Genomic DNA, 104,150 nt, shown 5'->3' on the forward strand with positions numbered 1-104,150 from the left:
CGAATGCGGATGTAGCGCAGTTGGTAGCGCATCACCTTGCCAAGGTGAGGGTCGCGAGTTCGAGTCTCGTCATCCGCTCCAGCACAGTAGTGTGTGAGGCGGTATCGCCACGGTGGAATGGCCGAGTGGTGAGGCAACGGTCTGCAAAACCGTGCACACGGGTTCGATTCCCGTTTCCACCTCAACGTGTGACGTGCAAATTGTGCGTCTAAGCGCGATTAGCTCAGCGGGAGAGCGCTTCCCTGACACGGAAGAGGTCACTGGTTCAATCCCAGTATCGCGCACAGGGACTTTTGTCCCGAATGCGGATGTAGCGCAGTTGGTAGCGCATCACCTTGCCAAGGTGAGGGTCGCGAGTTCGAGTCTCGTCATCCGCTCGCTTAGAAAGCGCCTGCCCCCTTGGGGTGGGCGTTTTGTGCGTTGGGGGGTGATGGCTCTCTCGTGTTGGCTGCAGTCATGGAGACCTTCAGGGGCTAAATCGAACTTTCCTGTTTTCTGTCCGTGTTTTTGGGTCTCGGGTGGGGATGTCCGGGCGGGGTGATGTAATGAAAGTTTTACCTTCCTGACAGGTAGAAAAAATATTCGAAATGGGGGTTGACGTGCCCAGCGTGCGCTGTACAATAGAACAGGTAAGCGAACACGCGAAGGGGGGTAAACATGACTGACAAGCACGATGAGATCAACAAGCTGCTGGCGACGGCCTCGAAGGCTCTATCGGGGCTTCATCGGCTCATGCAAGACCCCTCCGATGTCTATTTTGGCCGTGTGCGCCAAGGCTTTGAGGATTTTGAGGCCATGCAGTCCTTTAAGGGGATTGTGGACGCCGCCTTTGCGTTCATCGCCGAGAGGGATGATGCCGGACGGCACGTCAACTCTTCTAGGGCGGTTGACTATTTGGAAAGGCGTCTCGGCATTCCCTATCAGGAGGCGCAGGCCAGGCTAGATGCGGGACGCAAGCTTTTTGGCGCGGTCGATGACGTTATTGGCGGTACCGCGCCTCAGTCTGAGCCTCAGTCTGAATCGGAGCCTGATGTGAGTGGCAACGGCGCGGAGGAAGACGTCCTGAGTGAGGAGGAGCGTGCTCATGCCGAGCGTGAAAAGGCTGAGCGTGAAAGGCGCGAGCGGGAAGAAGAGGAGCGTCGTGAGCGTGAGCGGGAGGCGGAGCGAAAGCGTCGCGAGGAGCTCTTGCGCAAGCCGCTGCGGCCGTACCTTCTCAAGCTGATTGAGGATGAACTGCGTAACCTCAATGAGGGCGCCACTCCTGGCCCTGCCGAGCTGCGTGAGCAGGCGACGTACAAGGCGCACGTGCTCAGCGCGCTTGAGCTGAAACAGTGGCTGCGTGATGCGGTGCGTCAGGCGAATAAGTCCACGCGCGGCATGATGGGCAATGCTTTCAGGAAGCGCTTCCTCAAGGTGTCCAAGCCGGACCAAGATGGCGGCGTGTGGGTGAGCGCCTACCTAGAGCCTCCGGCTGCGGCCATGTTTAAGGCTGCCTTTGCACCTGGCAAGCTCGCTGCTCTGGATGAGAAAACTGCGGAGGATGAGACCCGGACATTTGGCCAGCGAATGGCAGACCACATGTCGGTGGTGCTCAGTGATTTCCTGCAGAAGCAGCAGGACAAGACTACGGGCGCGGGACGTGGAGTCGGCTCCATCCTGGTAGCTGCCACCCTTGAGGAACTAGAAAACGTGAATGCGCATTCGCGCTTTGCCACGAATATGGGGGTTGAGCTGTCTCCGCTGGATGTTCTCCGGCTCGGCCTGGCGGACAATGACCTGTTCTGCCTCGTGGACCGCGACGGTCATCCTTTGGACATGGCTTATACCAGGCGCAAGGCCACCGTGTGGCAGAAGTTTGCGTTGGCGGCGAGCGAGCTGGTGTGTTCGCATGAAGGCTGTGACAAACCGTGGATTGAGTGCGAGGTTCACCATATTCACGCATGGGCGCAGGGAGGTCCGACGAATCTGGCCAACCTGACGTTGCTGTGCCGCGGACACCACAGTGATAACAATGACCTCAAAGATGGCTACCGCAATATGGGGCATGCTGAGCGAGACCCAGAAACGGGCCGGGTGGGGTTTGTTGCACCAGGGCAGCAGATGCGTTTCAACGATTCGCCGGCGGCACGCAAGGCGCCGGGGCGGAAAGCTGCCGAGAAGGCAGCGGAGAGAGAAGCCCAAAGGGCGGCCGAGCGAAGGGAAAGTGACTCCCCGGGTGGCCCGCCGCCAACAGAATCACGGAGACCAGAACCGCCACCACCGTCGGCGGTGGCGTGAGGGGGATCGTTATGAGCGGGAGCAGTGTGAGGCGGCGCGGGGAGCGCGCAGCGAGAGTGGCAGGGCATAGGCAGGGAGTGACCCCGGGGCGCACGTGCTCCCCGGGCGAAACGTGGGCAACAACACAATTTCAACTTTTGTATAGGCTGTATGGAACTTTCGTTGCATGCGGGCCGACTAGTCTGTGTCCCGCTCGGAGCGGGACGCGTTGCTATCGCGGCCGCTTTGTGGGTGGCCGCGAGATTGGTAGTAGGCGCGATGGCGGCTATAGCATGTGGACAGACCACACGCTGACGAGCAAGGAGAGAACACGATGGCGTTTCGTCGGATAGCACAGGCAGGCGGCGTGGCCGCAGCAACTTTCATGATTGCACTGGGAGCCCCGATTGCCTCGGCTCATGACTCCGTCATTGGCGGCAACGTGGTGAGCGAGACCCCACTGGAGGAGTTCCCGCGTGAAATCACCCTGGAGTTCTCCGCCGTGCCGCGCGAGGGCTTCAACACCTTTGCGGTCACCGATACCGAGACCAACGAGGTTCTCTTTGACGCAGATCCCGTCGTCGACGGTCGCGACCTCAGCATCGATGTGCCCGAAGACGTCCACCCCGGCCCTGGCCGCTACCAGGTGGGATTCCAGATCACCTCCTCGGACGGGCACGCTACCCGCGGCTCGGTCCCGTTTAGCGTTGCCGGCGGCGCCGAGAGCAGCTCAACAGATGCCTCCGCCACGGATACCGCTGAAGCCCAGGAGGCAGATCCGCTGCCTGGCGCCGCGAAGTGGATTATCGGCGCGGGCGCAATTCTCGTTGTCGGAGCAGTCTTGGTCGCCTTCTGGGCCAAGGCGCACCGGCCGGGAAGCGAGAACTAAGTCCTAGTCCAATCCCACCAACGATTATTTAAGAAACCTTTCGAGAAAGGCATTGTCCATGTTTAAGTCCCGTACCGCCGTCCTGGCAGCGTGCGCTATCGCGAGCCTGTCCCTGGCCGCATGCTCTAACAGCGAGCAGGATTCCACCGCTTCTTCCGAGTCCGCTGCCTCAACGAGCGCCGCGGCGTCCAGCGAAGCCAAGGCTGACAGCTCCGATGACGCAACCATCGAGTTCGAGGATGCCTACATCCGCGCGATGGATAAGGATGCGGAGATGACCGCCATCTTCGGCACCCTGAAGAACGAGAGCGATGAGGATATCACCGTCACCGGTTTCACCTCTTCGGTCAAGGCGAAGCAGTACCAGACTCACGAGGTCGTCGACGGCGTCATGCAGGAAAAGAAGGACGGCTTCACTATCCCTGCCGGCGGAGAGCTGGAGCTGGCACCGGGCGGCTTCCACTTCATGCTCATGGGCGTGGACGAGCCGATCATGGCCGGCGAGACCGCCACGGTGACGCTTGAGCTTGCCGACGGCTCCACGGTCGAGCTCGGTGAGATCCCGGTGCGCTCCGTGGGCGCCGGCGACGAGAACTACGGCGACATGGAGGGCATGGACCATGACCAGATGGAGCACGGCGACATGGAGGGCATGGAGCACGGAGAAAAGGACAACTAGGAGCCGGCTCCGCACGAGCGGGCTTGAGCACTGAGCTCGAGGAGCGAGCTCGTGAGGTTTTCTTGAGGTTACTGAGGCAACTGAGGTTATAAGGAAGGGAACATGAGCGGGTTCACGGAGCCTGTCAGTCGTCGGGGGCTATTCGCGGGTGGCGCGGTCGCCGCCGGCGCAGTTGCGTTGGCCAGTTGCGCCTCCGCAGACACCACCAAGTCTGCTGCCACATCACCAGGCAACAGCCCAGGTGAGGCCGGCGGTGGCAATGCTGGAAGCGGCGAGGCTGGCGGTATCGGGCAGGACATCGTCGCCTTCGACGGGCCCCACCAGGCCGGAGTTCAGACCCCGGCCCAGGCTCATGTGAACCTTGTGGGCTTCAACCTCAAGCCCGGTGTGGCCGCTCGCGGCGCCCGCGCCCTCATGCGCCTGTGGACCGAGGACGCCCGCCGCTTGTGCACCGGGGAAAACCCGCTGGGCAGCCTGGAGCCGGAGATGGCGCACCTGCCAGCGAACCTCACCGTGACCTGCGGCTGGGGGGAATCTTTCTTTGGGAAGGTGGGCGCTGCCAAGCCGGAGTGGCTCGGGGATGTCCGCGCGTACAAGCGCGACGAGCTGCAGCCCGAGTGGGGGCAAACCGATTTGGTCCTGCAGATTTGCAGCGATGACCCGCTCACCGCGGCCTTCGTCATGCGGCACATGGTGCGCGCGGCCATCGACTACGCCGAGGTGGCGTGGCTGCAGGATGGCTTTGGCAATGCCAACGGCACCATCGAGAAGGGCTCGACCCCGCGCAACCTCTTCGGGCAGAAGGACGGCACTGTTAACCCGCACACGGACGAGGAATTCGCCGATCAGGTGTGGATCGATTCGGGGGCGTTCGCCGGCGGCACCGCCATGGTGGTGCGCCGCATCCACATGAACCTGGATGCCTGGGAGATGCTCGACCGCAAGGCGCGCGAGGTTGCCACCGGGCGCAAGCTTGACAGCGGCGCACCGATGCACGGCACCGACGAGTTCGATGCGGTGGACCTCGACGCGCGCGACGAGTTCGGGCTGCGCGCCATCGATCCGGCCTCGCACGTCGCGCGCTCGCACCCGCCGAAGGACCACCCGGAGCAGAAGCTGCTGCGCCGCCCCTTCTCCTATAACCTGCCGCCCACCGGCAAGGAGCCGGGCGGCCCGGACCAGCTCAGCAACGCCGGGCTCATCTTCATTTGCTTCCAGAAGGATCCCACCCAGCAATTCGAGCCGATCCAGGCGCGCCTGGACGAGCAGGACAGGCTCAACGAATGGATCACGCACATCGGCTCGGCGATGTACTTTGTCCCCGCTGGCACCGAGGGCGGCGGGTACTGGGGCGAATCGCTCATCGGTGGCAACACAGAGTAAACTATGCCGCTGTAACTTTCTCGATGAGCACTGGTCGGCCAGGTATGTCGATCGGTGCGTGAGCGCATAAGGAGCGCAACTAATCATGGCGGAAATGATTCCAGCGGTACCGGTGAACTACGACCCCATCACGGTGCCCGCCGGTACTGCGGTGGGTGCGGCGATGCGCGAGTACGAGCTGCCCAACAAGGGCCCCGAAGCAGTCGTCGTGGTCCGTGACTCCGAGGGCAACCTCTTCGACCTCTCCCACGTCCCGGCAGCCGACACCGAGTTCACCCCGGTGGCCGCCAGCGAGGAAGACGGCCGCGCCGTGATCCGCCACTCCTGCGCTCACGTCATGGCCCAGGCCGTGCAGGCCGAGTTCCCCGGCACCAAGCTAGGCATCGGCCCCGCCATTGAGAACGGCTTCTACTTCGATTTCCAGACCGCCGAGCCCTTCACCCCGGAGGACCTCAAGGCCATTGAGAAGCGCATGAAGAAGATCATCAAGACGGGACAGCGCTTTGAGCGCCGCGTCTACGCCTCGACCGAGGAGGCCGAGGCCGCGCTTGCCGGAGAACCCTTCAAGCTCGAGCTCGTGCGCGACAAGGGCAACGTGGACCCGAACTCCGACGAGGCGGCCGAGGTGGGCGCCGGCGATCTCACGCACTACGACAACGTCAACCCGCGCACCGGGGAGGTCGAGTGGTTCGATCTCTGCCGCGGCCCGCACCTGCCCACCACCAAGTACATCCCGGCCTTTGCCCTGACTCGCTCCTCCGCGGCCTACTGGCGCGGTGACCAGTCCAAGGCCGGCCTGCAGCGCATCTACGGCACCGCCTTCGAGTCTAAGGAAGCGCTCCAGCAGTACCAGACCATGATCGAGGAGGCGGAAAAGCGTGACCACCGCCGCCTGGGCGCTGAGCTTGACTTCTTCTCCTTCCCGGAGGAGATCGGCTCCGGCTTCCCGGTCTTCCACCCCAACGGCGCTATCGTGCGCATGGAGATGGAGGAGCACTCCCGCCGTCGCCACATCGCTGACGGCTACTCCTTTGTCACCACCCCGCACCTGACCAAGGGCGATCTCTTCAAGAAGTCCGGCCACCTGGACTTCTACGCAGACGGCATGTTCCCGCCCATGCAGCTCGACGGCGAGTACGACGCAGACGGCAACTGCACCAAGCAGCCTCAGGACTACTACGCCAAGCCGATGAACTGCCCGATGCACAACCTCATCTTCGCCTCCCGCGGGCGCTCCTACCGCGAGCTGCCGCTGCGCCTCTTCGAGTTCGGCACCGTCTACCGCTACGAGAAGTCCGGCGTGGTGCACGGCCTGACCCGCGCCCGCGGCTTTACCCAGGATGACTCCCACATTTACTGCACCCCGGAGCAGCTGGAGGAGGAGCTGACCAAGGTCCTGGAGTTCATCATCTCCCTGCTCAAGGATTACGGCCTGGATGACTTCTACCTGGAGCTATCCACCAAGGACCCGAACAAGTACGTCGGCTCCGACGAGATCTGGGAGCGCTCCACCGCCATCCTGCAGTCCGTGGCGGAGAAGTCCGGCCTCGAGCTGGTGCCGGATCCGGCCGGTGCCGCCTTCTACGGCCCGAAGATTTCCGTGCAGGCGCGCGACGCCATCGGCCGTACCTGGCAGATGTCCACCGTGCAGCTGGACTTCAACCTGCCGGAGCGCTTCGAGCTGGAGTACACCGCCTCTGACGGCACCAAGCAGCGGCCGATCATGATCCACCGCGCGCTGTTTGGCTCCATCGAGCGCTTCTTCGGCGTGCTGCTCGAGCACTACGCCGGCGCCTTCCCGGCCTGGCTTGCCCCGCACCAGGTGGTGGGCATCCCCGTGGCGGAGGCGTTCTCGCCGCACCTGGAGGGCGTCACCAAGCAGCTGCGTGAGCGGGGCTTGCGTGCTGACGTCGATACCTCCGACGATCGCATGCAGAAGAAGATCCGCAACCACACCACCGCCAAGGTGCCGTTTATGCTGCTGGCTGGCGAGCGCGACGTTGAGGCGAACGCGGTCTCCTTCCGCTTCCTGGATGGCTCGCAGGTCAACGGCGTCCCGGTGGACACCGCCATCAACGTCATTGAGGCGTGGGTGCGCGAGCGCAATAACGAGGAGCCCTCGAAGGAGAACATCGCCCCGCGCGTCGAGGCTTAAGTTCCCAGGCTTAGCGCAGCAGGGAAAAGGGCAGGGAAGTACGAGGCAAGACCAGACCAAGGGAGAGGAAGCAGTGGCAGAGTACGTCGACACGGGAATCGGAACGCCGGACCGCCTGGAGCGGCTGTGGGCTCCGTACCGCATGAGCTACATCAAGCGCGAGGGCGGCGCCGGCGACGTCTCTGCCTCCACCTCCAATCCCTTCGTGGAGATCCCGAAGATGAGCGACGAGGAAGGGCTCATCGTCGCCCGCGGCGAGCTGGTCTATTGCGTGCTCAACCTCTATCCCTACAACGCCGGTCACATGATGGTGATCCCCTACCGCGAGGAATCCGAGCTGGAGAATCTGAGCGAGGCCGAGTCCCAGGAGCTCTTCCGCTTTGGCCAGGCGGCCATCCGCGTGCTCAAGAAGGTCTCCCAGCCCAACGCCGTCAATGTTGGGTTTAACCTGGGACGCGCCTCGGGCGGTTCTGTGAGTCAGCACCTCCACATGCACGTTGTGCCGCGTTGGGCGGGAGACGCTAACTTCATGACTATTGTTGACGGGGTGAAAGTTCTGCCACAGCTGCTCAAGGACACCCGTTCGCTGCTGGCCGCCGGGTGGGCCGAGCTGGCAGAAGAAGGCCTCATCCCAGGAGAAGCGCATGCTTAGTGTTCACGGCCGCAAGCCTGCAGCCGTCGTCGTGGTGCCGGTGGCCAAGACCTTTTTGAAGTTGGGTCTCACGCCGAACATGGTGACCATCATCGGCACGATCATCACCATTGCCATCGCCGTGGTGCTCATCCCGCTCAATCACCTCTTTGCCGCCGCCGTGCTCTCCGGGGTGTTTGCGGCCTTCGACATGCTCGACGGCACTATGGCGCGCCTGACCACGGGCGGCTCCAAGTTCGGCGCCACCCTCGACGCCTCCTGTGACCGCATCACCGACGGCGCTCTCTTCGCGGCGATTGCCTACTGGATGGTCTACGTGGACCACACCCACCCCGTGCACTTCGTGGCGTGCATGATCGTGTTGGTGTCCTCGCAGGTCATCTCCTACGTCAAGGCGCGCGGCGAGGCCAGCGGCTTCACCATGGTCGGTGGCCTCATCGAGCGCCCAGAGCGCCTCATCTTGGGGCTGGCGGGCATCGGCCTGGAGGGCCTGGGGGTTCCCTACGCGGTGGAGGTCAGCCTGTGGCTGCTTGCGGCGGGCTCGCTGTTTACCATTTACCAGCGGATGCGCCAGGCAGCGCGCCAGGACACCAAGGCGCGGTTCAGCAAGGAATTGCAGTAGACTTTCGCGAGACTTCCGCGTCAAGAGCAAAGGACCTCCCCGTGCCCCGCATCGACCGTGAACACTTGGCCGCCGCTGGCTACCTGGCCGGCTGGCGGCTCGTCCGCTTTCTGCCGCTGGGGCTGGCCGGGTGGCTCTTCGAGCGTGGCGCGGATTTGGCCAGCAAGAACGGCCTCGGCCCGGAGCAGCTTCGCAAGAACCTGGCGCGCGTGGTGGGGCCGGCCAACGTCACGCGCGCGCTGGTGCGCGAGTCCATGCGCTCCTACATGCGCTATTGGCTCGAGGCCTTCCGCCTGCCCGCCATCCAGGATGATCCGCGACTCTACGAGCGGCTCAAGGCCGGGGTCGAGGGCCTGGAGCACCTCGACGCCTCTGTGGCCTCGGGCCGTGGGGTGATCCTGGCGCTGCCGCACACCGGCAACTGGGATATGGCGGGCTGCTTCCTGGTCAAGCACTGCGGCCCGTTCACCACCGTGGCAGAGAGGCTCAAGCCCGAGGTGCTTTTCGACGCCTTCGTGGACTACCGCGAGTCCCTCGGCTTCGAGGTCATCCCGCTCACCGGCGGGCAGCACTCGCCCTTTGGCAGGCTCAAGGAGGTGGTCTCCGGCGGGGGCATCGTCTGTTTGCTGGGGGAGCGCGACCTCACCCGCTCGGGCATCATCGTGGACTTCATGGGGGAGGAGGCCAACGTCGCCGCGGGCCCGGCGCAGCTGGCCATCGAGACAGGGGCCGCCCTGCACGTGGTGCACTCCTGGTTTGAGGGCCAAGGCTGGGGCCACAGCGTGAGCCCCGAGGTGGAGGTGACCACCCTGCAGGAGACTTCGCAGCGCCTGGCCGATGGCTTCGCCGCCAACATCAAGGCCCACCCGGCGGATTGGCACATGCTGCAGCCGCAGTGGAACGTGGACATCGCGGAGCGCGCAGCCCGTCGCCGCGCCGAGCGGGGGGAGGCCTAGCCATGCGCATTGGCATCGTGTGCCCCTATTCTTTTGACGAGCCCGGCGGGGTGCAAGCTCACATCCTGGACTTGGCCACCGCGTTCATCGAGCAGGGCCACCACGTGGAGGTGCTCGGGCCGGCCTCGGAATCTACGGAGCTGCCCAGCTTCGTGTGCAAGGGGGGCAGGGCCATCCCGATTACCTATAACGGCTCGGTGGCGCGCCTGGCCATCGGCCCGCAGGTGGCACGCATGGTCACGCGTTTCATCCGTCGGGGCAACTTCGACGTGCTGCACATCCACGAGCCGAACTCGCCCAGCTACTCCATGGTGGCGCTGAAGAAGGCCACCGGGCCCATCGTGGCCACCTATCACGCCTCGGCCTCCAGCTCACTGGTGCTCACACTGGCCAAGCCGGTGCTGCGGCCGATGCTGGAGAAGGTGCGCGGCGGCATCGCCGTCTCCGAGATGGCGCGGCGCTGGCAGGTGGAGCAGCTGGGCGGAGACCCTGTCCTTATCCCCAACGGCGTGGATACCTCCGTCTACGCGCAGGCTCGCCGCCGCTGGGAGAACGAGGGGCACGACGAGCAGACGACTCCGGAGATCGTGTTCCTGGGCCGCCTCGACGAGCCCCGCAAGGGGCTGGATATCTTGCTCGAGGCCTTGACTTACCTGCGTAGCCCCGTGCGCGTGACCGTCATGGGCGGCGGGCGGCCCCGGGAGGTCGAGGGCGTGGAGTTCGTGGGCCGCGTCAGCGACGCCGAGAAGGCCGCCATCTTGGGCCGGGCCGATATTTACGTCGCGCCGAACACCGGCGGGGAGAGCTTCGGCATCGTGCTGGTGGAGGCCATGGCCGCTGGCTGCAGCGTGGTGGCCTCTGATCTGGAGGCCTTCGCCGCGGTGTGCGACGTGGATTCGCCCACCCCGGCCGGCGTCCTCTTCCGCAACCGCGATGCCCGGGACCTGGCGCGGGTGCTGCAGGATCTGCTCGATCATCCGGAGAAGCGTGCCGCCCTAGTGGAGGCCGGGGAGGAACGCGCGCGCAGCTACGATTGGGACCACGTCGCCGCCGCGGTCATGCGGGTCTATGAGACGGTGCAGGACGGCACGAAGGTGGGTGTGAAGTAGATGGCCATCGAATGGGTAGTGCTCATCATCGTCGTCCTGGTGGCTTTGGCCTGGGCCTATTTCACCGCGCAGCGGCTTAGTACTTTGCACATCCGCACCGACGCCGCACTGGCGCAGCTGGAGGCCACGCTCAACCGGCGCGCTGCCGTGGTGGGCGCACTGGCACCGCAGCTGCAGGAGGTGGCCGCTGCTGCCGAGGCCACCGACCTGGTGCAGGGCAACTTTGAGCAGCGCGCGGAGCGCGAGCGCGAGCTCAGCGCGGCTATTAACGAGGCTTTCCCCGCTGGTGACTTTCCGGAGCGCCCCGCCATGCTTGCCGACGCCGAAGGGCGCATCCACCTTGCCCACCGCTTCTACAACGAGGCGGTGAGCGATACCCGCGCGCTGCGCCTGCGGCCATTGGTGCGGGCCTTCCGCCTGGGCGGCACGGCGAAGCTGCCGGAGTTCTTCGAGCTTAGCCAGCTCGATTCTTAACCGGCGCCGGGGCCGAGTGCCCGTGCGGGCGAGCCTCGCGGATGAACCACGCCAGGCTGACCACCGCGAGCAGCAGCACCAGCGCGTTGCGGGCGAGCAGGGCCACGGCGGGCAGCATGGTGCCTGCCTCGGTGTGCACGAGGTCGTGATAGCCGGTGGGGTAGACGTAGGAGCCCAACGCGGCCGCGGCGACGGTTCCCACCGCGATGAGCATCTCGTGCCAGCTCGCTGCGCCTGAGCCGGTGGCCAACAACACCGCAATGAGCGGGCCTGCCCACACCAGGTACTGCGGGGAGAAGACCTTATTGGACACAATGAGCAGGAGGATCACGGCCAGGAAGAACACCGCCGTGCTGCGTGGAGCCCAGCCGCCGCGCAGGAAACGGTAGAGTGCCACGCCCACCGCAAAGCAGAGGGTGAGCACCATCGCCACGGTGCTCAGCTGCAGCATGGCCTCCACGCCGGGGCCGCTGATTTCAAAGCTCTTCGACGGCGCATAGGTGATCTGCCAGGTCTGCGGGAAGCGGTGGGCCTGGAAGACCAGCCAGCTGGCGGCCACGGATTCGATTTGCAGCCCGCGCACCCCCTGGTAGCTCAGCGGGGAAAGCAGCCTGTCCACCCCCGCCAGAGCGGCCACGCCCGCGCAGACGGCGAGCAGGGTGCCGGCGAAGCTGGCCAGGCGCGCCCACGTGCCGCGCTGGGAGAAGTGGCCCACCAGCCCGGCGGCCAGCACGCCCGGCCAGAGCTTCATCGTGGTGGCTAGTGCCAGCAGCCCCGCGGTCACGCGCGGCTGGCAGGTGAGTACGGCGGCTGCGGCTGCGACGCACAGTGCGGGGAAGAGGTCGAGGCGCCACCACAGCACGTGGCCGGTGGCGGTGCCGAAGGCCACCCAGAACCAGGCGGCCGCACTCCTGCGCGCCACAGCGCCGGGGGTGACGCGCAGGTGAAGGAGGAGGGCGAGGAAGGTGGCGTCGACAAGCAGCATCATGGCGCTGAAGGCAACGATGAAGTGGGGGATATCGTTGCCGGTCAGCCACCCCACCAACAGCGTGGGCCACGTGCCCGGCTGAGGATACTCGGTCATCGCCTGCGGGTCATCGCCGTAGATCCCGTGCAGGTAATAGGCCAGATCGCCGGCCGGGGTGGTATCGCTGATAAGTCGAGAGATGAGGAAAGCGCGGGCGGCCAGCCATGCCGCCCAGACGAGCCCGGGTGCCTCGAGGAGAGCGCGGCGCCGGGCCCGGAGGGATTTAGCGGGCATCGTTGATGGCAGACTCAACATCGACGGGCGGGCCCAGGATGAGCAGGACGGCGAAGACGATGGCGATGATGACCAAGGCCACGCAGAGGCTGCGCACGGGGTGACGAATCACCTGTGCCAGGAGCTTATCGGGGAGGCTGGCCGGCTGGGCGTCGTCCTGAAAGTGCCAGGGCTCAGACAGCAGGCCGTGCTTGTCTGCCCACAGTGCGAAGGGGAGTGCGGCGAAGGGAATGGCGGAGACAATCAGGCCCAGGATGCCCACGCCGGGGGACCAGCGATTGTTGATCCACACCAGGGCGGTCATGACCAGAAAGCACAGGAAGCCGAATCCGTGGATGCCGCCGGCGATGGGGGTGACGGCGGCGGTGGTGCCGGAATACTTGAGGATCATCGACAAAAGCAGGAAGGCCCACGTGAAGGTTTCGATGTAGGCGGCCACGCGGTGCATCGTGTGCGGGGTCAACGTTGTCATAGCGCTTATAGTACGCATGGTCCACTTTCTGACCGAACGCAGAGTAGGGTTGGTCAGGTTAACTCCCTGAAACCATCGATTCTGCAGTGAGGAGAGCTACCCATGGCCACCATCGAAGAAATTACCGCCCTCGACGTGCTGGATGAGGATTGCTTCCTCGCGCCCGTTGTTCCCTCGAAGATTTCGCGCACCTTCGGTGGCCAGGTGGTGACCCAAACGCTCGACGCCATCCAGCGCACCGTCGAGGGCAAGCGCGTGCACTCCCTGCACGGCTACTTCGTGGGCCCCGGTAACGCCGCCGAGCCCGCGCGCATCGAGGTGGAGCGCCTGCGCGACGGCCGCTCTTTTTCCTCCCGCCAGGCCCGCATGTACCAGGACGGCAAGCTTATCTTCGTGCTCACCGCGAGCCTGCACAAGGACGGTGACGAAGGCCCCAGTCACCAGGACCCGATGCCTAAGGTTATGAGCCCGGACGAGGCCGCAGCGGCTGGCGGCGGCGCGCCCTACTCCACCCGCATCATTTTGCGTGAGTGGGAGGACTGGGACATCCGCCTGGTGCCGGAGCCGGGCCGCGATGAGGAAGCAGCGGAGACCACCGGCGCGGGCTTTCGCCACGTGTGGTTCCGCAATACCAGCGCGAGCCTGCAGGGCAGCGAGGATCAGCGCCTGCACCAGGCAGCCCTGACCTACATGTCTGATATGACCCTGCTGCGCGCGGCCCTGTTGCCGCATCAGGGCGAGCAGGTGCAGCTGGCCAGCCTCGATCACTCCATCTGGTTCCTGCGCCCGGTACGCGCGGATGAGTGGATGCTCTACGTGCAAAATTCCCCGGTGGCTGAGGGCGGCACGGGTGTGTCGCAGGGCAAAATTCACTCCCAAAAGGGCGAGCTGCTGGCCCTGGTCACCCAGGAGGGACTGATGCGTTACCTGCGCAAGGAGCTTGGCGACGCCACCGCGCACGGCAACTGGCAGAACCTCTAAGCGTCAGCGGCTGAAAACCCCGGGGCTTAAGCAAGAGGGGCGCGCCGGGGGCGTAAAATCTGCCCCCGTATACTGAGCAAGACACTGAGCAAGAGATTTTCGCACTCTTAAAAGGGAAAGGGAACGTATGTCTGGCCACTCCAAATGGGCAACTACGAAGCACAAGAAGGCTGCCAACGATGCCAAGCGCGGCAAGGAATTTGCCAAGCTGATCAAGAACATCGAGGTTGCGGCCCGCACCGGCGGCGGCGACCCGGCGGCGAACCCGACCCTGGATGACATGATCAAGAAGGCCAAGAAGGCCTCGGTGCCCAACGACAACATCGAGCGCGCCCGCAAGCGCGGCTCCGGCGAGGAGTCCGGCGGCGCCGACTGGGAGACCATCATGTACGAGGGCTACGGCCCCAACGGCGTGGCCATGCTCATTGAGTGCCTGACCGATAACCGCAACCGCGCCGCCACCGACGTGCGCACCGCGATGACCAAGAACGGCGGCAACCTGGGTGAGTCCGGCTCCGTGGCCTACATGTTCACCCGTACCGGCATCGTGCTGGTGCTCAAGGGCGAGCTGAGCGAGGATGACGTGCTCATGGCCGTGCTCGAGGCGGGCGCTGAGGAGGTCAATGATCTGGGCGAGAAGTTCGAGATCGTCTGCGCCCCAGCGGATGTCCCGGCTGTTAAGGAGGCGCTTGCTGAGGCCGAGATTGAGGTCGACGATAACGAGAACGACTTCCGCGCCTCCGTCGAGGTTCCGCTGAGCGCTGACGACGCCCGCAAGATCTTCCGCCTCATCGACGCGCTGGAGGATTCCGACGACGTGCAGAACGTCTACACCAACATGTCGCTGTCTGACGAGGTCCTCGCCGAGCTCGAGCAGGACTAGAGCTGGCAGGTCAATGCGGCCTTCTCCCACAGCTGGGGGCGGGCCGCGTTTTCGTGCCCGCTGAAGTTTAGAACATGTGTGTGTATGATGGCACGGGAGTAGGCGTGGCGCATGCTATCGCTGCAAAAAGCGGAGGACGCTGTGGAGCGGAGGACGCTGTGAAGAACGGAGGAAGGCCCGATGAACCTTGAAGGCTTGCGCGTCATGGGTATTGACCCCGGCCTGACGCGCTGCGGCCTGTCCGTGGTGCAGGCCGGGCGTGGCCGCTCCGTGATCCCCATCGCGGTTGGCGTGGTGCGCACCCCCAGTGACAAGGAGCTGGGTGAGCGCCTGCAGCGCCTGTCCGTCGCGGTGCGCGACTGGATGGATGAGTACCAGCCGCAGGTGGTGGCCATCGAGCGCGTCTTCGAACGCGGCGAGGTCTCCACGGTGATGCAAACGGCCCACGCCGTGGGCGTGCTCGTACTCGCCGCCGCGGAGCGCGACATACCCGTGCACATGTACACCCCCTCGGAGGTTAAGAAGGCGGTCTCCGGCAATGGGCGGGCGGATAAGAAGCAGATGACGGCCATGATCACTCGAATCTTGGGCCTGAGTGAGCCGCCCAAGCCTGCCGATGCCGCCGATGCCCTTGCGCTGGCCGTGTGCCACTGCTGGCGCGCCCCGGCCTTGGCCTGGATTAGCGGTAGCGATGGCTCCCACGGGGTGGGCGCGGGCGCGCGCACCAGCGGAGTCAAAGGCCGCTCGCTGCGCACGGACTCACTTTCGCCGGCGGCCAAGGCGGCGGCAAAGAAGGCGGCTGCAAACCGGCGGCTACAATGACCCCCACTCAGAGTTCATCCGGAGCTGACACAGACTCCACTTGTTTGATTGAGAACCAAAGGACTACACAGTGATTGCATCGTTGCGCGGAACGGTACTGAGCATTGGCCTTGACCACGTGGTCATCGAGTGTGCGGGCGTGGGCTACAAGGTGCTCGCCACGCCGGCGACCATCGGGCGCATGCAGCGCGGCGAGGAAGCCACGGTGCTCACCACCATGGTGGTCAAGGAGGACTCGATGACCCTCTACGGGTTTGCAGGCTCCGAGGACCGCGATATGTTCCACCTCCTGCAGACTGTCTCGGGGCTGGGGCCCAAGCTTGCCGTGGCCGCGCTGTCTGTGCTGGACGCCACCGAGATTGCCCAGGCCATCTCCGCGGCCGATACCAAGCGGCTGCAGAGCATCCCGGGCGTGGGCAAGCGCATGGCGGAGCGCCTAGCGCTGGAGCTCAAGGACAAGGTGGCCGCGTTTGCCGCGCCGGAGGGCCAGTCCCCGGCTACGGCCACGCCAGTGGCGGCGGGCCCCGTGGTGGAGCAGGTGGTGGAGGCCCTCGTGGGCCTCGGCTTCACCGAAAAAGTGGCCCGCCCCGTGGTGGAGGCCACCGCGGCGGAGCAGCCCGGCGCCGAGACCGCTGTGGTGCTGCGTGCGGCGCTGGCACAATTGGGAGCAAAGCGCTAGGGCACGAAGGGGGCTAGACACGCATGTCAGACATTGAGAAAACCGAGTTTTCCCTCCCTGAGGGGATGCAGCTGAATCAGCCCGGCAACCCACTGCAGCGCAACGCCGACGTCGACGCAGCCGAGCAGGCAGGCGAGCACGATATTGAGCGCTCGCTGCGCCCGAAGTCGCTGGAGGAGTTCATCGGCCAGCCCAAGGTCCGCGAGCAGCTTTCCCTGGTGCTCAACGGCGCGAAGAACCGCGGCGTGACCCCGGACCACGTCTTGCTCTCTGGCCCGCCCGGCCTGGGCAAGACCACTATGGCCATGATCATCGCGCAGGAACTGGGCAGTTCCCTGCGCATGACCTCGGGCCCGGCGCTGGAACGCGCGGGCGATCTCGCGGCGATGCTCTCCAACCTCATGGAGGGCGACGTCCTCTTCATCGACGAGATCCACCGCATCGCGCGCCCGGCCGAGGAGATGCTTTACATGGCGATGGAGGACTTCCGCATCGACGTCATCGTGGGCAAGGGCCCAGGCGCGACCTCCATTCCCCTGGAGATCCCGCCCTTTACGCTGGTGGGCGCTACCACCCGAGCCGGCATGCTCACCGGGCCGCTGCGGGATCGCTTCGGCTTTACCGCGCAGATGGAGTACTACGGCACCGAGGATCTCACCAAGGTGATTACTCGCGCGGCAACGATCCTCAACGTCTCGATCGATCAGGATGCCGCGGTGGAAATCGGCTCCCGCTCGCGCGGCACCCCGCGCATTGCTAACCGCCTGCTGCGCCGCGTACGTGACTACGCCGAGGTCAACGGTGACGGACACATCGATCTCGCGGCCGCGCAGGGAGCGCTGCAGGTCTTCGACGTGGACGAGCGCGGCTTGGATCGCCTCGACCGCGCGGTCCTCGAAGCCCTCATCAAGGGCCACGGCGGTGGTCCGGTGGGCGTCAACACGCTGGCTGTGGCCGTGGGGGAGGAGCCCTCCACGGTGGAGGAGGTCTGCGAGCCCTACCTGGTGCGCGCCGGCATGATCGCCCGCACCGGCCGCGGCCGAGTGGCCACCGCCGCCGCCTGGCAGCACCTCGGATTGGAGGCGCCGGACTCCGCGCTGGGCTCGACCCTGTTCTGACTTTCACCCTTCTCTAGACCGCGGGAAGGCGAAGGAAGGGGCGGATGCGAGAATGTCAGGTCCATCTGGCACACTGGTGAAATATGGATTTAATTTTTATTCTCATCCTCATTGTCCTGTTCATTCTCCCCATGGTGCTCACCACGCGTAAGCAGCGTCAGCGCCAGAAGGCCATGCAGGAACTGCAGGCTGGCCTCACCCCGGGCCAGAAGGTCATCACCGCCGGCGGCATGCACGGCGTGGTGGCTGCCACCCGCGGCAATGAGGTGGATCTGCGCGTAGCCGACGGCTCACTCATCACCTTTGACACCATGGCCATCGTGCGCACCCCGCAGGACGTCGAGGCTGCGCAGCCGCAGCCGGGCGCCCAGCAGGTGGGTCAGGAGGGCGTCGCCAAGCAGCCGAGCGCCGATGAGGCCGACCCGTTTGAGAGCAACAGCGATGCCTACGGCAGCGACTTTGACACCAACGCCGATGGGGGAGAGCCCGGCGAAAACCGCCACTAAACCCCCACTGCATCCTCTCTGCACTCCCGCGTGGCCCGTGCCTAGTTCACAGCGGGCTGGACATCACCTTAAATTAAGGGAAAAACTGCAGGCCCGTTAAGGAAGTGCATGCCCCATGACGTACGATGAAAAATTGTGCTCGCGTCATGGGGCATGTTTTCTTCGCTGCGCTCGTATCCCGCGGCTGATGCACCACCTCATGGCGCCTCAACCCGCCCTGGTCTAGCAACACAGGAGATTCCACTTGTCCGCATCAAAACGTGGCGCTGTGAGCAACAGTCAGCGTCAGTGGCCTAAGCGTGCCATTGCGCTCTTCGGCCTCATCGTCATCCTTCTTTACGTGCTCATCTTCTTTACTGGAAGCAAATCGGCAACCCCGAAGCTGGGCATCGACCTGCAAGGCGGCACCCGCGTCACGCTCGTGCCCCAAGGTGAGGAACCCACCCAGGAGCAGCTGCAGCAGGCTCGCACTATTCTGGAACAGCGCGTCAACGGCATGGGTGTCTCCGGCGCGGAAGTGGTCATCAACGGCTCCACGCTGGTGATTACCGTTCCGGGCGAGGACGCCTCCCAGGCGCAGGCGGTGGGCCAGACCTCCCAGTTGCTCTTCCGCCCCGTGGCAGACCAGCCCATGCCGGACATGGCCAAGCTGCCCGGCACCCTCGAGGATATGGCCAACCGCTGGGTGGAGTACGGGATCATCACGCCGGAAAACGCCAACGCCTCTCTCAAGCAGGTGCACGACGCCGTGGCCCAGGCCCAGCAGCAGGCGGGCGCGCCGGCCGATGAGAAGTCTCAGGCCCCCACCGTGACCGCCAAGCCCAAGCCGGAGCCAGCCAACTCCCTGGAGAAGACCGAGCGCCGCGAGCAGGTCACCGATATCCTGCTCAAGGACCGCCAGTCCGAGGATCCCACGGTGCTCTCGGCGGCCTCCGCTCTGTGGACCTGTGACGTGGACTCCGACCCGCTGGCCGGCGTGGACGATCCCGCCAAGAGCTTTGTCACCTGTGACTACAGCAGCAAGCAGAACTACATCCTCGGCCCCTCGCCGCTGCTGGAGGGCATTACCGATCCCAAGGGCACCCGCCTGACCGGTAACGAGATTGACACCAACGCCCCCATCAACGGCGGCCTCAACCCGCAGACCGGCCAGATGGAAATCACCTTCGCCTTCCGTAACGGCGACGGCCCCAACGGCTCCCAGACCTGGGCCAAGCTGACCCAGGAGAACCTGCAGAAGCAAGTCGCCATCACGCTCGACTCCGGCGTGATCTCCGCTCCGGTCATCCAGGGTGCTACCCCGGTCGGCTCCGCCACCTCAATCACCGGTGACTTCACCCAGGAGGAGGCCCAGAGCCTGGCTAACAACCTGCGCTACGGCGCGCTGCCGTTGTCCTTCACCGGCGCCAACGGCGAGCCGGGCGGCACCGTGGAGACCGTGCCGCCCTCGCTGGGTAAGGCCGCGATGAAGGCCGCGCTCATTGCGGGCATCGTGGGCTTCATCCTGGTGGCTGCGTACTCGCTGTACTACTTCCGCGCGCTGGCCTGGGTCTCGCTGTTCACCCTGGTGACCGCGGGCGTGCTCACCTACGGCGCTTTGGTGCTCCTGGGCCGCTGGATTGGCTACTCCTTGGATCTTTCCGGCATGGCCGGTCTGGTCATCGGCGTGGGCGCTACCGCCGACTCCTTCGTGGTCTACTACGAGCGCATCAAGGACGAGTTGCTGGAGGGCAGAACCTTCCGCTCGGCGGCCCAGAAGGCCTGGGAGCGCTCGCGCGCGACCATCGTCACCGGTAACGCCGTTACGCTCATTGGCTCGGTCATCGTCTACTTCCTGTCCATCGGTGAGGTCAAGGGCTTCGCCTTCACCATGGGTCTGACCACTGTCTTCGATCTCGTCGTCTCCTTCCTCATCATGGCCCCGCTCATGCAGCTGGTCAGCCGCCGCCCGGCCTACGCCAAGCCGTCCATGAACGGCCTGGGCGGCATCTACAACCTGGTGGAGGAGCGCCGCGAGCGCGGCTACTACGCTGCGGCCAGCAGCGCACAGGATCGCAAGGCGGAGACCCCCGTTCCGGCCACGTCTGCATCGGATGAGGAGAACTAACCATGGCTGCTTCGACTACTGAGAGCACGACCACCACGCGTAAGATTTCGCGCATTGACCGCCTCTACGAGGACGAAGGCGGCTACGACTTCATTGGCAAGACCAAGCTGTGGTACCGCATCACCGCGGGCCTGCTGCTGGTGGCCGTCCTGGCCATCGCCGTGCGCGGCTTCAACCTTTCCCTGGACTTCGAGGGCGGCACCAAGCTGGCCATGCCGGCTGGCGAGCTGGTCACCGAGGAGGTCGGGGAGACCTTCCAGGAGGCCACGGACGTCGAGCCGGAGATGGTGCAGATCGTAGGCGCCGGCGATTCCCGCACCCTGGAGATCACCTCCGAGCGCCTGAGCCAGGAGCAGGTCGACGCCGCCCGCGAGGCCATCTTCGAGACCTACGACGTCAAGGATGACACCGGCAAGGCCTCCCCGGATGCCATCGGTTCCTCTACCATCTCCGAGTCCTGGGGCTCGAGCATTACCCAGCGCATGATCCTGGCCATGGTGGTCTTCCTGGTGGCGGCCTCCGTGTACGTGGCCATCCGCCTGCAGCGCGACATGGCCGTGGCCGCGATTGGGGCGCTGATTATTGACGGCGTCCTCATCGCCGGCATCTACGCGCTCTTCGGCCTCGAGGTGTCCCCGGCGGTGATCATCGGTCTGCTCACCGTGCTGACCTTCTCCATCTATGACTCGGTCATCGTCTTTGACAAGGTCAACGAGAACACCGAGGGCATCGAGGGCCAGCGCAAGCACACCTACGGGGAGATGGCGAACCTGGCCATCAACCAGACGGTGATGCGCTCGATTTCCACCTCCATCATCTCCGCGCTGCCGATCATCGCGCTGTTCATCGTGGCCATCTGGCTCATGGGCATCGGTACGCTGCGCGATCTGGCGCTCATCCAGTTCATTGGCGTTATCGAGGGCATCTTCTCCTCGCTCTTCCTGGCCACCCCGCTGCTGGTGAGTATTGCCAACAGCCGCAAGTCCATCAAGCACCACAACGCCTCCGTGGCGGCCTACCGCCGCGCCCAAAACGGCGAGGAGGCAAGCAGCGATTCCACGACCGAGGACGAGGAGGGCACCGCCGGCGAGCGCGTGGTGGTCTCCCCGGCCCGCAAGGAATCAGAGGGCGAGGAGCCCACGCGTTCCTCCTCCACCGGCGCATCCTGGCGCCCGGGACGCTAAAGGCACAGTTGTAGGGACGGAGAGGATATTGCTTCAGCCACGCAGTGTGGGTGCTCGGCACCCGATTCGCACGCTGCTTGCCCTGCTGCTGGTAGCCGCCGTTGCCGTGCTCAGCGCGTGCGGCGGGGAAGGCGAATCCGGCGCGGGCAAAAACAGCAAGCGCAACGCCGAGGCCTTTGGCTACATGGTCAACACCCGCCTGGCCACCACCAACGCGGGCACCTCCTTCGGCGCGGCCACGGGCGCAGCGCAGCTGTCCACCCGCCTGTACCCGGCCGTGTACCTGCCCGGCCCGGCAGGCCAGATCATCCCCAACTCCGACCTCGTGCTTACCGAGGTGCTGCCCGCCAACCCCGAGCATCCCGGCCTGCGCGTGGGCTACACGCTGAGCGAGAAAGCGCGTTTTTCCGACGGCGTCCCGGTGACCTGCGATGACTTCCTCCTGGCGTTTACCGCTGGGGTGATGAGCGCGGACTTTGGCTCCCACCTGCCGTTGACCCAGGAGATCACCAGCTTCGACTGCGCCCCTAATAGCAAGACCTTCACCGTGAGTTTTTCCGAGGACGGCGGCCAGCGCTGGCGTTACCTCTTTGGCCCCGGCACCGTTATGCCCGCCCACGCCTTGGCCCGCAAGGCGGGCATGAGCATGGAGGAGCTGAACGACGCCCTCTCCATGCAGGACAGCGCCCTGCTGGAGGAGGTCGCTCGCGAGTGGCGCTACGGTTTTTCTACCGCGGCGGGCGAGTTCGACCCAGAGCTGCAGGTCTCCTACGGGCCCTTTGTCATCGACCACATCGGTGATGCCGGGGAGGTCGTGCTCAAGGCAAACCCCGAGTACGACGGCGACCAACCCGAGTTGGACACCATCGTGGTCTGGCCCAACACCGCAGATGCAGCGGAGCTCAACCGCCGTGGCGGGCTTCGCGTGGTGGACGCTGCGAGCACCTCGCCGCAGTGGTTTAACCGCAACGCCGCAGATAATCCCTTCGAGGTCGATGACTACGTGGGCGCGCTTACGGAGACCCTGACGCTCTCGGAGTCCGGTATCTTCGCGCAGCAGTGGGCGCGCGAGGCCTTCAGCCACTGCGTGGACCAGGCGAAGCTCGCGGAGATCTCCTCCCGAGCGTCCGGCATCACGGTGCCGCCGCTCTACCTGCGCACCCTGCGGCAGGGGGATCCGCTGGGGGAGAGGTTGGCGTCGATAAGCCAGGCCCATGAGAAGGCTGATCCGCAGGCTGCTGCGGATCTCGCCGGCAGCACCATCCGGATCGGCTACCTTGGCCCGGATCAGCGCTACGCGGCCATGGTGGCCGAGATCGCGCGGACCTGCGAGCCAGTGGGAATTACCGTGGTGGACGAGTCCGCGGAGTACATGTCCCAGCACTACCTGGAAATGGATCCTGTCACCGCAATGCCCACCGTTGATGCCTTCCTCGGCCCGGTGGATCCGCTTAGCGAGTACCCCGCGCCCGAGCCCAGTATCTCCCAGCTGGGTGCCATCCGCGCCCGGGAGGAAGCGCTGTGGGAGGAGATTCCTTCCATTCCCGTCGCCGCCCAGCCACGCGCGTTCATCGTTGATAGGGACGTGCAGGGCGTCGTCCCCTACACTGGACCTGCTGGAATCGGGTGGAATATGGACCGCTGGAGCGTTGGAGTCAGCTAGCTGGCCCGAGTACGAGACACCCGACTACACATGAAGAAGAAGGATTATTCGTGAGTGAGATTTACAACGCCGCCGCCGAAGCTCTGAAGAACAACGTGCGTCTGGTCCCCGACTTCCCCGAGGAGGGCATCCTCTTTGAGGATCTCACGCCGGTGCTGGCAGACGCCGGCTCCTTCCACGCCGTCGTCGACGGCCTCGCCCACGCCTGCGAGGAGATGGGCGCGGAGGTAATCGGCGGGCTGGACGCGCGCGGTTTCCTGCTGGGCTCAGCCGTGGCCTACAAGATGGGCCTGGGCATTCTGGCCATCCGTAAGAAGGGCAAGTTGCCCCCGCCGGTGCTCACCCAGGAGTACGAGCTGGAGTACGGCACCGCGGCACTGGAGATCCCGGCCAACGGCATCGACATTGAGGGCAAGCGCGTGGTGCTTGTCGACGACGTCCTCGCCACCGGTGGCACCCTTCACGGCGCCCGCATGCTGTTGGAGGAAGCCGGAGCCAGCGTGGTGGGCAATGTCGTGGTACTGGAGGTCCAGGGGCTGTCCGGGCGCGAGCGCCTGGACGATATTCCGCTCATTGTGCTCAATCAGGCTGGGGCTAGCGACTAAGCTTAAGAATTCATCAAGAACAGGAGGGCGAGCCGTGACTGCTGACAAGGTGGACAAGTCGGAGAAGGTGATGCGTCGGCCCAGCGGTATGCGCAGCATGTCGGCGCGCCTGGCGAGGTCGCTGACCGGCGGCCGGGTCAAGATCAACCCGGTGCTCGATCCCCTCATGTCGATCCACCGGCAGTTCCACCCCAAGGCGGACGCCGAACTGCTCAACAAGGCCTACGACACCGCCGAGCGCCTGCACGCGGGCGTGTACCGCAAGTCCGGCGAGCCCTACATCACCCACCCGCTGGCCGTGGCCACCATCGCCGCGGAGATCGGCATGGACACCACCACCATCGTCGCGGCGCTGCTGCACGACACCGTGGAGGACACCGACTACTCCCTAGAGGATCTCACCCGGGACTTCGGCCCGGAGGTGGCCCGGCTTGTCGACGGCGTCACCAAGCTCGACAAGGTCGCCCTCGGCGCGGCGGCGGAGGCGGAGACCATCCGCAAGATGATTGTGGCCATGGCCACCGACCCGCGCGTGCTGGTGATCAAGGTTGCTGACCGCCTGCACAACATGCGCACTATGCGCTTCCTGCCGCCGGAGAAGCAGGCGAAGAAGGCCCGCCAGACCCTCGACGTCATCGCGCCGCTGGCCCACCGCCTGGGCATGGCCAACGTCAAGTGGGAGCTGGAGGATCTCTCCTTTGCCATCCTTTACCCGAAGAAGTACGACGAGATCGTGCGCATGGTGGCTGACCGCGCACCCTCGCGCGACAGGGCGCTGAAAGAAATCAAGGAGCAGGTCACCCAGGCCCTACGGGACAATGGCATCGAGGCCGAGGTCATGGGCCGGCCGAAGCACTACTGGTCCATCTATCAGAAGATGATGGTGCGTGGCCGCGACTTTAACGAGATCTTCGATCTGGTGGGCATCCGCATCCTCGTGGATGACATCAACTCCTGCTACGCGGCCATCGGCGTGGTGCACTCGCTCTACCAGGCGCTGCCGGGGCGCTTCAAGGACTACATTTCCTCCCCGCGCTTCGGCGTGTACCAGTCCCTGCACACCACGGTGATTGCGGAGGGAGGCTCCACCCTCGAGGTGCAGGTGCGCACCCACGAGATGCACTACAACGCCGAGTTCGGTGTGGCTGCGCACTGGCGCTACAAGGAGACCAAGGGCAAGAACTCTGGCCACCAGGAGGAAGTGGACCAGATGGCGTGGATGCGCCAGCTGCTCGACTGGCAGAAGGAGGCCGCCGATCCCAACGAGTTCCTAGACTCGCTGCGCTACGACCTCACCGCCAAGCAGATCTTCGCCTTTACGCCCAAGGGAGACGTGGTCAACCTGCCCGCCGGCTCCACCCCGGTGGATTTTGCCTACGCCGTGCACACGGAGGTGGGCCACCGCTGCATCGGCGCGAAGGTCAACGGCAAGCTGGTGGCGCTGGAGTCCAAGCTGAAGTCCGGCGACAAGGTGGAGATCTTTACCTCCAAGGACCCCAACGCCGGGCCCTCGCGGGATTGGCAGGATTTCCTGGTTTCCCCGCGCGCCAAAGCCAAGGTGCGCCAGTGGTTTGCCAAGGAGCGCCGCGAGGAGCACTTGGAGATGGGCCGCGATGCCCTGGCCCACGAGGTGCAGCGCGGTGGGCTGCCCATGCACAGGCTGTTCACTGCGACGTCGATGAAGCAAGTGGCCGAGCAGCTGCACTACGCCGACGTCGACGCGCTCTACACCGCCATCGGCGCCGGCCAGGTCTCCGCCCAGCACGTGGCCAACCAGCTCATGGCGATGTTCGGGGATCAGGACGACGCCGTCGACGCATTGGCCTCGCGCACCCCCTTCTCCGAGCTGGAGAACTCCCGCACGCACCACACCAAGGATTCCGAGAAGGGCACGGGCATCCTGGTGGAGGGCAGCCCCGATGTCATGGCCAAGCTGGCCAAGTGCTGCCAGCCGGTGCCGGGTGATGCCATCTTCGGTTTTGTCACCCGCGGCGGCGGCATTTCGGTGCACCGCGCGGACTGCACCAACGCTGAAAAACTCAAGGCTGAGCCGCAGCGCATGGTGCGCGTGGAGTGGTCCGGCGGCAAGTCCTCCTCCGGGGCGTTCTCCGCCACTCTGCAGCTGGAGGCGCTCGACCGCCAGGGCCTGCTCTTTGAGCTCACGCGCATCTTTAGTGATCAGAACCTCAACGTGCTGTCCATGACCTCCAACCGCGGCGATGATCACATTGCCACGGTGCGCTTTACCTTCTCGGTCTCCGATACCAAGCAGCTGGGCCAGCTCATGACCACGTTGCGCAACACCGAGGGCGTCTTCGACGTCTACCGCGTGACCGCCTAGCTCCACCCCCCTCGCGGGTGGGCAGCGGGTGACCTCCGGTGGACGCCGAGGTGACGCGAAAGTGAATTCCTGGAATAGCGCGGGTAAAACCGCAGGCGGCGCCCCACTACACTTCTGAGGGATTGTGATGTGCGCGTTATAAAGGCACGTACACGTTTTCCTACTCTCATACCCTCAGGAGTTCTCTGTGCACTTCCCTCGCTTTGGCCAGATCCTGGCCGCTACCACCGTCACCGCGGCCGCCCTCAACGGCGTTCCCGCCTTTGCCCAGGAGCAGTCCGTCTCCATCTCGGTGAGTAACTTCACCGACTTCCACGGCCACCTGGAGCAGGCCACCGATAAGGAGGGCACCATCACCGAGATCGGCGCCGCCCGCCTCGCCTCCCTGGTCAAGGAGGTCAACAAGGGTCAGGAGTACGCGCTGACCTCCTCCGGCGATAACGTAGGCGGCTCGGCCTACGTCTCCGCCATCTCCGAGGACAAGTACACCACCCAGGCGCTCAATTCCATGGGCCTGGCCGCCTCCGCGCTGGGCAACCACGAGCTGGACAAGGGCACCGAAGACCTGCAGAACCGCATCGAGAAGGAGTCCGAGTTCCCCATCCTCGGCGCCAACGTCACCAAGGACGGCAAGCCGCTTCTCGACGCCTCCGTGGTCAAGGAGATCAACGGCGTCAAGGTGGGCTTCGTGGGCACGGTCACCGAGAACACCAGGAACAAGGTGTCTGCCGCCCTCACCCCGGGGGTGAAGTTCTCCGATCCGGTGGAGGCCACCAACGCCGAGGCTAAGCGCCTCAAGGATTCCGGCGATGCCGACGTAGTCGTGGCCCTCTTCCACGAGGACGCTGAGGCCTTCGCCGCGAAGTTCAATGACTCCGTGGACATCCTTTTCGGTGGCGATACCCACCACAAGACCCAGGGCGAGGTGGCCCGCGAGGGCCAGCTGCCGCTGTACTGGGCACAGGGCCACGAGTACGGCAAGGTGCTGAACGACGCCGACATTACCTTCAACAAGTCCACCAAGAAGATCGAGAAGATTCAGATCGCCCAGTACACCGGCAAGGACGCCGCCGGGCTGGAGGATGACGCCGCCGTGGCGGAGATCGTCGCCCAGGCCAAGGCCGTGGCTGACAAGGAGGGCTCCAAGATCGCCGGCACCACCGAGGAGGCCATGTTCCGCGGCTCCAACGAGGGTGAGGAGTCCGGCTCCAACCGCGGCGTGGAGTCCACCCTCAACAACTTCATCGCTGACGGTCAGCGCTGGGCCCTGTCCCAGCAGACCGGCAAGGAGGTTGACCTCGGCGTGATGAACGCGGGCGGCGTGCGCGCCGACCTGAAGAAGGGCGAGGTGTCCTTCCAGGAGATCTTCGCCGTCCAGCCCTTTGGCAACTCCATCATCACCGCGCAGGTCTCCGGCCAGGAGATCATCAACGCCCTGGAGAATCAGTGGAAGCCGGGAGAGTCCCGCCCGCGCCTGGCGCTGGGCCTGTCCAACAACGTCCAGGTCATCTATGACCAGAAGGCTGAGCAGGGCGAGCGCGTGAAGCACGTGACCATCAACGGCGAGGCACTGGACCCGAACAAGAACTACACCGTGGCGATGTCCTCCTTCCTGGCTCCGAGCGAGACCGAGGCCGGCGGTGACGGCTTCTTTAACGCCGGTGCCGTCAAGGAGCGCAACGACGTGGGCTACATGGACACCCAGTCCATGATTGACTACATCAAGTCCGGCAAGTCCGAGCTGCGCAAGGGACAGGCGCAGATTGGTGCCCACGTTAAGGGCGAGCTCAAGGCTGGCTCTGAGATCAGCGTTGACCTGTCCTCCCTGAACTACTCCACCGAGGGCGAGCCGATGGCTAGGACCGCCACCGTGGAGCTGGGCAAGACCTCCGCTGAGTCTGAGATCGACATGACCGCCCAGAAGGGTGACGAGGGCTTCGGCGAGCGTGGCCGTGCCTCCGTCACGCTGGCTATCCCGGAGGACATCTCCTGCGACGCCCCGCTGAAGGTCACCACCGATGCCGGCACCAAGGCCCAGCTGCCTCTGGACATCGAGAACTGCGTGGAGAACTCCGGCGGCGGCGATGACTCCTCTGACGGTTCTTCCAATGACAACTCCTCCGAGGGCAGCTCTGATGAAGGCAGCTCCGTGGGCAAGGGCCTGGGCATCGCCGCCGCGGTCATCGCCGCGCTGGCCGCCGTGGTTACCGTGGTGGGCATGAACATGGACATGCTGCCGGCCCCGGTCAAGAAGGCCATTGAGGATCTGCGCAAGCAGTTCAACATCTAGTCAGCTCTGGTCAGCTCGCGCCTAACTGGCGCCCGACTGGTGTCTGGCCAGCGCAGCCACCGTACCCCGGTTAACGGATAAGGATGCCCCGCGCATCCCCGTTAACCGGGGTGTTTTCCCCTCGCCGGGGTGTAAGGTGAATGCCCGTGGATACTCTCAGTCTCATCGGGCGCGAAGCCTTGTACCAGCTGGCGATTGAGCCGCATCGCATCCCCATTGTGGTCCTTGCCACGGTGGGGATCTATGTGGCGTTCATGGTGTTGGTCAAGCTCTTTGGCACCCGGGTGCTGACCTCGATTACGGCCTCGGACGCCGTCATCATCATTATGTTCGGCGCGGTCTCGGGCCGCGTCATCGTGGGCAACCCGCCAACCCTCGCCGCGGGCGTTATCGGACTCATGACGCTCATGCTGCTGGAGGCGGCCTTTGGTACCATTCGCCGCTTCGTGGGCTGGTCTCGCTTCATTGACCGCCGGCCGGTGTTGCTGGTCTATGACGGCGAGATGATTGAGGAGAACATGCACTTCGCGCACATCACCGTCAGCGACGTCAACTCGGCCACCCGCAAGGCTGGCCTGGCGCGCCGCGCTGATGTGCAGATGATGATCTTGGAGCCCACGGGGCAGATCTCCGTCATTCGCATCGGACAGTTCGTGGATCCCGGCATGTTCAAAGATGTGCTGGGTACTGAGCGCATTCGCGGCATGGACGAGCACATCGAGAGCGAGCGCGGCCAAAAGTAGGGGAGGGTGGACCATTCCGCCGCTGTCGCCACAGCAGTCGCTGGCTGCGCGCACGGCTAAGCCCCGGGCGCGACGTCGCGCCCGGGGCTCGTGCTTCAGGCCTTATGCGGCCAGAGCGTCATGCTTATTTTGGCATCAGGTACTTGTCAGCCATGCTCAGGGCATCATCCATGGCGTCGATGATGTCGGTGAACATCTTGATCCACTCGCGGATCTCCTTCGGGGAAATCTTGCCGTTCTCGTCAGAGGAACCAGCGAAGAAATCGGAAGCAGAGGACTCCTGCTTGGTGTTGTCCGGGGTGGTCTCGGCGTTGGCAGCTGCAACACCGGAGAAAGAGATGGCCAGTGCGGTAGCGCCAGCAACCAGGGTCTTGCGGGAGAAGAACTTCATGGTCGAATCCTTAAGTTAAAAAGAAGCCAGTCCGTGTAGGGGAGAATAGAGAAGACCAACGAACAGTGGTTTTCCCGTAGAAAAGGCCGCTCACTCAGCAGTGAACGGCCGGGGCCGGTGAGAGCTGGTCGCTCTCAGAGGCGGCGGTGATTTACTTGAAGTACTTGTTCACCAGAGCGAAGACGGTGCCCAGGGCGCCGATCACGGCGGAGAAGACGCCGATCCACTCGCGGATGTCCTTCGGGTCAACGTCCTTCATGGAGGAACCCTTGTCGGAGGAGGAGGAATCTTCGTCCTTCTTGTCGGACTCGTCCTTGTTGGCGTCGTCCTGGTTTTCGGAATCGTCCTTGTTGGCGTCGTCCTGGCTCTCGTTAGAGTTGGTGGTGTCGTCAGTAGTAGCCGCGGTGTTTGGCTGCTCGGAGGCCTCGGTCTCAGCGGAAGCAACGGAGACGCCACCGAAGGAAACAGCAGCGGCGGTCGCGGCGGCGACCAGAGCCTTGCGGGAGAAGAACTTCATGTTCGATCCTTAAGAAGTCGGGAATTCAAAGACGTGTGAGATGTTAGTGCCCGGCCAGGGTATTTGCAAGACCCTGTGCTGTTTTCTTCTGTGTGTCGTGAGCTGCACGCATGCGTTGTGCGCGTTCCCCGCGTTAGAGGTGGGAAAACTGGTGTCGATGTGACGCAGAATAAGCGGAATTCAATGCATAGTTGCAGGTGAAATTTCCAAGTTGAACAAAGGATAAACTCTTAAGAAACAATAAATAACTGCCCCGCGCTCAGAGAGCAGCGGGGCAGTATTTCTAAGAATTTACGCAGAGGCGGATTAAACCAAAGCTGGATTAATCGGAGGCGATTAGTTCTCCACGGTGGCGGAGGTAATGCGAACCTCCTCGGCTGGAGCTCCATCCGGAGTGCCACCCTCAACGCCCTTAGCGGCGATCTTGTCCAAGGTCTGCTGGCCGGTGGCAGTCAGCTTGCCAAAGTAGGTGTATAGCGGCGGGAGCTGAGACTCCTCATAGTTAATGAAGAACTGCGAGCCGTTGGTGTCCGGGCCGGAGTTGGCCATGGCGATGGAACCCTTCGGGTAAGTCAGCGGCATCTGCTGGTTGGCCTCATCGGTCTCATCGGTGGGGTACTCGTTGGCAAACTGGAAGCCTGGGCCGCCGGTGCCGGTGCCCGTCGGGTCGCCGCACTGCAGAACGTTGAGGCCGCCGGAGGTCATGCGGTGGCAGATGGAATTGTCGTAGTACTTGGCCTTGACCATGTCCGTGATCGCGTTGACAGTGCACGGTGCCACGGCGCGGTCGAGCTCCATCTCGATATCGCCCTGGTTGGTGGCAAAGTTCACCTTGACGGTGCCCTTGGCGGAGACGTCCTTGCCGTTGGGCTTTGCCACCTCCTTGGCGGCCTGGCCGGCGTCGGTGTAGTCACAGGTGACGCTGGCCGGCAGCGGGGTGGCGCGGTTGCCGCTCAGCGGCTCAGCCATAGGAGGTTTGGTGGCCTCGGTGGTCGGTGTGGCTGAGCTTTCCTCAGCCTGGATCTTCTCGTCCTCAGTGTTTTCCCGGGTGCTGAAGAACCAAATGCCGCCCACCAGGGCGAGAATCACCACGAGGCAGGCCGCCACGACACCCAGGGGGCGGGCCTTCTCCTTGCGGTCGCGGGACTTCAGCTCGCGGTCGAGCTTGCTGAGTGAGTCATCCAGACGTTGCTGATTGTTAGACACCTAAAATTCCTCCACTAATGGGGGTGGGGCCACGCGGGCCGAAAACTTTTCCGCGTCGATTCTAGCCCCTTGCCCACCGTCAGCGGCGCAACGGGGCGCAAGTCGGCGGCGGAGTCGTGGCGCGCGCTGCGCGCGGCCAGTAGTCTGGGGCGGCATGGCTACTACTAAGTTTCAAGGCAATCACGTAGAGACCGCAGGCGAGCTTCCCGCAGTGGGCAGCGAGCTTCCTGATTTCACCCTGGTCGGCACCGACCTGGAGGAGGTGACCAAGGCGGACTTCGCTGGCAAGCGCCTGGTCATTTCGCTCTTCCCCTCCGTGGACACCGGCGTGTGCGCCCAGCAGCTGCGCTCCTTCAATGAGAAGGCAGCGGGACTAGAGAACACCGTGGTGCTTTCCGTGTCCCGTGACCTTCCCTTTGCCCAGGAGCGTTTCTGCGCCGCCGAGGGCATCGACAACGTGGTCAGCGCCTCGGACTTCCGCACCGATTTCGGTGAGAAGCTGGGCCTGACCCTGCAGGGCTCGCCGCTCAAGGGCCTGCTGGCTCGCGCGGTCATCGTCACTGATGCCGACCACAAGGTGGTCTACACCGAGCTGGTTCCGGAGGTCGGCACCGAGCCGGACTACGAGGCCGCCCTAGCTGCGCTTAAATAACGCGGCTTTTCTATCTGGAACACTCACCGCCGCGCGTGCCCACTGAGGCAGGCGCGGCGGCGCTGTTTTCTCCAATGCTGTTTTCTCCAGTGCTGCTTTCTATGGTGCTGCCTTTTACGGTGTTGTATTGCGCCGTGCTGAATTGTGCTGTGCTCTACCCTGTGGGGTATGAGTTCCGTAGAGATTCTGGGCTTTGCCGCAGGCCCGTACAAGACCAACACGTACATCGTGGCCAATGAGAAGCGCGCCATCATCGTGGATCCCGGCATGCACGCCGCCGCGCGCGTCCTCGAGCTGGGCAAGGAGCACGGCTTGACCTTCGAGGCCATCGTATTGACTCACGGCCACCTGGACCACACCAGGGAGGCCGGCGACCTGGCCCGCCAGCTCTCCCTTCCCGTCTATATTCACCCGGCGGACGCCTTCATGCTTGTCGACGGCGCCGGGGTCTCCCCGCAGTCCCAGGTACTCTTCGACGCCGAACACATGCTGCCCATTGCCGATCTGCGTGAGCTGGCGGACGGCGAGACCCTCGACGTCGCCGGGCTCAGCCTCGCCCTGCACCACGCGCCCGGCCACTCGCCGGGCAGCACCATTCTGGTGGGCGAGGGCTTCGCACTAACCGGAGACGTCCTCTTCCAAGGCTCCATCGGCCGCACGGATCTGGAGCACTCCGATAATCAGGCCATGCAGCGCTCGCTGCGCGGCCCGGTGTGGGACCTGGACGATTCGCTGGCCATCCTTCCCGGCCATGGCCCGACGAGCACGATGCGCCGGGAGAGGGCGACTAATCCGTTCCTCGCCATGTTGAGGGAGGTACTCTAATGGGCGTGAGTGATAAGAAGCAGTTTCAAGCCCTGTCCGCGCCCAAGGGCGTGCCGGACTACGTACCGCCGCAGTCAGCAACCTTTTACAAGGTCCGCCAGGCCTTCGTGCATCAGGCGCACATGGCTGGCTTCCAGCACATCGAGCTGCCGATTTTCGAGGACACCGCGCTCTTCGCCCGTGGCGTGGGCGAGTCCACGGATGTGGTCTCCAAGGAGATGTACACCTTTGCTGACCGCGGCGACCGCAGCGTGACCCTGCGCCCGGAGGGCACCGCAGGTGTTATGCGCTCGGTCATCGAGCACAACCTCGACCGCGGCCAGCTGCCGGTCAAGCTCAACTACTTCGGCCCCTTCTTCCGTTACGAACGCCCGCAGGCCGGCCGTTACCGCCAGCTGCAGCAGGTGGGCGTGGAGGCCATCGGCGTGGACGATCCGGCGCTCGACGCCGAGATCATCGCCCTGGCGGATCGCTCCTTCCGCTCGATCGGCCTGAGCAAGTTCCGCCTGGAGCTCACCAGCCTGGGCGATCAGGAGTGCCGCCCGGCCTACCGCCAGAAGCTGCAGGATTTCCTCTTCACGCTCGACCTGGATGAGGAAACCCGCCGCCGCGCGGAGATCAACCCGCTGCGCGTGCTTGACGATAAGCGTCCGGAGGTCCAGGAGCAGCTAGTCGACGCCCCCCTCATGCTCGACCACCTCAACTCCGAGTGCCGCGAGCACTTCGAGACGGTCACCGGCCTGCTTGATGACATGGGCATCGCCTACGAGATCAACCCGCGCATGGTCCGCGGACTGGACTACTACACCAAGACCTGTTTTGAGTTTGTCCACCCGCTGCTGGGCGCTCAGTCCGGCATCGGCGGCGGCGGGCGCTACGACGGCCTCATGGCCCAGCTCGGCGGCCAGGATCTCTCCGGCATCGGCTACGGCCTGGGCGTGGATCGCGCCATCCTGGCCCTAGAGGCCGAGGGAGTGGAGCTCGAGGGCGTGGATCAGCGCGTGCTGGTCTACGGCGTGCCGCTGGGCGCGGAGGCCAAGCGCCGCATGGCAGCTGTGATCAACCAGCTGCGCCAGGCGGGTGTCTGCGCGGATATGGCCTACGGAGACCGCGGCCTCAAGGGTGCGATGAAGGGCGCAGACCGCGCCGGTGCCCGCTACGCCCTCGTGCTCGGGGACAAGGAGCTGGAGGCCGGCACCATCGCGCTGAAGGATCTGCGCGAGCACGAGCAGCACGACGTCGCGCTCGACGCTATCTGCCAAGAGGTGCTGGGCCGCCTCTAGGCGCTGAGGGCGGGCTCAGCGCCCGCCAGTCTGCGGGAGTGCTAGCACTCCACCTGGGTCACGCTGAAGCCCAGGGTCTTGGCCAGGCCGCCGATGGAGGTCTCCTTGTACTTGGAGAGCATGTCGCGGCCGGTCTCGGCCATGGTCTGGACGGCGTCGTCCAGCGAGACGTGGTGCTGGCCCTCGCCCATGCAGGCCAGGCGCGCGGCGTTGATGGACTTCACCGCGCCGATGGCGTTGCGCTCGATGCAAGGGATTTGCACGAGCCCGCCCACCGGGTCGCAGGTGAGGCCGAGGTTGTGTTCGAGGGCAATCTCGGCGGCGTTCTCCACCTGCTCAGGGGTCCCACCCAGCAGCTCGGCCATGCCGGCCGCCGCCATGGCGGAGGCGGAGCCCACCTCGCCCTGGCAGCCCACCTCGGCGCCCGAGATGGAGGCGTTGGTCTTGATGATCATGCCCACGGCACCCGCGGTGAGCATGAAGCGGCGGGCATCGGAGCGGGTGAAATCGGGGCGGAAATCGCGCGCGTAGTGAAGCACGGCGGGGATGATGCCGCAGGCGCCGTTGGTCGGGGCGGTAATCACGCGCCCTCCGGCGGCGTTCTGCTCGTTGACGGCCAAGGCGTAGAGGTTGACCCACTCCATGGCGGAGAAGCCGCAGCTCTCATCGTCCTGCTTTTCCATGAGCTGCTTGTACATGCCGGGCGCGCGGCGTGAGACGTGCAGGCCGCCGGGCAGGGTGCCGTCGGTGGCGATGCCGGCTGTGACGCATTCGCGCATGATGTCCCACACGAGGTCGAGGTGGGCGTTGACGAAGTCGATGCCCCCGTCTTCCTTGTGCAGGGCGTTCTGGTTGGCCTCGACGACCTGCCAGACGGCGAGCTCATTCTCGCGGCACTGGGCCAGAAGCTCCGCGCCGGTGGAGAAGGGATAGGGCACTCCACCGTCGACGTTGGCGGTGGCCATGCCCGCGGGCACCTCGGACTCAGCGCGGAACTTGGCCTCGAGCTCGGCTCGGGAGAGGATGAAGCCGCCGCCGACGGAGAAGTACTCCTCACCCTCGGCAAGCACGTTGCCCTCGGCGTCCCACGCGGTGAAGATGAGGCAGTTGGGGTGCTCCGGCACGGGCTTGTTGTTGAAGCTGATGGAGTAGTCCACCGCGCCGTCTGGGCCCTCGGCGTGGCCGGAGGTGGGGATGAAGCCGTCGGCACGCGGCTCGGCGTCAATCGGCACGCTGAGCGGATCCCAGCCGACCAGGCCGAGGATGACGGCGCGGTCGGTGCCGTGGCCGCGACCGGTGGCAGACAGGGAGCCACGCAGCTCGGTGTGTACCTTGGCCGGGCGCTCGGCGAGGCTCTCGATGAAGGTCTTGGCGGCACGCATCGGGCCCACGGTGTGGGACGAGGAGGGGCCGATGCCGATGGAGAAGATGTCGGTCACGCTGATGGCCATTGCAGAACTTACCTCCTGGGTACGTGGTAGACGGGTGTGGAAAAGAGAAACAGACAGAGAGCTACCAGTGGGCTACCAGTGAGTACCAGCAGCGGGCTACCAAGGGTAGTGTGTCTTTACTCGCATAAAGATACACTGTTGTTTCTCTCAACGCCGCGCGCTGTGACCCAGGCCGCGATGGGCGCCATGGGCGCTGTGGGCGCGGCTGCGTGCGGCCTGGCGCCGGCTGCCTTCCCTTAGCTGCCCTCGTGGCCCTCGAGTAGGGAGCTGAAGGGCTGGAAGTCCTCCTCGAGGTCGAGCCCGGTGGGGCGGGCGCGCTTCTCGCCGGCTAGTGGGCCGGCCAGCCCGGAGACGCGGTCGGTGGGCAGCACCATGAGGTCTGCCAGCTCCTCCCCGGCGCGGGCGATGCGGCGCTCGATCTCCGCACCCTCGGCGGTGCCGAAGTCCTCGGTGGCCTGGAACACCCCGGTGGGGACCACGCGGGTGTGCAGGTAGTTAAACAGCGGGCGCACCGCGTAGTCCAGCATGAGGGCGTGGCGGGCCGAGCCGCCCGTGGCGCCGATGAGCGTGGGCAGCCCGTCGAGGGCGCGCGGCTCCAGCACGTCAAAGAACATCTTGAACAGGCCGGAGTAGCTGCCCTGGAACACCGGGGTGACGGCGATGAGCCCGTCCGCAGTGGACAACGCGCGCTTGGCCTCATCGATCTGCGGGGTGGCCGCACCCCAGTTGGTCATGGCCTCGGCCAGCTCGGTGGCCAGCTCGCGCAGCTCGATGACTGTGAGCTCCACTCCCTCTCCGCGGGCGCCGACTTTGGCGACGGTGGCGGAGGAAAGGGCGTCGGCAAGCGCACGCGTCGATGAGGGTGTGGATAGCCCGGCGGTGACGACGACCAGTGAGCGCATGGATTACTTCTCCTCTCCAGGGTTGACCAATGCGTGCGGCGCATACGAGGCCAACGTGTCGTGGCTTGGCGGGTTAGAGGGTACGTGATCGGGGCGGCGGGCTTCCATTCGGCGCCGCAATTCCGGGACCACCTGCGTGCCCAGGATCTCGATCTGATTGAGCACCACCTCTAGGGGCAGGCCCGCGTGATCGACGAGGAAGAGCTGACGCTGGTAATCACCCACCCAGTCGGGGAACTGCATGGTGCGCTCGATGACCTGCTCCACGGTGCCCACCGTCAGCGGGGTCTGGGCGGTGAACTCCTCCAAGGAGGGGCCGTGGCCGTAGACGGGGGCATTGTCGAAGTAGGGGCGGAAGAAGTCCTTGGCGGCCTGCTCGGTCTCGCCGATGAAGACATGCCCGCCCAGGCCCACGATGGCCTGATCGGCGCGCCCGTGGCCGTAGGACTCGTAGCGGCGGCGGTAGATGTCCACCATCTTCGCGGTGTGCTCCTTGTTCCAGAAGATGTTGTTGTGGAAGAAGCCGTCGCCGTAGTAGGCGGCCTGCTCCGCGATCTGCACCGAGCGGATGGAGCCGTGCCAGACAAAGGGCGGGATGCCGTCGAGCGGGGCCGGAGTGGAGGTGTAACCCTGCAGCGGGGTGCGGAACTTGCCCTGCCAATTGACCACGGGCTCGCGCCACAGGCGGCGCAGCAGGTGGTAGTTCTCCACCGCTAGCGGAATGCCCTGGCGGATGTCTTTGCCAAACCAGGGGTAGACGGGGCCCGTGTTGCCGCGGCCCATCATGAGGTCCACGCGGCCCCCGGCTAGGTGCTGCAGGAAGGCGTAGTCCTCGGCGATCTTTAGCGGGTCATTGGTGGTGATCAGCGTGGTGGACGTGGACAGGATGAGGTCCTTGGTCTTCGCCGCGATGTAGGCAAGGTGCGTGGTGGGCGAGGAGGGCACGAAGGGTGGGTTGTGGTGCTCGCCGGTGGCGAAGACATCCAGGCCCACTTCCTCCGCCTTGAGCGCGATCTGGGTCATGGACTCGATGCGCTCGGCCTCGGTGGGGGCCTTGCCCGTGGTGGGATCGACGGTGACGTCACCGATGGTGAAGATTCCAAATTGCATGTGGTGTCCCTGTCTTTCTTTTCTGGTGTTCTGCTTCGTCCGCCAGCATTCCGGCGTTTCCATGACATGTCAACAATACAGGCTAAGGGAGTATTCCACCCAGGTGGCAGCACGCAAAAGCGCGCCGGGGTCTGGGCTGGGGAGCACGTGCTCCGGGCCAGACCGCGCGGCGCGCGGGTGGGTGCCGTTGAGGGCGCTGAGCGGCGAGGCGTCCTAGAAGACGACGCGCAGGACGGACACCGTGATGGAGGCGATGATGGCCGCCGCCGGGAGGGTGATGACCCACGCCAGAGCGATGGGCTTCATGAGGTTCCAGTTGGCTGCGCGGTTGACAATGCCCACGCCGAGCACCGCACCAATGAGGATGTGGGTGGAGGAGACGGGCAGGCCCAGCAGGGACGCGGCCATGACCACGCCGGCGGCAGAAAGCTCGGCGGCGAAGCCGGAGGAGGGGTGCATCTCCGTCAGGCCAGAGCCGACGGTCTGGATCACGAAGCGGCCGATGAACCACAGGCCGGAAATCAGGGCGATGCCCATAGCCACCATGACGGCCATCGGAACGCTGGCCTCCTCAGAGATGGCGCCATTCTTCAGCACGTCGATGACGGCCACAAACGGGCCAATGGCGTTAGCAATGTCGTTGGAGCCGTGGGAGAACGCGAAGGCGGAGGCGGTAAAGACCTGCATCCAGGAGAAGAGAAGGAAGGTGGAGCGCTGCAGGGAGTGCTTCTTGAGGGAGCGGGCGAAGATGAACACGGCCATCCACACCGCAGCACCCACCATGCCCATGACGAGGAGGTTCTGCAGGGTGGAGAAGCTCAGGCCGGTGTTCTTCAGGCCCTTAAAGAGCATCATCGCGGAAATAATGATGGCGCCGAATGCGGCGAGCAGCGGAACCCAGCTCTCCAGAGCGCGGTGAGCGTGGACATCATCCAGATCCTTGTTGATCTCGTGCAGATCGCGGTAGTACTCGGACTCCAGCGCGTTGGGGTCGTAGTCCTCCTCGGTGACCAGGGCGGCGTCGCGAGCCATGGCGTTGGTGTAGGAGATCTGCTTGAGCTCGGACATGCGCTCGAAGCGGTTCTTGTGCTCGGTGCGCAGGTTAGCGCGGCGGGTCTTGATCTCACGCAGGCGCTCATCGGCGGCCTCGTTGTAGACCAGAATGGACTTCTTAATCCACCTAAAGAGCAGGAAGGCCACGCCGCCGCCGAGGACAGGGGAGAGAACCCAGGAGATGGCGATGGTGCCAATCTCGCTCCACTGCACCATGTCCCAGCCGCCCTTGCCGGTGATGAAGCCGACGGTCAGGGCGGCGCCGACGATACCGCCGACGATGGAGTGGGTTGTAGACACCGGCCAACCCATGCGGGTGGCCACCAGCAGCCAGATGGCCGCACCCAGCAGGGAGGCCATCATGATGTAGACAAACTCCATCGGATCGAGGCCGTCAATGGCGTTGAGATCCACGATGCCGGAACGCACCGTATCGGTGACCTCGCCGCCGGCCAGCACAGCACCGGAGACCTCGAAGATGGCGGCGACCATGAGCGCCTGCTTCATGGACAGCGTGCCCGCGCCGACGGACGTGCCGAAGGAGTTGGCCACGTCATTGCCGCCGATGTTGAAGGCCATGAAAATGGCGAAGATGATGGCGGTGACCAACAGGTACTTGTTGGCGCTGGGGTCGACGTAGCCGTTGCCCCAGATAATGAAGGCCACGAGGGTGACCGCGGTCAGCGCGCTAAAGACCGCGTGCCAAATCCAGTCATTGTTCTTGCCGTTGATCGCCTCAAGATCCGGCAATGATTCTGTAGTAGTACTCACAGGGTCAGTCCTTTCGCAGATTCGGCGCCGTGCACCGCCCGCTGAGCCGAGAAAGAGAAAGCTCAGCGCGTGGCGCCTATTCCGAAGCCAGGATTCGCAAATTTTCTAAACAAATGCGTTCTCCCTAGAGGGAGGACCCCGAAACCTTAAGAAGGCGAAGTGACATGCCCGTGAACACTGCGTAGCAGTCAAGGAAAACTTAGGCGAAACTCTGCAGCGGAATCTGCACGCTGCGCTGCCGCTGGGGGCTGATAACTACTCGTGGTTTAGGAGTACACGCCCCGGCCCAGGTAATCGCACTGGGCCATCGAGCCAGTGTTGAAACCGGTGGCGAAGGCCTCCGCGCGGTCAGCGGAGGAGCCGTGAGTCCACTGATCCGGGCGAACCTCGCCGCCAGAGCGTCGCTGGATGTTGTCATCGCCCACGGCACGCGCGGTGTCGATGGCTGTGCGCGCCTGCTCATCGGTGATGGTCTCCAGCTTGGCCGCCTCGCCGTTGGCCTCCTCGTCGGCAAAGTGCGCCCAGATGCCCGCGTAGCAATCGGCCTGCAGCTCGATCTTCACCGCGTTGGAATCCGCGCCGGGCTGGTTGTAGTTGGACAGTCCCAGGGTACCCTCCAGCTGCTGGATGTGGTGGCCAAACTCGTGGGCCACGATGTACATCTGCGCCAGCGGGGCGTTCTCCGCGCCGAAGGAGCGCATCTGGTCAAAGAAGGCGGTGTCGAAGTACGCGGACTCGTCGGCCGGGCAATAGAAGGGGCCGGTGGCAGCGGAGGCCTGGCCGCAGCCAGAGGTGGTGGTGTTGTGGAAGATGATCAGGCCCGGCTCGGTGTACTCGATGCCGGCCTGCTTGGGTAGCTCCTGTGCCCAGACCTGGTCCACGGACTCGGCGGCGAACATGACGCGGCAGTCGTCGTACTTGTTGCCGTCAGCCGCCGTTTGGCAGTGGGCGAATTCCTCGCCCGTACCCTCCGAGCCCGCGGGCAGTTGGGACTGGTCCTGGGAGCCGAGCAGCTGCCCCAACTCGGAGAGGCTTCCGCCGAGCAGCAGGAAGAGCCCCACGAGGACCACGGTGCCGATGCCGCCGCCAGCTGCGAGGATGCCGCCGCGGCCGCCGCTGCCGCCGGAGCGGGCGCGGTTGCTATCAAAGTGTGCGCCTTCATTGAACGTCATGGCTCAAATGATGCCATAAGTGCAGGACACCCCGGGGATGCAGGAGCCGGTGGGGGATCAAGGAAACACAAGCCGCGCCTCATCGTGTCCGGTTGGGGGTAGGGGCGGTAGACTTGGGCCGTTCATGTTCTTGTGCCCGTCGGCGCGCGCTGTTTACGCGAGGCGTGTCGTGCACAAGCGTCACAATGTAGAAGGGATTGAACAACAGTGCTGCGTACCCATTTGGCAGGTGAGCTCCGCAAGGAGATGGCCGGCGAAACCGTCACGTTGACCGGTTGGGTCTCGCGCCGCCGTGACCACGGTGGCGTGATCTTTATCGATCTGCGCGATCGCTCCGGCATCGCCCAGGTGGTTTTCCGCGAGTCCGAGGTGGCCGAGCGCGCCCACGACCTGCGCTCCGAATACTGCATCAAGGTCACCGGTGTGGTGGAAGCCCGCCCGGAGGGCTCCGCCAACCCGAACCTCGCCTCCGGTGAGATTGAGGTCAACGTCACCGAGCTTGAGGTGCTCAACAAGTCCGCAGCGCTGCCCTTCCAGATTGACGATCCCTCGGCCTCCGGCGAGGTGGGTGAGGAGACCCGCCTGAAGTACCGCTACCTGGACCTGCGCCGCGAGCAGCAGGCCAACGCCCTGCGCCTGCGCTCCGCCGCCAACCGCGCAGCCCGCCGCGTACTCGATGCGCACGACTTCACCGAGATCGAGACCCCGACCCTGACCCGCTCCACCCCGGAGGGCGCGCGCGACTTCCTCGTGCCGGCCCGCCTCAAGCCGGGCACCTGGTATGCCCTGCCGCAGTCCCCGCAGCTGTTCAAGCAGCTGCTCATGGTCGCGGGCATGGAGCGCTACTACCAGATTGCTCGCTGCTACCGCGACGAGGACTTCCGCGCTGACCGCCAGCCGGAGTTCACCCAGCTCGACGTCGAGATGTCCTTCGTGGACCAGGATGACGTCATCGCGCTGGCTGAGGAGATCCTCGTGGAGCTGTGGAAGCTCATCGGCTACGAAATCAGCACCCCGATCCCGCGCATGACCTACGCCGACGCCATGAAGTACTACGGCTCGGACAAGCCGGATCTGCGCTTCGACATCAAGATTGTAGAGTGCACCGAGTTCTTTAAGGACACCACCTTCCGCGTCTTCCAGAACGAGTACGTCGGTGCCGTGGTCATGGAGGGAGGCGCCTCCCAGCCGCGTCGCCAGCTCGACGCCTGGCAGGAGTGGGCAAAGCAGCGCGGCGCCAAGGGCCTGGCCTACATCCTGGTGGGCGAGGACGGCGAGCTCTCCGGCCCGGTGGCCAAGAACATCACCGACGCCGAGCGCGAGGGCATCGCCGCTCACGTGGGCGCCAAGCCGGGCGATTGCATCTTCTTTGCCGCCGGCGAGACCAAGTCCTCCCGCGCGCTGCTGGGCGCTGCCCGCGGTGAGATTGCCAAGAAGCTGGACCTCATCAAGGACGGCGACTGGGCCTTCACCTGGGTGGTTGACGCCCCGCTCTTCGAGCCTGCTGCCGAGGCTACCGCTTCCGGCGACGTGGCCCTGGGCCACTCGAAGTGGACCGCCGTCCACCACGCCTTTACCTCCCCGAAGCCGGAATACCTGGATACCTTCGATAAGGAGCCGGGTGAGGCCCTGGCCTACGCCTACGACATCGTGTGCAACGGCAACGAGATCGGCGGTGGCTCCATCCGTATCCACGATCAGGATGTGCAAAAGCGCGTCTTCGACGTGATGGGTATCGGCGAGGAAGAGGCACAGGAGAAGTTCGGCTTCCTGCTCGACGCCTTCCAGTTCGGCGCCCCGCCGCACGGCGGCATCGCCTTCGGCTGGGACCGCATCGTCTCCCTGCTCGGCGGCTTTGACTCTATCCGCGACGTCATCGCCTTCCCGAAGTCCGGCGGCGGCGTTGACCCGCTGACCGACGCCCCCGGCACCATCCCGGCCGCGCAACGCAAGGAGACCGGTGTGGACTTCAAGCCGGAGAAGAAGGCCGAGAAAAAGGCCGAGGCCAAGACTGAGCAGAAGGCCGAGGCCGCTCAGTAACACCGGCGCAGCCAACACCGGTACCGCCAGCAACCGGCGGTGGTGGGAGAATGCTGGTGAAGAACACAGAAAGCGGGGTAGAAGCCCATGGTGAGGAGCCACCCCAGGTTCATAACCCACACCGGGCAGCAGTCTGCCCCGCTTTAGCATGAGGACAGCGCGCCGCGCGCGGGCCCAGAAAGGCTAATGAAAGTGGACAACGTACTAGGACGCGACGAGGTCATTGCCGCCGCAGCGGAGATGCTCTCGCGCCGCTACGGAGGCGACCCCGAGTTCAACGACGTCGAAGTCTTAAGCGGCTCCGGCAACGCGCTAGTGCTCCGGGCCCGCATGACGCCCAGTGCGTTCCTCCCGCACCGTTCCGTGGTGATCAAGTACAACCCCATCACCGGCTACGCCATCGATGACGCGGCCCTGCTGCGTGAGATCGTGGCCTACCAGTTCACCACCTCCTTGCCCGAGGCGGTGCGTCCAGGGCCGATCCTCTTTGCCCACGACATCGACAAGCGTATCCTCGTGCTTTCCGACGCCGGCGACGGCGACACCTTGGCCGATACCCTCGCGCGCGCCGATGAGCGCGAGCGCCAGGACCTGCTGCGCCGGCTTGGCGGAGCGCTGGGCCAGATGCACGCCGGCACCGCCGGGCGCGAGAGCGACTACGAGGTCCTGCTGCAGCGCCAGCTGCGCCAGGCCCCCGAGTACGCCGAGGATCAGGCGGTGCGCGATAAGTCGCTGCAGAGCTCGATCAACTTCGGCATCGACATCCTGGCCGCGGCCGGCCTGAAGGCCCCAGTCGGCTTCGATGAGCTCGCGCTCAAGGCCAAGCACTCCCTAAGCTCCGGGCACAACCGCGCCTTTACGCCCTTCGATCTCTCGCCCGATAACATCATTGCCGGGCAGACGCTGACCTTCCTTGACTACGAGTGGGCGGGCTTCCGCAACGTCGGCTTCGACGTGGCCTGTGTGATCGCCGGCTTCCCGCAGTTCCTTTTCTCCCGCCCCATCACGGACGAGGAAGCGGAAGTCTTCGTGCAGGCCTGGCAGCGCAAGGTGGTGGACGTGTGGCCGCGCTTTGCGGATGATGACGTCGTCCACGAGCTTGTGGTCTCCTGCCTCATCGGCTGGGCACTGTCCAGCGTGACCACCATGTTTGCCGGTGGGGTGGAGGGCGTGGTGGCCCTGGCCCGCGGGGAGGCCGACGTCGAGCACAACCCGCGCGAATCCCTCCTGCGCTCCGCCGAGAGCGGGCCCTTTAGCGAGGACGAAGCACTCATCCGCCGCGATCTCTTCGAGACCTTCGAGGCCCTGGCGCGCTACGCCGCCCACAGCACCAACGAGGACTTCGCGCCCGTGGCGGTCTTTGCTCGCGACGTCGCCGAGCGCCTGCGGGAGCACTAATGTCCCAGGACGCACTCTTCGGCCCAGCGGCGGGTGGCCGCGAGGCGGGCTCGGGCGCAGGCGGGGAGGCAGGCTTCGGCCCCGCCACGGGCCAGGACATCTTTGCCACCCATGCCGGATCCCCCTTGGCCGCGCGGATGCGCCCGCAGTCCCTAGAGGAGGTCGTGGGCCAACGCCACCTGCTCGAGCCGGGCAAACCGCTGCGCCGCCTCATCGAGGGCTCGGGCGAGGCCTCCGTCATCCTTTACGGCCCGCCCGGCACCGGCAAGACCACCATTGCCTCGCTCATCGCCAAGACCATGGGGCAGAACTTCGTGGGGCTCTCCGCCCTAGACTCCGGGGTCAAGCAGGTGCGCGAGGTGATCACCCACGCGCGCCAGGAGCTCATCCACGGTCGGCGCACCGTGCTCTTCATCGACGAGGTGCACCGTTTTTCCAAGACTCAGCAGGACGCGCTTCTGGCCGCGGTGGAAAACCGTACGGTGCTCCTTGTGGCGGCCACGACGGAAAACCCCTCCTTCTCAGTGGTCTCGCCGCTGCTTTCGCGCTCGCTGCTGCTGCAGCTCAACTCGCTGGATGATTCCGACCTCAAGACCCTCGCCTCGCGCGCGTTGGAGAGCGAAAGGGGACTGGGCGGGCGCATCACCGCCAGCGAGGAGGCGCTGGATCAGCTGGTTTTGCTGGCCGGGGGAGATGCCCGCCGCACGCTGACCTACCTCGAGGCCGCCGCCGAGGCCGTGCCGGATGGCGGCGAGCTCACCCCGCAGATCATCGTGGACAACGTCAACCGCGCGGTGGTGCGCTATGACCGCGACGGGGATCAGCACTACGACGTTGTCTCCGCCTTCATCAAGTCCATCCGCGGCTCGGATGTCGACGCCGCCCTCCACTACCTAGCGCGCATGATCGAGGCAGGCGAGGATCCCCGCTTCATAGCGCGGCGGCTGATGATTCACGCCTCGGAGGACATCGGCATGGCCGATCCCACCGCGCTGCCGACGGCGGTGGCCGCTGCGCAGGCCTCGGCCATGTTGGGCTTGCCGGAAGCCCGCATCCCGCTGGCCCAGGCCACCATCCACCTGGCCACCGCGCCGAAATCCAACTCCGTGATCTCCGCCATCGACGCCGCCCAGGCGGATATCAGGGCAGGCAAGATTGGGCACGTGCCCAGCCACCTGCGCGACGGCCACTACGAGGGGGCAAAGAAGCTGGGCAACGCCGTGGGCTACAAGTACCCCCACGATGATCCACGCGGCGTGGTGGAGCAGCAGTACCTGCCGGATGAGTTGCAGGGCGCGCTCTACTACGAGCCCACGGACCACGGTGCGGAGAAGCGGATTTATGAGTACCTCGGCAGGTTGCGCAACATCATTAGGGGTCGGCGTCGTTCAGCAGGCTCCAGGCGGGTAATGTAAGTCGTCGATATACACCGCCAAATTAGTGAAGGACTTTTAGCTCGTGAAGACTCATGAGATCCGGGAACGCTTTACCCAGCACTTTGTCAAGGCCGGCCACGAGGCCGTCCCCAGCGCGTCGCTGATCCTGGATGACCCGAACCTGCTGTTTGTCAACGCCGGCATGGTTCCCTTCAAGCCCTACTTCCTGGGCCAGCAGACCCCGCCTTTTGCCAACGGCACTGCCACCTCCATTCAGAAGTGCGTGCGCACCCTCGATATCGAAGAGGTGGGCATTACCACCCGCCACAACACCTTCTTCCAGATGGCGGGCAACTTCTCCTTTGGCCAGTACTTTAAGGAAGGCGCCATCACCCACGCCTGGGAGCTGCTCACCGGCTCGCTGGACGACGGCGGCTTCGGCCTCGATCCCGAGCACCTGTGGGTGACCGTCTACCTCGATGACGACGAGGCCGCCGACATCTGGCACGAGAAGATCGGCATCCCGCGCGAGCGCATCCAGCGCCTGGGCATGGAAGATAACTACTGGTCCATGGGCATTCCGGGCCCCTGCGGTCCGTGCTCGGAGATCTACTACGATCGCGGCCCGGAGTACGGCAAGGAGGGCGGCCCAATTGCCGATGACAACCGCTACATGGAGATCTGGAACCTGGTCTTCATGCAGAACGAGCGCGGTGAGGGTATCGGCAAGGGCAACTTTGAGATCCTCGGCCCGCTGCCGAAGAAGAACATCGATACTGGCATGGGCATCGAGCGCGTGGCCTGCATCTTGCAGGACGTGGATAACGTCTACGAGACCGACCTGCTGCGCCCAGTCATCGACGTCACCGAGGAGCTCACCGGCGTGAAGTACCTGCCGGAGGCCCCGCACGAGGACCTCGTGCGCTTCCGCGTCATCGCGGATCACTCCCGCACCGGCATGATGCTCATCCTTGACGGCGTGACCCCGGGCAACGAGGGCCGCGGCTACATCCTGCGCCGCCTGCTGCGCCGCATCATCCGCTCCGCCCGCCTGCTAGGTGCTACCGGCGCCACCATGGAGCGCTTCATGAACACCATCATGGACACCATGACCCCCTCCTACCCGGAGATCGCCGAGAACCGCGAGCGCATCCTGCGCGTGGCGGTCAACGAGGAGAAGGCCTTCCTCAAGACCCTGGAGTCCGGCACCAAGCTCTTCGACGAGGCCGTGGCCGAAATCAAGGACGCCGCCGGTGCTGACGCTAAGGCCGGTGCCAAGATCCTGCCGGGAACCAAGGCCTTCGAGCTGCATGATACCTACGGTTTCCCCATCGATCTCACCCTGGAGATGGCCGCCGAGGCCGGCCTGGACGTGGACATGGAGGGCTTCGACAAGGCCATGGGAGAGCAACGCCGCCGCGCCAAGGCCGATAACCAGGCCAAGAAGCACGGGCACGCGGATCTTTCCCTCTACCGCGAGTGGGTGGATAACCACCCGACCCTCTTCACCGGCTACGAGACCCTCGAGTCCGATGCCACCGTCATCGGTTTGGTCCGCGATGGGGAGAAGGTGGAGGAGGTCTCTGCCGGCGATACCGTCGAGGTCATCCTCGATCAGTCCCCGCTCTACGCGGAGGCCGGTGGCCAGACCGCTGACCGCGGCCGCATCCTGGCCGGCGACACCCTCCTCGAGGTGGGCGACGTGCAGAAGATCGGCAAGAAGCTGTGGGTGCACAAGGCCACTGTGACCTCCGGCGGGCTGCACCTGGGCTCCTCGGTCACCGCGGCCGTCGACGAGCAGTGGCGCCACGGCGCCGTGCAGGCGCACTCGGCTACCCACCTTATCCACGCCGCTCTGCGCCAAGTGCTCGGCCCCACCGCAGTCCAGGCTGGCTCCTTGAACCGCCCGGGCTACCTGCGCTTCGACTTCAACTACACGGAGCAGCTCACCCCGGAGCAGCTGGAGGAGATCGCGCTGATCACCAACCAGGCCGTGGACGCTCACTTTGCCGTCAACACCATCGAGACCTCCCTGGACAAGGCCAAGGAGATGGGCGCGATGGCCCTCTTCGGCGAGAACTACGGCTCCCAGGTCCGCGTAGTGGAGATGGGTGGGCCCTTCTCCATCGAACTCTGTGGTGGCACCCACGTGTCCAACACCGCGGAGATCGGCCCGGTTTCCGTGCTGGGGGAGTCCTCCGTGGGCTCCGGCGCTCGCCGCATCGAGGCCTACTCCGGCATGGACGCCTTCCGTTACTACTCCAAGGAGGCGGCCCTGGTGGAGGGCGTTTCCCGCGAGCTCAAGGTGCAGTCCGAGGACCTGCCGGAGCGCATCGCCCAGCTCACGGAGAAGCTCAAGGCCGCGGAGAAGCAGATTGCGGATCTGCACAAGGCGCAGCTCATGAGCCAGGCGGGCGAGATGCTTTCGCGCGCCGAGGACGTCAACGGAATCCAGTTCATCGCCGTGCGCCTGGCCAACGGTATCAACGGCGGGGACCTGCGCACCCTGGCCTCCGATCTCAAGGCCCGCGTGGGCGATGCCCCGGCCGTGATCGTGCTGGCCTCGGAGAACGAGGGCTCGAAGCTGCCGTTCATCGTGGGCGCCACCAAGGCCGCCAACGAGCGCGGCATCAAGGCTGGAGAGATGGTCAAGCTCATCGCCGGCTACGTCGAGGGCAAGGGCGGCGGCAAGCCGGATATGGCCCAGGGCTCTGGTTCCCAGCCGGAGGGGCTGCAGTCCGCCTTCGCCGCCGTGCGCGAGGCGCTGCAGAAGGCCTAGCCTGAAAGTCTATACGCCTACTGCGCCGTGGCACGATGGCCGCGGCGCTATGATCGGCGTAACCCGTTGTCCGTTCGCGAGAAGAAAGGTCATGGATGGCCCTGACACCAGACACGCCAGGCTTTGAGGATCCAGGCCCCGGCCGCCGCCTAGGGCTTGACGTGGGCACGGTGCGCATCGGCGTGGCCGTCTCTGACCGGGATGCCCACCTGGCCACCCCCGTGGAAACGGTGCCGCGGGAGACCGGTTTTAAGGACCAGGACAAGGCGGACATCGACAGGTTGCTCGAGCTCATCGAGCAGTACCAGGCCGTTGAGGTGGTGGTGGGCCTGCCCCGCGATTTGCAGGGCAACGGCTCCAAGAGCGTGAAACACGCCAAGGAAATTGCGTTTCGCATCCGCCGCCGGCTGGCCAAAGGTGACACGATGGTACCCGTTCGCATGGCCGATGAGCGTTTGACCACCGTGGTGGCCTCCGCGGCGCTGCGGGCCTCGGGCGTGTCCGAACGCAAGGGCCGGGCGTTTATTGACCAAGCCGCCGCCGTAGAAATTTTGCAATCCTGGCTAGATGCGCGCCGCATTGCGCTCAAAGAGCACGAGCCTTCAACCCAAGGAGACGAAGTACGTGAGCCGTAACAATCCACGCATCGGCCTTTCGATGGAACCCAAGTACGTAAAGCGCCGCCAGCGTGGCCTCTCGGTCCTGCTTGCCTCGATCCTGCTCATTGTGGGCGCGTTGGGCTACATTGGCTTCCGCTTGCTGGGCGGAGGAGGAAACTTGGACTACGAGGGCACCGGCAACGGCGTGACCCAGCTCGTCGAGGTGCCCGAGGGCTCCTCCATGGGCGAGTTGGCTCCGGCCCTGGCGGAGAAGAACGTGGTCAAGACGGCCGACGCCTTTACCTCGGCGGCCAACTCCAACCCGCGCGCCGGTAGCATTCAGCCCGGCTTCTACCGCCTGCAGGAGGAGATGAGCGCCAAGTCCGCCGTGGAGGCGCTGCTCGATGAGTCCAACATGGTTGACCTGCTCGACGTGCAGGGCGGCGCCACGCTTTCCGATGTCAAGGTGGTCGGCGGCGACGTCCGCTTCGGCATCTTCTCCCAAATCTCCCAAGTCTCCTGCCAGGACGGCAAGTGCGTGTCCAAGGAAGAGCTGGAGAAGGTCGCCTCCACCGTGGACCCGGCCGAGCTCGGCGCCCCCGAATGGGCCGTAGAGAAGATCCGTGCGCGCGGCGAGGATCCTAAGCGCCTCGAGGGGCTGATCGCCCCGGGCAAGTACGTTCTGGATCCCAACATGGACGCCCAGGACATCCTCACGGATCTCATCACGCGCTCGGCCAAGAAGTACAACGACACCGGCATCGTGGACCGCGCCGCAGCCATTCACCTCTCGCCCTACGAGCTGCTCACCGCGGCCTCGCTGGTGGAGCGTGAGGCCCCGGCCGGCGAGTTTCCCAAGGTTGCCCGCGTGATCCTCAACCGCTTGGACAAGCCCATGCGCCTGGAGCTGGATTCCACGGTCAACTACGACCTCGCGGATGTGGAGCTGGCCACCACGGACGAGGACCGTGGGCGCGAGACGCCGTGGAATACCTACTCCAAGGAGGGGCTGCCGGAGACTCCCATTGCCTCTCCCTCCGAGGAAGCCATCCGCGCGATGGAGTCCCCGGCCGAGGGCAACTGGCTCTTCTTCGCCACCGTCGATGAGAACGGCACCACCGTGTTCACCGACAACTACGACGAGCACCTCGACAACGTCGATGACGCCATCCGTTCCGGCATCCTCAACAGTCAGCGCGGGGAGAACTAGATGCCTCGCGCCGCCGTCCTGGGAAGCCCCATCTCGCACTCGCTGTCCCCGGTCCTGCACACCGCCGGCTACGAGGCCCTGGGCCTTAAGGATTGGGAGTACACCGCCTTCGATGTCACCGATCTCGCCGCCTTCGTGGACTCCGCTCCGGAGGACTTCCGCGGCTTTTCCGTGACAATGCCCCTCAAGTTCCAGGCGCTCGAGTACGCCACCGAGGTCACCGAGCGCGCCCAGCTCATCGGCTCAGCCAACACCCTGGTGCGCACCGAGGTGGGCTGGCGCGCGGACAACACTGACACCGAGGGCGTGGCCGGGGCCTTGGCGGAGCTGCTGGGGGAGAAGACCGCCTCGAGTGCACTGCTCATCGGCGCTGGCGGCACGGCCCGCCCGGTGCTGTGGGGCCTGGCCCAGCGCGGGGTCACCGAGGTCACCGTGCTCAACCGCACCGACCGTCTGTCCGAGCTTGCCCCGCTTGCCGATGCCCTCGGGATCCACCTGCATGGTGCCTCCTTCACCGATGAGCTCTCGGAGCTCTCCTACGCGGCGGACCTCGTGGTCTCCACCGTCCCTTCCGCCGCGCTGGAGGGCCATCTCTTCGGTCTGGCGCACGCCCCGGTCTTTGACGTCATCTACGATCCCTGGCCCACCCCGCTGACCACGTACGCCGCCGCGGACGGCTACCGCACCGTCGGGGGCCACGTCATGCTGGCCTGCCAGTCCTTCTCGCAGTTCGAGCAGTTCACCGGTCACCCGGCCCCGCGCGAGAAGATGCGCGCTGCGCTCGAGGACTCGGTGGAGCTCTAAGCCCGCTTAGCGAGCGCGCGCTCCGCATGAGCGCTACTCTGCCCCCTATGGGGGTAATTCTGTTTCTGGCGTGGGGCAGCGCGCTCATTCTCTACGATCTTCGTTTCAAGCGGCTACCCAACTGTCTGACGCTTCCGGCCGGCGCCATCTCACTGGTCTGGTGGAGCCTGCCGGGGCTTATCTGGGTGGGCGCCTACGCGCTGTTCTCGCGTGGACTCGGTGGCGGCGATATCAAGCTCGCGTTGCCTTTGGGCATGTGGACAGCCCACGTGGCCGGGGTGATGGGGGTGCTGGTGGCGATGATGGGGGCGTCGTTAAGCACGGTTCTCTGGGCGGCCGCGAGCAGGGATAAGCGCCCCGCCCATGGGCCGGGGATGCTGCTTTCGGCCGGGGTGGTGATGGCGCTCTACCCCGAGTTGGTGTGATCCGGGAAAGCCAGTCGCGCCTACTGCGCCCGCCGCCGAGGCTGTCATGCGATAATTGTCCGCATGCTTCGTTGGACTACTGCAGGTGAATCCCACGGCCAGGCGCTCATTGCCATGCTCGAGCGCATGCCCGCCGGGGTCTCCGTTTCTCAAGAGGATATTGCCACCCAGCTTTCTCGCCGCCGCCTTGGCTACGGCCGCGGTGCCCGCATGAAGTTTGAAGCTGATGAGCTCACCCTGCTCGCCGGTATTCGCCACGGCAAGACGCTGGGCAGCCCGATCGCCATCATGATCGGTAACTCTGAGTGGCCCAAGTGGACAACCATCATGTCCCCGCACGCTCTTGATATGGAGGACGCGGAAGTGGCCAAGGCCATGGCCTCCGGCCGCGGCGCCGCCCTGACCCGGCCGCGCCCAGGTCACGCGGATTTCTCCGGCATGATCAAGTACGGCCACAGCGAGGCCCGCCCGATCCTGGAGCGCTCCTCGGCGCGCGAGACCGCCGCCCGCGTGGCCGCCGCCACCGTGGCCCGCAACTTCCTGCGCGAGACCCTTGGCGTGGAGGTCATCTCCCACGTGGTATCGATCGGTGCCTCCGAGCTTTATGAAGGCCCCTTGCCCAGCGCCGCAGACATCGAGGCCATCGACGCCTCCCCGGTGCGCGCCTTTGATAAGGGCGCGGAGGAGTCCATGATCCGCGAGATCGAAACCGCGAAGAAGCAGGGCGATACCTTGGGCGGCATCGTCGAGGTGATCGTCGACGGCCTGCCCATCGGCCTGGGCTCGCACATCTCCGGCGAGGATCGCCTCGACGCGCAACTGGCCGCCGCCCTCATGGGTATCCAGGCCATCAAGGGCGTCGAGGTGGGCGACGGTTTCGAGGAGGCCCGCCGCCGCGGCTCGGAGGCCCATGACGAGATAGTGCGCACCGAGGAGGGCGTGACGCGCAGCACCAACCGCGCCGGTGGCCTGGAGGGCGGCATGACCAACGGCCAGCCCCTGCGCCTGCGCGCGGCGATGAAGCCGATCTCCACCGTGCCGCGCGCGCTGAAGACCGTGGACATGGCCGATGGCTCCGCCGCCACCGCCATCCATCAGCGCTCCGATGTGTGCGCGGTTCCGGCCGCCGGCGTGGTGGCCGAGGCCATGGTGGCGCTCGTGCTCGCGCGCGCTGTGCTGGATAAATTCGGTGGCGATAGCGTGGAGGAGACTAAGCGAAACATCGCCGCGTACCAGCAGTACGTGGCCGAGCGCCTTGATTGGAGCGCGCAATGACACCTCGTGTTGTGCTCGTCGGCCCGCCCGGCTCCGGCAAGTCCACCATCGGCCGCCGCCTCGGCCACGCTCTCAACTGCCAGGTGGTAGACACGGATCTACTCATTGAGGAGGACCAGGGCAAGCCCTGTGGGGAGGTCTTCAGCGAGCTCGGGGAGGATAAGTTCCGTGAGCTGGAGGCCACCAAGGTGGAGCAGGCGCTTGCCTCGGGCGCGGTGGTCAGCCTGGGCGGCGGTGCCGTGCTCACCGATTCCGTCCGCGAGCTGCTGGCCGCCCACCCGGTGGTGTTTTTGGACATCACCGCGGAGGAGGGTGTCTCGCGTACTGCGGGCGATAGCAACCGCCCCGTGCTCGCGGCCGAGGATCCGCTGGCCCACTACACCGCGCTACTGCAGCGGCGCCGCCCGCTCTACCTGGAGGTCGCGGACTTCAAGGTGCACACCGGCACCCGCAGCCCGCAGCAGGTGGTCGGCGAAGTTCTGGGCTTCCTGGATAACCTCTGAGACATATCAACCAGCCACACTGACAGCAAACCTAACGCTGAGAAAGGCTCGCCCATGAACATCCCGGTTAACGGGCCCGCGCCCTACGAGGTCACTATCGGCCGCAACCTCACCGCGAGCATCGCGGACCGCGTGCGCAGCATCGGCGCGCGCAAGCTGGGCATCGTGCACCAGCCACCGCTGGCCGCCGCGGCGCGCCAGCTGGCCGACGAAGCCCGCGCCCGCGGCCTCCACGTCGAGCTGCTGCGGGTGCCCGACGCCGAAGAAGCTAAGCAGCTGGGCGTGCTGTCTGGAGTGTGGGGTCGCCTCGGAGCGGCCGAGTTCGGCCGCCGCGACGCCCTCGTGGGCCTCGGCGGCGGCGCCACCACGGACCTGGCTGGCTTCGCCGCTGCCACGTGGATGCGCGGCATCAAGGTCATCCAGGTGCCCACCACACTGCTGGCCATGGTGGACGCCGCCGTGGGCGGCAAAACCGGCATCAACACCGCCGCCGGTAAGAACCTGGTGGGTGCCTTCCATGAGCCGGACTCCGTCTTCGTAGACATCGACCGCCTCACCACTCTGCCCAGCGAGGAGATCGTCGCTGGCTCCGCGGAGATCATCAAGACCGGCTTCATTCACGACCCCGTGATCATCGAGAAATACCTCGCGGATCCTGCTGCCTGCCTTGATCCAGACGGCGAGCTGCCGGAGCTCATCCAGCGATCTATCGCGGTGAAGGCCCGGGTGGTTAGTGAGGACCTCAAGGAGGCCGGCCTGCGCGAGACCCTGAACTACGGGCACACCTTCGGCCACGCCGTGGAGCTGCGGGAGCACTACACCTGGCGCCACGGCAACGCGGTAGCTGTGGGCATGATGTTCATCGCCCACCTCGCCCATGCGCGCGGCCTCATCGGCGCCACGTTGCTGGGCGCCCACCGCCAGATTCTCGAGTCCGTGGGGCTACCCACCACCTACGAGGCCGGGCACTTTGAGGAGCTCTACGAGGGAATGCGCCGCGACAAGAAGAACCGCGACGGCCACATCCGCTTCGTAGCGCTAACCGGCGTGGGGGAGACCACCCGCATTGCCGACGCCACCGAGGAGGAGCTGCGCGCGGCCTACGCCGCGATTTCCCAGTAGCGCGGCCAGCCCACAGGATTGGCAGCAGAGAAGTGAGGAAAAGAGAAATGAGGAAAACGGTATGCAGAACGGTTTAAAGATTGTGGTTCTCAACGGCCCTAACCTCAACCGGCTGGGCAAGCGCCAGCCGGAGGTCTACGGCTCGCAGACCTTGGCGGACATCGAGGCCGAGGTGCGCGCGGCCGCCCAGGGCCAAGAGGTGGAGTTCTTCCAATCCAACCACGAGGGCGAGCTCATCGAGAAGGTGCACGAGGCGGCCGATGCCGGCTGGCCGGTCATCATCAACCCGGGCGGCTTTACGCACACCTCGGTGGCGCTGCGCGACGCCCTCGCGGAGGTCGCCGACGGCCCCGGCTTCGTCGAGGTGCACATCTCCAACGTGCACGCCCGCGAGCCCTTCCGCCAGCACTCCTACCTCAGCCCCATCGCCCGGGGCGTTATCGCCGGCCTGGGAAGCTACGGCTATATCGCAGCGCTGCGCTATTTCCTGGGTATATGATGGACAAACGCTGATCACCCCAGGCTGGTGCAACCGGGCTGGGACAACAGAAGAACCGCCACAACAGAGAGGACACGGACATGGCTATGGCCGATACCCGCTTCAACAACCGCCGCCGCAAGCTCGCCTCGGAGCTGGCCGCGCAGCGCATCGACGCAGTGGTGGTGACCCACCTCGTGCACGTGCGCTACCTCTCTGGTTTCTCCGGTTCCAACGGCGGCCTGCTGCTGCGCAAGGATCACTCCGCGCTCATGGCCACCGACGGGCGCTACACCACCCAGATCGCCGAGGAGGTCCCGGACATCGAGGCGATCCTGGGCAGGGCAGTGGGCCCGGAGCTACTCAAGCGCGTCGAAGGCCCGCTGCGCGTGGGCTACGAGGCGGATTACGTCTCCGTGAGCCAGCTGGCCAAGCTGGAGGAGGCCGCGCCGGAGGGCGTGACCCTGGTGCCCATCAGCGGCGTCATTGAGAAGATACGCCTCATCAAGGACACCCTGGAGCTCACCCGCCTGGAGGAGCTGGCGCACCTGGCTGACGACGCCCTGTCCGGCCTCATCTCCGCCGGCGAGCTGGCCGCGGGGCGCACCGAGCGCCAGGTGGCGGCAGACCTTGAGTACCGCATGCGCACGCTGGGCTCGGAGCGCGTGAGCTTCGACACCATCGTGGCCTCTGGCCCCAACTCCGCCAAGCCGCACCACGGCGCGGATGACCGTGTGATCGAGGACGGCGACCTCGTCACCATCGACTTCGGCGCTCACCTGCGCGGCTTCAATTCGGACTGCACCCGCACCTTCGCGGTGGGCGAGCCCTCCGAGTTCAGCCGCGAGATCTACGACGTGGTCTTGCGTGCCCAGCTGGCTGGCGTCAAGGCGTCGGTGCCGGGCACTCCGCTGGTGGAGGTGGACAAGGCGTGCCGTGACGTCATCACCGAGGCCGGCTACGGCGAGTACTTCGTGCATTCCACCGGCCACGGCGTGGGCCTTGACGTGCACGAGGGCCCGTCCGCCGCCACGACCGGCACCGGCGAGTTGGCGGAGAACATGACGCTCACCATCGAGCCGGGCATCTACGTTCCGGGCAAGGGTGGCGTGCGCATCGAGGACACCCTCATCATCACCTCAGGCGCGCCGAAGATCATCACTCCGTACCCAAAGGAACTGCAGATCCTCTAGGCCGTCACCGGCGGCACGACGCCCCCGTTTCGCCGGGGGCGTGTCGCAGTGATAGCGGCGCATACGCTACACTTAGTGACTGTTTTCAACGTTAGTTTCACACTGTTTTCCAGGAGATTCATCCATGGCAGATACCACCGATTTCAAGAACGGCCTCGTTCTCAAGATCGACAACAAGCTCCAGCAGATCGTGGAGTTCCAGCACGTGAAGCCAGGCAAGGGCCCCGCCTTCGTGCGCACCAAGCTCAAGGACGTCGTCTCCGGCAAGGTCACCGACAAGACCTTCAACGCTGGTGTGAAGGTGGAGACCGCCACCGTCGACCGCCGCGACATGACCTACCTCTACGACGACGGACAGAACTACGTGGTCATGGATGACAAGACCTTCGAGCAGTACGAGCTGCCCTACGAGAAGTTCGGCGAGGCAGGCAAGTTCCTGCTAGAGAACATGCGCGTTCAGGTCTCCTTCCACGAGGGCGAGGCTCTCTTCGGTGAGCTGCCCATCTCCGTGGATCTCAAGGTGGAGCACACCGAGCCGGGCCTGCAGGGTGATCGCTCCTCCGGCGGCACCAAGCCGGCCACCCTGGAGACCGGCGCCGAGATCCAGGTCCCGCTCTTCATCGAGATTGGCAACGTCCTCAAGATCGATACTCGCACCGGCGAGTACCTGTCTCGCGTGAACAACTAAGCATGGCTGAACCGAACTATAAGCGGCACACGGCCCGCTACCGCGCTCGTCGTCGCGCGGCCGACATCCTCTTCGAGGCCGAGACTCGCGATGTGGATCCCGTCGCCATCGTCGAGGATCGCATCTCCCTGTCCGCCGATCCCAACAATGGTGTCGCCCCCATCGCGGACTACACCAAGGCGATCGTGCAGGGCGCGGCCGAGGAGCTCGACGCCATCGATGAGGCCATTGCCCGCTTCCTTTCCGAGGAGTGGGAGCTGCACCGCATCCCGGCCGTCGACCGCGCCATCATGCGCGTGGCTGTGTGGGAGATCCTCTTCAACGAGGACGTGCCCAACGCCACCGCTCTGGTGGAGGGCGTGGAGCTGGCCTCGGAGTACTCCAACCACCAGGCAGCGCCCTACATCCACGCCGTGCTTGATGACGTCATCCAATCCCAGTCCGCAGACAACCCCATGTCCGCACCGGTTGAGGGCGAAGGCGCCGAAGCTGAGGCTGAAGCGAGCGACGCTCCAGCCACTGGCTCTCAAGACACCGACGCTGAAGCAACGGATACTGAGGCTGAGCCTGAATAGCTTGTGATGTGACACGGTAGCTTGTGATCTGACAAAGAGAGGAACCATGTGGTTCCTCTCTTTTTATGTTCCAAGGCTTCTTAGAGCAGCGAGGCCAAAAAGTCCTTGGTGCGCTGGTGCTGCGGGTGATCCAGGACCTGCTCCGGCGTGCCGGCCTCGAGCACGGTGCCGCCGTCCATGAAGAAGATTTTGTCCGCCACCTCGCGGGCAAAGCCGATCTCGTGGGTGACCACGAGCATGGTCATCCCCTCGGCGGCCAGTTCCTTCATGACGCGCAGCACCTCGCCCACCAGCTCGGGGTCGAGGGCGGAGGTGGGCTCGTCGAACAGCATGAGTTTGGGCTCCATGGCTACCGCGCGTGCGATGGCCACGCGCTGCTGCTGGCCGCCGGAGAGCTGCACCGGGTAGGCGTCCGCCTTGTGCGCCAGGCCGACCTTCTCTAGGAGGACCATGGCCTTCTCGCGTGCGACCTCCGGGTCCTGCTTCTTGACCTGGATGGGGGCCTCAATGATGTTTTCCAGCACCGTGCGGTGGGAAAAGAGGTTGAAGGACTGGAAGACCATGCCGATGTCCTGGCGCTGGGCGGCGGCTTCCTTCTCCGAAATCTCGTAGAGCACGCCGTTGCGCTCGCGGAAGCCGATGAGCTCGCCGTCCACGTAGAGGCGGCCAGCCGTCACCTTCTCCAGGTGGTTGCAGCAGCGCAGGAAGGTGGACTTGCCGGAGCCGGAGGGACCCAGCAAGCAGGCCACCTCACCCGGCATGACCTCGAGGTCGATGCCCTTGAGCACGTCGAGGTTGCCGAAGGACTTGTGCACGTTGTGCGCCGAAATCATAGGAGTAGGCATTTAGTTCTTTCCCTCCGGGATGACAGAGACGTTGCGGGGAATGGTTCCTTCGGCGTCGGCAAGCGAGGCGAGCTGACGCGCGGTGAGCTCACGGGTGGCGCCGCGCTCGAAGCGGCGCTCCAGGAAGTACTGGCCCACCATGAGCAGCGAGGTGATCACCAGGTACCAGGTGGCGGCGACCATGAGCAGTGGGATCGGCTCGAAAAGCGCGGCGGAGATGTCCGTGGCGCGGCCAAAGATCTCCTCGGTGTAGGGGATAGCCACCACCAAGGAGGAGGTCTTGAGCAAGGAGATGAACTCGTTGCCGGTGGGCGGGATGATGATGCGCATGGCCTGCGGCAAGACGGTGCGGCGCATGGTCATCCACCAGCCCATGCCCAGGGCCGTGGAAGCTTCTTTCTGGCCCTCCGGCACCGAGGAGATGCCCGAGCGCACGATCTCGGCCATGTAGGCGGCCTCGTTGAGGCCCAGGCCCAGCACGGCCAGCAGGAAGGCGTTGGTGAGCACAGTGCTCAGGGAAATCTCCGTGAAGCCCAGGTTGATGGATTGGTAGAGGGCAGACAGCAGGCCCCAGAACACCAGCTGGACGTAGACCGGGGTACCGCGGAACACCCAGAGGAAGACCCAGGCCACGCCACCCAGCACCGGGTTGGGGGACATGCGCATGACGGCGAGCAGGGCGCCGCCGACGACGCCGATGATCATCGCCAGGATGGTGATTGCGATGGTGTGCAGCGCAGCCGTGGCGATGCGGGTGTCAAAGAGGTACTGGAAATAGGTGCCCCAGCCAAAGGCCTCGTTGCGCGCGGAGGAGATGATGAACCACGCGGCCAGCAGGAGCAGCAGGACCGCGAACGTCCAGCGCCACGGGTGACGCAGCGGGCGTGCTTCGATCTTTTCAGGAGTGTGGCTAGCCATTGATGGGCCTTTCATTGATCAGAGCTTCGTCGATGAGGCCATCCTTGATGCCCCACTGTTGCATGATGCGTTGGTACTCGCCGATGTCGATGAGGTGTTGAAGCGCCGCGGCCACCGCCGGGCCCAGCTCGGAGCCCTTGGGCACCGCGAAGCCGTAGGGCGAGGCGTCGAACATCTCGCCGACGGTGCGCATCTTTCCCTTGGAGCGGTCGATGGCCCAGGCCGCGACGGGGGAGTCGGCGGAGAAGGCGTCGGCGCGCCCCATAAGTACAGCCAGGGAGGCGTTGTCCTGCGTGTCGTAGGAGAGGACGGTGAGGTCGCCGTCGCAGGCATCGCGCTTGGGCAGCACGTCTTCGGTCTCGGAGACGGTGGTGCGCTGCACGGAGACGGTCAGGCCGCAGGGGTTGTCCGGATCCACTGGGCGGGCGCCGTCGGTGCGCTCGACCCACTGGATGCCTGCGTAGAGGTGGTCCACGAAGTCGAAATTCTTGCGGCGCTCCTCGTTATCGGCAAAGCCTGAGCCGCCCATGTCGATCTGCCCGGACTGGACCGCGGGCAGGATCATGGAGAAATCCTGCTCCATGGGGCGGAATTCCAGGCCGAGGACTTGAGCGACCGCGTTCGCGAGGTCCATCTCGACGCCGACGAGGGCCCCGTCATTGTCCTTGAACTGCATGGGCGCAAAGGGCGGGTTGGTGCCCACGGTCAGTGCGCCGTCGTTGTCCTCGTACATGGCGGCGATCTCTGGGACCTCCTCCACGTTGGGTTCCTGCCAGCCCTCGGGCATGGCGGATTCCGTGTTGGTCACGCAGCCGCTCAGGAGGGTGCATGCGCCGAGCACGCCGATGAGTGCTCGTTTCATGCGTGCTTCTCCTCGTACGCATGGGACTTACGCGCGTCGAAGTAGACAAAGATGCCGACAATGGCCGCGCCCAGCAGGAAGAGCAGCAGGATGGTGGGGGTGGAGGCGTCTTGGTGATCGCCCCAGGGCCACAGGGCGCGCAGGGAGCCGACCATAAAGCCGGCCATGGCGGCCAGGGTGGCGTCGCGGTGGTTATCCAGCAGGTAGTTCAGGGCCTTGACAAAGAGCGCGAGGCCACACAGCGCGCCGAGGGCGAAGACACCCAGGGTGAGCATGTTGCGATCAGATACCGCGCCGATGACGTACTGGTACAGGCCCAGCGTCAGCAGGATGAGGGAGCCGGAGATACCCGGCAGGATCAGCGCGCAGATGGCCACCATGGCGGCGAGGAAGACCACGTAGAGCGGCGGGTTCTCTACCGGGGTGGAGGTGTAGCCGGTGATGAAGAAAACGGCGGCCGCCGCCACGAGGAAGGCGATGATATTGGGGGCGCGGAACTTGGTGCTCATCATGAGCACCGGCACCACGATGGAGACTGTCACCATGCCCATGAAGAGGGCACGGGAGGCGGAGACTTGGTTCTCCACGAAGGAGTGGAGGATGGAGGAGGCGCCAAAGACTGCGGCGAGCATACCCACCGCGATGGCGGCGAGGAAGCTCCATTCCACCTTCTTGAAGCGTCCGGAAATGAGGTCATTCGCATTGCGTAGCGCGCGCTCGTAGATTCCCACGATGAGGGCGACGGTGCCGCCTGAGATTCCGGGGACGAGCTCGGCCATGCCAATGAGGGCGCCACGCAGGGCGTTAAGGAGAAAGTGCATGCTACGAAACTACCGTGTATCGATTCATAAATTGGTCAGGGGGCTATTGTGTCAGCCCCTGAAAGAAATCTGCAAATAATGCAGCCGAACACAGTATATACGTAGCCGCCCCCAGAATCCGCCTCAGTAGTCACCTCAGCGCCGGAGCGGGCGCGCGGCCTAGTGTGGCAGCAGCTTGGCCACCTCGCCATAGAGGGAGCCGATTACCGCAAAGGCGGCGAAACCAATGAGGCCGCCAACCAGGACGATGAGGAAGCGGTTGAGGTCCTCGTTATCGGTGGTGGCTACGGCCTCGTGCAGGGCGTTGTAATAGGAGGAGCCTGCGACTTCCTGCCCGAGATCCGTCTTGGAGCTCTCCGCGGCGAAAGCCGGCGTGCTGCTCAGGCTCAGTGCCGCGGCGGTGGTCAGGGCAACGAGGGTGCGGCGGGTACGGCGCATGAAGGGGGGTCCTCTCCTATCGAGGTTCCATAAAGGAGTGCTACTAGACAATAGAGCACTGTAATCAAAGCGTTACATCTCGGTGCTCGGGCGCTTGCGCGGCTCCAGACCGTCGTGCCCCACGCCGTGCTCCCGTCATGCCGCGCGCCCGGCCTCCGGGCGGCCGCGCGTTGCTCCCAGCTTCAATTTCACGCCAGAATTCCCGCCGATCCGAGGGGCTCAGTGAAGCTGGGAGACGATCGGCCGCCCTGGACCCATCCCAGCACGCTAGATGAACATCTACTGAAAACGGGAAAGCTCGATTTAGGACATGGAGGCATGTATGTCCCAGCGCTTAAGGGGCGCCCACCAAGGAGCACACCCAACAAGGACCACGCCGCGCAGACGGCGAAAACACGCCGCGCCCTAGGCTGCAGCGTGCTTGTCTAGATTGTGCCCCTGGTGAGACTCGAACTCACACTGAACGGGTTTTGAATCCGTTGCCTCTGCCAATTGGGCTACAGGGGCGCACGGAAAGATAGTAGCGCAGCGGTCACCGCCTGTCCTAATCACCCCGTTAGGATAGGTCAGGTGACTACTTCTAAGCCTCGCCTTTTGCTCATTGACGGACATTCCATGGCCTTCCGGGCCTTCTATGCGCTGCCAGCGGAGAATTTCTCCACCTCAGGAGGCCAGCACACCAACGCGGTCTATGGCTTCCTCTCCATGCTGGCCAACATCCTCGCCGAGGAGCGCCCGGACTACGTCGCCGTCGCCTTCGATGTGGGCCGCAAGACCTTCCGCACAGAGATGTTCCCGGACTACAAGGCCCAGCGTGAGGCCGCGCCCGAGGAGTTCCGTGGGCAGGTAGAGCTCATCCGCGACGTACTCGGCACCCTGGGCATTACCACCTTGTCCGTGGAGAACTACGAGGCCGATGACATCGTGGCCACCCTGGCCACCCAGGCGCAGGACTACGAGACCTTCCTGGTCACCGGCGACCGCGATTATTTGCAGCTTGTCGACGCCCACACTACCGTCCTCTATCCCATGCGCGGGGTGTCCACGCTGCACCGCTTCACTCCTGAGGCCGTGGAGGAGAAGTACGGGCTGACCCCACAGCAGTACCCTGACTTTGCCGCCCTGCGCGGCGACCCCTCCGATAACCTGCCCAACGTCCCCAAGGTGGGGGAGAAGACCGCCACGAAGTGGATCTTGCAGTACGGCTCCCTCGACGGCCTTATCGAGCACGCCGACGAGCTCAAGGGCGTGGCCGGCCAGAACTTCCGCGACCGCATTGAGCAGGTCAAGCTCAACCGCCAGCTCACCCAGATGGTCACAGACATGGACCTCGAAGTGGGCCCTGCGGATCTCGGCTTCAAGGGCGCGAAGGTCAGCGAGGTGGCCGCCCGCTTTGACGAGCTGGAGTTCGGCACCAACCTGCGCGAGCGCGTCCTCGACGCCGTGCCTCATGACGGCGAGGAGGAGGTCACTGAGGCCGAGGTCATCGAGACCCGCCTCACCGAGCAGCCGCTGGCCCAGTGGCTGGAGGCCAAGGCCGCGCAGCAGGAGGGAATTGCCGTCTACGTGCAGGGGGACCCCACCCCGGGCCGCGGCGATGCCACCGCGCTGGCGCTTGTCGATGCCTCCTTCGAGGGCCTCCAGGTCGAGCTCGCGGAGATCTCCGCCGAGGATGACGCCGCCCTGGGCAGCTGGCTGTCCTCGGAGTCTCCGAAGTACTTCCACGAGGCCAAGGCCGCTTACCACATGCTGGCCGGCCGGGGCATCGAGCTGCGCGGCATCGCCCACGACACCGCCCTGGCGGCCTACTTGCTGCGGCCCGGCCAGCGCACCTATGCCCTGAGCGACGTCTACCAGCGTCACCTGCAAAAGTCCCTCGGCACCGCCACTGATCAGCTCTCGCTGCTCGATGATTTCTCCCTGGTGGAGCAGGCCTCTGCCATCATGGAGCTGGCCGCGGAGCTGACCAGCCAGCTACAGGAAATCGACTCCTTCGAGCTCTACACGGACCTGGAGATACCGCTGGTGAGCATTTTGGCCCGCATGGAGTCCACCGGCATCGCCGTCGACGTGGAGATACTGGAGACCCAGCGCGATGCCTTCGTGGAGCAGGTGGCCGAGCAGGAGCGCGCCGCCCGCGAGCTGGCCGGCGATGACTCGCTCAACCTCAACTCCCCGAAGCAGCTGCAGACCGTGCTCTTTGAGACCCTCGACCTGCCCAAGACCAAGAAGACCAAGACGGGCTACTCCACCGCGGCCAAGGAGATCGAGGCCCTCGCCGTCAACCACCCGCACCCCTTCCTCGATCACCTGCTGGCGCACCGCGAGTACCAGAAGATGAAGACCACCTTGGAGGGCCTCATCAAAACGGTGCAGCCCGATGGGCGCATCCACACCACCTTTAACCAGACGGTGACCTCCACTGGGCGCTTGTCCTCGACCGATCCCAACCTGCAGAACATCCCGGTGCGCACGGAGGCCGGCCGGCAGATTCGCTCGGCCTTCATCGTGGGTGAGGGCTTCGAGGAACTCATGACCGCGGACTACTCGCAGATCGAGATGCGCGTCATGGCGCACCTTTCCGGGGATCCGGGGCTCATCGAGGCCTACCAGGCCGGCGAGGACCTGCACAACTACGTGGGCTCGAAGGTCTTCAACGTGCCCGTCGAGGAGGTCACCCCGGAGCTGCGCCGACGTGTCAAGGCTATGTCCTACGGCCTGGTCTACGGTCTCTCCGCCTTTGGCCTCTCGCAGCAGCTGGGCATTCCGGCGCGCGAGGCCAAGGAGATCATGGAGAGCTACTTCGAGCGCTTCGGCGGGGTGAAGCGCTACCTCGACACCGTGGTGGAAAAGGCCCGCAAGGATGGCTACACCTCCACCGTCTTCGGTCGCCGCCGCTACCTGCCGGAGCTCAACTCCGATAACCGCGTGGCCCGCGAGAACGCCGAGCGCGCGGCGCTTAATGCGCCGATCCAGGGCACGGCCGCGGACATCATCAAGGTGGCCATGATCCGGGTGGACAAGGCCTTGGAGGGCATGACTTCCCGCGTGCTGCTCCAGGTCCACGACGAATTGGTGGTGGAGGTCGCCCCGGGGGAGGAGGCGAAGGTACGCGAGATCCTCGAGCGTGAGATGGACTCCGCGATTAGCCTCGACGTCCCCCTGGAGGTTTCCGCGGGCACCGGCAAGGACTGGGACGCCGCCGCGCACTAGCGCTGAGCCGCTCAGGCTGAGTCTGCTTAGGCTGTGCCTGCCGGGCCTGGGGCTTGGTCTGGGACCTTGCGCTCCACCAGGCACCCGGCCAGGATGTCGAAGGGCGTTTGGCCCACGGCCAGCACGCTCAGGCCCAGGATGAGCATGACCGCGCCCTCGACGCTAAACGGTAGCTGCAGCAGCGCGAACAGGGGCAGCAGCAGCCACAGGTTGCGCACTGCCGCACTCACCCACGCGGGGTTGGTGGGGATGACCTGCAGCCTCAGCGACCACTTGCCCAGGGAGCTGCCGGTCTTAGCCTCGACGATGACGCGGTAGAGATAGAACGTCACGGACAGCGCCACGATGTCATAGACGTCGCCGGTGTATCCCGTCAGCGGCTCGTTGGCGGCTCGGTTGATCAGCCACTTGGCCAGCACCACCACGGCGGCGACGAGGAATCCGTCGATCCACCAGGCGACTGCGCGGCGTGCAGTAATTCCGATGCGTTCTTTGATCACGGCTACGTATCCTAGCTTTCGTCCTCGGCGGTCTCGCTCATGGTTGCTGTTTCGCTCACAGCCGACGTCGACGGAACCCCTGCTTCGGCAGTGCAGGAAAAGATGATGGTGCCGGGAAAGATCCGGCCACGCTGCTTCGACCACTGGCCCCAGGTGATGTCCAAATCCTCCGGCCACTCCGGTTCGATGACCGTGTCGATGCGCAAGCCCGCTTCGCTCTGCAGGGCGTGCACCCAGTCACCGAAGGTGCGGTGAAATTCCGCGTAGCTCAGCTCGCCGCGCTCGTCGTGCTCGAGGTAGGCGCGGTCGAAGTAGGAGAGCTCCGCGCACAGACTTGTGGGGTCATCCGGGAACACCCAGCGCATCGGATGCGTGGTGGACATGACAAACCTCCCGCCCGGCGTGAGCACCCGCCGGACCTCCGCCAAGGCGGCGCTGAGATCGGCCACAAAGGGCAAGGCGCCAAAGGCGGAAAACACCACGTCGAAGCTGGCGTCGGCGTAGGGCAGGGCGAGGACGTCGGCCTGCGCCAGCGGCAGTCCCCTCGGCGCGTGGCGCAGCATGCCCCGCGCGATGTCGAAGCCGGTGGCAAACGCCGCCCTTCCGTGTAGCCACGCGGTGCACGGTGCCGAGCCGCAGCCGAGTTCGAGGACGGTGGAGCGGGAGACGTCGCCAAGCAGGCGGGCCTCGGATTCGTGCAGCATCTCCGGACACCAGTAGAAGGAGGAGAGGTAGTCAGGGTGGGCGCGGTGGTAGTCGTCGGCATCCTGATCCCAGAACGCGCGGTTGGCCGCTGAATCGGCACCTATCACTGTCATGGAGTCCTCTCTTCTTCTGCGCGTTTCATATTTGCCGTTTTAGCTGCACCAATGTAGTCTTGTTGGGGCGTGTCTAGGCTACGGGAAGCGCAGAGTCAATTGTAGGAGGGCTCTGGCCTCCACGCGGTGAGATTGAAAACCATCCTTCAACAGGCAGAAGTCCTGTCTTTGTGAGGTTTTTCAAGAGACACGTAACTGTCCATTTACGATCTCCTACGTTTACTCGGAGCATAACTACATGCCATCTTCTAACACCCCTCAGGTTGCCATCAACGACATCGGAACCGCCGAGGACTTCCTCGCAGCTGTTGATGCAACCATCAAGTACTTCAACGATGGCGACATCGTCGAGGGCACCGTGGTCAAGGTTGACCACGATGAGGTTCTGCTTGACATCGGATACAAGACCGAGGGCGTTATCCCGTCCCGCGAGCTGTCCATCAAGCACGACGTCAACCCGGATGAGGTCGTCGAGGTCGGCGACCAGATCGACGCCCTGGTTCTCACCAAGGAGGACAAGGAAGGCCGTCTGATCCTGTCCAAGAAGCGCGCGCAGTACGAGCGCGCCTGGGGCGCCGTCGAGGAGCTGCACGCCAAGGAAGAGCCGGTTACCGGTACCGTTATCGAGGTCGTCAAGGGCGGCCTGATCCTGGACATCGGTCTGCGTGGCTTCCTGCCTGCCTCCCTCGTTGAGATGCGTCGCGTCCGCGACCTGGAGCCGTACATCGGCCAGGAGCTGGAGGCCAAGATCATCGAGCTGGACAAGCAGCGCAACAACGTTGTTCTGTCCCGCCGCGCATACCTCGAGCAGACCCAGTCCGAGGTTCGCTCCGAGTTCCTGCACCAGCTGCAGAAGGGCCAGGTCCGCAAGGGCGTTGTGTCCTCCATCGTCAACTTCGGCGCATTCGTCGATCTCGGCGGTGTCGACGGCCTGGTTCACGTCTCCGAGCTGTCCTGGAAGCACATCGACCACCCGTCTGAGGTTGTCACCGTGGGCGATGAGGTCACCGTTGAGGTTCTCGACGTCGACCTCGACCGTGAGCGTGTCTCCCTGTCCCTGAAGGCTACCCAGGAAGATCCGTGGCGCGTCTTCGCCCGCACCCACGCTGTGGGCCAGATCGTCCCGGGCAAGGTCACCAAGCTCGTCCCGTTCGGCGCCTTCGTTCGCGTCGAGGAGGGCATCGAGGGCCTCGTCCACATCTCCGAGCTGGCTCAGCGCCACGTGGAGGTTCCGGACCAGGTTGTCACCGTTGGCCAGGAAGTCATGGTCAAGGTCATCGACATCGACCTCGAGCGTCGCCGTATCTCCCTGTCCGTCAAGCAGGCTGATGAGGACTACACCGACGAGTTCGATCCGTCCAAGTACGGCATGGCTGACTCCTACGACGAGCAGGGCAACTACGTCTTCCCCGAGGGCTTCGATCCGGAGACCAACGAGTGGAAGGAAGGCTTCGACGAGCAGCGCCAGGCATGGGAGGCTCGCTACGCCGAGTCCGAGCGTCGCTTCAACCTGCACACCGCTCAGATCGAGCGCAACCGTGCAGCTGCTGCTGAGGCTGCCGAGGCCAACGCTGGTTCCAACTACTCTTCCGAGTCCGCTGATGCAGCTCCGGCATCGGCTGGCCAGGCAGAGGCCGGCGGATCCCTGGCTTCCGACGAGCAGCTCGCCGCTCTGCGCGACAAGCTCGCTGGCAACTAAGCACCGCTAGCGCACCCGGGCCCGGGCGGCTCGGTGTTTAGCCTGCAAGGCCGCACTCTTCTCACGAGGAGTGCGGCCTTTTCGCGTATCCTGAGCACTTATGAAGCTCATTGGATTGACAGGCGGAATCGGCAGCGGCAAATCCACGGTGGCCTCCCTGCTGGAGCAGCGCGGCTGGACCATCGTGGACGCGGACCGCATCGCCCGCGAGATCGTCGAGCCCGGCCAGCCGGCACTGGCGGAGCTCGCCCAGGCCTTTGGCGCCGACATCCTCGCGGGGGACGGTTCCCTGCAGCGCGGACTATTGGCCCAGCGCGCGTTTGCCGACGCCGCCCATACCCAACTCCTCAATTCCATCACCCACCCGCGCATCAACGAGGAAACCCAGCGCCGCTTCGCCGCCGCGAAGAGAGCCGGCGCGCAGTTCGTGGTTTATGACATGCCCCTGCTGGTGGATAAGGGCCTGGATAAGAATATGGACGCGGTGATCGTCGTGGACGTGGACGCCGAGGAGCGGGTGCGCAGGCTCGTGGAGTACCGGGGGCTGGGGGAGGAGGATGCGCGGCGTCGGCTAGCGGCACAAATCCCCGATGCCGAGCGCCTGGCCGCCGCCGATTACGTCATCGACAACAACGGCCCACGCGAGGAGTTGGATGCTCGCGTGGGCCGGGTGGCGGAGGCTCTGGAGAAGAGCCTCGATGAGCGCGGCTAAGCGCGCGGGTTAGTTGAGCCTGAGGGCTGGCTTGTCTTAGGGCTGGCTGACGATGTCCTCGACCTCAATGTGATCATCATTTTCCATGTTCTCGCCCACGAAGTCGAGGTCGGTGCGCATGAGCATAGTGTTGTAATCGCGCCAGGAAGTCAGGGTGTAGTAAAGGTGCTGATCATCCTGGTTCGGCATGATGTAGGGGGCGTAGGTGTCATTGAGCGGCGCGCCGGCGATGACCTTGGTGGTCTTCTCGCTCACCAGCATGCGGCGCGGGGACCACGGGCCCTCGGGGCTATTGGCGGTGCGCATGACGATGCCCTGGCCCTCTACGCCGTACATGGTGACGTACTTGCCCAGGTAGTCGTTGTAGGCCACGGAGAGCTCGGAGACCTTGCCGTCGAGCACCACGGTGGCCTGAGCGGGATCGTCGACCCACGAGCCGTCGGCGTAGTACTCGAAGGCGTCCTCGCGCGGGAAGTCCTCCTTCTTCACACGGGAGAGGTAGGCGGAGCCGGCGCGAGAGTTCGGGGTGGAGTAGCGGTAGACGTACTCACCGTCCTGCAGGAAGGCGGATTGCTGCAGGTTCTCGAAGCCCGGGCGGTAGTTATGGCCGCCCGGGATGCTGCTGTTGAGTTCCCAGCCCCAGTCCTCGTTGGTGCGGGTGGAGGAGGGGTCCACCTTCCACGTCTTCCCGCCGTCGGTGGACTTCATGGTGGCGGCGTAGTTGGTCACCCAGCCGGCGTCCAGGTTCGGGTTATCGGCCTTCCACTGGCGCACGGACATGTAGTCGATGTAGTGCACGCCGTTAACCACGATTCCCGCGGTGGGGATGGTGGTGCGCTCGCCGTCCGGGTTCTTGGGGTCACTCTTCATCGAGGGGATGAACTCGCGGGCCTCGGTGCTGGTGGACCAACCGCCGCGGCCCAGGGCTTCCTCGATGCGCAGGCCGTCGCCGTAGTTCTTGTCGGTGGTGCGGGTGAGCACGTTGGAGCGCCAACCGTTGCCTTCCGAGTGGCAGTCGAAGGTATCGCCGAAGGCCAGGTAGGTGTGGCCTTGGCCGTCGTCGTAGGCAATGCCCAGGTCGGTGCCGGCAATGTCGAACTTGGTGTCGGTGCGGCTGGGCGAGCCGGCGCCGGTGACCAGGTTCATGATCTGGGTGGGGCCGGACTTGATGATGCGCTGGTTCTTGTTGCTGAGGTTCTCGCGGGAGGGCGCGGGCTTTGAGGAGGAGCTCGACATGCTGCTCAGCGAGGACAAGCCGGTGGAAGGGCTCGTGTCGGTGACAAAGCTGCCGCTCTCGGAAAAGTCGCTGCACATCGCGGCGGAAGCCTGCGGTGCAATCACGGTAGCGGGCAGAAGGCTAAGCGCGGCGAGCGCGGCGAGAGACTCTTTCTTCATGACAACCAATCTTAAGGGGCACGGCGACCAATGTTTACGTGATGCTTCCGATTCGTTCACGTTCGCTCCATAGAGTCCTTGCCCATGGGAACGTGGGATGTCGGGCCGTTTGACAATCACGCCGCCATCGAAGTGTTGGCGGCGATTCGTGCTGGCTCTTTTGACATTGAACGTTTCAAGAAGACGAGCGCTGACTTGCCGCTCGACGTCGAAGATACCGAGGCAGCAATTGCACTAGGAACGCTAGCAAAAACTCCCCGGGACCGCTTGCCGGAAGGAGTTAAGCCGGAGGCCATCCGCCCGCTGTGCACCCCGCAGACCCGCGCCTGGCTGCGCAAGCGCATCAACGCCGCGCTGGAACCGGATACCTCGCCGGCCTACGCCGTGTGGGAGACCACCGGGGAACTGGAGCAGTGGATCCGCACGGCCCGCGCGGCGCTGCCCTGACGAGCCGCTAGACTGGCAGGCATGGCTTTTGCTGCTGAACATCCCGTCCTGCCCACCTCCGAACACCGCCCGGTAGGAGAGGTCGTTCGCCGCTCCGCGGAATTCAAAGTCGAGTCCGAGTACGAGCCCGCCGGCGACCAACCCAAGGCGATCGCCGAGCTCGACGAGCGCCTACGCCGCGGCGAGCGCGACGTCGTGCTCATGGGCGCTACCGGTACCGGTAAGTCCGCCACGGCGGCCTGGCTCATCGAAAAGCAGCAGCGCCCCACGCTGGTCATGGCGCCGAACAAGACCCTCGCAGCCCAGCTGGCCAACGAGCTGCGCCAGCTGTTGCCCCACAACGCGGTGGAGTACTTCGTGTCCTACTACGACTACTACCAACCCGAGGCCTACATCGCGCAGACGGATACCTACATCGAGAAGGATTCCTCCATCAACGAGGATGTCGAGCGCCTGCGCCACTCGGCCACCTCGGCGCTGCTCTCGCGTCGCGACGTTGTCGTGGTCTCCTCCGTGTCCTGCATCTACGGCCTGGGTACGCCGCAGTCCTACCTGGACCGCTCGGTGGTGCTGCGCGAGGGCGATGAGATCGACCGTGATCAGTTCCTCCGCCTGCTGGTGGACATCCAGTACGAGCGCAATGACGTGGGCTTTACCCGCGGAACCTTCCGCGTCAAGGGCGACACCGTGGACATCATCCCGGCCTACGAGGAGCGTGCGGTGCGCATCGAGTTCTTCGGCGACGACGTGGACGAGCTCTACTACATTCACCCGGTGACTGGCGACGTCCTCGAGCAAGTCGACGAGCTGCGCATCTTCCCGGCCACCCACTACGTCGCGGGCCCGGAGCGCATGGCCAAGGCTGTGGAGGACATCAAGGAGGAGCTGGTCGAGCGTCTGGCGGATCTGGAAAACCGTGGCAAGCTGCTCGAGGCCCAGCGCCTGCGCATGCGCACGGAATACGATCTGGAGATGATCGAGCAGGTGGGTTTCTGCTCGGGCATCGAGAACTACTCGCGCCACGTCGACGGGCGCCCGGCTGGCTCCGCTCCGGCGACGTTGCTGGATTACTTCCCGGAGGACTTCCTCACCATTATCGACGAGTCCCACGTCACCGTGCCGCAGATCGGCGGCATGTTCGAGGGAGACATGGCCCGCAAGCGCAACCTGGTCGAGTTTGGCTTCCGCCTGCCCTCGGCCATGGATAACCGCCCGCTGACCTTCGATGAATTCGAAGAGCGCGTGGGCCAGACCGTGTACATGTCCGCCACCCCGGGTGACTACGAGCTGGCCGCCTCCCAGGGCGAGTTCGTGGAACAGGTCATTCGCCCCACGGGCCTGGTGGATCCCAAGGTCACGGTCAAGCCCACCAAGGGCCAGATCGACGACCTCATCGACGAGGTCCGCACCCGCACCGAGCGCGACGAGCGCGTCCTGGTGACCACCCTGACCAAGCGCATGGCCGAGGATCTTACGGACTACCTGCTCGAGCACGGCATCAAGGTGCGCTACCTGCACTCCGATATCGATACCCTGCAGCGCGTGGAGCTGCTGCGCCAGCTGCGCTTGGGCGAATACGACGTCCTCGTCGGCATCAACCTCCTGCGCGAGGGCCTCGACCTGCCGGAGGTCTCGCTCGTGGCCATCCTCGACGCGGACAAGGAGGGCTTCCTGCGCTCCACCAAATCCCTCATCCAGACCATTGGCCGCGCCGCGCGCAACGTCTCTGGTGAGGTCATTATGTATGCGGACAAGATCACTGAGTCCATGGAGGAGGCCATCGAGGAGACTGAGCGACGCCGCGAGAAGCAGATCGCCTACAACACCGAGCACGGTATCGACCCGCAGCCGTTGCGCAAGAAGATCGCGGACATCCTGGACCAGGTCTACGAGGACGCGGGGGAGGAGTCGGACCCGGCCGCGATCGTCGACAAGCCCGACGTGTCCACCATGGCTGCTGACGAGGTGCAGAAGCTTATCGACGACCTCACGGCCCAGATGCGCGAAGCCGCTCGCGAGCTCAAGTTCGAGCTGGCCGGGCGTTTGCGCGACGAAATTGCGGATCTGAAGAAGGAACAGCGCGGCCTCAAGGAAGCGGGCATCTAACCGCTGTACCATCGCAGATTAGTTTCGTGCCATACTTGTACTGTTTGGAAAAATCGAAGGAGAACAATGCTTAGCTATAACGTGATTGCTGTGGGAACCGATGGCTCTCCGACCTCCCTGCGCGCTGTCCAGGCGGCGGCATCCATGGCGCGGGTCTACGACGCCAAACTCATCATCATGTCCGCGTTCTACAACCACTCCGGCTCCATGCTCGGCGCGCCGAACGCGGAGGACGCCCGCGTTCCCGTCGTGAGCGAGGAGATGTCGGAGAACTTCCTCAACAACGCGGCGGAGATTGCCAACAAGGAGGGTGCGCAGCACATCGAGGTCATCGCCAAGTCCGGCGACCCAGTCAAGGCTCTGCTCGAGATTGCGGAGGACTACAACGCTGACCTCTTCGTCGTGGGTAACAAGGGCCTACACTCCGTGCGCGGCCGCGTCTTTGGCTCTGTGGCTACGGAGCTGACCCGCAAGGCGCACTGCGACGTCGTGGTGGTCAACACAACCGAAGCCTAGGAGTGCCTGGAGTCATGGGCACAGTGTGGGCCTAGCGGTTAGGCTCGCCACAACCGGGCGTCATCCTCTGCTTTGCTGCCAGCTGGTTGTTAGACTTGCTGGTACGTAAAATTGCACACAAATTTCTTCTTGGTCATTGAGAGTTCCGGGGCCGCACGGGCCCCTGAAGAAAGGTCATCATGAGCGATTACAACAAGATCGTGGTCGGCACCGACGGTTCCAAGTCCTCCCTCCTGGCAGTGGAGCGCGCCGCCAAGATCGCCGCAGCCTTCGATGCCACCCTCATCATCGGCTGCGCTTACTACGAGAACCAGGAGCAGGCTTCCAAGACCCTGCGCCAGGATTCCGTCACCATTCTGGGCGATGAAAAGGCGAAGGCTAACCTGGAGGCCGGCAAGGAGCACGCCCAGCAGTTCGGCGCCACCAAGGTGGAGACCGCCGTGCGCCCGGGCACCCCGGTGCAGGCCCTGATGTCCATTGTCAACGACAACAAGGCTGACCTGCTCATCGTGGGTAACCGCGGCATCAACTCGCTGACTGGCCGCCTGCTGGGCTCCGTGCCGGCTGACGTTGCTCGCCAGTCCGATTGCGACGTCATGATCGTTCACACCGTGAACTAAATCTGCGCTCTCGCGGTGCTTAAGGTGCCATACCCTTCGGGGTGTGGCGCCTTTTCTGTTTTCTGGGGGGCTTGTGTTGGGCTGCTGGGGTGGCTTTAAGGGTTTGCGGGCTTTCGGGTTTGTGTGGGGACGCTGGGCGGTTGGGGCGTTCGCGGTATACGGGGTTCACGGGGGTTACGGTCTAAATCGAACTTTTCCGTTTTCAGTGTGTGTTCGATAAGGGGGCCGTCGTTGTGCGGTGTAGCGGTGGGGTGCGGCGAAGCCGCGGCGATGTCCGGGCGCTATGTTCTAATGAAAGATTGACGCTCTATGCGGGTAGCAAAAATATTCGAAATGGGGGTTGACGGGCGGGTGAGTGAAGTTATAATAGAACACGTAAGCGAACGGTAAAAGGGGGTGACCATGAGCGATAAGCACGACCGCATCAACGCACTACTAGCTACGGCGTCGAAGGCGCTGTCGGGGCTCTATGACCTCATGCAGGAACCCTCCGATGTTTATTTTGGGCGAGTGCGCGAAGGTTTTGAGGCCTTCGAGGCGATGCAGTCTCACAAGGGGATTGTCGATGCCGCATTCGCCTTCATTGCGGAGAGGGATGACGCCGGCCGTCACGTGAACTCTTCCAAAGCCGTGGATTATCTAGAGAAGCGCCTGGGCATTCCGTACCAAGAAGCCCAAGCCCGGTTGGATGCCGGCCGCAAGCTCTTCGGTGCGGTTGATGACGTCATCGGCGGGCCAACGCCAGAAGCCGAGCCTGCCCCAGAGGCAGATGCAGATCAGAACGCGGCGGACCAGGCTGATGCGGAGGCGGCGTCCGAGGAGGAGCGCGTCCGCGCCGAGCGCGAGAAGGCCGAGCAGGAAAGGAGGGAGCGCGAGGAAGCCGAGCGTAGAGAGCGCGAACGCGAAGCCGAGCGGAAGCGGCGTGAAGAGCTGCTGCGCAAGCCGTTGCCGCCGCACCTGCTGAAGCTCATCGAGGACGAGCTGCGCAACCTCAACGAGGGCGCAACACCGGGCCCGGCAGAGCTGCGTGAGCAAGCGACGTACAAGGCCCACGTGCTCAGTCCGCTGGAGCTTAGGCAGTGGTTGCGCGACGCAGTGCGCCAGGCCAATAAGTCCACGCGAGGAGTGTTGGGCAATGCTCTGCGCAAGCGCTTCTTGAAGGCGTCGCGGCCAGACCAGGATGGCGGCATGTGGGTGTCTGGCTACTTGGAGCCGGGTGCTGCAGCCATGTTCAAGGCCATCTTCGCGCCCGGCAAGCTTGCCACCCTTAACCCGCAGGATGCGCAGGACGATACGCGTACTTATGGGCAGCGCATGGCGGACCACCTCTCGGTTGTCCTGTCTACCTTCCTTCACGAGCTGCAGGATAAGACCACCGGCGCCGGCCGTGGCGTGGGCTCCATATTGGTGGCGGCCACCCTCGATGAGCTGGAGGGGGTCAATGAGCACACACGCTTTGCCACCAATGTGGGCGTTGAGCTCTCAGCACTCGACGTGCTGCGCTTGGTGCTGGCTGAGAATGACCTCTTCTGCCTGGTTGACCGCAACGGGCATCCCCTGGACATGGGATACACCAAGCGGAAGGCCACCGTGTGGCAAAAGTTAGCCCTAGCAGCAAAGGAGCTGGTGTGCTCCCACGAAGGATGCGATAAGCCGTGGACGGAATGCGATGTTCACCACGTGCTGGCGTGGGCGCAGGGCGGGCCGACTAACTTAGCCAACCTCACCCTGCTGTGCCGTGGCCATCATTCCGATAACAATGACCAGAGGGACGGCTATCGCAACATGGGCCACGCCGAGCGTGACCCAGAGACGGGTCGCGTCGGGTTTGCCGCCCCAGGAGAGCCACTACGCTTCAATGAGTCGCCGACGGCGCAGAAAGCACCGGGGCGCAGGGCTGCACAGAAGGCGGCAGCAAAGGCGGCAGAGAAAGTGGCCAGCAAGGCTGCGGAGGATTCAGCGGAGATGGCTGCTTCGACAGCGGCAGAGAAGCCGCCGGAGAAAACGCCGGAGAACATGGGTGGGAAGGGGCCGAAGAACTCGGCGGGGCCACCCACCGGGAAGGGCTCTGACGGGGAACCACCACCCACGGCAGCCGCCTAGCAGGAAAGCGGCCTTAAGGCAGGGGAAGCGATAGGGCGCGCGACATGAGCGGCGCAGGGCAAGCAGTCACGCCGGGGCACCCGTGTGCCGCGGGGTGAAATGCGCGCACTTCTTAATATGCACGCTGTGGTGTGCACGCTGTGGAGACAACGAGACTACGTTGGTAGAGGTTGAACGCGATGCGCGCAACACAAGGATTAGAGCTCGATACCCTGCGCCCGGAACTCGGCGGCCAGCTCGTCGCCGGTGGCTCCCTGGATCAGCGGGATGGTGTAGTTGCCCTCCTCGTTGGCGGAGGCCAGCGGGGACAGCGAGCCGTGGGAGAGCAGCTGCTCCTGTGGGGAGAGGTTGCGGATGGCCACCGCCGCGATGCGGTCGGGATGCTCGTTGGCTGCGTCGCCGTAGGTGAGCGGGTCGTGCTGGCCGTCGTCGCCCACGAGCAGCCATTTGAACGCGGGGAAAGCGATAAACAGGTTGCGCAGCTGCACGCGCTTGTGCTCCTGGCCGTTGCGGAAGAGTCCGGTGGGGGTGGGTCCCCAGTCCGTGAGCAACAACGGCCCGCGTGGGAAACCGTGTTCTTCCATGAAGCTGACCAAAGTGTCATAGGTGTTCCACGCGCCGGTAGAGAGATAGAAGAAGGGCATGTCCGGATTCTCTGTGAGCAGTTGGCGGTAGAAACGGGCCATGCCCTCGACGGGCTGGCGGGTGTTGGTGCGCTTGACCCAGGAGTTCCACGCCGCAGTGGCCGCGCGCGGCAGCCAGGTGACCATGATGGTGTCATCGATATCGCTGACCACGCCGGTGGTGGTGTTCTCACCCACGATGAGCACCTCGGCCGTGCACTCCTCGGCCCCCGGGGCGCGCAGCGTGGCGGTGTGCCAGCCGGGCTCCAAGCCGTGATCGTGAACGAGGAGATCGATGTAACCGTTGGCGTTGGCGTGCCCGGAGACCGTCCTGTTGCCCACGGTGGCCTCGACCTCCACGTTGCCCACCTGGATGGTGAAGAACTGGCGGTAGCCGCGCTGTGCCCACGTCTCGGTGTCCGCTGCCTCGGGATTGTGCATGAGCACACGGCCGAGCACGTGGACAAAGTTCTCGTTGCCGTAGCCGATGTATCCCGTGATGCGCGGTACCCAGCCCCGGGCGCGGGAGCGCCTCAGCGCCTGGGAATTGGTGGCGCGCTCAATCTTGCGAGCAATGTCTGACAGACCCATGACAGCCAGGCTAGCCGAATGTTGCGCTGTAGCGCCCAGCTATCGTCAGCGTCTGAGTTGCACGCGTGATGGCCACGTAGAGATTATGCAGGCCCTGCGGCGAGGCCTCCACGATGAGATCCGGGTCCACCACGACGACGTGGTCAAACTCGAGGCCCTTGACGGATTCCACCGAGTCTGCGGTGATGACCGCGTGGAGCCTGCCATCCTCATCAGTGAAGGTGCCGGGATTAAGGCCGGTGGCGTCGTCGGTCCAGGCGACCTCGGCGCCATCGCGGATGGCGGTGGCCGGGGTGGCCTCCGGGTTGATCTCCTCCAAGAGCTCGTTGGCCAGCGTGGTCACCGGCTGCGGGGTGCGGTAGTTGACGGTGAGCTCGTGGTGGCGGAAGCGCGCGCCGACGAAGGGCTCGAGGGTCTCCGACCAGTCATCCACGCCGGCCGGCGAGCCCGTCTGGGCGGTGTCGCCCACCAAGGTCATCCAGCGGTTGGGGCTTCGGCGAAAGAGCATGCGCCATTCCATGGGAGTCAACTCTTGCGCCTCGTCGACGATGACGTGCCCGTAAGCCCAGGTGTAATCTGCCTGCGCGCGCTGCGCGGTGGAGCGCTGATCCCGCACCTCGTGGCGGCGCGCCAAGTGCTCGGCATCGATGACGTCGTGGGCAGAGAGGATCTCGGCTTCGAACATGTCGTCGTCGTTATCGGTGGAGTCCGAGGAGCTCAGGATGTCAAGCGCATCCTCGGCCTCGGCCACCTGCTCGCGCCACTGGCGCTGCTCGGCCTCGCGTTGGGCGTCGGGATCCGGCATGCCGATGAGGACCGCGAGCTCGTCGAGAAGCGCGGCGTCCGAGGCTGTCCACGCTTCACCGTCAGCGCGGTAGAGCGCCTCGCGGGTGTCGTCGTCGTAGCCGCGGGCGGCGGAGTCGATGCGGGAATCGTCGGAAAGCAATGCAGAGAGCACCTCGGTGGGGCTCAGCTGCGGCCAGAACTCCTCGATGAGCTCGGTGACCGCGGGCTCCTCACTGAGATCGTCGTGAAGCTGATCCACGTCCGCGCGAGAGAGCAGGTTGGATCCGCCCAGCGGATCGGCGCCGATGCGCTCGGCCATCTGCTGCGCCAAGGACTCCGTGAGGTGCTCGGCAAAGATGGCCTGGGCATCATTGTGCGGTTTGCGCGAGCGCCGTGCCCGCGTGCGCGCGGCCTTGACCATCTCGGGCGTGACCTCAAGCTGCAGGCTGTCGATGCGCAGGGTGAGGGGCTCCTCGGGCAGGCGCTGGTAGTCCTTGACCGCGGTCCCCATGATCTCCACCATGGCCGCCGACCCCTTGATCTCGCGGCCGGCCAGGGACTCCTCGGCCACCGGAGTCATGCCGGGGAAGAGAGTGCCGATGGTGGAGAGCACCACGCCGGTCTCGCCCAGCTCGGGCAGGACGCGGGAGATGTAGTCGAGGAAGGTGCGGTTGGGGCCGACGATGAGCACGCCCGTCGAGGCGAGCTGTTCGCGGTGCGTGTAGAGCAGGTAGGCCACGCGGTGCAGGGCGACGGCCGTCTTGCCCGTGCCGGGCCCGCCTTCGACCACCATGACGCCGCGGGTGTTATCGCGGATGATCTCGTCCTGCTCGCGCTGAATGGTGTCGACGATAGAGGCCATGTGGCCGGTGCGCGCCCGGTTCAGTGCCCGGGTAAGCGCGGACTCGCTGGCCACACTGGAGTCTTCCGCGATGGTCTCGCCGATGAGGACCTCGTCGTGGATGTCCGTCACCGTGCGGCCGGTGGTACGGATATGGCGGCGCACGTGCACGCCCTCAGGCTGGGCAGTGGTGGCCAGGTAGAAGGGCCGGGCCATGGGGGCGCGCCAATCCAGCAGCAGGGTGCGGTAGTCATCCTCGCGGGCGTCGAGGCCCATGCGCCCGATGTAGCGGCGGTCCAGGCCCTCCTCGGTGGGGTTATCGCCTGGGGCGTCGATATCGATGCGGCCGAAGACGAGGCCCACCTGGGCCAGGTTGAGGCGGTCGAGCTTTGCCTGCAGGCCGTGGTATTCCGTTTCGCGGCGGACGAGGGCGTCGGCGTCAGGAGTGTGCGGATCCACCTGTGCCTGGACCTCGTTCAGGCGGCGCTGCGCGGTGTCCACCTCGGCGTCGAGGCGCTCAAAAAGCCCATCGACGTAGGCCTGCTCGGCGCGGATTTCCGCGTCTTGGGACTGCGAACCGGGGGTTGATTCAGTCAACGACGTTCCTTCTGTGCAGCTGAGATGTAAGTCTGAGAATGCGAGTGATGCATGCTTGGATAGGGCATTAATGAAAAATGACAACGGCCCAGCTTAGTAGCTGGACCGTTGCGTGTCAGTTCCGTGAATCTTGCGTCACGGCCGCGGTGAGGTGACCGGAAGATTAGTCGAGCTTGTCACCGAACTTGTTGAAGGCCTTGTCGAGCTTCTTGGTGGCCTGCTTCTGCAGCTTCTCTGCCTTCTTGCGGGCCTTCTTTGCGGTGCGCTTGTTAGTGGCTGCATCGACCTTGTTCAGGGCGATGTCAGCGCGATCCTGCGCCTTGGCAGCGGCCTTGACGGCACCCTTGCGGGCGGTCTCAGCGTTATCGCGGGCGGCCTTGAGCCAGTCATCCTTGTTGGACTCAAAGAAGTCGCGGGCGTCCTCAACGGCATCCTCGACAAAGTCGCGGGCGTTGTCGAAGAACTCGCGGCCTGCGGACTCCCAATCCTCGCGGTTGTCCTCGACGTACTCCTTGGCGTCCTGCACGTAGTCCTTGGCGGTCTCGAACCAGTCGTTGGCCTTGGCGCTCACCTCGGAGGAGAAGTCATTGGCGCGGGAGGAGAGCTCGTCAGCGAACTTGCTCTGCTCGGACTTGGAAGGCAGGGCCTGCTGGATCTTCTTGTTGGCGCGCTGGGAAGCCTTGGCGGTGCGCCAGCGCAGGGAGGGCTTGCCCTCGGTGTCCTGGGTAAGAATGGTCAGAGCCCCCAGCAGGGCAGTATCGGTGAGGAAGCCCTGGCGGCGTTCGGCCTTCTCCTCGGAGGTGCCTTCCTCCCAGAAGGCGTTGCCCAGCAGGCTAGGAATGTGGGAAATGGCCAGCAGCGCGGCGGAGGTGCGCGGTGCCTTGCCGGTGGCGAAGGTCGCGGCGGCGCCGGTCTTGACGCCGCCCAGTGCGCGGGTTACCAACTCCGGGTCATTGGGAATATAGCCGGCGTACTGCTTCGGGGTGACCTTGCGCAGACGCTTGAGCACGGACTCGGTCTCAGCCACATGGTCAGACGTATTGCGCAGCATGTCCACGCCGTCCCACACAAAAATCGAGGCCAGCATCGGACGGGCAAACTTACGGATCATCTCGTGCTCCATTCATCAGGAATCAAATGTGCGTCACACCAGTGTACGCGCGTTCCTATAAATATGTTTGCACTTTGAGGAACCCTTGGACGAGGCGCAAGGGCCTTGCCTGTGGGGTTACCAGCGGCGCTCCCACCACTCGTCGAGATGCGGGCGCTCGGCGCCCAAGGTGGTGGGCTTGCCGTGCCCGGGACGCACGATGGCTTCGTCGCCGTAGACCTCGAAGATGCGCTCGCTGACGTCCTTGAATAGGCGCACGAAGTCCCCCTCCGAGGTGGTCTTGCCCACGCCACCGGGGAAGAGGGAATCGCCCACGAAGAGGTTGGTCGTGCCTGCGATCTCTGCCGCGATGGCCGCTCCACCCGGAGTGTGGCCGCGCAGCACCATGACGGGCAGCTCGTGGTCGGCGAAGGGGAGGACGTCGCCGTTGTTGAGCTCGACGTCGACTTCCGCGGGCAGGGCGGGGGCGTCGAGGAAGGAGGCGTAGTGGGTCGCGCCGGTGGCCTGGAGGACATCGTTCAGCGCACGCGAGTGATCCCAGTGGCGGTGCGTAGTGAGCACGGCGCTGATGCGCACGCCGTTGTCCTTGGCCAGGGAGAGGAGGGCGGGGGCGTCATCGGCGGCGTCGACAAGCAGGGCCTCATCACCGGCGCAGATGAGGTAGCAGTTGTTGTCCATCTCGGACACGGAAATACTGTGGAGCGAAAGCGCGTTATTCATGTGTCCAACCCTACGGGTAGATTCAAGGCAGGTACACCGGCCGGAGATAAATGGGCTGGTGATAAGAATGAAGTCTGAACATTGACGTCGAAGGAAGGCTCGGATAGTGGCTGATCGTTTGGTCGTACGCGGGGCTCGCGAACACAACCTCAAAGGCGTGGATATCGATCTCCCGCGCGACAAGATGGTGGTGTTTACCGGGCTGTCGGGTTCGGGCAAGTCCTCGCTGGCGTTTGACACCATCTTTGCGGAGGGCCAGCGCCGTTACGTGGAATCGCTGAGCTCCTATGCGCGCATGTTCCTGGGGCAGATGGACAAGCCGGACGTCGACTTCATTGACGGATTGTCCCCGGCGGTGTCCATTGATCAGAAGTCCACTAACCACAACCCGCGCTCCACGGTGGGCACCATCACTGAGATCTATGACTACCTGCGCCTGCTCTTCTCCCGCGCGGGTACGCCGCACTGCCCGACGTGCGACGCCGTCATCGAGCGCCAGACCCCGCAGCAGATCGTCGACGGCGTTCTGGAGCAGGAAGAGAGGCTGAAGTTCCAGGTCCTCGCGCCGGTGGTGCGCAAGCGCAAGGGCGAGTTTGTGGATCTCTTCGCTGACCTGGCCGCGCAGGGTTACGTGCGCGTGCGGGTGGACGGGGAGCTCTACCAGCTCTCCGAGCCTCCCACGCTCAAGAAGCAGGTCAAGCACGATATCGACGTGGTGGTTGACCGCTTGCAGGTCAAGGCCTCGCAGAAGCAGCGCCTTACCGATTCTGTGGAGACGGCCCTGCGGCTTGCCGACGGCCTCGTGACCCTCGACTTCATCGACCGCCCGGAGCTCACGCACACCTACTCCGAGAAGGCCGCCTGCCCCAACGGGCACACGCTGGCGGTGGAGGAGTACGAGCCGCGCGCCTTCTCCTTCAACGCCCCCTTCGGCTCCTGCCCGGTCTGCGATGGCCTGGGCACGCGACTGGAGGTGGACATCGATCTGCTCATCCCGGATCCGGACGCCCCGGCTGTCGACGCCATCCAGCCCTGGCACTCCAGCCCCAACTCGCGCTACTTCACCAAGCTGGTGGAGGGTCTGGGCGCCGCCCTGGGCTTCGACCCGCAGACCCCGGTATCCGAGCTCACCAAGGAGCAGCGCACGGCACTGATCTATGGCTCCGAAGTCGAGGTCAACGTGCGCTACAAGAACCGCTACGGGCGCCAGCGCAACTGGTCCGCGCCGTTTGAGGGCGCGGTGGGCTTTATCGAGCGCAAGCTGGATCAGGCCGATTCCGAGTCACAGAAGGACCGCCTGCTGCAGTACACCCGCCGCGTGCCCTGCCAGACCTGCGGCGGAACGCGTTTGAAGCCGGAGATCCTCGCGGTGCGGCTGAGCTCGACCACCCACGGCGAGCAGTCCATCGCCGGGCTGTGTGCGTTGTCCATCGATGAGGCCGCCGAGTTCCTTGACTCCCTGGTGCTGGGCCACCGAGAGGAGATCATCGCGGGCGCGGTGCTCAAGGAGATTCAGGCGCGCTTGCGCTTTCTTCTCGACGTCGGCCTCAACTACCTCACCCTGGACCGCGGCGCCTCCACGCTCTCCGGCGGCGAGGCACAGCGCATCCGCCTGGCTACCCAGATCGGTTCCGGCCTGGCCGGGGTGCTCTACGTCCTGGACGAGCCCTCCATCGGCCTGCACCAGCGCGATAACCAGCGGCTCATTGGCACGCTCAAGCGTCTGCGCGATATCGGCAACACGCTCATTGTGGTCGAGCACGATGAGGACACCATCCGGGAGGCGGACTGGCTTGTCGACGTCGGACCGCGCGCCGGCGAGTACGGCGGCCAGGTGGTTTACCAGGGCGAGCCGGCAGGTATCCTCGAGCAGGAGGACTCGCTGACCGGGCAGTACCTTTCCGGCACAAAGGTGCTGGCGGTGCCGGATCAGCGCCGCGAGATCGACCGCGAGCGCACGCTGAAGGTGGTGGGCGCTCGCGAGAACAACCTCAAGGGCATCGACGTGGAGATCCCTCTGGGCGTGCTGGTATGCGTCACGGGTGTGTCTGGCTCGGGCAAGTCCACCGTGGTCAACCAGATCCTGGCCAAGACCCTGGCCAACAAGCTCAACCGCGCCCGCCAGGTGCCCGGCCGCGCCAAGCGCGTGGAGGGCGTGGAGCACCTAGACAAACTGGTGCAGGTGGACCAGAGCCCCATCGGCCGCACGCCGCGCTCCAACCCTGCCACCTACACGGGCGTCTTTGACAAAATCCGCAACCTCTTCGCGGAGACGCAGGAGGCGAAGGTGCGCGGCTACAAGCCGGGGCGATTCTCCTTCAACGTCAAGGGCGGGCGCTGTGAGGCCTGCCAGGGTGACGGCACCATCAAGATTGAGATGAACTTCCTGCCCGATGTCTACGTGCCCTGCGAGGTCTGCCAGGGCGCGCGCTACAACCGCGAGACCCTCGAGGTGCTCTACAAGGGCAAGAACATCGCCGAGGTGCTGGACATGCCGATCAGCGAGGCCGCCGAGTTCTTCGAGCCCATCACCTCGATCCACCGCTACCTCAACACCCTGGTGGAGGTGGGCCTGGGCTACGTGCGCCTGGGGCAGTCCGCCACCACGCTCTCCGGCGGCGAAGCCCAGCGCGTCAAGCTTGCCTCCGAGCTGCAGAAGCGCACCAACGGGCGCACCGTTTACATCCTCGATGAGCCCACCACGGGCCTGCACTTCGAGGACATCCGCAAGCTCATGCTGGTCATCCAGGGGCTGGTGGATAAAGGCAACTCGGTGATCATCATCGAGCACAACCTGGACGTCATCAAGGCAGCTGACTGGATTGTGGACATGGGCCCGGAGGGCGGCTCGGGCGGCGGCACGGTGGTGGCCCAGGGCACCCCTGAGGATGTCGCCGCTGTGGAAGGCTCCTATACCGGCCAGTTCCTCAAGGAGATGCTCTAGGTGAGCCCCCAGCTGCGGCGGTGCCGGGGCGGCGCGGGAACGCTGTGCGCGCTGCTCGCCGTGGCGGGGGCGGCGGTGGGAGCGTGTGGGGTGCCGCCAAGCGAGCGCGCGGAAGAGCAGGCACCACAGATCGGTCGCGGTGGCGAGCTCTCCGCCGCGGCGCGGAAGGAGGTCGGCGCGGAGTTGGACGCTGTGATCACGCGGGTAGAGCGGGAGTTCGACGTGCGCGCGGGGGTGTCCGTGGCCGACGTGCAGGGCACGCTCGACGCCGGAATCCCGGGCGAGGAGCCCACGTGGTCCACGGTGAAGCTGCCCATCGCCATCGTCGCCGCGGGCCTGGGCGCGGAGGATAGCGTGGTGGACCTCGCCATCAAGGAATCGGACAACGACGCCGCGTACGCGCTGTGGATGACCATCGCCTACGCCGAAGGGGATCCCGTGGCGGCGGTGGAGGACTTTGTGGCCACCCATGACTCGCGGGCGCAGCTGCAGGACCCCTTTGGCTACTCCACGTGGCTGCTGGAGGATCAAGCGCGCTTTGCCCGCAACCTGTCCTGTATGCCGGAGGCCGAGCACGTCTATAAGGCCATGGGCGAGATAGTGCACTGGCAGCGCAACGGGCTCAGCGCGCTGCAGAACTCCCGCGCCAAGGGCGGCTGGGGGCTTTCGGAGCTCGATGACACCTATACCCACCGGCAGGTGGGCGTGCGCAGTGACGGGCACGGGGATCTCGGCGTGGCCCTCGAGGTCACCATGCCCTCCGAGGCTGCCGGTGACGCCGAGGACGCACTCAACGCGCTGGCTGAAGAGACCGACCACGTCCTGGCTCGGGCGCTGCACTCCGGCGCGTTGCAGGCCGTGGAGCATTGTGAACCCGGGGCTGCGGCGTGATTTTGACAGCACGCGCTGTGGTGTTAATGTAGTGGGCACTACCGCCCGTAGCGCCTCCTCCAGGAGGTACTTGGGCCGCAAGCGGAGCTTCTCCCACCTGACGCCGTGCTAAGAGGCATTGACCTCGCAGCAATGGATAAGGGTAAAAGAGTAGGCACCTCAACAGGTTTGAGGTTCTTATTCGAGAGAGCTCCCGGCTGCCAGCAGGCAGGCTGGGATTTTTGTTTGTGGTCACGGTAGGCACACCATTAACCCCTTTCAATCGAGGAGAACCACAATCAGCGCTGAAGCTCGCATTAATGAGCGCATCCGAGTACCCGAGGTCCGTCTTGTTGGCCCCGGTGGTGAACAGGTGGGCATCGTCCGTACGGATGACGCTCGCAAGCTTGCCTACGAGGCAGATCTTGACCTCGTCGAGGTTGCCCCGAACGCCAAGCCGCCCGTAGCCAAGATCATGGACTACGGCAAGTTTAAGTACGAGCAGGCTCAGAAGGCCCGTGAGGCCCGCAAGAACCAGCAGCAGACCGTGGTGAAGGAACAGAAGTTCCGCCCCAAGATTGATGATCACGATTACGAGACCAAAAAGGGCAACGTGGTGCGCTTCCTGGAGAAGGGTTCCAAGGTCAAGGTGACCATCATGTTCCGCGGCCGTGAGCAATCGCGCCCGGAGCTCGGTTTCCGCCTCCTGGAGCGTTTGGCTGAGGACGTCGCCGAGTACGGCGTCGTCGAGTCGCGCCCCAAGCAGGATGGCCGCAACATGACCATGGTCTTGGGACCAGTCCGCAAGGGCAAGAAGTAGACCACGCTCCACTTAGGATTTAAGGACTTAATTCTCATGAAGCAGAAGACCCACAAGGGCACCGCCAAGCGCATCAAGGTGACCGGTTCCGGCAAGCTGCGCCGTGAGCAGGCTGGCCGCCGCCACCTGCTGGAGGGCAAGCCGTCCAAGCGCACCCGCCGTCTGAAGGGCACCCAGGACGTCGCCGCATCCGACGTCAAGCGCGTGAAGCGTCTGCTCGGCCGCTCCTAATCAGCGCCGAATCAACCCACACACCCACAATCTAGTTTTTAAGGAAGTATCACTGTGGCACGAGTAAAGCGCTCAGTTAACGCCAAGAAGAAGCGCCGCGCGATTCTGAAGTCCGCCAAGGGCTACCGTGGCCAGCGCTCCCGCCTCTACCGTAAGGCCAAGGAGCAGTGGCTGCACTCCATGACTTACGCTTACCGCGACCGTCGCGCCCGTAAGTCTGAGTTCCGCAAGCTGTGGATCCAGCGCATCAACGCTGCTGCCCGCATGAATGACATCACCTACAACCGCCTCATCCACGGCCTGCGTCTGGCTGAGATCGAGGTTGACCGCAAGATGCTCGCCGAGCTGGCTGTCAACGACTTCGAGGCTTTCTCCGCACTGTGCGAGGCCGCCAAGGCCGCACTGCCGGAGGACGTCAACGCTCCGAAGGCTGCCTAAGCATTCAGGCTTGTACCCCGGACCCGCGAAGGGTTTCGGGGTATTTTTGTTTTAACCCGTCTGTTGTAGACCCCGCCGGAGGGATTCATCTTCATCATCGTCGGTGCTGGCGGCTACGACCGCGACGGCCGCGGCGTTCCGCTGCAGAAGTAGTAGGCAGCGCTAGCTCCGTGCGTGGCTAGCTCCGCGCGCGGGGCCGCCTGAGGGCCAAGAGGGGGAGCCGGGGATGTAGTCTCGACTGCATGGACCTAGATTTTTCTTCCGCCTTTACTGAGCGCACTCCACGCATCGTCAACGCCGCCAAGCTCCACCGCGCGGCCGCGCGCAAGAAGGCCAACCAATTCCTGATCGAGGGCGAAAACGCCGTGGACGCCGCGGTGTCTACCGGTGCAGCCACCGACGTCTTCGTCACCGAGAAGGCCGCAGAGCGCTTCGAGGAGATCCTCACTACATGCGGCTACATGGACGTCTACGTCCACCCGATAACTGATAAGGCGGCCAAGCACCTCTCCGATACCGCAACGACCACCGGCCTCTTTGCGCTGTGCCGGCCGGTGCTGTGGAGCGCGGGCAAGATCCTCAACGGTAAGCCCTCGCTGGTCTCTGTCCCGGTGCTCACCTCCGAGCCCGGTAACGCGGGCACCCTGATCCGCACCTCGGATGCCATGGGCGCCGACGGCGTCATTTTCGCCGGTGAAACCGTTGACCCCCTGGGCTGCAAGGTTGCCCGCGCCTCTGCAGGCTCGCTCTTCCACATCCCGGTGGCCCGCGAGCCCAATATCAAGGACGTGCTGGGCCAGTTGCGTAAGTCTGGGATGCAGATCCTGGCTACGGCCGCCGACGGGGAAGTGGACTTGGCCGATGCCGATCTCTCCCAACCCACCGCGTGGCTCTTTGGCAACGAGGCCCACGGCCTGGGCGACATCCAGGAGGAGGCCGACGTGCGCGTGCGCATTCCCATCCTGGGGCGTGCGGAGTCCCTCAATCTGGCCACCGCGGCGGCGATCTGCCTCTACGAGTCCGCGAAGGCGCAGGCGCGCTAGGTAGGCTCTGCTCAGCGATTGATTTTTCTGTCCCCGCGTGCCCGGCGCCAGTCCAAGCAAGGTAAGATAACCGGCGTTAGTTTTTGGCGCTAGAAGAAGGTTTTTAAGGCACGTGTCCGACACACCTCAGATCGAATTGACCGAAGCCGCACTCGCTGCGGCTGCCGACGCCGCCATTGCAGCGTTCGACGCGGCTGCCACCCTCGACGAGCTGGCCGCCGCTCGCCGCGAGCACTTGGGCGAAAAGGGCTACATCCCCCAGGCACGAACCAGCCTGGGCAGCCTGCCGAAGCAGGAGCGCAAGGACGCTGGCCGTCGGGTGAACATGGCCCGCGGGCGCGTCGAGAAGCGCTTTGCGCAGGTGAAGGACGAGCTGGAGGCCAAGGCCCGCGCTGAGCAGCTGGCCGCGGAGACCGTGGACGTGACCGTTCCCACCACCCGCGCGCAGACCGGTGCGCTGCACCCCATCACCGCGCTCTCCGAGCGCATCGCGGACATCTTCGTGGGCATGGGCTGGGAGATCGCCGACGGCCCCGAGGTCGAGGCGGAGTACTTTAACTTCGACGCCCTGAACTTCAAGCCCGATCACCCGGCCCGCACCCTGCAGGACACTTTCCACGTCTCCACCACGGGCTCCAAGCAGGTGCTGCGCACGCACACCTCTCCGGTGCAGGTGCGCACCATGCTCGAGCGCGAGGTTCCGCTTTACATTGCCTGCCCGGGCCGCGTCTTCCGCACCGATGAGCTGGACGCCACCCACACCCCGGTATTCCACCAAGTCGAGGGCCTGGCGGTGGACAAGGGCCTGACCATGGCCCACCTGCGCGGCACCCTAGATCACCTGGCCAAGGTGCTCTTTGGCCCGGAGACCAAGACCCGCATGCGCACCAACTACTTCCCGTTCACGGAGCCCTCCGCCGAGGTGGATGTGTGGTTCCCCAATAAGAAGGGCGGCGCCGGCTGGATCGAGTGGGGCGGCTGCGGCATGGTCAACCCCGCCGTCCTGCGCGCGGTGGGCGTGGACCCCGAGGAGTACACCGGCTTTGCCTTCGGCATGGGCCTGGAGCGCACCCTGCAGTTCCGCAACGGCCTGACCGACATGCGCGACATGGTCGAAGGCGACGTCCGTTTCACCCTGCCCTTCGGCGTGCAGGCTTAACCCAGAAAGGAAGAGGAATACACCATGCTTATTGCACAAAACTGGGTCACCGGCCTGCTGCGCGCGCAGAACGAGGGCTGGGCCGTCAGCTCGGAGGAGATGGACGCGGGTTTTGTCCGCGTCGGTTTCGAGACCGAGGGCTACGACGCCCTGCCGGAATCCACCGGCCCGTTGGTCATCGGTTACGTCGAGTCTTTCGAGGAGCTCGAGGGCTTCAAGAAGCCCATCCGCTACTGCCAGGTCAACGTGGGCGACGCCAACGGCACCGGCGAGCTGCAGGGGATTATCTGCGGCGCCCGCAACTTCCGCCAGGGCGATCACGTGGTGGTGGCGCTGCCGGGCGCTGAGCTGCCGGGCGGCTTCGCCATCGCCGCGCGCAAGACCTACGGCAAGATCTCCAACGGCATGATGTGCTCGGGCGCCGAGCTGGGCTTCGGGGACAAGTCCGAGGGCATCATCGTGCTGGGCGAGGAGTACGCCGAGCACGTGGGCCAGGACGCCCGCCCGCTCATCGGCCTGGAGGATACCGTCTTCGAGGTCAACATCACCCCGGACCGCGGCTACGCGCTGTCCGCCCGCGGCCTCACCCGCGAGCTGGCCTCCGCCTTTGATCTGAGCTTTGCCGACGTCGCCGCCGATCCCTCCGTGGCCGGCATCGACGTCTCCCTGGTTCCGGCGGCCAAGGGCGAGCTCATCGGCGTCGATCTGCGCGCCGAGACCAAGGCGCAGCGCTTCGGTTTGCGCAAGGTTACCGGCATCGATCCCACGGTGCGCACTCCCTTCTGGCTGGAGCGCGAGCTCATGCTCTCCGGCCAGCGCAGCGTCAACCTGCCCACGGACGTGACCAACTACGTCATGCTGCTGCTCGGCGCGCCGATGCACGCCTTCGACGCCGCCGTGGTCAAGGGTGATCTCGTGGTGCGCAACGCCAAGGCGGGCGAGAAGCTGGAGACTCTGGATCACGTCGAGCGCGATCTCTCCACCGAGGACGTGGTGATCTGCGACGAGAATGGCATCCAGTCCCTAGCGGGCGTCATGGGCGGCACCTCCTCGGAGGTCTCCGAGCAGACCACGGACGTCTACTTCGAGTCCGCCATCTGGGATCCGATTACGGTGGCGCGCACCTCCCGCCGCCACAAGCTCTCCTCCGAGGCCTCCCGCCGCTTCGAGCGCGGGGTGGATCCGGCCATCGTCGAGGTGGCCCTCGACGTCGCCTGTGCCCTGCTGGTGCAGATTGCTGGCGGCACCGTGGAGTCCGGCCGCACGCTGGTGGGGGACGTAGCCAAGCGCGAGCCCATCACCCTGCGCACCGCGAAGCCGGCGGAGTACGCCGGCGTGGAGTACTCGCGCGAGACCGTGATCAAGCGCCTGGAGGAGGTTGGCTGCGAGGTCACTGACAACGGTGAGACCCTCTCGGTGGTGCCGGCTTCCTGGCGCACCGATATCGCAATGGACGTGGACCTCATCGAGGAGATCCTGCGCCTTGAGGGCCTGGAGGATATCCCGACCGTGCTGCCCACCCCGGTGGGCGGGCGCGGCTTGACCCCGGCGCAGAAGCGCCGCCGCGCCGTGGGCCACGGCCTGGCCTACGCTGGCTACGCCGAGGTGCTCCCAGCACCGTTCATCAAGAACGACACTTTCGATACCTGGGGCTTGGCTGCTGACGACGAGCGCCGCCGCACCGTCGAGGTGCAGAACCCGTTGGAGTCCGATAAGGCCATGCTCTCGACGACCCTGCTGCCCAACATGCTCGAGGCCATCGCACGCAACGTGGCGCGCGGCCGCCACGACTTGGCTCTCTTCGGCCTGCAGCAGGTGGCCTTCAAGCGCGCCGAGGCCTCCCCGATGCCTTCGGTGGAGTCTCGCCCGGCCGATGAGGTCATTGCCCAGCTGCGCGACTCCCTGCCGGAGCAGCCGCTGCACGTGGCCACCGTGGCCACCGGCAACATCGAGCATGAGGGCCCGTGGGGCCAGGGCCGCGCCTACGGGTGGGCTGACGCCATCGAGTCCGCCCGCCTGGTCGCCCGCGCCGCCGGCGTGGAGATCAGTGTGGAGGCCGCCGAGCAGCTGCCGTGGCACCCGGGCCGTTGCGCGGCCATCAAGGTTGCCACCGCCGAGGGCGAGCAGGTCATCGGCTACGCCGGCGAGCTGCACCCGCAGGTTCTGGAGGCCCTGGAGCTTCCGGCGCGCACCTGCGCCATGGAGCTGAGCGTGAGCGCGCTGCCGTTGGAGGAGCGTTTCCCGGCACCCGTGCTCTCCGCCTTCCCGGCCCTGCATCAGGACATCGCCCTGGTGGTGGATGAAAAGACCCCGGCTGAGCAGGTCCGCGAGATCGTCGAGGAGGGCGCTGGCCCGCTGCTGGAGAGCGTGCAGCTTTTCGACGTCTTCCGCGGCGAGCAGATCGGCGAGGGCAAGAAGTCCCTGGCCTTCCAGATGCTCTTCCGCGCGGAGGATCGCACGCTGACCGACGACGAAGTCAACGAGCACCGCCTGGCCGCGGCCGAGCTGGCCAAGCAGCGCCTGGGCGCGGAGATGCGCGCCTAGTCCCGCGCGCGACCTGGTCGCGCGTGACAATCAGGTAACAGTTCAGAGAACACATCCCTGCTGCGGTAGCGAGGATGTGTTCTTTGTCATATTCTGGGCGGCGTTGGACTTAGCCTATATCCCTATCGAAAGGACTGTTCTCATGCGTCGCACATCTCGTTTCCTCGCTGCTCTGGCCGTTGGCGGAGCACTCATCGCCGCTCCCATGGCGTCGGCTCAGTCGATCCAGGGCCTGTCTAACTACGACGGCTCCGTCAAGTGCGAGTTCGGCAACCTGCAGGGCACCTACATCCGCTGCCACTCCGATGGCGCCCGCGCCACCCGCCCGGACTGCAACCCGCCGCAGCAGAAGGCACCGCGCTTCCAGTACTTCCGCGGTAACGTGTTCACCAGCTGCGATAACCAGGGCTTCCAGGCCACCAATTTCGCCCCGATGGGCAAGGGCCAGGCCCGCCAGATCGGTGAGGTCATCGTGGTCTCCGACATGCAGGGCGGCCTGCACTTTGCCAGCCCGCAGGGCTACAAGGGCTACATCGGCAAGAAGGCCGTTTCCGGCCCGGAGGGCATGGGCCAGATTTCCTCCCGCGCGTTCTAGGGCGCGGCCCGTCCGTCGGGGGCGGGGCACACGTCAAGGGGCCGGCGCTGCCTGCCCCTCTTTTTTCGTTTTGGATACCCGGCATCTCGGTGCCGTGGGCGCCGGGCTGCGGGGCGAAAGAGTTTCTTACTGAATAAATTACGCGCGGTTGCATTGTTTGCTATCGTCATGTGACATGAGTATCTCAGTAGCAATCGCCGGAGCAAGCGGGTATGCGGGCGGAGAAATCCTGCGCCTTTTGCTCTCACACCCCGCCTACCTCTCGGGTGAGCTGGAGATCGGCGCCCTGACCGGCCACTCCACAGCCGGGCAGCCCGTGGTCGAGCTCATGCCGCACCTGCCGCAGCTGGCGGACCGCGTCATCGAGGAGACCACCCCGTCGGTGCTCGCTGGCCACGACGTGGTCTTCCTCGGGCTGCCGCACGGCCACTCGGCGGAAATCGGCCGCCAGCTGGGGGAGAGCGCACTGGTCATCGACTGCGCCGCGGACTTCCGCCTGCGTAACAAGGCCGACTGGGATGAATACTACGGCGGGGACTATGCAGGATCCTGGCCGTACGGCATCCCGGAGCTGCCCGGTCAGCGCGAGCAGCTGCGCGGCACCCGCCGCGTTGCCGTCCCGGGCTGTTTCCCCACCGCTATTACCCTGGGCGCCTTGCCGGCAGTATCGCAGCAGCTCATCCAGCCGGACCTTAGTGTCATCGCCATCACGGGTGTCTCCGGCGCGGGCAAGAAGGCCTCCGTGGCCCAGCTGGGAGCTGAGACGATGGGCAACCTTAAGGCCTACAAGCCCGGCGGCACCCACCGCCACACCCCTGAGGTGGTGCAAAACCTCCAGGCCTTCAGCCAGGAGCCAGTCTCCGTCTCCTTTACCCCGGTGCTGGCGCCGTTGCCGCGCGGCATCCTCGCCACCATCACCGCGCCGCTCGCCCCGGGCGTGACGCAGCAGCGCGTCGACGAGGCCTACCGCGCGTTCTACGCAGACGAGACCTTCGTGCACGTCCTGCCAGCCGGGCAGCAGCCGGCCACCCAGAACGTGGTGGGCTCCAACATGGTCCACGTGCAGGCCCACGTGGACGAGCGCGCGGGCAAGCTCATCGTCACCGCGGCGGTGGACAACCTCTGCAAGGGAACCGCGGGTGCGGCCGTGCAGTGCATGAACCTCGCACTCGGCTGGGAGGAAGGCGCCGGCCTGCCGCGCGCGGCCGTTGCTCCCTAGATCCCGCTGTCCAGTTGCCTGGGCGGCCCTAAGCACTCGTTTTTAGCACTCATCTTTCTCAGAAATACACAGTAAGGAATCACCATGACCTCCACTTCCTCCCCGCTGGGCGTGACCGCGGCTACCGGGTTCGTTGCCGCGGCCACCACCGCCGGCATCAAACCTTCCGGCAAGCCGGACATGGCCCTCGTGGTCAACCAAGGCCCCAACTTCGACGCCGCGGCGGTTTTTACCCGCAACCGGGTGGTCGCCTCCCCGGTCAAGCACAGCCGTGAGGCGATTAAGGGGGGCGTCGTCAAGGCGGCGCTGTACAACTCCGGCAACGCCAACGCCTGCAACGGCGCCCAGGGCGACGCCGACGCCCAAGCGATGGCAAAGGACGTGGCCCAGCGCATGGGCTTCGAGCCCAGCGAGGTGGCGGTGTGTTCCACGGGGCTCATCGGTGAGCTGCTGCCCATGGAGAAGGTCGCCGGCGGCATCGAAAAGCTGGCCGGAGGCCTCGGCACCGATACCGCCCACGGCCACGCCGCGGCGGAGGCCATCATGACCACCGACACCGTGGCCAAGGAGGCCGGCGTGCAGCGCGAGGGCTGGGTGCTCGGTGGCATGGGCAAGGGCGTGGGCATGATGGCTCCCTCCCTGGCCACCATGCTCGTGTGCCTGACCACCGACGCCGCGGCCAGCCCCGAGGCCCTGCAGTCCGCGCTGCAGAAGGCCGCGGACCTCACCTTCAACACCCTGGACGTAGACGGCTCTACCTCCACCAACGACACAGTAATCCTGCTCTCCTCGGGAGCCTCGGGCATCACCCCGAGCCAAGACGAGCTCGACGCCGCAGTGGCGGAGGTCTGCGCGGACATCGCGGACCAGCTACAGGCCGACGCCGAGGGCGTGACCAAGCGCGTGCGCATCACCGTGGAGGGCACCTCGACCCATGAGCAGGCGCTCAACGCCGCGCGCACCCTGGGCCGCGACAACCTGTTCAAGTGCGCCATGTTCGGCTCCGATCCCAACTGGGGCCGCGTGCTCGCCGCGGTGGGCATGGCCGATGCCGATATGGACCCGGACAAGATCTCCGTGTACTTCAACGGCCAGCCGGTGTGCGTTAACTCCACCGGTGCGCCGGGCGCGCGCGAGGTTGACTTGTCCGGCCCGGACGTTGACGTGCGCGTGGACCTGGGAACCGGGGGAGCGGGCACCGCCTTTGTGCGCACCACCGATCTCTCGCACCAGTACGTCGAAATCAACTCCGCGTACAGCTCTTAGGGAGGGAACATGCTGGAGTCTTTGAGCTCACTGACTAACCAGGACCGCGCCAACGTCCTCGCCGAGGCCCTGCCGTGGTTGCAGCACTATAGGGACAAGATTGTCGTCGTGAAGTACGGCGGCAACGCCATGGTGGATGAGGACCTCAAGGCAGCCTTTGCCGCGGACATGGTGTTCCTGCGTACCGTAGGCGCCAAGCCCGTCGTGGTGCACGGCGGCGGCCCGCAAATCAATGAGATGCTGGGCAAGCTGGGCATCGACGGCGAATTCAAGGGCGGCTTCCGCGTGACCACCCCGGAGATCATGGACGTGGTGCGCATGGTGCTCTTCGGACAGGTCGGCCGCGGCCTGGTCAACCTCATCAACTCCCACGGCCCCTACGCGGTGGGCACCTCGGGCGAGGACGCTGGCCTGCTCACCGCCACCAAGCGCCTAGTGGATATCGAGGGCACGCTGACGGACATCGGACAGGTGGGAGACATCGTCTCCGTTAACCCCGCCGCGGTGATGGACATCATCGAGGCCGGGCGCATTCCGGTGGTCTCCACCATCGCCCCCGGCGTCAACGGAGAGGTCTACAACATCAACGCGGACACCGCCGCGGGCGCCCTGGCCGAGGCCCTGGGCGCCGAGCGCCTGGTCATCCTCACCAACGTGGAGGGCCTCTACACGGATTGGCCTAACCGCGACTCCTTGGTCTCCAAGATTGAGGTGAACAAGCTGCGCGCGCTGTTGCCGGGGCTGGACACCGGGATGATCCCCAAGATGGAGTCCTGCCTCAAGGCCGTCGAGGGCGGGGTGAGCGCGGCCCACGTCATCGACGGGCGCATCGCGCACGCTGTTCTGCTGGAGCTGCTCACCATGGGCGGCATCGGAACCATGGTTCTGCCCAATAACTACAACCGCGAGGATTACCCCGAGGGAACCATCTTTAGAAAGGACGATAACCAATGAGCAGCTTGACCGCGAGGTGGGGCGAAGTTCTCAGCAACACCTATGGCACGCCGCCAGTAGCCCTGGTGGCAGGCCACGGCGCCACCGTGGAGGACGAGGAGGGCACGAGCTATATCGATCTGCTGGCCGGAATCGCGGTCAATTCCCTGGGCTACGCCCACCCGGCCGTCATCGAGGCCGTCAGCGCCCAGGTGTCCAAGGTCGGTCACGTCTCCAACCTCTTTGCCAGCCAGCCGGTGCTGGAGGTTGCCGCCAAGCTCATCGAGCGGGTGGGGGATGAGGATGCCCGCGTCTTCTTCTGCAACTCCGGCGCGGAGGCCAACGAGGCCGCCTTCAAGGTCGCGCGCTTGACCGGACGCCGCCGCATCCTGGCCGCGCACCACGGCTTCCACGGGCGCACCATGGGCTCACTGGCCATGACCGGCCAGCCGGCTAAGCGCAAGGCCTTCGAACCTTTCCCGGGCGGGGTGGAGTTTTATACCTACGGGGACATCGAGTACCTGCGCACCCCGGTGGAGCAGGATCCGCAGGACACCGCGGCCATCATCCTGGAGCCCATCCAGGGAGAGACCGGCGTGATTCCGGCCCCCGAGGGTTTCCTGCGCGAGGTGCGCGCGCTGTGCGACGAGTACGGCATCCTCATGATGGTGGACGAGGTACAGACCGGCGTGGCCCGCACCGGCGATTTCTTTGCCTACCAGCACGAGGGCATCCTGCCCGACGTCATCACCATGGCTAAGGGGCTCGGCGCTGGCATGCCCATCGGCGCCACCATTACCCGCGGACTGGCCAAGGATCTCTTCACTCCGGGCTCGCACGGAACCACCTTCGGCGGCAACCCCGTTTCCTGCGCCGCGGCGAGCGCTGTGCTCGACGTGGTGGACCAGGACTTCCTGGACGCCGTTGCCCGTAAGGGCGAGCTGCTGCGTGCAGGGGTGGAAAAATCGAGCCTTGTTCACACGGTGCGCGGCCGAGGGCTTATGCTGGGTGTCGTATTAAATAAATCGGTGGCCAAGGAGGCGGTGAGCCGCGGTCTTAAGCACGGCCTCATCCTCAACGCCCCGAGCGAGGACGTCATCCGTCTTACCCCGCCCCTGGTGATTTCGGAGGAAGAAATCGCCACCGCCATCGACCGTTTTGTCACTGTATTGAAGGAGTGCGCATGAGCATTCGGCATTTTCTCGCGGATGATGATCTCAGCCCGCAGGAGCAGGCCGAGGTTCTTGACCTCGCACTCACGCTCAAGGCTGAGCCCTACTCCTGCCGCGCGCTGGAGGGCCCGCAGTCCGTGGCGGTGCTCTTTGACAAGACCTCGACCCGCACGCGCTTTTCCTTTGAGGCCGGCATCACCCAGCTGGGCGGGCACCCGATTGTGACCGAGACCTCGGCCACCCAGATGGGCAAGGGGGAGAGCTACCAGGACACCGCGGCGGTGCTCTCGCGCTTTGTTCAGGCGATCGTGTGGCGCACTTATGCGCATACAAATCTGCTCGCCATGGCGGAAACGGCCACCGTGCCCATCGTTAACGCGCTCTCCGATGATCTTCACCCCTGCCAGATCTTGGCGGATCTGGTCACCTGCCGCGAAAACTTCGGCGAGCTGGCCGGACGCAAGGCGGTCTACCTCGGCGACGGCAACAACAACATGGCCAATTCCTACATGATTGGCTTTGCCACCGCCGGAATCGACATCAGCATCTGCTCGCCAAAGCAGTTCCAGCCCAAGCAGGAGTTCGTGGACCGCGCCCGCGCCCGCGGCACGGTCACCGTCACCGATAGCCTCGATGCCGTCAATGGTGCGGACATCGTCATCACGGATACCTGGGTTTCGATGGGCATGGAGTCCGACGGCCTCGACCGCCGCACGCCTTTCCTGCCGTACCAAGTCAACGAGAAGATTATGGCGCGGGCCAAGGAGGATGCGATCTTCCTGCACTGCCTGCCCGCGTACCGTGGGAACGAGGTGACCGCAGAGGTTATCGACGGCCCGCAGTCGCGCGTCTTTGACGAGGCGGAAAACCGCCTGCACGCGCAGAAGGCACTGTTGGTGTGGCTGCTTGGTGTCAACGAGAAGGCCAAGCATTAGTCGCCGGAGTTGGCACGATTACACAAGGAGTTTCTTAAGCGATGACCACGACCCCCACGACCCGCAACGCCCGCCAGGCCAAGATTCTAGAAATCCTGGATCGCACGCGGGTGACCAGTCAGGTGCAGCTTTCTGAGCTGCTTCTCGACGAAGGCATCGACATCACCCAGGCAACCCTGTCGCGCGATCTCGATGAACTGGGGGCCAAGAAGGTTAAACGCAATGGTGGGCGCTCCTTCTACATGGTCGGCGGCGAGCTCGAGCAGTTCGACGATCAGCTCAACGGCCCGCGGGAGAAGCTGCGCCGCATGCTCGATGAGCTCGTGGTCACCCACGATCACTCGGGCAACATCGCGATGCTGCGCACGCCGGCGGGTGCAGCTCAGTACCTGGCCTCCTTCATCGACCGGGTGGGGCACGCGGACGTCGTCGGCTGCATCGCCGGTGACGACACCATTTTCGTCCTCGCCCGCGAGGGAATCAGCGGCAAGGAATTGGCGCATAAGCTGACACGACGCTCAATGTAGAATTTATCCGCGCCATCGTATAATATAAATCTAGTCAACGACGCGGCCCTGACTCGCAGCCAACCAGCTGCCCCGGCCGCTGCAGAGAAATGTAAGACACTCAAAGGAGAGACGAATGACTGCACGCGTAGTGCTCGCATACTCCGGCGGACTTGATACCTCCGTCGCGATTCCGTACCTGGCCAAGATGACCGGCGGCGAGGTTATTGCAGTGTCCCTGGACCTCGGCCAGGGCGGCGAGGACATGGAGTCCGTGCGTCAGCGCGCCCTCGACTGCGGCGCCGTGGAGTCCATCGTCATCGACGCCAAAGACGAGTTTGCCGAGGAGTACTGCCTGCCCACCATCAAGGCCAACGGCATGTACATGAAGCAGTACCCGCTGGTCTCCGCGATTTCCCGCCCGCTCATCGTCAAGCACCTCGTCGAAGCCGCCCAGGCCCACGGCGGCACCCACGTCTCCCACGGCTGCACCGGCAAGGGCAACGATCAGGTGCGTTTCGAGGTCTCTTTCCGCGCGCTGGATCCCTCCCTGGAGATCATCGCCCCGGCCCGCGACTACGCCTGGACCCGCGACAAGGCCATTGCCTTCGCCGAGGAGATCAACTTGCCCATCGAGCAGTCCGCGGCGTCCCCCTTCTCCATTGATCAGAACGTGTGGGGTCGCGCCGTCGAGACCGGCTTCCTCGAGGATCTGTGGAACCCGCCGACAAAGGATCTCTACGCCTACACCGAGGACCCGGCGCTGGGCAACGCCCCGGACGAGGTCATCATTTCCTTCGAGAAGGGTAAGCCGGTGGCCATCGACGGCAAGCCAGTGACCGTCCTGCAGGCCATCGAGGAGCTCAACCGCCGCGCGGGCGCCCAGGGCATCGGCCGCCTGGACATGGTGGAGGACCGCCTCGTGGGCATCAAGTCCCGCGAGGTCTACGAGGCCCCGGGCGCCATGGTGCTCATCCAGGCCCACGAGGCCCTCGAGGACGTCACTGTGGAGCGCGAGCTGGCCCGCTACAAGCGCATGACCGACGGCCGCTGGGCCGAGGAGGTCTACGACGGCCTGTGGTTCTCCCCGCTCAAGCGCTCGCTCGATGCCTTCACCGAGTCCACCCAGGACAACGTCACCGGCGATATCCGCATGGTGCTGCACGCCGGCAAGGCCACCGTCAACGGCCGCCGCTCCGGCCAGTCGCTGTACTCCTTCGACCTGGCCACCTACGACACCGGAGATTCCTTCGACCAGTCCGCTGCCAAGGGCTTTGTCCAGCTGCACGGCCTGTCTACGCAGATCTCTAACCAGCGTGACCGCGACGGCGGTTTCCCCACCGGAAAGTAATCCCGATAGATATGCACAAGACCAATGAGGGCGCTCTGTGGGGCGGCCGCTTCTCGGGCGGCCCCTCGGAGGCCATGTTTGCACTGTCCGTATCCACCCACTTCGACTGGGTGCTGGCTCCCTATGACGTGCTCGCCTCCAAGGCGCACGCCAAGGTGCTGCATAAGGCCGGGCTGCTGTCCGACGCCGACCTGCAGACCATGCTCGCGGGCCTCGACGAGCTCGGGGCGAAGGTAGCCGATGGCTCCTTCCGGCCAGCGCCCAGCGACGAGGACGTCCACGGCGCGATGGAGCGAGGCCTCATCGACATCGTCGGCCCGCAGGTGGGCGGGCGCCTGCGCGCGGGGCGCTCCCGCAACGATCAGGTGGCCACCCTCTTCCGCATGTGGGTGCGCGACGCTATCCGCGATATCGCTCTGCAGGTCACCGAGCTTGTCGACGCCCTCTCCGCCCAAGCCGCCGCCCACCCCGAGGCCATCATGCCGGGCAAGACCCATTCGCAGGCCGCGCAGCCCATTCTGCTGGCCCACGAGCTGCTGGCCCACGCCCAGCCGCTGCTGCGCGACGTCGATCGCCTGCAGGACCTGGACAAGCGCCTGGCGGTCTCGCCCTACGGCTCCGGTGCGCTGGCGGGCTCCTCGCTGCACCTCGACCCGGAGGCCATCGCCGCGGAGCTCGGCTTCGACGCCGCCGCGGAGAACTCCATCGACGGCACCTCCTCGCGCGACTTCGCGTCTGAGACGGCCTTCGTGCTCACCCAGATCGCGGTGGATATGTCCCGCCTGGCCGAGGAGATCATCTACTGGTGCACCCCGGAGTACGGCTACGTCACGCTGGATGACGCCTGGTCCACCGGATCCTCGATCATGCCGCAGAAGAAGAACCCGGACGTCGCCGAACTCACGCGTGGCAAGACCGGGCGTCTCATCGGCAACCTCGCGGGCCTGCTGTCCACCCTCAAGGCACAGCCGCTGGCCTACAACCGTGATCTGCAGGAGGACAAGGAGCCCATCGTGGATTCTGTTGCGCAGCTCAACCTGCTGCTGCCGGCGATGACGGGCCTGGTCTCCACCCTGACTTTCCACGAGGACCGCATGCGCGAGCTCGCTCCGCGCGGCTTCACCCTGGCCACCGATCTGGCTGAGTGGATGGTGCGCGAGGGCGTACCCTTCCGCGAGGCCCACGAGGCTTCCGGCGCCTGCGTGGCGCTGGCGGAGTCCCGCGGTGTGGACCTGGTGGATCTCAGCGATGAAGAGCTGCAGGGCGTCGACAAGCGCTTGCGCCCCGAGGTGCGCGAGGTGCTCACCATCGACGGCGCCGTGGCCTCACGCTCCACCAAGGGCGGCACGGCCGGCGTGCGCGTGGCGCAGCAGCGCGAGCGCGTCAACGAGCTCAACGCCGTCTACCGCCAGTGGGCCACCACACCGGTGATTCCGGGTACACGCGGGGCATAAAAACTTAGCGTTTCTTAACGCTGATTCCGGACCCATTCGGGCCCGGAATCCGACACAGATCGAGCATCTGTGTGACGCCGGTCTCTCCCTTAAACGGGGGTGACCGGTTCTTTTTCTTTTCCCAGCTCAGTCGGGGAACTGGGCCGGTGGCGACAGGGGAGTGGCGGGGATCTCATACGCTTTCGTTAATATTAGGCGGGGTCGATGTGAGGAAACTTACGTCGAATCAAGAAAATGTAAGGAGATCACATATATGGCAGATACGTCGCCGCCGCCGAAGACGGCACCGCACGAGAGTGAGAAAGCGGTTTTCTCTTCGGAGGATCAAGGCCTGCACCAGGAGATGAGTAATCGTCAGCTGCAGATGATTGCTATCGGCTCCGCCATCGGTACTGGCCTGCTGCTGGGTACTGGTGGCCGCCTTCAGCAGGCCGGCCCGTTTTTGGCGGTTCTCTATCTCATCTGTGGCTTCTTCGGCTACATCATCCTGCGCTCGCTTGGCGAGCTCATCGTTTACCGGCCTAGCTCAGGCTCCTTCGTCTCCTATGCCCGTGAGTTCTACGGGGAGAAGATGGCCTTTGTCACCGGCTGGTTGTACTGGGGAAACTGGGCGATGACTCTGGTGGCCGATGCCACCGCCGTGGCCATCTACATCAAGTGGTTCCGGCAGTACTTTGATTGGATCAACGCCATCCCGCAGTGGTTCCTGGCCCTGGGCGTTATCGGCTGCATCCTGCTGTTCAACATGATGTCGGTCAAGATCTTCGGCGAGCTGGAGTACTGGTTCTCGCTGATTAAGGTCGTAGCCCTGCTCATCTTTATGCTTGTCGCCATCGGCGTGGTCATCTTCGGTCACCCCAACGGGGATCCCACCGGCTTCAGCCTGATTTCTGACGCCGGCGGCTGGCTGCCCAACGGCTTCCTGCCCGCGGTCATCGTCATCCAGGGCGTCGTCTTTGCCTACGCCGGCATTGAGCTGGTGGGCACCACCTCGGGTGAGACGAAGGACGTCGAAAAGCACGTGCCCCGCGCCGTGAACAACGTCCTCATGCGCATCCTGGTGTTTTACTTTGGTGCGGTCCTGCTGCTTACCCTGGTCCTGCCGTACACCACCTACGTGGCTGAGGTCTCGCCGTTCGTCACCTTCTTCGAGTCCCTCGGCGTCGGTGCGGCCGCGCCCATCTTCCAGCTCGTGGTGATCACCGCGGCGATTTCCTCGCTCAATGCGGGCCTGTACTCCACCGGCCGCATCATGTACAACCTGTCCACCTCGGGTTCGGGCCCGAAGTTCGGCGCCCGCATGTCCAAGTCCGGCGTGCCCTATGGCGGCATCGTCATGGCGGCCTTCGTGGGCCTGGCTGGCGTTTTCCTCAACTATGTGGTTCCGGAGATGGCCTTTGAGATCGTGCTAAACCTGGCCGCCCTCGGTACCCTGGCGTCCTGGGGAGCCATCGCGCTTGCTCACCTGAAGTTCGTGCGCCTGGCGGGGGAGGGGCGCTACACGCGCCCGAAGTACCGCTCGCCCTTTGGCGTGGCCGGGGACTGGTCGGTGCTCATCTTCATCGCGTTGGTCATCGTGCTGATGGCCTTTGACTACCCGATTGGCACCTACGCCTTGGCCGCCACCTTGCTTCTCATCCCGGTTTTTGTTGCCATGTGGTTTGCATGGCGCGAGCGGATCCGGAAGATCGCGGAGGAACGCAAGGCCAAGCACTTGCCCACGTCCAGCTTCCCGGCTGCACCGCAGCAGGATCTGCGGGCGCGTCGCAGGAATTAGAACAACCATTAACTAACCATCGTTTCGAAAGGAATCAATTTATATGTCACACGCAGTAAAGTTCGTCGACGTTCAGAACATGGCCCGCTGGATTCAGCGCGAGGGCGTAGAAAACATCATCACCGGCATGGTGGACTACCTCGAGGCCGATTACCGCGAGTGGGAGCGCTTTGACAAGATCGCCCGCGTTGCCTCCCACACCCCGTTCGGCGTCATCGAGCTCATGCCGACCTCCAACGGCAAGGAGTACTCCTTCAAGTACGTCAACGGCCACCCCTCCAACCCGGCTCGCGGCTTCCAGACCGTCACGGCCTTCGGCGTGCTTGCCGACGTCGATAATGGCTACCCCACCTTCGAAGCCGAGATGACCCTGCTCACCGCCCTGCGTACCGCTGCTACCTCCGCCATGGTGGCTAAGCACCTGGCACGCAAGGATTCCAAGCGCATGGCGATGATCGGCGCCGGCTCCCAGTCCGAGTTCCAGGCGCTGGGCTTCCGCGGAGTGATGGGCATCGAGGACCTCACCATCTATGACATCGACCCGGAGGCCGTCGAGAAGTTCAAGCGCAACCTCGAGCCGCTGGGCTTCAACATCACTGCCTGCAACAGCGTGGATGAGGCCGTGCTCGGCGCGGACATCATTACCACTTGCACCGCCGATAAGGCGCAGAACCAGATTCTCTCCGAGCGCCATGTCGCCCCGGGCGTGCACCTCAATGCCGTCGGCGGCGACTGCCCGGGCAAGACCGAGCTGGAGAGCTCCATCCTGGACAAGTCCAAGGTCTTCGTCGAGTTCCCGGAGCAGACCCGCATCGAGGGCGAGATCCAGCAGAAGCCGGAGGACTTCCCGGTGGTGGAGTTCTACCAGGTGCTCACCGGTGAGACCACCGGCCGCGACAACGACGAGCAGATCACCCTCTTCGACGATGTCGGATTCGCCATCAACGACTTCTCCGCCCTGCGCTATCTGCGTGATTCCGTCAAGGGCACGGACTTGGAGTCGGAGATCGACATCATCGCTAACCCGGACGACCCGAAGGATCTCTTCTCCTTAGTGGCCAACGTCCCGGCTATCCTCTAAAGGATTTAGGGCAGGGTGAGGCACGTGGGCTCATGTGTTCAGGCTAAGCTGGAACACATGAGTCTTGATCCGAAGTTGCTTGAGATCCTCGTGTGTCCGCAGGATAAGGGCCCGCTGCTCTATCAGGAAGAGGAGCAGGTCCTTGTTAATGAGCGATTGGGGATTGCCTATCCGATTGAGGACGATATCCCAGTCATGCTCGTCGACCACGCCCGCGCGTGGCCGAGTTAACGAGCCAGACGGCGCTCAGCACCGACAATCCCACGACAACTTCCATCTACTACTAGAAAGCCCACCGACACAATGAACATCATTGATGAGCTCTCTTGGCGCGGTCTCATTAACCAGTCCACCGACCTCGATGCACTGCGCGAGGCATGCGAACAGCCCATCACCCTCTACTGCGGATTCGACCCCACCGGTGACTCCCTGCATGCGGGTCACCTGGTTCCTATGATCATGCTGCGCCGCTTCCAGGAGTTCGGCCACACGCCGATCACCCTGGCCGGCGGCGCCACCGGCTTCATCGGGGATCCCCGCGACGTCGGCGAGCGCAGCATGCTGAGCTTGGAGACCATCGAGCACAACCTCGAGGCCATCAAGGGCCAGCTGCGCCGCTTTGTGGACTTCGAGGGGGAGAACCCCGCCGTCATGGTCAACAACGCAGACTGGACCATGTCCATGTCCGTTATCGACTTCCTGCGTGATGTGGGCAAGAACTTCTCCCTGAACACCATGCTGGACCGCGACACTGTCAAGCGACGCCTCGAAAGCGACGGCATCTCCTACACCGAGTTCTCCTACATGCTGCTGCAGGCCAACGACTACGTGCAGCTGCGCCGCAACCACGACTGCGTCCTGCAGATCGGCGGCGGCGACCAGTGGGGCAACATTGTCTCCGGCGTGGACCTCAACCGCCGCGTGGATAACGCCAAGGTGCACGGCCTGACCGTGCCGCTGGTCACGGATGCCTCCGGACAGAAGTTTGGCAAATCTACCGGCGGCGGCAAGCTCTGGTTGGATCCGGAGAAGACCTCTGCGTACTCCTGGTACCAGTACTTCCTCAATGCCGGCGACTCCGTGGTCATCGACTACCTGCGCTGGTTCACCTTCCTCACCCAGGAGGAGATTGCCGAGTACGAGACCAAGGTTTCCGAGGAGCCCTTCAAGCGCGAAGCTCAGCGCCGTTTGGCTCAGGAGATGACCGATCTGGTGCACGGCAAGGAGGCCACCAAGGCTGTGGAGCTGGCCGCGCAGGCACTGTTTGGCAAGGCCGAGCTGCGTGAGCTGGATGAGAAGACCCTGGCTGGGGCCTTGGCTGAGACCACCGTGGCGGAGATTGCTGCAGAGGAACCGCGCGGCATCGTCGACCTCCTCGTGGCCAGCGGCCTAGCCGATTCCAAGGGTGCCGCCCGCCGCACCATCAAGGAGGGCGGCGCGTACGTGAACAACGAGCGCATTGAGTCCGAAGACTGGACTCCTTCCGATGCCGACCTGCTGCACGGCAGCTGGCTGGTACTGCGCCGCGGCAAGAAGAACTTCGCCGGTGCACGCCTGCACTAAAAAGGCAGTGGCTAGCTGCGCTGGCCGACGTCATTGAAGAACTGCGCCGCGCGCTCGTGAGTGCACTGTCGTTGATCCCACCCACACTCTGTGGGTGGGATTTGCTGTTTAACCAGCAGATTTGGCAAGTGTGAAGGGCGTGCGTATATTTATCTGGGTCGCCGCGAGAAGCGGTTGGCACGGAAGTTAACGGCAGGTTGACAAGGTAAAGCCTTGTTGATTATAGTGTGAATTCCGAGCGCCTGAGCGGAGTTGTTGCGGAGAAGCGATAACGATGCGCAGTGCGGATGATGTTTGAGAACTCAATAGTGTGCCAATGTACTTTTTGTGATGGTGTGT

The 104,150-nt window shown here is 64.8% G+C and carries 93 protein-coding genes, 5 tRNA genes and 1 pseudogene; 75 read left to right on the forward strand and 24 right to left on the reverse strand.

Annotated features, from left to right (window positions below; genetic code table 11):
* Nucleotides 1-5 precede the first annotated feature (5 nt).
* The 7 genes from Q4E25_RS03680 to Q4E25_RS03710 all read left to right on the forward strand — a co-directional run bounded on the left by Q4E25_RS03680 (nucleotide 6) and on the right by Q4E25_RS03710 (nucleotide 3,824).
* A tRNA-Gly gene (locus Q4E25_RS03680) sits at nucleotides 6-81 on the forward strand.
* A 30-nt stretch (nucleotides 82-111) separates the two neighbouring features.
* Nucleotides 112-182: transfer RNA gene (locus Q4E25_RS03685), tRNA-Cys, on the forward strand.
* A 30-nt stretch (nucleotides 183-212) separates the two neighbouring features.
* Nucleotides 213-284 (forward strand) — tRNA-Val (locus Q4E25_RS03690).
* A 20-nt stretch (nucleotides 285-304) separates the two neighbouring features.
* Nucleotides 305-377: transfer RNA gene (locus tag Q4E25_RS03695), tRNA-Gly, on the forward strand.
* 280 nt (nucleotides 378-657) lie between these two features.
* Nucleotides 658-2,277, forward strand: coding sequence for an HNH endonuclease signature motif containing protein (locus Q4E25_RS03700; RefSeq protein ID WP_303154173.1), 1,620 nt, complete (start codon nucleotides 658-660; stop codon nucleotides 2,275-2,277).
* 313 nt (nucleotides 2,278-2,590) lie between these two features.
* Nucleotides 2,591-3,145 (forward strand): copper resistance CopC family protein, encoded by a 555-nt coding sequence (locus Q4E25_RS03705; protein ID WP_303154176.1) that lies wholly within the window; start codon nucleotides 2,591-2,593, stop codon nucleotides 3,143-3,145.
* Between the two features lie 58 nt (nucleotides 3,146-3,203).
* Nucleotides 3,204-3,824 (forward strand): copper chaperone PCu(A)C, encoded by a 621-nt coding sequence (locus Q4E25_RS03710; RefSeq protein WP_303154179.1) that lies wholly within the window; start codon nucleotides 3,204-3,206, stop codon nucleotides 3,822-3,824.
* 222 nt (nucleotides 3,825-4,046) lie between these two features.
* On the opposite strand, the gene Q4E25_RS11420 is transcribed toward Q4E25_RS03710, so the two are convergent.
* Nucleotides 4,047-4,178 (reverse strand): hypothetical protein, encoded by a 132-nt coding sequence (locus Q4E25_RS11420; protein ID WP_368502599.1) that lies wholly within the window; start codon nucleotides 4,176-4,178, stop codon nucleotides 4,047-4,049.
* Between Q4E25_RS11420 and Q4E25_RS03715 the strand changes: the two genes are divergently transcribed.
* From Q4E25_RS03715 to Q4E25_RS03745, 7 genes are all read left to right on the forward strand, one after another.
* Nucleotides 4,179-5,207 (forward strand): Dyp-type peroxidase, encoded by a 1,029-nt coding sequence (locus Q4E25_RS03715; RefSeq protein WP_368502600.1) that lies wholly within the window; start codon nucleotides 4,179-4,181, stop codon nucleotides 5,205-5,207.
* 85 nt (nucleotides 5,208-5,292) lie between these two features.
* Nucleotides 5,293-7,362: a threonine--tRNA ligase gene (thrS, locus tag Q4E25_RS03720; protein ID WP_303154183.1), complete on the forward strand. Its 2,070-nt coding sequence runs from the start codon at nucleotides 5,293-5,295 to the stop codon at nucleotides 7,360-7,362.
* Between the two features lie 73 nt (nucleotides 7,363-7,435).
* Nucleotides 7,436-8,014, forward strand: a complete 579-nt coding sequence (locus Q4E25_RS03725) for an HIT domain-containing protein (protein ID WP_303154185.1) — start codon at nucleotides 7,436-7,438, stop codon at nucleotides 8,012-8,014.
* On the forward strand, nucleotides 8,007-8,636 hold the full coding sequence (gene pgsA, locus Q4E25_RS03730) for a phosphatidylinositol phosphate synthase (RefSeq protein WP_303154187.1): 630 nt from the start codon (nucleotides 8,007-8,009) through the stop codon (nucleotides 8,634-8,636). The genes Q4E25_RS03725 and pgsA overlap by 8 nt, the downstream gene beginning before the upstream one ends.
* Nucleotides 8,637-8,677: 41 nt before the next feature.
* The gene (locus tag Q4E25_RS03735; protein WP_303154190.1) at nucleotides 8,678-9,592 is read left to right on the forward strand and encodes a phosphatidylinositol mannoside acyltransferase; all 915 of its coding nucleotides are present in this window, start codon (nucleotides 8,678-8,680) and stop codon (nucleotides 9,590-9,592) included.
* 2 nt (nucleotides 9,593-9,594) lie between these two features.
* Nucleotides 9,595-10,701, forward strand: coding sequence for a glycosyltransferase family 4 protein (locus Q4E25_RS03740; RefSeq protein ID WP_303154193.1), 1,107 nt, complete (start codon nucleotides 9,595-9,597; stop codon nucleotides 10,699-10,701).
* Complete coding sequence (locus tag Q4E25_RS03745; RefSeq protein ID WP_303154195.1) at nucleotides 10,702-11,175, forward strand: hypothetical protein; 474 nt, start codon at nucleotides 10,702-10,704, stop codon at nucleotides 11,173-11,175. It begins immediately after the preceding gene.
* On the opposite strand, the gene Q4E25_RS03750 is transcribed toward Q4E25_RS03745, so the two are convergent.
* Together Q4E25_RS03750 and Q4E25_RS03755 are read right to left on the reverse strand one after the other, a co-directional pair.
* The gene (locus tag Q4E25_RS03750) at nucleotides 11,156-12,436 is read right to left on the reverse strand and encodes a DUF2029 domain-containing protein (protein ID WP_303154198.1); all 1,281 of its coding nucleotides are present in this window, start codon (nucleotides 12,434-12,436) and stop codon (nucleotides 11,156-11,158) included. The two genes, Q4E25_RS03745 and Q4E25_RS03750, sit on opposite strands and share 20 nt — an antisense overlap.
* The gene (locus Q4E25_RS03755) at nucleotides 12,426-12,908 is read right to left on the reverse strand and encodes a DUF3817 domain-containing protein (protein ID WP_303154200.1); all 483 of its coding nucleotides are present in this window, start codon (nucleotides 12,906-12,908) and stop codon (nucleotides 12,426-12,428) included. Before Q4E25_RS03755 ends, Q4E25_RS03750 begins: the two co-directional genes overlap by 11 nt.
* A 102-nt stretch (nucleotides 12,909-13,010) precedes the next feature.
* Between Q4E25_RS03755 and Q4E25_RS03760 the strand changes: the two genes are divergently transcribed.
* The 13 genes from Q4E25_RS03760 to Q4E25_RS03820 all read left to right on the forward strand — a co-directional run bounded on the left by Q4E25_RS03760 (nucleotide 13,011) and on the right by Q4E25_RS03820 (nucleotide 28,830).
* On the forward strand, nucleotides 13,011-13,889 hold the full coding sequence (locus tag Q4E25_RS03760) for an acyl-CoA thioesterase II (protein WP_303154202.1): 879 nt from the start codon (nucleotides 13,011-13,013) through the stop codon (nucleotides 13,887-13,889).
* Between the two features lie 127 nt (nucleotides 13,890-14,016).
* Nucleotides 14,017-14,772 (forward strand): YebC/PmpR family DNA-binding transcriptional regulator, encoded by a 756-nt coding sequence (locus tag Q4E25_RS03765; protein ID WP_303154205.1) that lies wholly within the window; start codon nucleotides 14,017-14,019, stop codon nucleotides 14,770-14,772.
* A 180-nt stretch (nucleotides 14,773-14,952) separates the two neighbouring features.
* Entirely contained in the window at nucleotides 14,953-15,594 is a 642-nt protein-coding gene (gene ruvC, locus Q4E25_RS03770) for a crossover junction endodeoxyribonuclease RuvC (protein ID WP_303154207.1), read from the forward strand.
* Nucleotides 15,595-15,664: 70 nt separating this feature from the next.
* Nucleotides 15,665-16,273: a Holliday junction branch migration protein RuvA gene (ruvA, locus tag Q4E25_RS03775; protein ID WP_303154210.1), complete on the forward strand. Its 609-nt coding sequence runs from the start codon at nucleotides 15,665-15,667 to the stop codon at nucleotides 16,271-16,273.
* A 23-nt stretch (nucleotides 16,274-16,296) separates the two neighbouring features.
* Nucleotides 16,297-17,391, forward strand: a complete 1,095-nt coding sequence (gene ruvB, locus Q4E25_RS03780) for a Holliday junction branch migration DNA helicase RuvB (RefSeq protein ID WP_303154213.1) — start codon at nucleotides 16,297-16,299, stop codon at nucleotides 17,389-17,391.
* 83 nt (nucleotides 17,392-17,474) lie between these two features.
* A complete protein-coding gene (yajC, locus tag Q4E25_RS03785; RefSeq protein WP_303154215.1) occupies nucleotides 17,475-17,897 on the forward strand; it encodes a preprotein translocase subunit YajC in 423 nt (140 codons plus the stop codon).
* A gap of 244 nt (nucleotides 17,898-18,141) precedes the next feature.
* On the forward strand, nucleotides 18,142-20,004 hold the full coding sequence (gene secD, locus Q4E25_RS03790) for a protein translocase subunit SecD (RefSeq protein WP_303154218.1): 1,863 nt from the start codon (nucleotides 18,142-18,144) through the stop codon (nucleotides 20,002-20,004).
* Nucleotides 20,005-20,006: 2 nt separating this feature from the next.
* On the forward strand, nucleotides 20,007-21,188 hold the full coding sequence (gene secF / locus Q4E25_RS03795; protein WP_303154221.1) for a protein translocase subunit SecF: 1,182 nt from the start codon (nucleotides 20,007-20,009) through the stop codon (nucleotides 21,186-21,188).
* Nucleotides 21,189-21,234: 46 nt separating this feature from the next.
* Nucleotides 21,235-22,851 (forward strand): ABC transporter substrate-binding protein, encoded by a 1,617-nt coding sequence (locus Q4E25_RS03800; RefSeq protein WP_303154224.1) that lies wholly within the window; start codon nucleotides 21,235-21,237, stop codon nucleotides 22,849-22,851.
* A gap of 50 nt (nucleotides 22,852-22,901) precedes the next feature.
* Nucleotides 22,902-23,456: an adenine phosphoribosyltransferase gene (locus tag Q4E25_RS03805; protein WP_303154226.1), complete on the forward strand. Its 555-nt coding sequence runs from the start codon at nucleotides 22,902-22,904 to the stop codon at nucleotides 23,454-23,456.
* 49 nt (nucleotides 23,457-23,505) lie between these two features.
* A complete protein-coding gene (locus Q4E25_RS03810) occupies nucleotides 23,506-25,797 on the forward strand; it encodes a bifunctional (p)ppGpp synthetase/guanosine-3',5'-bis(diphosphate) 3'-pyrophosphohydrolase (protein ID WP_303154365.1) in 2,292 nt (763 codons plus the stop codon).
* 187 nt (nucleotides 25,798-25,984) lie between these two features.
* The gene (locus Q4E25_RS03815) at nucleotides 25,985-28,087 is read left to right on the forward strand and encodes a bifunctional UDP-sugar hydrolase/5'-nucleotidase (protein WP_303154228.1); all 2,103 of its coding nucleotides are present in this window, start codon (nucleotides 25,985-25,987) and stop codon (nucleotides 28,085-28,087) included.
* Between the two features lie 146 nt (nucleotides 28,088-28,233).
* Nucleotides 28,234-28,830 carry a DUF421 domain-containing protein gene (locus tag Q4E25_RS03820; RefSeq protein ID WP_303154231.1) on the forward strand — a complete coding sequence of 199 codons (597 nt, stop codon included), beginning with the start codon at nucleotides 28,234-28,236 and terminating at the stop codon, nucleotides 28,828-28,830.
* 124 nt (nucleotides 28,831-28,954) lie between these two features.
* Here the strand turns inward: Q4E25_RS03820 and Q4E25_RS03825 are convergent, their stop codons facing one another.
* The 3 genes from Q4E25_RS03825 to Q4E25_RS03835 form a co-directional block, all read right to left on the reverse strand.
* Entirely contained in the window at nucleotides 28,955-29,221 is a 267-nt protein-coding gene (locus tag Q4E25_RS03825) for a hypothetical protein (RefSeq protein WP_303154233.1), read from the reverse strand.
* A gap of 151 nt (nucleotides 29,222-29,372) precedes the next feature.
* Nucleotides 29,373-29,738 (reverse strand): hypothetical protein, encoded by a 366-nt coding sequence (locus Q4E25_RS03830; RefSeq protein WP_303154236.1) that lies wholly within the window; start codon nucleotides 29,736-29,738, stop codon nucleotides 29,373-29,375.
* A 336-nt stretch (nucleotides 29,739-30,074) separates the two neighbouring features.
* Nucleotides 30,075-30,944 carry a peptidylprolyl isomerase gene (locus Q4E25_RS03835; RefSeq protein WP_303154238.1) on the reverse strand — a complete coding sequence of 290 codons (870 nt, stop codon included), beginning with the start codon at nucleotides 30,942-30,944 and terminating at the stop codon, nucleotides 30,075-30,077.
* Between the two features lie 154 nt (nucleotides 30,945-31,098).
* On the opposite strand from Q4E25_RS03835, the gene tpx reads away from it, so the two are divergent.
* From tpx to hisS, 4 genes and pseudogenes are all read left to right on the forward strand, one after another.
* Entirely contained in the window at nucleotides 31,099-31,596 is a 498-nt protein-coding gene (gene tpx, locus Q4E25_RS03840; RefSeq protein WP_303154240.1) for a thiol peroxidase, read from the forward strand.
* A 70-nt stretch (nucleotides 31,597-31,666) separates the two neighbouring features.
* A pseudogene (locus tag Q4E25_RS11425) lies at nucleotides 31,667-31,768 on the forward strand (hypothetical protein); the annotation flags it as partial.
* On the forward strand, nucleotides 31,765-32,421 hold the full coding sequence (locus tag Q4E25_RS03845; protein ID WP_303154243.1) for an MBL fold metallo-hydrolase: 657 nt from the start codon (nucleotides 31,765-31,767) through the stop codon (nucleotides 32,419-32,421). The pseudogene Q4E25_RS11425 and the gene Q4E25_RS03845, both read left to right, overlap by 4 nt.
* The gene (gene hisS, locus Q4E25_RS03850) at nucleotides 32,421-33,704 is read left to right on the forward strand and encodes a histidine--tRNA ligase (RefSeq protein ID WP_303154245.1); all 1,284 of its coding nucleotides are present in this window, start codon (nucleotides 32,421-32,423) and stop codon (nucleotides 33,702-33,704) included. Before Q4E25_RS03845 ends, hisS begins: the two co-directional genes overlap by 1 nt.
* Before the next feature lie 41 nt (nucleotides 33,705-33,745).
* Here hisS and Q4E25_RS03855 read toward each other — a convergent pair whose 3' ends face one another.
* The 5 genes from Q4E25_RS03855 to Q4E25_RS03875 form a co-directional block, all read right to left on the reverse strand.
* Nucleotides 33,746-35,155, reverse strand: coding sequence for an L-serine ammonia-lyase (locus Q4E25_RS03855; RefSeq protein WP_303154247.1), 1,410 nt, complete (start codon nucleotides 35,153-35,155; stop codon nucleotides 33,746-33,748).
* Between the two features lie 236 nt (nucleotides 35,156-35,391).
* Nucleotides 35,392-36,057 carry an FMN reductase gene (locus Q4E25_RS03860; RefSeq protein ID WP_303154250.1) on the reverse strand — a complete coding sequence of 222 codons (666 nt, stop codon included), beginning with the start codon at nucleotides 36,055-36,057 and terminating at the stop codon, nucleotides 35,392-35,394.
* Nucleotides 36,058-36,060: 3 nt separating this feature from the next.
* On the reverse strand, nucleotides 36,061-37,167 hold the full coding sequence (locus Q4E25_RS03865; protein WP_303154253.1) for an LLM class flavin-dependent oxidoreductase: 1,107 nt from the start codon (nucleotides 37,165-37,167) through the stop codon (nucleotides 36,061-36,063).
* A gap of 213 nt (nucleotides 37,168-37,380) precedes the next feature.
* Nucleotides 37,381-38,952 carry an inorganic phosphate transporter gene (locus Q4E25_RS03870; RefSeq protein WP_303154367.1) on the reverse strand — a complete coding sequence of 524 codons (1,572 nt, stop codon included), beginning with the start codon at nucleotides 38,950-38,952 and terminating at the stop codon, nucleotides 37,381-37,383.
* A 305-nt stretch (nucleotides 38,953-39,257) separates the two neighbouring features.
* Nucleotides 39,258-40,163 (reverse strand): neutral zinc metallopeptidase, encoded by a 906-nt coding sequence (locus tag Q4E25_RS03875; protein ID WP_303154254.1) that lies wholly within the window; start codon nucleotides 40,161-40,163, stop codon nucleotides 39,258-39,260.
* A 207-nt stretch (nucleotides 40,164-40,370) separates the two neighbouring features.
* On the opposite strand from Q4E25_RS03875, the gene aspS reads away from it, so the two are divergent.
* The 15 genes from aspS (at nucleotide 40,371) to nusB (ending at nucleotide 56,628) form a co-directional block, all read left to right on the forward strand.
* Nucleotides 40,371-42,203: an aspartate--tRNA ligase gene (aspS, locus tag Q4E25_RS03880; RefSeq protein ID WP_303154258.1), complete on the forward strand. Its 1,833-nt coding sequence runs from the start codon at nucleotides 40,371-40,373 to the stop codon at nucleotides 42,201-42,203.
* A 240-nt stretch (nucleotides 42,204-42,443) separates the two neighbouring features.
* Nucleotides 42,444-43,601, forward strand: a complete 1,158-nt coding sequence (locus Q4E25_RS03885) for a phosphotransferase (protein WP_303154368.1) — start codon at nucleotides 42,444-42,446, stop codon at nucleotides 43,599-43,601.
* Nucleotides 43,601-45,016, forward strand: coding sequence for a replication-associated recombination protein A (locus tag Q4E25_RS03890; RefSeq protein ID WP_303154260.1), 1,416 nt, complete (start codon nucleotides 43,601-43,603; stop codon nucleotides 45,014-45,016). Before Q4E25_RS03885 ends, Q4E25_RS03890 begins: the two co-directional genes overlap by 1 nt.
* Nucleotides 45,017-45,059: 43 nt before the next feature.
* Nucleotides 45,060-47,756 carry an alanine--tRNA ligase gene (gene alaS / locus Q4E25_RS03895; protein WP_303154262.1) on the forward strand — a complete coding sequence of 899 codons (2,697 nt, stop codon included), beginning with the start codon at nucleotides 45,060-45,062 and terminating at the stop codon, nucleotides 47,754-47,756.
* A 95-nt stretch (nucleotides 47,757-47,851) separates the two neighbouring features.
* Complete coding sequence (gene ruvX, locus Q4E25_RS03900; protein ID WP_303154264.1) at nucleotides 47,852-48,391, forward strand: Holliday junction resolvase RuvX; 540 nt, start codon at nucleotides 47,852-47,854, stop codon at nucleotides 48,389-48,391.
* Nucleotides 48,392-48,413: 22 nt separating this feature from the next.
* Nucleotides 48,414-49,565, forward strand: coding sequence for an endolytic transglycosylase MltG (gene mltG / locus Q4E25_RS03905; RefSeq protein ID WP_303154369.1), 1,152 nt, complete (start codon nucleotides 48,414-48,416; stop codon nucleotides 49,563-49,565).
* Complete coding sequence (locus Q4E25_RS03910) at nucleotides 49,566-50,369, forward strand: shikimate dehydrogenase (protein WP_303154266.1); 804 nt, start codon at nucleotides 49,566-49,568, stop codon at nucleotides 50,367-50,369. It begins immediately after the preceding gene.
* 47 nt (nucleotides 50,370-50,416) lie between these two features.
* Nucleotides 50,417-50,794 carry a prepilin peptidase gene (locus Q4E25_RS03915; protein ID WP_303154269.1) on the forward strand — a complete coding sequence of 126 codons (378 nt, stop codon included), beginning with the start codon at nucleotides 50,417-50,419 and terminating at the stop codon, nucleotides 50,792-50,794.
* Nucleotides 50,795-50,857: 63 nt separating this feature from the next.
* Nucleotides 50,858-52,069 carry a chorismate synthase gene (aroC, locus tag Q4E25_RS03920; protein WP_303154272.1) on the forward strand — a complete coding sequence of 404 codons (1,212 nt, stop codon included), beginning with the start codon at nucleotides 50,858-50,860 and terminating at the stop codon, nucleotides 52,067-52,069.
* Nucleotides 52,066-52,572 carry a shikimate kinase gene (locus tag Q4E25_RS03925; RefSeq protein ID WP_303154274.1) on the forward strand — a complete coding sequence of 169 codons (507 nt, stop codon included), beginning with the start codon at nucleotides 52,066-52,068 and terminating at the stop codon, nucleotides 52,570-52,572. Before aroC ends, Q4E25_RS03925 begins: the two co-directional genes overlap by 4 nt.
* 54 nt (nucleotides 52,573-52,626) lie before the next feature.
* Nucleotides 52,627-53,694: a 3-dehydroquinate synthase gene (aroB, locus tag Q4E25_RS03930; protein ID WP_303154278.1), complete on the forward strand. Its 1,068-nt coding sequence runs from the start codon at nucleotides 52,627-52,629 to the stop codon at nucleotides 53,692-53,694.
* 61 nt (nucleotides 53,695-53,755) lie between these two features.
* Nucleotides 53,756-54,193, forward strand: a complete 438-nt coding sequence (aroQ, locus tag Q4E25_RS03935; RefSeq protein ID WP_303154281.1) for a type II 3-dehydroquinate dehydratase — start codon at nucleotides 53,756-53,758, stop codon at nucleotides 54,191-54,193.
* Between the two features lie 80 nt (nucleotides 54,194-54,273).
* Nucleotides 54,274-55,365, forward strand: coding sequence for a Xaa-Pro peptidase family protein (locus Q4E25_RS03940; RefSeq protein WP_303154283.1), 1,092 nt, complete (start codon nucleotides 54,274-54,276; stop codon nucleotides 55,363-55,365).
* A gap of 124 nt (nucleotides 55,366-55,489) precedes the next feature.
* The gene (gene efp / locus Q4E25_RS03945; RefSeq protein ID WP_303154285.1) at nucleotides 55,490-56,053 is read left to right on the forward strand and encodes an elongation factor P; all 564 of its coding nucleotides are present in this window, start codon (nucleotides 55,490-55,492) and stop codon (nucleotides 56,051-56,053) included.
* A 2-nt stretch (nucleotides 56,054-56,055) separates the two neighbouring features.
* Entirely contained in the window at nucleotides 56,056-56,628 is a 573-nt protein-coding gene (gene nusB, locus Q4E25_RS03950; RefSeq protein ID WP_303154287.1) for a transcription antitermination factor NusB, read from the forward strand.
* Nucleotides 56,629-56,708: 80 nt separating this feature from the next.
* Here nusB and Q4E25_RS03955 read toward each other — a convergent pair whose 3' ends face one another.
* From Q4E25_RS03955 to Q4E25_RS03980, 6 genes are all read right to left on the reverse strand, one after another.
* A complete protein-coding gene (locus Q4E25_RS03955; protein WP_303154288.1) occupies nucleotides 56,709-57,473 on the reverse strand; it encodes an amino acid ABC transporter ATP-binding protein in 765 nt (254 codons plus the stop codon).
* Nucleotides 57,474-58,391: an amino acid ABC transporter permease gene (locus Q4E25_RS03960; RefSeq protein WP_303154290.1), complete on the reverse strand. Its 918-nt coding sequence runs from the start codon at nucleotides 58,389-58,391 to the stop codon at nucleotides 57,474-57,476.
* Nucleotides 58,384-59,253 (reverse strand): ABC transporter substrate-binding protein, encoded by an 870-nt coding sequence (locus Q4E25_RS03965; protein ID WP_303154291.1) that lies wholly within the window; start codon nucleotides 59,251-59,253, stop codon nucleotides 58,384-58,386. The genes Q4E25_RS03960 and Q4E25_RS03965 overlap by 8 nt, the downstream gene beginning before the upstream one ends.
* Complete coding sequence (locus Q4E25_RS03970; protein WP_303154292.1) at nucleotides 59,250-60,074, reverse strand: DUF368 domain-containing protein; 825 nt, start codon at nucleotides 60,072-60,074, stop codon at nucleotides 59,250-59,252. Before Q4E25_RS03970 ends, Q4E25_RS03965 begins: the two co-directional genes overlap by 4 nt.
* 159 nt (nucleotides 60,075-60,233) lie before the next feature.
* Nucleotides 60,234-60,512 carry a hypothetical protein gene (locus Q4E25_RS03975; RefSeq protein ID WP_303154294.1) on the reverse strand — a complete coding sequence of 93 codons (279 nt, stop codon included), beginning with the start codon at nucleotides 60,510-60,512 and terminating at the stop codon, nucleotides 60,234-60,236.
* Nucleotides 60,513-60,945: 433 nt separating this feature from the next.
* A tRNA-Leu gene (locus Q4E25_RS03980) sits at nucleotides 60,946-61,019 on the reverse strand.
* 54 nt (nucleotides 61,020-61,073) lie between these two features.
* Here Q4E25_RS03980 and polA point away from each other — a divergent pair.
* Nucleotides 61,074-63,725: a DNA polymerase I gene (gene polA / locus Q4E25_RS03985; protein WP_303154372.1), complete on the forward strand. Its 2,652-nt coding sequence runs from the start codon at nucleotides 61,074-61,076 to the stop codon at nucleotides 63,723-63,725.
* A gap of 26 nt (nucleotides 63,726-63,751) precedes the next feature.
* Here the strand turns inward: polA and Q4E25_RS03990 are convergent, their stop codons facing one another.
* Both Q4E25_RS03990 and Q4E25_RS03995 read right to left on the reverse strand, forming a co-directional pair.
* Nucleotides 63,752-64,225 (reverse strand): RDD family protein, encoded by a 474-nt coding sequence (locus Q4E25_RS03990; RefSeq protein ID WP_303154295.1) that lies wholly within the window; start codon nucleotides 64,223-64,225, stop codon nucleotides 63,752-63,754.
* A gap of 11 nt (nucleotides 64,226-64,236) precedes the next feature.
* Nucleotides 64,237-65,043 carry a class I SAM-dependent methyltransferase gene (locus tag Q4E25_RS03995; RefSeq protein WP_303154297.1) on the reverse strand — a complete coding sequence of 269 codons (807 nt, stop codon included), beginning with the start codon at nucleotides 65,041-65,043 and terminating at the stop codon, nucleotides 64,237-64,239.
* 238 nt (nucleotides 65,044-65,281) lie between these two features.
* On the opposite strand from Q4E25_RS03995, the gene rpsA reads away from it, so the two are divergent.
* Together rpsA and coaE are read left to right on the forward strand one after the other, a co-directional pair.
* The gene (gene rpsA / locus Q4E25_RS04000; RefSeq protein WP_303154298.1) at nucleotides 65,282-66,742 is read left to right on the forward strand and encodes a 30S ribosomal protein S1; all 1,461 of its coding nucleotides are present in this window, start codon (nucleotides 65,282-65,284) and stop codon (nucleotides 66,740-66,742) included.
* 100 nt (nucleotides 66,743-66,842) lie between these two features.
* Nucleotides 66,843-67,454, forward strand: a complete 612-nt coding sequence (coaE, locus tag Q4E25_RS04005; protein WP_303154300.1) for a dephospho-CoA kinase — start codon at nucleotides 66,843-66,845, stop codon at nucleotides 67,452-67,454.
* Nucleotides 67,455-67,490: 36 nt separating this feature from the next.
* Here the strand turns inward: coaE and Q4E25_RS04010 are convergent, their stop codons facing one another.
* On the reverse strand, nucleotides 67,491-68,849 hold the full coding sequence (locus Q4E25_RS04010) for a DUF4185 domain-containing protein (RefSeq protein WP_303154303.1): 1,359 nt from the start codon (nucleotides 68,847-68,849) through the stop codon (nucleotides 67,491-67,493).
* An 84-nt stretch (nucleotides 68,850-68,933) separates the two neighbouring features.
* Between Q4E25_RS04010 and Q4E25_RS04015 the strand changes: the two genes are divergently transcribed.
* From Q4E25_RS04015 to Q4E25_RS04035, 5 genes are all read left to right on the forward strand, one after another.
* Nucleotides 68,934-69,296, forward strand: coding sequence for a DUF4259 domain-containing protein (locus tag Q4E25_RS04015; protein ID WP_303154305.1), 363 nt, complete (start codon nucleotides 68,934-68,936; stop codon nucleotides 69,294-69,296).
* 21 nt (nucleotides 69,297-69,317) lie between these two features.
* The gene (uvrB, locus tag Q4E25_RS04020) at nucleotides 69,318-71,402 is read left to right on the forward strand and encodes an excinuclease ABC subunit UvrB (protein WP_303154307.1); all 2,085 of its coding nucleotides are present in this window, start codon (nucleotides 69,318-69,320) and stop codon (nucleotides 71,400-71,402) included.
* Between the two features lie 66 nt (nucleotides 71,403-71,468).
* Nucleotides 71,469-71,918 carry a universal stress protein gene (locus tag Q4E25_RS04025; protein WP_303154309.1) on the forward strand — a complete coding sequence of 150 codons (450 nt, stop codon included), beginning with the start codon at nucleotides 71,469-71,471 and terminating at the stop codon, nucleotides 71,916-71,918.
* A 179-nt stretch (nucleotides 71,919-72,097) separates the two neighbouring features.
* On the forward strand, nucleotides 72,098-72,538 hold the full coding sequence (locus Q4E25_RS04030; RefSeq protein WP_303154311.1) for a universal stress protein: 441 nt from the start codon (nucleotides 72,098-72,100) through the stop codon (nucleotides 72,536-72,538).
* 402 nt (nucleotides 72,539-72,940) lie between these two features.
* Nucleotides 72,941-74,641, forward strand: coding sequence for an HNH endonuclease signature motif containing protein (locus tag Q4E25_RS04035; RefSeq protein ID WP_303154313.1), 1,701 nt, complete (start codon nucleotides 72,941-72,943; stop codon nucleotides 74,639-74,641).
* Between the two features lie 197 nt (nucleotides 74,642-74,838).
* On the opposite strand, the gene Q4E25_RS04040 is transcribed toward Q4E25_RS04035, so the two are convergent.
* The 4 genes from Q4E25_RS04040 to Q4E25_RS04055 form a co-directional block, all read right to left on the reverse strand.
* The gene (locus Q4E25_RS04040; RefSeq protein ID WP_303154315.1) at nucleotides 74,839-75,855 is read right to left on the reverse strand and encodes an App1 family protein; all 1,017 of its coding nucleotides are present in this window, start codon (nucleotides 75,853-75,855) and stop codon (nucleotides 74,839-74,841) included.
* 10 nt (nucleotides 75,856-75,865) lie between these two features.
* A complete protein-coding gene (locus tag Q4E25_RS04045; protein WP_303154317.1) occupies nucleotides 75,866-78,079 on the reverse strand; it encodes an AAA family ATPase in 2,214 nt (737 codons plus the stop codon).
* Nucleotides 78,080-78,242: 163 nt separating this feature from the next.
* Entirely contained in the window at nucleotides 78,243-79,190 is a 948-nt protein-coding gene (locus Q4E25_RS04050; protein WP_303154318.1) for a DoxX family protein, read from the reverse strand.
* A gap of 117 nt (nucleotides 79,191-79,307) precedes the next feature.
* On the reverse strand, nucleotides 79,308-79,910 hold the full coding sequence (locus Q4E25_RS04055; protein ID WP_303154319.1) for an MBL fold metallo-hydrolase: 603 nt from the start codon (nucleotides 79,908-79,910) through the stop codon (nucleotides 79,308-79,310).
* Between the two features lie 106 nt (nucleotides 79,911-80,016).
* Here Q4E25_RS04055 and uvrA point away from each other — a divergent pair, with 106 nt between their 5' ends.
* The 21 genes from uvrA to tyrS all read left to right on the forward strand — a co-directional run bounded on the left by uvrA (nucleotide 80,017) and on the right by tyrS (nucleotide 103,811).
* On the forward strand, nucleotides 80,017-82,854 hold the full coding sequence (gene uvrA / locus Q4E25_RS04060; protein WP_303154320.1) for an excinuclease ABC subunit UvrA: 2,838 nt from the start codon (nucleotides 80,017-80,019) through the stop codon (nucleotides 82,852-82,854).
* On the forward strand, nucleotides 82,855-83,745 hold the full coding sequence (locus tag Q4E25_RS04065; RefSeq protein ID WP_303154322.1) for an S-adenosylmethionine synthetase: 891 nt from the start codon (nucleotides 82,855-82,857) through the stop codon (nucleotides 83,743-83,745).
* 247 nt (nucleotides 83,746-83,992) lie between these two features.
* Entirely contained in the window at nucleotides 83,993-84,544 is a 552-nt protein-coding gene (gene infC / locus Q4E25_RS04070; RefSeq protein ID WP_303154374.1) for a translation initiation factor IF-3, read from the forward strand.
* 36 nt (nucleotides 84,545-84,580) lie between these two features.
* Nucleotides 84,581-84,775: a 50S ribosomal protein L35 gene (rpmI, locus tag Q4E25_RS04075; RefSeq protein ID WP_303154323.1), complete on the forward strand. Its 195-nt coding sequence runs from the start codon at nucleotides 84,581-84,583 to the stop codon at nucleotides 84,773-84,775.
* A gap of 54 nt (nucleotides 84,776-84,829) precedes the next feature.
* On the forward strand, nucleotides 84,830-85,213 hold the full coding sequence (rplT, locus tag Q4E25_RS04080; protein ID WP_039675591.1) for a 50S ribosomal protein L20: 384 nt from the start codon (nucleotides 84,830-84,832) through the stop codon (nucleotides 85,211-85,213).
* Nucleotides 85,214-85,455: 242 nt separating this feature from the next.
* A complete protein-coding gene (locus tag Q4E25_RS04085; protein WP_303154328.1) occupies nucleotides 85,456-86,256 on the forward strand; it encodes an RNA methyltransferase in 801 nt (266 codons plus the stop codon).
* Between the two features lie 112 nt (nucleotides 86,257-86,368).
* On the forward strand, nucleotides 86,369-87,415 hold the full coding sequence (pheS, locus tag Q4E25_RS04090; protein WP_303154330.1) for a phenylalanine--tRNA ligase subunit alpha: 1,047 nt from the start codon (nucleotides 86,369-86,371) through the stop codon (nucleotides 87,413-87,415).
* 24 nt (nucleotides 87,416-87,439) lie between these two features.
* Nucleotides 87,440-89,959: a phenylalanine--tRNA ligase subunit beta gene (pheT, locus tag Q4E25_RS04095; protein ID WP_303154331.1), complete on the forward strand. Its 2,520-nt coding sequence runs from the start codon at nucleotides 87,440-87,442 to the stop codon at nucleotides 89,957-89,959.
* A 142-nt stretch (nucleotides 89,960-90,101) separates the two neighbouring features.
* Nucleotides 90,102-90,554 carry a hypothetical protein gene (locus tag Q4E25_RS04100; RefSeq protein ID WP_303154332.1) on the forward strand — a complete coding sequence of 151 codons (453 nt, stop codon included), beginning with the start codon at nucleotides 90,102-90,104 and terminating at the stop codon, nucleotides 90,552-90,554.
* Nucleotides 90,555-90,729: 175 nt separating this feature from the next.
* On the forward strand, nucleotides 90,730-91,773 hold the full coding sequence (gene argC, locus Q4E25_RS04105; protein WP_303154334.1) for an N-acetyl-gamma-glutamyl-phosphate reductase: 1,044 nt from the start codon (nucleotides 90,730-90,732) through the stop codon (nucleotides 91,771-91,773).
* A gap of 84 nt (nucleotides 91,774-91,857) precedes the next feature.
* Nucleotides 91,858-93,039: a bifunctional glutamate N-acetyltransferase/amino-acid acetyltransferase ArgJ gene (gene argJ, locus Q4E25_RS04110; RefSeq protein WP_303154335.1), complete on the forward strand. Its 1,182-nt coding sequence runs from the start codon at nucleotides 91,858-91,860 to the stop codon at nucleotides 93,037-93,039.
* Between the two features lie 9 nt (nucleotides 93,040-93,048).
* A complete protein-coding gene (gene argB, locus Q4E25_RS04115; RefSeq protein WP_303154336.1) occupies nucleotides 93,049-93,993 on the forward strand; it encodes an acetylglutamate kinase in 945 nt (314 codons plus the stop codon).
* Nucleotides 93,990-95,159 (forward strand): acetylornithine transaminase, encoded by a 1,170-nt coding sequence (locus tag Q4E25_RS04120; RefSeq protein ID WP_303154337.1) that lies wholly within the window; start codon nucleotides 93,990-93,992, stop codon nucleotides 95,157-95,159. The genes argB and Q4E25_RS04120 overlap by 4 nt, the downstream gene beginning before the upstream one ends.
* The gene (argF, locus tag Q4E25_RS04125; protein ID WP_303154339.1) at nucleotides 95,156-96,079 is read left to right on the forward strand and encodes an ornithine carbamoyltransferase; all 924 of its coding nucleotides are present in this window, start codon (nucleotides 95,156-95,158) and stop codon (nucleotides 96,077-96,079) included. The genes Q4E25_RS04120 and argF overlap by 4 nt, the downstream gene beginning before the upstream one ends.
* 41 nt (nucleotides 96,080-96,120) lie before the next feature.
* Nucleotides 96,121-96,606 (forward strand): arginine repressor, encoded by a 486-nt coding sequence (locus Q4E25_RS04130; protein ID WP_303154342.1) that lies wholly within the window; start codon nucleotides 96,121-96,123, stop codon nucleotides 96,604-96,606.
* A 115-nt stretch (nucleotides 96,607-96,721) separates the two neighbouring features.
* The gene (locus Q4E25_RS04135; protein WP_303154344.1) at nucleotides 96,722-97,936 is read left to right on the forward strand and encodes an argininosuccinate synthase; all 1,215 of its coding nucleotides are present in this window, start codon (nucleotides 96,722-96,724) and stop codon (nucleotides 97,934-97,936) included.
* Between the two features lie 5 nt (nucleotides 97,937-97,941).
* Nucleotides 97,942-99,390 carry an argininosuccinate lyase gene (gene argH / locus Q4E25_RS04140; protein WP_303154377.1) on the forward strand — a complete coding sequence of 483 codons (1,449 nt, stop codon included), beginning with the start codon at nucleotides 97,942-97,944 and terminating at the stop codon, nucleotides 99,388-99,390.
* 253 nt (nucleotides 99,391-99,643) lie between these two features.
* Nucleotides 99,644-101,167: an amino acid permease gene (locus tag Q4E25_RS04145; protein ID WP_303154346.1), complete on the forward strand. Its 1,524-nt coding sequence runs from the start codon at nucleotides 99,644-99,646 to the stop codon at nucleotides 101,165-101,167.
* A gap of 43 nt (nucleotides 101,168-101,210) precedes the next feature.
* On the forward strand, nucleotides 101,211-102,248 hold the full coding sequence (locus Q4E25_RS04150) for an ornithine cyclodeaminase (RefSeq protein WP_303154348.1): 1,038 nt from the start codon (nucleotides 101,211-101,213) through the stop codon (nucleotides 102,246-102,248).
* Between the two features lie 57 nt (nucleotides 102,249-102,305).
* Complete coding sequence (locus tag Q4E25_RS04155) at nucleotides 102,306-102,479, forward strand: Trm112 family protein (RefSeq protein WP_303154351.1); 174 nt, start codon at nucleotides 102,306-102,308, stop codon at nucleotides 102,477-102,479.
* A 72-nt stretch (nucleotides 102,480-102,551) separates the two neighbouring features.
* Entirely contained in the window at nucleotides 102,552-103,811 is a 1,260-nt protein-coding gene (gene tyrS / locus Q4E25_RS04160; protein ID WP_303154353.1) for a tyrosine--tRNA ligase, read from the forward strand.
* The last annotated feature ends 339 nt before the right edge of the window (nucleotides 103,812-104,150 follow it).

Source organism: Corynebacterium sp. (assembly GCF_030532325.1).
GTDB lineage: Bacteria > Actinomycetota > Actinomycetes > Mycobacteriales > Mycobacteriaceae > Corynebacterium.

Bases quoted from the DNA above. Each gene is read 5' to 3' on its own strand.
- ruvX (WP_303154264.1), top strand. From the start codon at position 47,852: ATGGCCCTGACACCAGACACGCCAGGCTTTGAGGATCCAGGCCCCGGC.
- tyrS (WP_303154353.1), top strand. From the start codon at position 102,552: ATGAACATCATTGATGAGCTCTCTTGGCGCGGTCTCATTAACCAGTCC.
- secF (WP_303154221.1), top strand. From the start codon at position 20,007: ATGGCTGCTTCGACTACTGAGAGCACGACCACCACGCGTAAGATTTCG.
- Q4E25_RS11420 (WP_368502599.1), bottom strand. From the start codon at position 4,178: ATGAGCCTGGGCCGGGGTCTGAACTCCGGCCTGGTGGGGCCCGTCGAA.
- Q4E25_RS03890 (WP_303154260.1), top strand. From the start codon at position 43,601: ATGTCCCAGGACGCACTCTTCGGCCCAGCGGCGGGTGGCCGCGAGGCG.
- Q4E25_RS03860 (WP_303154250.1), bottom strand. From the start codon at position 36,057: ATGCGCTCACTGGTCGTCGTCACCGCCGGGCTATCCACACCCTCATCG.
- Q4E25_RS04025 (WP_303154309.1), top strand. From the start codon at position 71,469: ATGCTTAGCTATAACGTGATTGCTGTGGGAACCGATGGCTCTCCGACC.
- Q4E25_RS03975 (WP_303154294.1), bottom strand. From the start codon at position 60,512: ATGCGCCGTACCCGCCGCACCCTCGTTGCCCTGACCACCGCCGCGGCA.
- Q4E25_RS04150 (WP_303154348.1), top strand. From the start codon at position 101,211: ATGTCACACGCAGTAAAGTTCGTCGACGTTCAGAACATGGCCCGCTGG.
- Q4E25_RS04035 (WP_303154313.1), top strand. From the start codon at position 72,941: ATGAGCGATAAGCACGACCGCATCAACGCACTACTAGCTACGGCGTCG.
- Q4E25_RS04100 (WP_303154332.1), top strand. From the start codon at position 90,102: ATGCGTCGCACATCTCGTTTCCTCGCTGCTCTGGCCGTTGGCGGAGCA.
- aroQ (WP_303154281.1), top strand. From the start codon at position 53,756: ATGCAGAACGGTTTAAAGATTGTGGTTCTCAACGGCCCTAACCTCAAC.
- aroB (WP_303154278.1), top strand. From the start codon at position 52,627: ATGAACATCCCGGTTAACGGGCCCGCGCCCTACGAGGTCACTATCGGC.
- hisS (WP_303154245.1), top strand. From the start codon at position 32,421: ATGGGCGTGAGTGATAAGAAGCAGTTTCAAGCCCTGTCCGCGCCCAAG.
- Q4E25_RS04120 (WP_303154337.1), top strand. From the start codon at position 93,990: ATGAGCAGCTTGACCGCGAGGTGGGGCGAAGTTCTCAGCAACACCTAT.
- Q4E25_RS03865 (WP_303154253.1), bottom strand. From the start codon at position 37,167: ATGCAATTTGGAATCTTCACCATCGGTGACGTCACCGTCGATCCCACC.
- Q4E25_RS03925 (WP_303154274.1), top strand. From the start codon at position 52,066: ATGACACCTCGTGTTGTGCTCGTCGGCCCGCCCGGCTCCGGCAAGTCC.
- Q4E25_RS03955 (WP_303154288.1), bottom strand. From the start codon at position 57,473: ATGCCTACTCCTATGATTTCGGCGCACAACGTGCACAAGTCCTTCGGC.
- uvrB (WP_303154307.1), top strand. From the start codon at position 69,318: ATGGCTTTTGCTGCTGAACATCCCGTCCTGCCCACCTCCGAACACCGC.
- argJ (WP_303154335.1), top strand. From the start codon at position 91,858: ATGACCTCCACTTCCTCCCCGCTGGGCGTGACCGCGGCTACCGGGTTC.
- Q4E25_RS04055 (WP_303154319.1), bottom strand. From the start codon at position 79,910: ATGAATAACGCGCTTTCGCTCCACAGTATTTCCGTGTCCGAGATGGAC.
- efp (WP_303154285.1), top strand. From the start codon at position 55,490: ATGGCAGATACCACCGATTTCAAGAACGGCCTCGTTCTCAAGATCGAC.
- rpmI (WP_303154323.1), top strand. From the start codon at position 84,581: ATGAAGCAGAAGACCCACAAGGGCACCGCCAAGCGCATCAAGGTGACC.
- Q4E25_RS03915 (WP_303154269.1), top strand. From the start codon at position 50,417: ATGGGGGTAATTCTGTTTCTGGCGTGGGGCAGCGCGCTCATTCTCTAC.
- argF (WP_303154339.1), top strand. From the start codon at position 95,156: ATGAGCATTCGGCATTTTCTCGCGGATGATGATCTCAGCCCGCAGGAG.
- Q4E25_RS04130 (WP_303154342.1), top strand. From the start codon at position 96,121: ATGACCACGACCCCCACGACCCGCAACGCCCGCCAGGCCAAGATTCTA.
- Q4E25_RS04155 (WP_303154351.1), top strand. From the start codon at position 102,306: ATGAGTCTTGATCCGAAGTTGCTTGAGATCCTCGTGTGTCCGCAGGAT.
- Q4E25_RS03765 (WP_303154205.1), top strand. From the start codon at position 14,017: ATGTCTGGCCACTCCAAATGGGCAACTACGAAGCACAAGAAGGCTGCC.
- Q4E25_RS03845 (WP_303154243.1), top strand. From the start codon at position 31,765: ATGAGTTCCGTAGAGATTCTGGGCTTTGCCGCAGGCCCGTACAAGACC.
- argB (WP_303154336.1), top strand. From the start codon at position 93,049: ATGCTGGAGTCTTTGAGCTCACTGACTAACCAGGACCGCGCCAACGTC.
- Q4E25_RS04135 (WP_303154344.1), top strand. From the start codon at position 96,722: ATGACTGCACGCGTAGTGCTCGCATACTCCGGCGGACTTGATACCTCC.
- thrS (WP_303154183.1), top strand. From the start codon at position 5,293: ATGGCGGAAATGATTCCAGCGGTACCGGTGAACTACGACCCCATCACG.
- Q4E25_RS03875 (WP_303154254.1), bottom strand. From the start codon at position 40,163: ATGACGTTCAATGAAGGCGCACACTTTGATAGCAACCGCGCCCGCTCC.
- tpx (WP_303154240.1), top strand. From the start codon at position 31,099: ATGGCTACTACTAAGTTTCAAGGCAATCACGTAGAGACCGCAGGCGAG.
- Q4E25_RS04010 (WP_303154303.1), bottom strand. From the start codon at position 68,849: ATGAAGAAAGAGTCTCTCGCCGCGCTCGCCGCGCTTAGCCTTCTGCCC.
- Q4E25_RS04030 (WP_303154311.1), top strand. From the start codon at position 72,098: ATGAGCGATTACAACAAGATCGTGGTCGGCACCGACGGTTCCAAGTCC.
- Q4E25_RS03705 (WP_303154176.1), top strand. From the start codon at position 2,591: ATGGCGTTTCGTCGGATAGCACAGGCAGGCGGCGTGGCCGCAGCAACT.
- coaE (WP_303154300.1), top strand. From the start codon at position 66,843: ATGAAGCTCATTGGATTGACAGGCGGAATCGGCAGCGGCAAATCCACG.
- Q4E25_RS04040 (WP_303154315.1), bottom strand. From the start codon at position 75,855: ATGGGTCTGTCAGACATTGCTCGCAAGATTGAGCGCGCCACCAATTCC.
- Q4E25_RS04085 (WP_303154328.1), top strand. From the start codon at position 85,456: ATGGACCTAGATTTTTCTTCCGCCTTTACTGAGCGCACTCCACGCATC.
- pheT (WP_303154331.1), top strand. From the start codon at position 87,440: ATGCTTATTGCACAAAACTGGGTCACCGGCCTGCTGCGCGCGCAGAAC.
- aroC (WP_303154272.1), top strand. From the start codon at position 50,858: ATGCTTCGTTGGACTACTGCAGGTGAATCCCACGGCCAGGCGCTCATT.
- Q4E25_RS03940 (WP_303154283.1), top strand. From the start codon at position 54,274: ATGGCTATGGCCGATACCCGCTTCAACAACCGCCGCCGCAAGCTCGCC.
- Q4E25_RS04050 (WP_303154318.1), bottom strand. From the start codon at position 79,190: ATGATCCGTAAGTTTGCCCGTCCGATGCTGGCCTCGATTTTTGTGTGG.
- Q4E25_RS04145 (WP_303154346.1), top strand. From the start codon at position 99,644: ATGGCAGATACGTCGCCGCCGCCGAAGACGGCACCGCACGAGAGTGAG.
- Q4E25_RS03750 (WP_303154198.1), bottom strand. From the start codon at position 12,436: ATGCCCGCTAAATCCCTCCGGGCCCGGCGCCGCGCTCTCCTCGAGGCA.
- Q4E25_RS03830 (WP_303154236.1), bottom strand. From the start codon at position 29,738: ATGAAGTTCTTCTCCCGCAAGGCTCTGGTCGCCGCCGCGACCGCCGCT.
- pgsA (WP_303154187.1), top strand. From the start codon at position 8,007: ATGCTTAGTGTTCACGGCCGCAAGCCTGCAGCCGTCGTCGTGGTGCCG.
- Q4E25_RS03965 (WP_303154291.1), bottom strand. From the start codon at position 59,253: ATGAAACGAGCACTCATCGGCGTGCTCGGCGCATGCACCCTCCTGAGC.
- Q4E25_RS03700 (WP_303154173.1), top strand. From the start codon at position 658: ATGACTGACAAGCACGATGAGATCAACAAGCTGCTGGCGACGGCCTCG.
- Q4E25_RS03910 (WP_303154266.1), top strand. From the start codon at position 49,566: ATGCCTCGCGCCGCCGTCCTGGGAAGCCCCATCTCGCACTCGCTGTCC.
- Q4E25_RS03760 (WP_303154202.1), top strand. From the start codon at position 13,011: ATGGCCACCATCGAAGAAATTACCGCCCTCGACGTGCTGGATGAGGAT.
- Q4E25_RS03995 (WP_303154297.1), bottom strand. From the start codon at position 65,043: ATGACAGTGATAGGTGCCGATTCAGCGGCCAACCGCGCGTTCTGGGAT.
- Q4E25_RS03710 (WP_303154179.1), top strand. From the start codon at position 3,204: ATGTTTAAGTCCCGTACCGCCGTCCTGGCAGCGTGCGCTATCGCGAGC.
- nusB (WP_303154287.1), top strand. From the start codon at position 56,056: ATGGCTGAACCGAACTATAAGCGGCACACGGCCCGCTACCGCGCTCGT.
- ruvC (WP_303154207.1), top strand. From the start codon at position 14,953: ATGAACCTTGAAGGCTTGCGCGTCATGGGTATTGACCCCGGCCTGACG.
- yajC (WP_303154215.1), top strand. From the start codon at position 17,475: ATGGATTTAATTTTTATTCTCATCCTCATTGTCCTGTTCATTCTCCCC.
- Q4E25_RS03825 (WP_303154233.1), bottom strand. From the start codon at position 29,221: ATGAAGTTCTTCTCCCGCAAGACCCTGGTTGCTGGCGCTACCGCACTG.
- Q4E25_RS03855 (WP_303154247.1), bottom strand. From the start codon at position 35,155: ATGGCCATCAGCGTGACCGACATCTTCTCCATCGGCATCGGCCCCTCC.
- mltG (WP_303154369.1), top strand. From the start codon at position 48,414: ATGGAACCCAAGTACGTAAAGCGCCGCCAGCGTGGCCTCTCGGTCCTG.
- argC (WP_303154334.1), top strand. From the start codon at position 90,730: ATGAGTATCTCAGTAGCAATCGCCGGAGCAAGCGGGTATGCGGGCGGA.
- Q4E25_RS03970 (WP_303154292.1), bottom strand. From the start codon at position 60,074: ATGCACTTTCTCCTTAACGCCCTGCGTGGCGCCCTCATTGGCATGGCC.
- ruvB (WP_303154213.1), top strand. From the start codon at position 16,297: ATGTCAGACATTGAGAAAACCGAGTTTTCCCTCCCTGAGGGGATGCAG.
- Q4E25_RS03740 (WP_303154193.1), top strand. From the start codon at position 9,595: ATGCGCATTGGCATCGTGTGCCCCTATTCTTTTGACGAGCCCGGCGGG.
- Q4E25_RS03960 (WP_303154290.1), bottom strand. From the start codon at position 58,391: ATGGCTAGCCACACTCCTGAAAAGATCGAAGCACGCCCGCTGCGTCAC.
- rpsA (WP_303154298.1), top strand. From the start codon at position 65,282: ATGCCATCTTCTAACACCCCTCAGGTTGCCATCAACGACATCGGAACC.
- Q4E25_RS03885 (WP_303154368.1), top strand. From the start codon at position 42,444: ATGCTCTCGCGCCGCTACGGAGGCGACCCCGAGTTCAACGACGTCGAA.
- Q4E25_RS03745 (WP_303154195.1), top strand. From the start codon at position 10,702: ATGGCCATCGAATGGGTAGTGCTCATCATCGTCGTCCTGGTGGCTTTG.
- Q4E25_RS04015 (WP_303154305.1), top strand. From the start codon at position 68,934: ATGGGAACGTGGGATGTCGGGCCGTTTGACAATCACGCCGCCATCGAA.
- Q4E25_RS03755 (WP_303154200.1), bottom strand. From the start codon at position 12,908: ATGACAACGTTGACCCCGCACACGATGCACCGCGTGGCCGCCTACATC.